The sequence below is a fragment of the uncultured Dysgonomonas sp. genome (assembly GCF_900079725.1).
In the GTDB taxonomy this organism is placed as follows: Bacteria; Bacteroidota; Bacteroidia; order Bacteroidales; family Dysgonomonadaceae; genus Dysgonomonas.
Map to the genome: position 1 here is coordinate 979,503 of NZ_LT599032.1, position 115,343 is coordinate 1,094,845.

General features: G+C 38.7%; 111 protein-coding genes, 2 tRNA genes and 1 pseudogene (2 of these 114 cut by a window edge). 56 read left to right on the top strand and 58 right to left on the bottom strand.

From position 1 onward, the window contains the following. Positions 1-138, top strand: the 3' portion of a protein-coding gene (locus QZL88_RS04220; RefSeq protein WP_296938793.1) for a peroxiredoxin. It extends 498 nt beyond the left edge of the window; only the last 138 of its 636 coding nucleotides appear in the window; its start codon lies off the left edge, out of view; it ends in the stop codon at positions 136-138. A 117-nt stretch (positions 139-255) separates the two neighbouring features. On the opposite strand, the gene QZL88_RS04225 is transcribed toward QZL88_RS04220, so the two are convergent. Beyond that, complete coding sequence (locus QZL88_RS04225) at positions 256-393, bottom strand: hypothetical protein (RefSeq protein WP_296938794.1); 138 nt, start codon at positions 391-393, stop codon at positions 256-258. A gap of 88 nt (positions 394-481) precedes the next feature. On the opposite strand from QZL88_RS04225, the gene QZL88_RS04230 reads away from it, so the two are divergent. Together QZL88_RS04230 and QZL88_RS04235 are read left to right on the top strand one after the other, a co-directional pair. Beyond that, positions 482-1,663 carry a PatB family C-S lyase gene (locus QZL88_RS04230; protein WP_296938795.1) on the top strand — a complete coding sequence of 394 codons (1,182 nt, stop codon included), beginning with the start codon at positions 482-484 and terminating at the stop codon, positions 1,661-1,663. A 104-nt stretch (positions 1,664-1,767) separates the two neighbouring features. Further along, a complete protein-coding gene (locus QZL88_RS04235) occupies positions 1,768-2,385 on the top strand; it encodes an FKBP-type peptidyl-prolyl cis-trans isomerase (protein ID WP_296938797.1) in 618 nt (205 codons plus the stop codon). An 82-nt stretch (positions 2,386-2,467) separates the two neighbouring features. On the opposite strand, the gene QZL88_RS04240 is transcribed toward QZL88_RS04235, so the two are convergent. The 10 genes from QZL88_RS04240 to QZL88_RS04285 all read right to left on the bottom strand — a co-directional run bounded on the left by QZL88_RS04240 (position 2,468) and on the right by QZL88_RS04285 (position 14,799). Beyond that, positions 2,468-3,409, bottom strand: a complete 942-nt coding sequence (locus tag QZL88_RS04240) for an aldo/keto reductase (RefSeq protein WP_296938798.1) — start codon at positions 3,407-3,409, stop codon at positions 2,468-2,470. 128 nt (positions 3,410-3,537) lie between these two features. Next, positions 3,538-3,942: a GNAT family N-acetyltransferase gene (locus tag QZL88_RS04245; RefSeq protein ID WP_296938799.1), complete on the bottom strand. Its 405-nt coding sequence runs from the start codon at positions 3,940-3,942 to the stop codon at positions 3,538-3,540. A gap of 4 nt (positions 3,943-3,946) precedes the next feature. Next, positions 3,947-5,428, bottom strand: a complete 1,482-nt coding sequence (locus QZL88_RS04250) for a DUF3943 domain-containing protein (RefSeq protein WP_296938800.1) — start codon at positions 5,426-5,428, stop codon at positions 3,947-3,949. Positions 5,429-6,093: 665 nt separating this feature from the next. Beyond that, positions 6,094-7,095 (bottom strand): glycoside hydrolase family 43 protein, encoded by a 1,002-nt coding sequence (locus QZL88_RS04255; protein WP_296938801.1) that lies wholly within the window; start codon positions 7,093-7,095, stop codon positions 6,094-6,096. Between the two features lie 137 nt (positions 7,096-7,232). Continuing rightward, positions 7,233-9,872 (bottom strand): hypothetical protein, encoded by a 2,640-nt coding sequence (locus QZL88_RS04260; protein ID WP_296938802.1) that lies wholly within the window; start codon positions 9,870-9,872, stop codon positions 7,233-7,235. A gap of 84 nt (positions 9,873-9,956) precedes the next feature. Then, positions 9,957-10,847, bottom strand: a complete 891-nt coding sequence (locus QZL88_RS04265) for a GLPGLI family protein (RefSeq protein ID WP_296938803.1) — start codon at positions 10,845-10,847, stop codon at positions 9,957-9,959. A 144-nt stretch (positions 10,848-10,991) separates the two neighbouring features. Beyond that, positions 10,992-11,972: a ketoacyl-ACP synthase III gene (locus QZL88_RS04270; protein ID WP_296938804.1), complete on the bottom strand. Its 981-nt coding sequence runs from the start codon at positions 11,970-11,972 to the stop codon at positions 10,992-10,994. Between the two features lie 33 nt (positions 11,973-12,005). Next, positions 12,006-12,560, bottom strand: coding sequence for a TetR/AcrR family transcriptional regulator (locus QZL88_RS04275; RefSeq protein WP_296938805.1), 555 nt, complete (start codon positions 12,558-12,560; stop codon positions 12,006-12,008). Between the two features lie 111 nt (positions 12,561-12,671). Further along, positions 12,672-13,871: a multidrug effflux MFS transporter gene (locus tag QZL88_RS04280; protein WP_296938806.1), complete on the bottom strand. Its 1,200-nt coding sequence runs from the start codon at positions 13,869-13,871 to the stop codon at positions 12,672-12,674. A gap of 91 nt (positions 13,872-13,962) precedes the next feature. Then, a complete protein-coding gene (locus tag QZL88_RS04285; protein WP_296938807.1) occupies positions 13,963-14,799 on the bottom strand; it encodes a helix-turn-helix domain-containing protein in 837 nt (278 codons plus the stop codon). A gap of 782 nt (positions 14,800-15,581) precedes the next feature. On the opposite strand from QZL88_RS04285, the gene QZL88_RS04290 reads away from it, so the two are divergent. The 3 genes from QZL88_RS04290 to QZL88_RS04300 all read left to right on the top strand — a co-directional run bounded on the left by QZL88_RS04290 (position 15,582) and on the right by QZL88_RS04300 (position 19,768). After that, positions 15,582-16,298 carry a phBC6A51 family helix-turn-helix protein gene (locus tag QZL88_RS04290; RefSeq protein ID WP_296938808.1) on the top strand — a complete coding sequence of 239 codons (717 nt, stop codon included), beginning with the start codon at positions 15,582-15,584 and terminating at the stop codon, positions 16,296-16,298. A 207-nt stretch (positions 16,299-16,505) separates the two neighbouring features. Next, positions 16,506-17,942 carry a PDZ domain-containing protein gene (locus QZL88_RS04295; protein WP_296938809.1) on the top strand — a complete coding sequence of 479 codons (1,437 nt, stop codon included), beginning with the start codon at positions 16,506-16,508 and terminating at the stop codon, positions 17,940-17,942. A 212-nt stretch (positions 17,943-18,154) separates the two neighbouring features. Next, a complete protein-coding gene (locus QZL88_RS04300) occupies positions 18,155-19,768 on the top strand; it encodes an ATP-binding cassette domain-containing protein (protein ID WP_296938810.1) in 1,614 nt (537 codons plus the stop codon). A gap of 583 nt (positions 19,769-20,351) precedes the next feature. Here QZL88_RS04300 and serB read toward each other — a convergent pair. The 9 genes from serB to feoB form a co-directional block, all read right to left on the bottom strand. After that, complete coding sequence (serB, locus tag QZL88_RS04305) at positions 20,352-21,572, bottom strand: phosphoserine phosphatase SerB (RefSeq protein ID WP_296938811.1); 1,221 nt, start codon at positions 21,570-21,572, stop codon at positions 20,352-20,354. Positions 21,573-21,604: 32 nt separating this feature from the next. After that, the gene (gene argH, locus QZL88_RS04310) at positions 21,605-22,945 is read right to left on the bottom strand and encodes an argininosuccinate lyase (protein ID WP_296938812.1); all 1,341 of its coding nucleotides are present in this window, start codon (positions 22,943-22,945) and stop codon (positions 21,605-21,607) included. 3 nt (positions 22,946-22,948) lie between these two features. After that, positions 22,949-23,389 carry an SRPBCC family protein gene (locus QZL88_RS04315; RefSeq protein WP_296938813.1) on the bottom strand — a complete coding sequence of 147 codons (441 nt, stop codon included), beginning with the start codon at positions 23,387-23,389 and terminating at the stop codon, positions 22,949-22,951. A 15-nt stretch (positions 23,390-23,404) separates the two neighbouring features. Beyond that, positions 23,405-24,034, bottom strand: a complete 630-nt coding sequence (gene pyrE / locus QZL88_RS04320; protein WP_296938814.1) for an orotate phosphoribosyltransferase — start codon at positions 24,032-24,034, stop codon at positions 23,405-23,407. A gap of 832 nt (positions 24,035-24,866) precedes the next feature. Further along, positions 24,867-25,532, bottom strand: a complete 666-nt coding sequence (locus QZL88_RS04325; RefSeq protein ID WP_296938815.1) for a lipid-binding protein — start codon at positions 25,530-25,532, stop codon at positions 24,867-24,869. A 58-nt stretch (positions 25,533-25,590) separates the two neighbouring features. Next, entirely contained in the window at positions 25,591-26,220 is a 630-nt protein-coding gene (locus QZL88_RS04330; protein ID WP_296938816.1) for an immunoglobulin-like domain-containing protein, read from the bottom strand. A gap of 18 nt (positions 26,221-26,238) precedes the next feature. Next, complete coding sequence (locus QZL88_RS04335; RefSeq protein WP_296938817.1) at positions 26,239-27,762, bottom strand: SusD/RagB family nutrient-binding outer membrane lipoprotein; 1,524 nt, start codon at positions 27,760-27,762, stop codon at positions 26,239-26,241. 22 nt (positions 27,763-27,784) lie between these two features. After that, complete coding sequence (locus tag QZL88_RS04340; protein ID WP_296938818.1) at positions 27,785-30,976, bottom strand: SusC/RagA family TonB-linked outer membrane protein; 3,192 nt, start codon at positions 30,974-30,976, stop codon at positions 27,785-27,787. A 487-nt stretch (positions 30,977-31,463) separates the two neighbouring features. Beyond that, positions 31,464-33,953 (bottom strand): ferrous iron transport protein B, encoded by a 2,490-nt coding sequence (gene feoB, locus QZL88_RS04345; protein ID WP_296938819.1) that lies wholly within the window; start codon positions 33,951-33,953, stop codon positions 31,464-31,466. Positions 33,954-35,007: 1,054 nt separating this feature from the next. Between feoB and QZL88_RS04350 the strand changes: the two genes are divergently transcribed. From QZL88_RS04350 to QZL88_RS04360, 3 genes are read left to right on the top strand one after another with little or no spacing between them, the layout of a single operon-like run. Then, the gene (locus QZL88_RS04350; protein ID WP_296938820.1) at positions 35,008-37,470 is read left to right on the top strand and encodes an endonuclease MutS2; all 2,463 of its coding nucleotides are present in this window, start codon (positions 35,008-35,010) and stop codon (positions 37,468-37,470) included. A 16-nt stretch (positions 37,471-37,486) separates the two neighbouring features. Continuing rightward, positions 37,487-37,732 carry a hypothetical protein gene (locus QZL88_RS04355; RefSeq protein ID WP_296938821.1) on the top strand — a complete coding sequence of 82 codons (246 nt, stop codon included), beginning with the start codon at positions 37,487-37,489 and terminating at the stop codon, positions 37,730-37,732. 30 nt (positions 37,733-37,762) lie between these two features. Beyond that, positions 37,763-38,638 (top strand): transporter, encoded by an 876-nt coding sequence (locus QZL88_RS04360; protein ID WP_296938822.1) that lies wholly within the window; start codon positions 37,763-37,765, stop codon positions 38,636-38,638. 57 nt (positions 38,639-38,695) lie between these two features. Here QZL88_RS04360 and QZL88_RS04365 read toward each other — a convergent pair whose 3' ends face one another. Both QZL88_RS04365 and kbl read right to left on the bottom strand, forming a co-directional pair. Then, a complete protein-coding gene (locus tag QZL88_RS04365; RefSeq protein ID WP_296938823.1) occupies positions 38,696-39,655 on the bottom strand; it encodes an NAD-dependent epimerase/dehydratase family protein in 960 nt (319 codons plus the stop codon). Between the two features lie 3 nt (positions 39,656-39,658). Further along, complete coding sequence (gene kbl, locus QZL88_RS04370) at positions 39,659-40,855, bottom strand: glycine C-acetyltransferase (protein WP_296938824.1); 1,197 nt, start codon at positions 40,853-40,855, stop codon at positions 39,659-39,661. 464 nt (positions 40,856-41,319) lie between these two features. Between kbl and QZL88_RS04375 the strand changes: the two genes are divergently transcribed. Together QZL88_RS04375 and QZL88_RS04380 are read left to right on the top strand one after the other, a co-directional pair. Beyond that, positions 41,320-42,354 carry a glycerophosphodiester phosphodiesterase family protein gene (locus tag QZL88_RS04375; RefSeq protein WP_296938825.1) on the top strand — a complete coding sequence of 345 codons (1,035 nt, stop codon included), beginning with the start codon at positions 41,320-41,322 and terminating at the stop codon, positions 42,352-42,354. A 143-nt stretch (positions 42,355-42,497) separates the two neighbouring features. Beyond that, complete coding sequence (locus tag QZL88_RS04380) at positions 42,498-42,824, top strand: hypothetical protein (RefSeq protein ID WP_296938826.1); 327 nt, start codon at positions 42,498-42,500, stop codon at positions 42,822-42,824. A 155-nt stretch (positions 42,825-42,979) separates the two neighbouring features. On the opposite strand, the gene QZL88_RS04385 is transcribed toward QZL88_RS04380, so the two are convergent. Continuing rightward, entirely contained in the window at positions 42,980-43,933 is a 954-nt protein-coding gene (locus QZL88_RS04385; RefSeq protein WP_296938827.1) for a hypothetical protein, read from the bottom strand. Between the two features lie 267 nt (positions 43,934-44,200). Between QZL88_RS04385 and QZL88_RS04390 the strand changes: the two genes are divergently transcribed. After that, positions 44,201-46,741: a prolyl oligopeptidase family serine peptidase gene (locus QZL88_RS04390; protein WP_296938828.1), complete on the top strand. Its 2,541-nt coding sequence runs from the start codon at positions 44,201-44,203 to the stop codon at positions 46,739-46,741. A 78-nt stretch (positions 46,742-46,819) separates the two neighbouring features. Here the strand turns inward: QZL88_RS04390 and QZL88_RS04395 are convergent, their stop codons facing one another. Both QZL88_RS04395 and QZL88_RS04400 read right to left on the bottom strand, forming a co-directional pair. Next, entirely contained in the window at positions 46,820-47,299 is a 480-nt protein-coding gene (locus tag QZL88_RS04395; protein WP_296938829.1) for a hypothetical protein, read from the bottom strand. A gap of 12 nt (positions 47,300-47,311) precedes the next feature. Continuing rightward, positions 47,312-48,226: an arginine deiminase family protein gene (locus QZL88_RS04400; RefSeq protein WP_296938830.1), complete on the bottom strand. Its 915-nt coding sequence runs from the start codon at positions 48,224-48,226 to the stop codon at positions 47,312-47,314. 632 nt (positions 48,227-48,858) lie between these two features. On the opposite strand from QZL88_RS04400, the gene QZL88_RS04405 reads away from it, so the two are divergent. Together QZL88_RS04405 and QZL88_RS04410 are read left to right on the top strand one after the other, a co-directional pair. Beyond that, positions 48,859-49,284 carry an organic hydroperoxide resistance protein gene (locus tag QZL88_RS04405; RefSeq protein ID WP_296938831.1) on the top strand — a complete coding sequence of 142 codons (426 nt, stop codon included), beginning with the start codon at positions 48,859-48,861 and terminating at the stop codon, positions 49,282-49,284. A 393-nt stretch (positions 49,285-49,677) separates the two neighbouring features. Continuing rightward, the gene (locus QZL88_RS04410) at positions 49,678-50,034 is read left to right on the top strand and encodes a hypothetical protein (RefSeq protein WP_296938832.1); all 357 of its coding nucleotides are present in this window, start codon (positions 49,678-49,680) and stop codon (positions 50,032-50,034) included. A 56-nt stretch (positions 50,035-50,090) separates the two neighbouring features. On the opposite strand, the gene QZL88_RS04415 is transcribed toward QZL88_RS04410, so the two are convergent. Further along, positions 50,091-51,041 carry an NAD(P)-dependent oxidoreductase gene (locus tag QZL88_RS04415; protein WP_296938833.1) on the bottom strand — a complete coding sequence of 317 codons (951 nt, stop codon included), beginning with the start codon at positions 51,039-51,041 and terminating at the stop codon, positions 50,091-50,093. Between the two features lie 168 nt (positions 51,042-51,209). Here QZL88_RS04415 and aldA point away from each other — a divergent pair, with 168 nt between their 5' ends. From aldA to QZL88_RS04435, 4 genes are all read left to right on the top strand, one after another. Continuing rightward, a complete protein-coding gene (gene aldA, locus QZL88_RS04420; protein WP_296938834.1) occupies positions 51,210-52,646 on the top strand; it encodes an aldehyde dehydrogenase in 1,437 nt (478 codons plus the stop codon). 89 nt (positions 52,647-52,735) lie between these two features. Continuing rightward, on the top strand, positions 52,736-53,476 hold the full coding sequence (locus QZL88_RS04425) for a (Fe-S)-binding protein (protein WP_296938835.1): 741 nt from the start codon (positions 52,736-52,738) through the stop codon (positions 53,474-53,476). Then, positions 53,473-54,867, top strand: coding sequence for a lactate utilization protein B (locus QZL88_RS04430; protein WP_296938836.1), 1,395 nt, complete (start codon positions 53,473-53,475; stop codon positions 54,865-54,867). The genes QZL88_RS04425 and QZL88_RS04430 overlap by 4 nt, the downstream gene beginning before the upstream one ends. Next, a complete protein-coding gene (locus tag QZL88_RS04435) occupies positions 54,857-55,435 on the top strand; it encodes an LUD domain-containing protein (protein ID WP_296938837.1) in 579 nt (192 codons plus the stop codon). The genes QZL88_RS04430 and QZL88_RS04435 overlap by 11 nt, the downstream gene beginning before the upstream one ends. 119 nt (positions 55,436-55,554) lie before the next feature. On the opposite strand, the gene QZL88_RS04440 is transcribed toward QZL88_RS04435, so the two are convergent. The 4 genes from QZL88_RS04440 to QZL88_RS04455 all read right to left on the bottom strand — a co-directional run bounded on the left by QZL88_RS04440 (position 55,555) and on the right by QZL88_RS04455 (position 58,087). Next, positions 55,555-56,370, bottom strand: coding sequence for an META domain-containing protein (locus QZL88_RS04440; protein WP_296938839.1), 816 nt, complete (start codon positions 56,368-56,370; stop codon positions 55,555-55,557). A gap of 25 nt (positions 56,371-56,395) precedes the next feature. After that, the gene (locus QZL88_RS04445; RefSeq protein WP_296938840.1) at positions 56,396-57,181 is read right to left on the bottom strand and encodes a nitrilase family protein; all 786 of its coding nucleotides are present in this window, start codon (positions 57,179-57,181) and stop codon (positions 56,396-56,398) included. An 82-nt stretch (positions 57,182-57,263) separates the two neighbouring features. Beyond that, the gene (locus QZL88_RS04450; protein ID WP_296938841.1) at positions 57,264-57,809 is read right to left on the bottom strand and encodes a 1-acyl-sn-glycerol-3-phosphate acyltransferase; all 546 of its coding nucleotides are present in this window, start codon (positions 57,807-57,809) and stop codon (positions 57,264-57,266) included. After that, a complete protein-coding gene (locus tag QZL88_RS04455) occupies positions 57,806-58,087 on the bottom strand; it encodes a hypothetical protein (RefSeq protein ID WP_006800502.1) in 282 nt (93 codons plus the stop codon). The genes QZL88_RS04450 and QZL88_RS04455 overlap by 4 nt, the downstream gene beginning before the upstream one ends. Before the next feature lie 342 nt (positions 58,088-58,429). Between QZL88_RS04455 and QZL88_RS04460 the strand changes: the two genes are divergently transcribed. The 10 genes from QZL88_RS04460 (at position 58,430) to QZL88_RS04505 (ending at position 68,099) form a co-directional block, all read left to right on the top strand. Then, a complete protein-coding gene (locus QZL88_RS04460; protein WP_296938842.1) occupies positions 58,430-60,082 on the top strand; it encodes a glycogen/starch synthase in 1,653 nt (550 codons plus the stop codon). Positions 60,083-60,346: 264 nt separating this feature from the next. After that, positions 60,347-62,932 (top strand): alpha-glucan family phosphorylase, encoded by a 2,586-nt coding sequence (gene glgP, locus QZL88_RS04465; protein ID WP_296938843.1) that lies wholly within the window; start codon positions 60,347-60,349, stop codon positions 62,930-62,932. Between the two features lie 342 nt (positions 62,933-63,274). Continuing rightward, positions 63,275-63,763, top strand: a complete 489-nt coding sequence (locus tag QZL88_RS04470; RefSeq protein WP_296938844.1) for an RNA polymerase sigma factor — start codon at positions 63,275-63,277, stop codon at positions 63,761-63,763. Continuing rightward, on the top strand, positions 63,750-64,355 hold the full coding sequence (locus QZL88_RS04475; RefSeq protein ID WP_296938845.1) for a hypothetical protein: 606 nt from the start codon (positions 63,750-63,752) through the stop codon (positions 64,353-64,355). Before QZL88_RS04470 ends, QZL88_RS04475 begins: the two co-directional genes overlap by 14 nt. A 241-nt stretch (positions 64,356-64,596) precedes the next feature. Then, complete coding sequence (locus QZL88_RS04480) at positions 64,597-65,262, top strand: hypothetical protein (protein WP_296938846.1); 666 nt, start codon at positions 64,597-64,599, stop codon at positions 65,260-65,262. Positions 65,263-65,467: 205 nt separating this feature from the next. Then, positions 65,468-65,938, top strand: a complete 471-nt coding sequence (locus tag QZL88_RS04485; protein WP_296938847.1) for a DUF4252 domain-containing protein — start codon at positions 65,468-65,470, stop codon at positions 65,936-65,938. Between the two features lie 120 nt (positions 65,939-66,058). Then, positions 66,059-66,565 (top strand): DUF4252 domain-containing protein, encoded by a 507-nt coding sequence (locus QZL88_RS04490; RefSeq protein WP_296938848.1) that lies wholly within the window; start codon positions 66,059-66,061, stop codon positions 66,563-66,565. After that, the gene (locus QZL88_RS04495; RefSeq protein WP_296938849.1) at positions 66,566-67,060 is read left to right on the top strand and encodes an RNA polymerase sigma factor; all 495 of its coding nucleotides are present in this window, start codon (positions 66,566-66,568) and stop codon (positions 67,058-67,060) included. It begins immediately after the preceding gene. Continuing rightward, complete coding sequence (locus QZL88_RS04500) at positions 67,060-67,626, top strand: hypothetical protein (RefSeq protein ID WP_296938850.1); 567 nt, start codon at positions 67,060-67,062, stop codon at positions 67,624-67,626. The genes QZL88_RS04495 and QZL88_RS04500 overlap by 1 nt, the downstream gene beginning before the upstream one ends. Beyond that, entirely contained in the window at positions 67,623-68,099 is a 477-nt protein-coding gene (locus QZL88_RS04505; RefSeq protein WP_296938851.1) for a DUF4252 domain-containing protein, read from the top strand. Before QZL88_RS04500 ends, QZL88_RS04505 begins: the two co-directional genes overlap by 4 nt. A 63-nt stretch (positions 68,100-68,162) precedes the next feature. On the opposite strand, the gene recA is transcribed toward QZL88_RS04505, so the two are convergent. The 5 genes from recA to QZL88_RS04530 form a co-directional block, all read right to left on the bottom strand. Beyond that, positions 68,163-69,185, bottom strand: coding sequence for a recombinase RecA (gene recA / locus QZL88_RS04510; protein ID WP_291114498.1), 1,023 nt, complete (start codon positions 69,183-69,185; stop codon positions 68,163-68,165). Between the two features lie 25 nt (positions 69,186-69,210). Beyond that, complete coding sequence (gene bcp, locus QZL88_RS04515; protein ID WP_296938852.1) at positions 69,211-69,672, bottom strand: thioredoxin-dependent thiol peroxidase; 462 nt, start codon at positions 69,670-69,672, stop codon at positions 69,211-69,213. A gap of 15 nt (positions 69,673-69,687) precedes the next feature. Then, on the bottom strand, positions 69,688-70,221 hold the full coding sequence (locus QZL88_RS04520; RefSeq protein ID WP_296938854.1) for a hypothetical protein: 534 nt from the start codon (positions 70,219-70,221) through the stop codon (positions 69,688-69,690). Between the two features lie 48 nt (positions 70,222-70,269). After that, positions 70,270-70,845, bottom strand: coding sequence for a TIGR00730 family Rossman fold protein (locus tag QZL88_RS04525; RefSeq protein ID WP_296938855.1), 576 nt, complete (start codon positions 70,843-70,845; stop codon positions 70,270-70,272). Positions 70,846-71,485: 640 nt separating this feature from the next. Next, on the bottom strand, positions 71,486-72,343 hold the full coding sequence (locus tag QZL88_RS04530) for an AraC family transcriptional regulator (RefSeq protein WP_296938856.1): 858 nt from the start codon (positions 72,341-72,343) through the stop codon (positions 71,486-71,488). Between the two features lie 453 nt (positions 72,344-72,796). Here QZL88_RS04530 and QZL88_RS04535 point away from each other — a divergent pair, with 453 nt between their 5' ends. Both QZL88_RS04535 and QZL88_RS04540 read left to right on the top strand, forming a co-directional pair. Then, positions 72,797-74,062 (top strand): carboxypeptidase-like regulatory domain-containing protein, encoded by a 1,266-nt coding sequence (locus QZL88_RS04535; protein WP_296938857.1) that lies wholly within the window; start codon positions 72,797-72,799, stop codon positions 74,060-74,062. Positions 74,063-74,162: 100 nt separating this feature from the next. Further along, entirely contained in the window at positions 74,163-74,741 is a 579-nt protein-coding gene (locus QZL88_RS04540) for an ACP phosphodiesterase (RefSeq protein ID WP_296938858.1), read from the top strand. A 12-nt stretch (positions 74,742-74,753) separates the two neighbouring features. Here the strand turns inward: QZL88_RS04540 and QZL88_RS04545 are convergent, their stop codons facing one another. Beyond that, a complete protein-coding gene (locus QZL88_RS04545; RefSeq protein ID WP_296938859.1) occupies positions 74,754-75,491 on the bottom strand; it encodes an XRE family transcriptional regulator in 738 nt (245 codons plus the stop codon). 189 nt (positions 75,492-75,680) lie between these two features. Between QZL88_RS04545 and QZL88_RS04550 the strand changes: the two genes are divergently transcribed. The 3 genes from QZL88_RS04550 to QZL88_RS04560 all read left to right on the top strand — a co-directional run bounded on the left by QZL88_RS04550 (position 75,681) and on the right by QZL88_RS04560 (position 76,614). Then, positions 75,681-75,860, top strand: coding sequence for a hypothetical protein (locus QZL88_RS04550; RefSeq protein WP_296938860.1), 180 nt, complete (start codon positions 75,681-75,683; stop codon positions 75,858-75,860). Positions 75,861-75,875: 15 nt separating this feature from the next. After that, entirely contained in the window at positions 75,876-76,151 is a 276-nt protein-coding gene (locus tag QZL88_RS04555; protein WP_296938861.1) for an immunity 17 family protein, read from the top strand. A gap of 160 nt (positions 76,152-76,311) precedes the next feature. Then, positions 76,312-76,614: a hypothetical protein gene (locus QZL88_RS04560; protein WP_006800525.1), complete on the top strand. Its 303-nt coding sequence runs from the start codon at positions 76,312-76,314 to the stop codon at positions 76,612-76,614. Positions 76,615-76,706: 92 nt separating this feature from the next. Here the strand turns inward: QZL88_RS04560 and QZL88_RS04565 are convergent, their stop codons facing one another. The 4 genes from QZL88_RS04565 to QZL88_RS04580 form a co-directional block, all read right to left on the bottom strand. Further along, positions 76,707-77,858: an esterase gene (locus QZL88_RS04565; protein WP_296938862.1), complete on the bottom strand. Its 1,152-nt coding sequence runs from the start codon at positions 77,856-77,858 to the stop codon at positions 76,707-76,709. 40 nt (positions 77,859-77,898) lie between these two features. Further along, complete coding sequence (locus tag QZL88_RS04570) at positions 77,899-78,909, bottom strand: AI-2E family transporter (protein WP_296938863.1); 1,011 nt, start codon at positions 78,907-78,909, stop codon at positions 77,899-77,901. A gap of 306 nt (positions 78,910-79,215) precedes the next feature. Further along, positions 79,216-79,626, bottom strand: a complete 411-nt coding sequence (locus QZL88_RS04575) for a DoxX family protein (protein ID WP_296938864.1) — start codon at positions 79,624-79,626, stop codon at positions 79,216-79,218. Positions 79,627-79,700: 74 nt separating this feature from the next. Further along, positions 79,701-80,561 (bottom strand): energy transducer TonB, encoded by an 861-nt coding sequence (locus tag QZL88_RS04580; RefSeq protein WP_296938865.1) that lies wholly within the window; start codon positions 80,559-80,561, stop codon positions 79,701-79,703. A gap of 570 nt (positions 80,562-81,131) precedes the next feature. Between QZL88_RS04580 and glmS the strand changes: the two genes are divergently transcribed. The 4 genes from glmS (at position 81,132) to QZL88_RS04600 (ending at position 84,670) form a co-directional block, all read left to right on the top strand. Continuing rightward, on the top strand, positions 81,132-82,976 hold the full coding sequence (gene glmS, locus QZL88_RS04585; RefSeq protein WP_296938866.1) for a glutamine--fructose-6-phosphate transaminase (isomerizing): 1,845 nt from the start codon (positions 81,132-81,134) through the stop codon (positions 82,974-82,976). Positions 82,977-83,085: 109 nt separating this feature from the next. Then, the gene (locus QZL88_RS04590) at positions 83,086-83,613 is read left to right on the top strand and encodes a Hint domain-containing protein (RefSeq protein WP_296938867.1); all 528 of its coding nucleotides are present in this window, start codon (positions 83,086-83,088) and stop codon (positions 83,611-83,613) included. A gap of 7 nt (positions 83,614-83,620) precedes the next feature. Next, entirely contained in the window at positions 83,621-84,058 is a 438-nt protein-coding gene (locus QZL88_RS04595) for a PaaI family thioesterase (protein ID WP_296938868.1), read from the top strand. An 87-nt stretch (positions 84,059-84,145) separates the two neighbouring features. Continuing rightward, complete coding sequence (locus QZL88_RS04600) at positions 84,146-84,670, top strand: hypothetical protein (protein WP_296938869.1); 525 nt, start codon at positions 84,146-84,148, stop codon at positions 84,668-84,670. Positions 84,671-84,931: 261 nt separating this feature from the next. Here the strand turns inward: QZL88_RS04600 and QZL88_RS04605 are convergent, their stop codons facing one another. The 3 genes from QZL88_RS04605 to QZL88_RS04615 are packed head-to-tail and all read right to left on the bottom strand — an operon-like array spanning position 84,932 to position 86,916. Beyond that, on the bottom strand, positions 84,932-85,291 hold the full coding sequence (locus QZL88_RS04605) for a GntR family transcriptional regulator (protein ID WP_296938870.1): 360 nt from the start codon (positions 85,289-85,291) through the stop codon (positions 84,932-84,934). Positions 85,292-85,295: 4 nt separating this feature from the next. After that, positions 85,296-86,078 (bottom strand): hypothetical protein, encoded by a 783-nt coding sequence (locus QZL88_RS04610; RefSeq protein WP_296938871.1) that lies wholly within the window; start codon positions 86,076-86,078, stop codon positions 85,296-85,298. A 4-nt stretch (positions 86,079-86,082) separates the two neighbouring features. Further along, entirely contained in the window at positions 86,083-86,916 is an 834-nt protein-coding gene (locus QZL88_RS04615) for an ABC transporter ATP-binding protein (protein ID WP_296938872.1), read from the bottom strand. 605 nt (positions 86,917-87,521) lie between these two features. Between QZL88_RS04615 and QZL88_RS04620 the strand changes: the two genes are divergently transcribed. Beyond that, on the top strand, positions 87,522-88,004 hold the full coding sequence (locus QZL88_RS04620) for a surface-adhesin E family protein (protein ID WP_296938874.1): 483 nt from the start codon (positions 87,522-87,524) through the stop codon (positions 88,002-88,004). A gap of 49 nt (positions 88,005-88,053) precedes the next feature. Continuing rightward, positions 88,054-89,811, top strand: coding sequence for a hypothetical protein (locus QZL88_RS04625; RefSeq protein ID WP_296938875.1), 1,758 nt, complete (start codon positions 88,054-88,056; stop codon positions 89,809-89,811). A gap of 119 nt (positions 89,812-89,930) precedes the next feature. Here QZL88_RS04625 and QZL88_RS04630 read toward each other — a convergent pair whose 3' ends face one another. Then, positions 89,931-90,299 (bottom strand): YccF domain-containing protein, encoded by a 369-nt coding sequence (locus tag QZL88_RS04630; RefSeq protein ID WP_296938876.1) that lies wholly within the window; start codon positions 90,297-90,299, stop codon positions 89,931-89,933. 414 nt (positions 90,300-90,713) lie between these two features. Between QZL88_RS04630 and QZL88_RS04635 the strand changes: the two genes are divergently transcribed. Continuing rightward, positions 90,714-91,100 (top strand): hypothetical protein, encoded by a 387-nt coding sequence (locus tag QZL88_RS04635; RefSeq protein WP_296938878.1) that lies wholly within the window; start codon positions 90,714-90,716, stop codon positions 91,098-91,100. A gap of 40 nt (positions 91,101-91,140) precedes the next feature. Here the strand turns inward: QZL88_RS04635 and QZL88_RS04640 are convergent, their stop codons facing one another. From QZL88_RS04640 to QZL88_RS04650, 3 genes are all read right to left on the bottom strand, one after another. Continuing rightward, a complete protein-coding gene (locus QZL88_RS04640) occupies positions 91,141-92,133 on the bottom strand; it encodes a hypothetical protein (protein ID WP_296938879.1) in 993 nt (330 codons plus the stop codon). A 163-nt stretch (positions 92,134-92,296) separates the two neighbouring features. Next, positions 92,297-92,731 (bottom strand): hypothetical protein, encoded by a 435-nt coding sequence (locus QZL88_RS04645; protein ID WP_296938880.1) that lies wholly within the window; start codon positions 92,729-92,731, stop codon positions 92,297-92,299. Positions 92,732-92,873: 142 nt separating this feature from the next. Next, on the bottom strand, positions 92,874-93,668 hold the full coding sequence (locus QZL88_RS04650) for a hypothetical protein (RefSeq protein WP_296938881.1): 795 nt from the start codon (positions 93,666-93,668) through the stop codon (positions 92,874-92,876). Between the two features lie 200 nt (positions 93,669-93,868). Here QZL88_RS04650 and QZL88_RS04655 point away from each other — a divergent pair. The 4 genes and pseudogenes from QZL88_RS04655 to QZL88_RS04670 all read left to right on the top strand — a co-directional run. Next, positions 93,869-94,153, top strand: a pseudogene (locus QZL88_RS04655) (zinc ribbon domain-containing protein); the annotation flags it as partial. Positions 94,154-94,156: 3 nt separating this feature from the next. Further along, on the top strand, positions 94,157-95,029 hold the full coding sequence (locus QZL88_RS04660; protein WP_296938883.1) for an AraC family transcriptional regulator: 873 nt from the start codon (positions 94,157-94,159) through the stop codon (positions 95,027-95,029). Positions 95,030-95,040: 11 nt separating this feature from the next. Continuing rightward, on the top strand, positions 95,041-95,916 hold the full coding sequence (locus QZL88_RS04665) for a radical SAM protein (protein ID WP_296938885.1): 876 nt from the start codon (positions 95,041-95,043) through the stop codon (positions 95,914-95,916). An 11-nt stretch (positions 95,917-95,927) separates the two neighbouring features. After that, entirely contained in the window at positions 95,928-96,686 is a 759-nt protein-coding gene (locus tag QZL88_RS04670; RefSeq protein ID WP_296938886.1) for a GNAT family N-acetyltransferase, read from the top strand. 4 nt (positions 96,687-96,690) lie between these two features. Here the strand turns inward: QZL88_RS04670 and QZL88_RS04675 are convergent, their stop codons facing one another. The 5 genes from QZL88_RS04675 to QZL88_RS04695 all read right to left on the bottom strand — a co-directional run bounded on the left by QZL88_RS04675 (position 96,691) and on the right by QZL88_RS04695 (position 101,175). Then, complete coding sequence (locus QZL88_RS04675; RefSeq protein ID WP_296938887.1) at positions 96,691-97,224, bottom strand: N-acetyltransferase; 534 nt, start codon at positions 97,222-97,224, stop codon at positions 96,691-96,693. 147 nt (positions 97,225-97,371) lie between these two features. Next, positions 97,372-98,043, bottom strand: a complete 672-nt coding sequence (locus tag QZL88_RS04680) for an oxidoreductase (protein WP_296938888.1) — start codon at positions 98,041-98,043, stop codon at positions 97,372-97,374. A gap of 200 nt (positions 98,044-98,243) precedes the next feature. Continuing rightward, the gene (locus tag QZL88_RS04685; protein ID WP_296938890.1) at positions 98,244-98,897 is read right to left on the bottom strand and encodes a hypothetical protein; all 654 of its coding nucleotides are present in this window, start codon (positions 98,895-98,897) and stop codon (positions 98,244-98,246) included. Between the two features lie 14 nt (positions 98,898-98,911). Continuing rightward, on the bottom strand, positions 98,912-100,111 hold the full coding sequence (locus QZL88_RS04690) for a retropepsin-like aspartic protease (protein WP_296938891.1): 1,200 nt from the start codon (positions 100,109-100,111) through the stop codon (positions 98,912-98,914). Continuing rightward, entirely contained in the window at positions 100,108-101,175 is a 1,068-nt protein-coding gene (locus QZL88_RS04695) for a retropepsin-like aspartic protease (RefSeq protein ID WP_296938892.1), read from the bottom strand. Before QZL88_RS04695 ends, QZL88_RS04690 begins: the two co-directional genes overlap by 4 nt. A gap of 96 nt (positions 101,176-101,271) precedes the next feature. Here QZL88_RS04695 and QZL88_RS04700 point away from each other — a divergent pair, with 96 nt between their 5' ends. The 4 genes from QZL88_RS04700 (at position 101,272) to QZL88_RS04715 (ending at position 105,012) form a co-directional block, all read left to right on the top strand. After that, positions 101,272-101,649 carry a hypothetical protein gene (locus QZL88_RS04700; RefSeq protein WP_296938893.1) on the top strand — a complete coding sequence of 126 codons (378 nt, stop codon included), beginning with the start codon at positions 101,272-101,274 and terminating at the stop codon, positions 101,647-101,649. Positions 101,650-101,858: 209 nt separating this feature from the next. Then, positions 101,859-102,419, top strand: a complete 561-nt coding sequence (locus tag QZL88_RS04705) for a sigma-70 family RNA polymerase sigma factor (RefSeq protein WP_006800536.1) — start codon at positions 101,859-101,861, stop codon at positions 102,417-102,419. Continuing rightward, the gene (locus QZL88_RS04710; protein ID WP_296938894.1) at positions 102,397-103,710 is read left to right on the top strand and encodes an outer membrane beta-barrel protein; all 1,314 of its coding nucleotides are present in this window, start codon (positions 102,397-102,399) and stop codon (positions 103,708-103,710) included. Before QZL88_RS04705 ends, QZL88_RS04710 begins: the two co-directional genes overlap by 23 nt. Before the next feature lie 39 nt (positions 103,711-103,749). After that, positions 103,750-105,012 (top strand): hypothetical protein, encoded by a 1,263-nt coding sequence (locus QZL88_RS04715; RefSeq protein ID WP_296938895.1) that lies wholly within the window; start codon positions 103,750-103,752, stop codon positions 105,010-105,012. Positions 105,013-105,085: 73 nt separating this feature from the next. On the opposite strand, the gene QZL88_RS04720 is transcribed toward QZL88_RS04715, so the two are convergent. Then, entirely contained in the window at positions 105,086-105,445 is a 360-nt protein-coding gene (locus QZL88_RS04720) for a DUF805 domain-containing protein (protein ID WP_296938896.1), read from the bottom strand. Positions 105,446-106,323: 878 nt separating this feature from the next. Here QZL88_RS04720 and QZL88_RS04725 point away from each other — a divergent pair. From QZL88_RS04725 to QZL88_RS04745, 5 genes are all read left to right on the top strand, one after another. Continuing rightward, entirely contained in the window at positions 106,324-107,472 is a 1,149-nt protein-coding gene (locus QZL88_RS04725) for a T9SS type A sorting domain-containing protein (protein WP_296938897.1), read from the top strand. A gap of 156 nt (positions 107,473-107,628) precedes the next feature. After that, positions 107,629-108,354: a hypothetical protein gene (locus QZL88_RS04730; protein ID WP_296938898.1), complete on the top strand. Its 726-nt coding sequence runs from the start codon at positions 107,629-107,631 to the stop codon at positions 108,352-108,354. 192 nt (positions 108,355-108,546) lie between these two features. Beyond that, positions 108,547-109,092: a hypothetical protein gene (locus tag QZL88_RS04735; RefSeq protein ID WP_296938899.1), complete on the top strand. Its 546-nt coding sequence runs from the start codon at positions 108,547-108,549 to the stop codon at positions 109,090-109,092. A gap of 256 nt (positions 109,093-109,348) precedes the next feature. Then, a complete protein-coding gene (locus tag QZL88_RS04740; RefSeq protein ID WP_296938900.1) occupies positions 109,349-109,675 on the top strand; it encodes a hypothetical protein in 327 nt (108 codons plus the stop codon). Positions 109,676-109,699: 24 nt separating this feature from the next. Continuing rightward, entirely contained in the window at positions 109,700-110,083 is a 384-nt protein-coding gene (locus QZL88_RS04745) for a hypothetical protein (RefSeq protein WP_296938901.1), read from the top strand. Between the two features lie 132 nt (positions 110,084-110,215). Here QZL88_RS04745 and QZL88_RS04750 read toward each other — a convergent pair. The 5 genes from QZL88_RS04750 to QZL88_RS04770 form a co-directional block, all read right to left on the bottom strand. Beyond that, positions 110,216-110,298, bottom strand: a tRNA-Leu gene (locus QZL88_RS04750). Between the two features lie 8 nt (positions 110,299-110,306). Then, positions 110,307-110,379 (bottom strand) — tRNA-Gly (locus QZL88_RS04755). A gap of 110 nt (positions 110,380-110,489) precedes the next feature. Further along, the gene (locus QZL88_RS04760; protein WP_296938902.1) at positions 110,490-111,017 is read right to left on the bottom strand and encodes a hypothetical protein; all 528 of its coding nucleotides are present in this window, start codon (positions 111,015-111,017) and stop codon (positions 110,490-110,492) included. Positions 111,018-111,047: 30 nt separating this feature from the next. Then, entirely contained in the window at positions 111,048-111,971 is a 924-nt protein-coding gene (queG, locus tag QZL88_RS04765; protein WP_296938904.1) for a tRNA epoxyqueuosine(34) reductase QueG, read from the bottom strand. A 9-nt stretch (positions 111,972-111,980) separates the two neighbouring features. After that, complete coding sequence (locus tag QZL88_RS04770) at positions 111,981-112,571, bottom strand: hypothetical protein (RefSeq protein WP_296938905.1); 591 nt, start codon at positions 112,569-112,571, stop codon at positions 111,981-111,983. A gap of 272 nt (positions 112,572-112,843) precedes the next feature. On the opposite strand from QZL88_RS04770, the gene QZL88_RS04775 reads away from it, so the two are divergent. From QZL88_RS04775 to QZL88_RS04785, 3 genes are all read left to right on the top strand, one after another. After that, entirely contained in the window at positions 112,844-113,047 is a 204-nt protein-coding gene (locus QZL88_RS04775) for a hypothetical protein (protein WP_296938906.1), read from the top strand. A gap of 592 nt (positions 113,048-113,639) precedes the next feature. Beyond that, on the top strand, positions 113,640-114,317 hold the full coding sequence (locus tag QZL88_RS04780) for a class I SAM-dependent methyltransferase (RefSeq protein WP_296938907.1): 678 nt from the start codon (positions 113,640-113,642) through the stop codon (positions 114,315-114,317). Beyond that, positions 114,318-115,343 carry the 5' portion of a PfkB family carbohydrate kinase gene (locus tag QZL88_RS04785; protein WP_296938908.1) on the top strand. Its footprint extends 51 nt past the window's final position, so 1,026 of the gene's 1,077 nt are visible here — the first part of the coding sequence; it begins with the start codon at positions 114,318-114,320; its stop codon lies beyond the right edge, outside the window. It abuts the gene before it with no gap.

The following is a 115,343-nucleotide window of genomic DNA, read 5'->3' on the forward strand; positions in this document are numbered from 1 at the left end:
GAAATTCTTCGCGTAATCGATGCCCTTCAGTTTACTGAAGAATATGGCGAAGTTTGCCCTGCTAACTGGAAAAAAGGAGATAAAGCACTTAAGGCAACACAAGAAGGTATATCAGATTACTTATCTCACAAGCATTAAGGATCAATCTTATTAAGCTATAGGGCGTATTAATGCAACAATAACTATTGTTGTTGCAGATACAGAACTAATAAATAGGTCTGAGACCTTAGTGGAATATTTTTAGGTTAATTTAGTTCAGAAAGTCGTAATCTCCCGATTACGGCTTTCTGTTTTATTGATAGGTACTGATTTGAAAAGGATGCATATCTCATAACCTATTATTCCGGTTATCACAAAGCCGTTGAAATGAATGGATATTATCTGACGATCCATACAAATAAATAATTTCTATCTTTTATTAAGACTTTATTATGCTAACTATTCTGTACCTTTGCGGTTGCAAATTTAATATAACCGAATTGTGAAATATAATTTCGACCAGATAATCGACCGCAAAGGAACAAGTGCCCTCAAAACTGACGCACTGGAGCCGCGCTATGGAAATCCCGATCTGATACCCCTATGGGTAGCCGATATGGACTTTTTGTCACCTCCGGCAGTAACAGAGGCTATTATAGAGCGGGCAAAACATGGTATATTTGGATATACCTGTCCGTCTCAGGCATATTACGATGCTATAATCAATTGGGTGGATAAGAAACACGACTGGAAAATAGAGCAGGAATGGCTGACATTCATTCCCGGTATTGTCAAAGGAATTGCTTTTGTTATCGATTGCTTTACAACCAAAGACGATAAAGTGATTATACAGCCGCCTGTTTATCATCCTTTCCGTATTATACCTACATTGCACCATCGGCCGGTGGCAGATAACCCATTGATATTGGAATCCGGACAGTATAGGATGGATCTGGAGGGATTGAAAAAGATGGTTGATCCGTCATATAAGGTACTTATTCTTTGCAATCCTCATAATCCCGGCGGACGGGTATGGACACGGCAGGAATTGGTTGATATAGCTGAAATCTGTTATGATAATAATATCCTTGTTATCTCAGATGAGATCCATTCCGATTTGGCTTTTACTCCACATAAACATATTCCTTTTGCCAGTGTGTCAGACAAAGCTGCTCAAAACAGCATAACATTTATGGCGCCAAGTAAGACATTCAATATAGCAGGTATAGTAAGTTCCTACTCTATTATACCAAATAAGGATTTGAGAAATCGATTCAATGCTTATCTTTCTAGCAGTGAACTTGAAGAAGGACATATCTTTGCCTATCTTGCCGCACAGGCTGTTTATGAACATGGCGATGAGTGGCTTGCAGAGGCTAAGGACTATATCTGGAAAAACATCACTTTTGTAGATGAATACCTGAAAGAGAATATTCCTCTGATAAAGGTTATGCTACCGCAGGCTTCTTTCCTTGTTTGGCTCGATTGTAAAGAACTCGGGCTTCAGCAAAAAGAATTGGTTTCGCTATTTGTAAAGGATGCCAAATTGGCACTTAACGATGGAACCATGTTCGGACAGGGAGGAGAAGGGTATATGCGCCTAAATGTGGGCACACCTTTGGCTAACATCCGGAAAGCGTTGGATAATCTTAAAAAGGCGATAGATTCCAAACAAATAGGCTAAGAAAGTTGTTTTAAAGCGAAATTAGGCACGATTGTTGTCATCAAAGAATAAACAAAAGAGTCTCAACAGACTTTGGTTATTAATTAAACAAACAAATACTTAAAATGAAAATTTCAACAAATAAGTTTGTTTCTTTATCTTATGATCTTAATGTAGGTGAAGGTGAAGAACGTGAACTAATGGAAAGAGCTACAGCTGAGACTCCACTTGAATTTATCTACGGAACAAACTCGATGCTTGAGGCTTTTGAAAAGAATCTGGACGGATTGACTGAGGGTGATTCCTTCGATTTCGTACTTACTCCGGACGAAGCATACGGTGAATACGATGATGATGCATTGGTAGACTTACCCCGCCATATATTTGAGCAAGACGGCAAATTAAACGAGGAAGTGATCTTCGAAGGTAATATGGTACCGATGATGGACTCGAATGGTAACCGCTTGAATGGCTCTGTGGTAGAAGTTAAGGAAGATGTTATCAAGATGGACTTCAACCACCCGTTAGCAGGTGAAACATTGAACTTCTCAGGTAAGGTTCTTAATGTCAGAGAATCTACTCCTGAAGAAATAGCTGCATTATTTGCTCCTCAAGGCGGTTGCGGATGTGGTTCAGGTTGTGGATGCGGAGATGGCGAAGAAGACTCTTGCGGATGCGGTAGCCATGATGAGAAAGAAATGGCCGGCGGTTGCGGTTCAGGCTGTGGTTGCGGTGGACACTAAAATAAGATTTTGATATATAGAAGAGGACAGGTCTTAAGGCCTGTCCTTTTTATTTCTATCTATGACCTTTGGTTATTTTTGCTTATTCGCTGGCATTGTTCAGTCTGTCTACAGTCTCTTTGTCTAATTTCAGATCAACAGCTTTCAGTATATCGAGTTGGGTCGCTTTGGAGACGCTGGCTATAGGAGCTGTAATAGACGGGTGCGCTATAAGCCAGGCAAGAGCCACCTGTGCAGGTGTCGCATTTAACTGCTTCGAAACCTGCGTCAATGTATCCAGGATGCGTCTTCCTCTATCGTTCATATATTCATTTACAGCGTCGGTTCTATTGCCTTTAACCTCCTCATCAAATTTGTATTTGCCTGTAAGAAAGCCACTAGCCAAAGAATAATAGCTGACTACACCCAGATTGTATCTTTCTGCTATGCGCTCGTATTCAGTTTCGTACTTGTATCTGTCATAGAGATTATACTCAGGTTGGAGGCAGATATATTCGGCATATCCGTTATCCTTACTTTTATGAATAGACTCTACTAGCCTTTCTGCACTCATATTCGAAGCTCCTATATGCCGGACTTTGCCTTCTTTTATTAGTTGGGAATAAGTTTCCAGTGTTTCCTCCTGTGGAGTAGCAAGATCGTCGTAATGAGAGAAGTATAGATCTATATAGTCTGTTTGCAGGCGTAGTAGTGAATCTTCCACCTGTTTTAATATATAATCTTTTTTCAAGCCTTTATTATCGGGCGAAAAAGCAGCTCCGACTTTAGTCGCAATAATAAGGTCTTTTCTTTTCCCTGATTTCTTTAACCAATTGCCTATAATAGTTTCCGATTCACCTCCTTCATTGCCGGGTACCCATGCTGAGTATACATTTGCTGTATCTATGAAATTAAATCCTGTGTCGGTGTATGCATCAAGAATATCAAAAGATACTTTCTCATCGGCTGTCCAGCCGAAAACATTTCCACCCAGACAGAAAGGATATACTTCCAGTTCTGATTTTCCTATTTTTCTTTTTTCCATTTTAGTGTATAACTAGTTAGTAATGATGTTAAAACAAATGGGATAAAGGAAAAGTTTAGTATTAGAATTGAGTGTTAAGAATAATTTAATCACATATCTGCTAATTCAAAAATAAATTAATTTTCGAATTAGAATTTGCGTTCCATTACAATATATTCATACCCATTCTGAGAGAAAAGCTCATCAGTTTCCTCGTATCCGAATTTCTTATAAAAGTCAGTTGCACCCGCACGCGCATTGCACCATAGCCTGTTCAGCTTCATGTCGTTGGCATAATCGATAAGCCACTGCATAAGGGCCGAAGCAAAGCCTTTACCCTGCATGTCGTTACGGGTTGCAAGTTTACGGAACTGTACATCTCTTCCATGAAGGAAAATAGACATAACAGATACCAGTTCCTCTTTTTCGTATACTCCGATATGTAAGCCCCGGTCATCTTCAGATAGCTTTACGAATTCTGTATCCTTATCAGGATACATCACTTGTTGACGCATAGTGAGCACATCATGGTATGGTACTTCGGTAATAATCATAATTTTAGAATTTATAGCTTAATAATAAGCGGCCTTCAGATGTTTTGGAGAAAACATCTTCAAAATATTTATAATTTGTATCCCGGGTATAATTACTATATATCCCGGTCAGATAGAGGTGATCGGTCATTTTCATATCTGCTCTTAGAGTAAAAGCATGGAGTATTGCCTGCGACCTGTCACCTTGATAATCAAACTCGTGAACATTTATGTTTTCCCAGTCTACATTTTCCGGATAGCCTTTCCATGTAAACATACGATACATTTCGTAAGAGGTAGATACACTTATTTTGTTTTTATAGGTAAGGCTTCCCCCTATCTTGGAACTAAATCCGCTTGCCAGATTATAGTTTCGCTTGTCCACTACATAATGGTCGCTGAGTGTACCACCCAGCAGGACAAGTGTACCGTGCATAAAGGCTGTGAATTTTAAATCCTTCCATCGCTTATTTTCATATATAAATCCCGAACCGGCAGAAGCAGGAGTACAGAATTTATAAGGTATTTTGCCCGATACATCCGATATCGTGTCAGAGTCGTAATAATCGAAATGCTGATAAAATCCAAAGCTAAGGAAGTCTTTTTCATTATCAATTACTTCAGTCACATAAAGCCGGCCCAGAATGTTGAGTTGGCTTAAGAGCGGCTGCGAACTGTGTATATTCAGGTTGGAACGGAAAGTAAAGTAGTCGTAAGGCTTTTCATTTTCCGTAGCGAATCGGTCTCCATATTCAATATTGATATCGACGGCAGCACCAACCCCTTTGTCCAGTATCTCGCCTTTTAGTTCCAATATCCTCACGCCCGAACCTATTTCTACAGATACATCCGGTATTCCGAATTGCTTACCTGTGGTAGCACGTTTACGCCATGCATCACCATTCAGTACACGGGTAAGACCTCGCGTAGGTGCTATAATGAAACCTGCTAATTCGCGTCCGAAACGGTTCATACCATCTCTGCGGTCGTCAAGGACCAGATCGGATGTACGGTAAAATACTTCGCCTAAGGCAAGCCCTCCGATAGGTGTTGCTATAATATCATTAACCGATGGATACTCATTTTCCATGAACAGCTCCCACATAGCGCTTCCCCCAAGGGCAAAGGCTCCCGACTCCCAGAAGTTGTATCCACGCGAACGGGCCGAATTGAAGTAAAGATTGCCATGGTAGGGATGGAGAAACATATTATTGCCCATATCATCATTATCCCATACCCACTTATGTTTGATATTTTTTCTGATGGTATGGATGTCGATATACGCATAGTCTTGTTTGGCTACATATCTGTTGAAAGCCCATAAACCCATATTGAACGAAAATATCTGGGTTGCAGCTCCAAGTCCTTTCTTTTTGGAATAGAAAGCGAGATCTATAGAGTCGGCAGGTTGGGAAGGGACTACTGTTTTGTGTATGGCAAACTGGGAATATACCGATATTGCAGTTATAAAGAATATAACGGAGGTAGTGAGAAGTCTTTTATACATAAATGTATGCCTGATATTTAAATCATTTTAAGAATGTAAAGATAACATAATTAAAGATTCAACAATAATAATGTTAAAAAGTTTAATAAATGGAATATAAAGTAATGGAAATCGATTAATAATTAAAAATGAACAATTAATAAATTGTTTGTCATGATGAGCGGAGCACCTCTTCCATAAAAAAGTTTCTCTCGCAAAGGTGCAAACTCTGACTCATCACTTATAATCCATAACTTATCATCGTATACACGTTTATTAACTATTTTTGGTTAAAACCTGACACATCTGACAGTTTTTTCATTGTTTCCATCTTGTTGTTTTTGCATTCGTTAACTATATATGGTTAAAAGGTAACACTGAAAACAATTAATAATTAAGAATGAAAAATTAATAATTAGCTTGTCATGCTGAGCGGAGCGAGGTATCTTCTTCATTAAAAGGTAACAAAGGCTACAACTTTTACTCATTTTTTATTTATCGATTTTTTCAGGAGGTCGATATACTTGAGGATTATTTCAAAGATCGCAGAACCTATAATATTTATAATTATAAGTTCTGCCATATAGATAATTATTATTTAATCTGTTTATATATTTTCAGATATTAAGTTTATAATATGTACTGATATTTTAATATAGCTTTTCTTTGGAAAAAAATAATCAGATTTAAGGTATATACTGCCTGCCTACAACCAGCTTGTCACCTGTAATATCCACTTCAAACAAATGAGGCACACGGTGGTAGTGTCCATCCTGCATCTCTTTGTGGCTGTGGACAGACATTAGTAGCTTGCCGTCAAGGGTTCGGAATAGCATACCATGCCCGAAATTGGGAGGTGTGATCGGTTCCGGTTCGTGTATCCACGGGCCATCTAGGGTTCCACTTTCTGAGTAAACGACCCCTTGCGTATATACATCATATATCCAGCTTGTCCAGATCATACCCAATCGTCCGGTACCTGTTTCGAACAAATAGGGGCCATCTGTGACCTTATTGGGGCGGTCGTTCCCATCCTTATCTTTCTCTCTGCTCCAAGGTGAGTCGCTGGCACGGAAAAGTAGTTTTCCTTCACCCACAGAGCCGCTCAAATCGGGCTTGAGTTCTATTTTTTCCATTGTCCCATTCTGGTTTTGCAACCATTCGTAACAATATATCATATAAGGCTTACCATCCTTGTCTATCCAGAAAGTACCGTCTAATGTAGGCATGTGAGCCGGCAGGTATGTTTCATCCTGCATCGGGACATAAGGCCCATCGGGCTTGTCGCTGACCAATACATGTGAAGCCCTGCGTTCGATTATATTTCCTGCTACAGTGTCTATTTTTACGGCACGGTTGGTAAAAGTGGCAAAATAATAGAACTTATCTTTATAGGCATGGATCTCCGCCGCCCAAATCATAGGCCGTGGGCCCATCCAAGAATCCGGATCGGTCTGTGCTACCGTGTAAGGCCCATCCCAGAGTTTGAGGTCTTCACTCTTCCATAGCTTTCCTCCGGTTCCGGTCATATAATACATAGCTGTGGCCGGATCAGCTAGAATACACGGGTCACTCAACACAATCGAGTCCAGCGGGATATTCGACCGGATCTTCTCCTGGCTATAAGAAGTCATCGTAAATAAAGAGAAAAATAAGCTCACTAAAAGAATCTGGCTTGTTCTGTTCATAATATATTCTTTTGAAGCTAAATTTAGTGATTAATGAAGGAACAAGAGTCGAATAATCATTCAATTTTAGTCGTTTATTACTCAGCAACGAAAAGTTAAACATTAAAATACGGCAATAAACCTATTCATTGAATAATCTATTTCAGTTTAAACCGCACCTTCAACAATACTTCCGCCGGGCGTAAATCGTAATAATAATAATATCTGCTCACATCGCTGTATGATGTCGATATATATTGTCTGGCATTGAATATATTGGTGTAATCGAGGATTATCTCTGCTTTTTTCCATTTATATTTTGCCCCGATATCACCGAATGACATAGATCTGCTGCCCGAAGTGATTGTATTATTATAGAAATTTTCATATCTCAGATTTATTACCAGCCCTTTCAGCGGGAAAATATTCAATTGCGCATTTTGTGATGTTATGCGTATAGGGTCGAAGCTTCTGCCACTATCCTTTATTTTACTTTGGCTTTGTGTATACCGTATCGAATATTCGAAACTGACACTCGAACCTAACTTTGTAAGGAAGCGGGGCGACACTGAAAAACTTTGACTGGAATAATCGATAAGTTCCCCCTGATTTATTTGTGAAGACTGGCTGTTATTGTAGCTGCCACCTATAAAAACTGTTGTGTTTATGGCTTCAATTTCTTTGCTACCGTGTACACTTGCATTTATTCCGCTTGTTGTATTTGGCATATCTATGGTCGATTGCAGTTTTAGTATACCACTATAATAATAGTCGTAAAGCAGATTGACCCTATTCCGGTAATATGATATATTAGCCATCCCAAACAGGGTTGTTATCGGATTCCTGTAATTTAGCACAAGGCCATAATTCTGGGATTGCTGTCTGAATAATTTCCCCTCGTTGCGCAATAAATTCCGATACGAAGACATAATATATCCTGTGTACATATTATTAAGACTTCCTGTCGAGTTACTATAGCCGGCATTCAGATAGCTATCCCAATAAGACGATAATTTGTAACTGGCAAACAGAAAGGGATTGAAAAACAAATAGCCCTTATTTTCTTTTTTATCCGATACATTATTGTCCGTGTCCAATATTGTATAACTGAGAGGCAACGATAACGATACATTCAGTTTATATCCCTTTGAATATGTATAATTGGGTGAGAATTTCCATACAAACTTATTTTGCTTTATATCATTTCTTAGAGAGTCCGGCAAACTTCCCAATCCACTTTTTGTATCGGCTTGTAATGCCGATTTGAGCTGCTGTAAGTCCGCGTCAAATCCGAATGTATAATTCTGTTTTATGGTACCCTTTCCGAGTCCCCATGTAATTCTGCTGTATGAAGCGAAGTCGTTCTGTTCGGCCTCTTGTACCATGGCTTCGGGTGAAGGCGCAGGATCGAACAATTGTTCATACAATACGGGCTGTACGCGTAATGTCTGAGTAGAAGTATTGTACCCGTTGAAGGAGTAAAAAGTCCATGTATGCTTTTCGTTCGTTTTTACCAGGTTGAATGTGTTACTGATGCCATAGTTCGGCTTTTTTAAATGCTGATAAACGCTATCCGTGGAAATGGCATCGCCCCGCTCCCTGTCCCATATCCCTTCGAATTTCAGCAGGTTGTTGAAATAATATTTTTCTTTGTTGGCGTTCAACTGTATATCAGCTCCCATTCTTTCTTTTCTCAATCTCGAATTTAGTAACTCTTCTATCTTTATTGTTTCGTCGTTTGGCAGGTAGTTTTCTGTATATGCATAGCTGCTCTTTTGCTGGTAATCGTTCAGGTAGTTGATATTTGCAGTCAGTTGGTAATCTGTTTTCAGACTCCACAGATTATTAAATGAAGCCATATTCGCCTGATTGTCCAGATATCGCTTCTCACTGATCGATGGGGAAGACGGGGCCTGTACATTCAGCAGGCTGCTACTTTTCATTCGTGAAGCGTCGCCTGAATAGAACGAATTCAGCTCCCGCCCGGCGTCATCGCCGGAGTTATTTCCTTTATAGGTGGTTATGTTTTGCAATTTTTTTGCAATATACATTCCTGTCAACTCATTATTCCAAAGCAGGGGTGCAACGCCTACACCTGCCTGTGCATTTGCAATAAGGGTGCCTTTGGCCGAATCTTTCAATTTCAGATTTATAGCGGCATCTTCCGAAAATTCACGGTCTTTCAGCGCCTTCACGGGTTGGTGGTTCTCCATTACCTGTACAGTGGATACATCCTTGGCCTCTATATTGTTTGTGGCTATGCCGTAACGGCCCTGTAGCAAATCTGCATTTTCGATATAAAATTTATTTATAGGCCTGTCCTGATAAAGTATTGCTCCGTCGTCTTTAACCTGTATGCCGGGCATTTTTTTCAATACATCACCTATAGTGCGGTCATTGGCATCGCTGAAACTTTCCACCATATAATTCAACGTATCCCCGGCCTGCCTTATTTTCGGCGGTTTTATCTTCACCTCATTCAATACGATGGACTCCTGTATAATGGAAAAGTCCACATCCTGATTCCGGTTACTAACTGTTTTCGATTGTTTGCCGATATTAAAGCCCGAAACAATGATAACAATACTGTCACTCTTACCCTTATACTCTATCTTATATTTTCCGGCCTCATCAGTTAACACATAACCGAGCATCAGGGAGCGTCCCTTTTCCTGTAAAGTGACATTGACATCCGGCACAGGCTTATTATCTTCATTCAGGACAACCCCTTTGATAATGGTTTGTGCCTGCATAAAGCCGGATATAAGGATAAAAAGAGTCAGGAGATATCTTTTCATTGTATATTTCTGATAGGTCTTATTTTGATAAAGTATTGTGGCTTTACCTGCTCATGCGTCAGCCACTGTTTACTGTTTACTGCATTAATTGATTTCCAATGACTGGTACTCATTGTTATTCTTTTTCTGTATCATTATTATATTTCCTCCGTTAATATTTACAGCGGTACCTCCCGATCGTTTTTTCTTTAATTTTTCGAGGTCTTTTATACTGGCTTTCGCATAATCTTCCTGAGCCATTGTAATATCAACCGGATTATTGAGATTTTCCAAGCCTATAATCTCAAATAAAAACAGGTTTTCAGAATCTGATACTTTCATTATCAATCCCGGTAATCCATATAGCTTCCATGGTCCGTCATTTACCGGAATATCAGGTGAGAACCATACTTCATAGCTTCGTCCGCGGAATTCCGTAGTCGCTTTCTGACAGATATAGCCCAGTACGGTCAGTGTATCGGCCGAGATACTCCATTGCTGTGCAGGAATGGTTTCTGTGCATTTGTATTTTTGAGGAGTACTTTCTGATCTGTCAATTGTAATTATTTCTCCTGTCGGACGTTTTTTGAATAATTGAGACGTCTCTCCTTTTGTGGTCGAATCGAAAGTTGTTCCACCTTTGTTGTCTAATACGGACATATCCCCGTCTTTTAGTACAGACATGCTTTGTATTGTGGATGGGTTTATCTTGTTACTCATAAAGTCTCCGAATAATGAATCTCGTTTCATACGCGCAGCATCATAATATCGGGAGGCTTTTTGTCCTATATCCAGAGTCATCGTATCTGTCTGCTGATGAGTCTCCTTATCTGCCGTTACAGGTTGTGTAAATTTGTAATAGCAACGGATTGTTGCAACATCGAGTTTTTCCTGTTCGATGTCTCCTTTATTCATTTTGTGAACAGATACCACATGTTGTGAAAATGCGGATATCGAAAGAAGTGATAATGCTAATAGTAAGATTGTCTTTTTCATATTGCGATATTATTAGTTATATCGCAAATGTAGTCTAAAAAATTAGACATAAAAATATTTTGTCTATTTTTTTAGACGATAGAGACAAAATAAAAGAGGAAATGAAACTGAATTCACTCCCTCTTGTAAATCAGATAGGTATTTTTACTTTTTCTCAATCTTATTTTGCAGGCATATTCCGGCACAGGTCAATCCCCCGCCAAAGCCGATTAACAGTAGATTGTCGTTTAACTTTACCTTGCCCGATTCTATGCCGTTATACCAGGCAATAGGGATGGATGCGGACGAAGTGTTACCAGAGTTTCTGATACTTTCCAGACACTTATCCATCGGGATATTCAAGCCTGAGCATACCGATTCGAGTATCCGGATATTTGCACTGTGCGGTATAAGCCAGTCTATATCCTCCAGTTTCAGGTGGTTCTTGGATGTCAGTTCTTGTATTTTTCCAACTAAAGTACTTACCGCCCATTTGAAAACTACTTTTCCATTTTGGTGCAAGTTGCGGTCAGGAATTACAGGCTCTCCGTTTATCGGTACATTCTGATGCGCCAGATACAGGTCTTTTCCATGCGAACCATCAGTCTCAGTCAGCGCATCGAATATATGTTTTTTGTCACTGGCTTCCACTATAACGGCTCCTGCTCCGTCTCCGAACAATATACAGGAAGTCCGGTCGGTAAAATCGGTGATTTTCGAAAGTGTTTCCGCACCTATTACCAGTACCTTCTTGTGTGTGCCTGCCGCTATCAGCCCTTTGGCGAGAATAATACCATATACGAATCCTGCGCATGCAGCATAAACGTCTATACATCCCGCATTCGGAATGTTCAGCCGGGTTTGCACCTGACTTGCCATACTGGGCATAACCTGTTCGCCACTCGTGGTAGCCACAATGATAAAATCGATGTCGGATAAATCCTTATTGTATTTGGATGCAAGATTTTGCACTGCTTTTACACACAAGTCGCTGGTATATTCGTTCTCCGCGGCATAAAACCGCTGGCTGATACCTGTGCGGGTGGTAATCCACTCGTCACTAGTGTCTATTATACTTTCGAAATAATGGTTGTCTATCCGTTTTTCAGGGACATAAATCCCTATTGAATTAATGATTGCATTCATTTGTTATACACTAATTATAATAATTTACAAAAATTATAGTCTGGTTTTGATATTATCAGTTACTTTCTTCAGAACATCTTTATCATCGTAGAGCCTCATCAGCATGATACCTCCCTGCAATTTAGCAACATCCTCGTTTGCCATATCTTTTGCCAGCTCTTCTTCATAAGTGGTCAGATACAGATGCGTCAGAGTCTCCCTCCATCTGTTGAAATATGTACATAGTACAGGCTTAAAATACGACTCCCTCCCAACAGTTTCGAGGAGTGTATTTCCCATCAGGCACCCGTATTTATTTTTTGTATGAATTTTCAGCACATTATCGAGTATTGTATGCAAACGTGCAGAAGGTTCCATGCCCTCTTTATATGCTGTATCGAATACAAGATTCTGTATTTGATCACTTGCATAAATGAGAACCTGATTCATCAAATCTTTCTTATCCTTAAAGTAATAGTAGAAATGAGGTTTTTCTATATTACAGGCCTTTGCCAGGCTGGACAATGTGGTGTGGAAGTATCCGGTTTTAATGAATACCAGCATCGATTTTCTTATTAGCTCTTCTTTATTTGTTTGAATTTTTGGCATATACAAATGTATGTATTTTTATTTAACGGTAGTTAAATAAAGGCCCCGATTTTTAAATAAAAACCGGGACTTTATATGAGAGGAATTATAAGTGGTTAATTTAAAGAGAGATCAACAGCTATATTCTTCTTTCAGGTTTATTTTGCTGAAAACAATCACAAATGATAATAATGTGCAAAGGAAGAATGCGAAGCCTACTGCAATAACCGATCCGTCATTAACTAAGTTAGCCAGTATCGAGCATATAAATGCCATCAGCAACTGGATGGAACCGAACAGGGCCGATGCAGTACCACTATTATTCGTTTCTGCAAATGGTGTAATAGCTAATTCGGTCGTTGTCGGGAATAATATTCCGATAGGGAAGATATACAGGAATAAGACTACAAGTATTGCATAGATATTCATGTTTAAGTACATGGTAACAAGTAGGACGGAACTCATTGCAAACATAAACAGCAAGGCATGTTTTACCAGTTTGCTTGTCGGAATATATTTTTGGAGGATATTTGTAAGATATGAAGCGATCATCAGACCGAATGCATTGATAGCAAATATCAGGCTGAAGCTGTTACTAGAAAACCCTCCTTTTTCCATTATCAGAAATGGACCGTAGGCTACATATATCATCAGGGCCCCGTTTACAATACCGGCGATAAGTGCATAGACGACAAACTTTCTGATTCTGAGTATTTTCAGATAATCTTTAAATACATTACTATTTGTTTTTACTTCACTCTTCTTATACGTTTCCGGCAAGCAGAATATAGTGAGTAGGAATAAAAGGATACCCAGTACCCCCATTGCTTCGAATAAGCCTTCCCAGTGGAATAGTTTCAATACTTCATTTCCTAGTACCGGAGCAATAATAGGGGCAATACCCATTATCAGGGCAAGTAAGGAATATATTTTTAAGGTATTCGATTTTTCAAAATAGTCGGTAACTACCGCACGTGAAATAACAATACCGCCGCAACCGCCGATTGCCTGAATAAAGCGCATTACCCAAAGTTGTTCGATGGTTTTTACATAAATGCAGGCAAAGGATGCTACAATAAAAATAGCCAGAGATAATAAGATAGGCTTTTTCCGCCCGAATCTGTCTGCCAAAGGTCCCCAAAATAACTGTCCGATGGCAAATCCTCCCAGAAATGTGGATAATGAAATCTGAACGGCAGCGGTAGTAGTTCCGAATGCTTCGGATATATCTATGAATCCGGGTAGATAAAGATCGATGCTAAGAGGTTCTAAAGCTGTTAATAATGCCAGGACAAGAATAACCAGCCACTGTACTAAACTTAAATTTTTCATAAATGCTTTTTTACTTTTATTGGTGGACAAAAGTAGAAAAGATGTTCAGTCTGTCTCTTACAATTATGGGCCGATTACTTGCACATATGGGCTATTTATTATCTCTGAATTCGGTCGGGGTAAGATTCGTATGTTGTTTAAAGAAGCGTGTAAAGTAAGCCGGTTCATTGAAACCCAGGTCGAAAGCTATTTCTTTCAGACTCTTCCTGCGCAGGCGTATCTCTTTTTTTATTTCCAGTATCAATTTTTCCTGAAGGTGCTGTTTGACTGTTTTTCCTGTACCTTTCTTGCACAGTTCGTTTATCTTCCTGTTAGTAACACCTAGTGAATTGGCATAGAAATCGGTTTCTTTTTCACAGATGAAATTATTATCTATAAGTTTCATCAACTCGGCAACAAATATGTCCCCGTTATTTAATGTGTGTGAATCTTCGAAAAGAGCTGATACATGGAACAGAAGGGCCTCCATGTAGCTTTTCATCAGGCCGAGTCTGTTTCCTGAATTATATTCCAGAAATATAAGTTCATTTATCTTTTCCAATCTTACTTTGGTATCGATATCTAATGAAATAAAGGTATTGGAAAAATATCCGTTCAGATAGTCGGAATTAAGCTGTAGGCTTATATTATAAAAGATATCATTATGTATAGTGAACAGATAGCCTTCTTTGCCTTCCACATCCAGTTTATCTATTTGTCCGGGAAAGATAAGCACAATCTGGTCTTTCTCGATTTTATATTCATTGAAGTCCAGAAAGTAAATATCATCACCGCCCACTTTGGTAAACCATAGCAACTGATAGAAGTCGTATCGCTGATAATTTTCAAATATAGTATCATCTCCCATATCCTGCAGGCGGAATATTTCGATGAAAGGTTCCTCTTTTAACTTATTGAGGAATACATGTTTATTTTCTTTTTGTATCATTTAGCATAAAAGATACTTTTATAATACTAGCTGTCCTGTTATAAAAGTTTTATATGTAAAGTTAATAGAATTTGGCTTTCGCTTAAACGATCTTAAGCACTAAATGTTATAAATAGCAGATTCAGTAGTTGAGTTTTAATGTTCGATTTCTCTAACGCGCCAGTCGGCTTGTATTTGGCTAACGCCGATTTGGCTCCGCCGATTTTCAATTCCGCTTCGCTCCAATTCATTTTGCCTTGATGCAAAACGAAACAAAAATCAAGGCTGCATCCCTTCGGCGACCCAAAGCCGCAGCTTCGGTGGGGCAAAATAATACGGAATCATCTTTAGCCGGATTATCAGCAGAGTATAGCAGCTACCGTATTTTGCCCTACACCTACGCTTTACGGATTGGGTACCCCGCCTGCGGGACGAGGCCGGAATCGCGATGCGACGACAGGACAAAGGTTTTCCGGGCTTTAGCCACACGTGCGTCAGCGGCGCCGTTAGCTTTAAGTACGGGGCACCCATAGGACGAAAAAGGCGTTAAAAACAAAAACGTGTTTGAGCTTATCCGCTGATGCGTATTATATACATCCCGGAGCGAGTTTTTTTGTTCAGCCTTTGAGTCCGTTATGGGTCGGACGTTGAAGCGGGGCGCTAAAGCATTTTTGGTTCCTTTTGGGGCTTAGGCCAAAAGGAACGCAAGCAATCTTCGATTGCGCGTAGTAAAAAAATCGAACGATTTTATATTTCAAATCATTATCAAATCCCAAATCATTTATCTATACCATAAAAACCTTATGGCAAAATATAGTGAAGAATCAGTAGAAAAAATCGTATCCCTGATAGAAGATGATTTTTGTTCGGTGGCTGAAATATGCAGGGTAATGGGTATCAGCCGTAAAACATTTTACACGTGGAAAGACACCAAGCCCGAACTGGCACGGGAAATAGCTAAGGCCGAGAATCAGCGGGAGGAAAGAACTCGCCAGATGTTATATTCGTCCCTGAAAAAACGGCTCGACGGATATATCATGGTTGAAGAAAAAGAGATTTACCTGCCTGATCCCGGTAATCCGGAGAGAGTGTCCTTACAATCGAAAACGATAAAACGGAAGAATTGCCTGCCCGATCTGCGTACCATAAAACTGCTGTTGGACAGGCAGGACAGGAAAAGCCTTTCCCGTCCACCGCAAGGCGAGGAGCAATCCGACTCATGGAAAGGTAAGGAAAACAGTAGTATTGAAACATTCGAACTAAATGAGGAGCCGGAGAGAGAACCCGTACTTGTATCAGTAGAGATAGCGGAGGTGGAAGATGATGATATGGAACAGTACATAGCAGAGAATGGCGATGAAGATAGCTCTGAGATTGATGAAGCAGAAATGAATGAATATTTTGAGCGGATGGATAAGGCGTTTGCAGCCCGTCAGGAAATAAAGCGGAAGCTGATTGCTAATAATAATCGAAAGGCTGTGAGTCAACAGAGTAAAAGAAAAAAGAGACGTAGAAAATGAAATATGTAGCAGGTGAAAAAAAGTGGAAAAAGTGTTACCTTTGTTACCTTTTTAGAAAAAGATACTAGATACGAGTTGTTGACTGATGACTGTTTACTGCTAACTGTTAACTCCGTTTAACCTAACCTCATAGAGTTATAAATGAGAATATTCACAAAAAAATCATATATTTGCGTCTTAAAAAAATTTTCAATTCTTGTACCTAAAATGAAAAGATTACTTTTTACACTGTTACTTTTTACAATATTCACTCATTATACAAAATCGCAAGTATACAATAAAAACTGCTATTTCGGGTTTACTTTCGATGTAAGTGAAAACAAAAACTGGGGATACGGCGAGTTGATTATCACAGAGGTAGAACCTAATTCTCCGGCTGAGAGAGCAGGTATAAAAATAGGAGACATCATAATGGAAATAAACGGAAAGGCAACTTACCTCCGCGACAATCAGACGATAGCCAACTGGCTGTTTGAAGATATGTATGCACCCACCGTTACATTCACCATACGGAATATGAATGCATATTTCAAAGAGTACACTCTCTCGCGTAAATGTATCGCTACCAATTCGGTAAGTGAAATGGAGTTGTCTAAAATCTTTTCGTTTTACAGTCTCGAAAACACCAGTGAACGGATATTCACCCTCCCATTGTATGTACAACCCGATAAAGATGTCGACTTCTACGACTATCATACCTACGATTTCTATAAAGACGGCAAGCCCGTACCTGCTATCGATAGCCAGATAACTGCCCTGTTGGCAAAAGATCTGGAAGCAAAAGGCCTTGTCCGGGATACATCCGACCCTGATATCGTGGTACAGGCTTATTATAATTATGAACCTAATACAAAATTCACAGGATTGAATAATCCTAATTATGCACCGGGTACATGGCGGTTCGATGTGGATAAACAACAAATGGTATTATTGCCTATCTTCGATACTAACGAACCTAATGTAGACAAAGTTGCCCAATATATAGTAGAATATGGATTCAGCTTTTACGACCGCAAATACATTAATCCATCGAAACTGACACAAATATGGGACTGTAACATAAAAGACTATCTATCTTCTAAATATACACTGGAGGAATATGTCAGACTGCACACTCCGCTTATGCTAAAGCAATTTCCATATTCGGTACCGAAAACTGAGGCGCGATACAAAGTGGATTTTAACAGGTATAATTATACAGGGATGTACTTCGATGCAGATGATCTGGTTACAGTAAAAGACGTAGACATGGATTCCCCTGCTTATCAGGCAGGTATACGCCCTGGATACGTCATAAAGAAGATCAACAACAGGAAATTTGAGCACACTAAAGAAAGCCTGTCGGAAGCCTATAAACGCTTTATTGCCGAAACAATGGTATTCCGCGATCAGGCTACCCGGTTTACCAATGCTGGAGGATATACGGAATGTATGCTCTGGAATGTAGGATATTATCCCGAAATAGCTAAGGAACTAAACAAGTCGCAATACCTTGCTCAATTTTCTTATCTGTACGATTTCGAGAAGTATGTGAACAGCAAATCGGACAACAAGATTACCGTAGAAGCTTGGGATGGTATGCAAAACAGGGTATTCAGCGTAACTCCCGAGATAAGGAAGTCTGTTGTTGTAAAAGCATTGTAGTACAGAATCTTGTACTCATCTCAATTTATTAATGCTAAATAAAGCAGTAGATCTTTTATAGACTCTGTTTTTTGCATAGAGATATAATTTAACCCACTATTAACAGCTATCTATTATAAAATCAGGCTAAAAAATTGTACCTTTGCGCCCGATTTACGGTTATGATTTCATAACTGGTTTATCTATATATAAAGTATACAAAGAAAGAAAAGATGATAACAGTTTCAAATTTAGGTATTCAGTTTGGTAAACGTGTATTATTTCAAGATGTGAATCTGAAGTTTACAAGTGGTAATTGCTATGGCATAATAGGAGCCAATGGCGCAGGGAAATCCACTTTCCTGAAAATTCTGAGTGGAGAAAAAGATGCAACCAGCGGAACTTTCGCCTTAGGATCAGGTGAACGGCTTTCTGTATTGGCGCAGGATCACTTTGCATTTGACAGCCAGTCGGTGATGGATACCGTATTACAAGGGCACACAGTACTTTGGGATATAATGAAGGAAAAAGATGCATTGTATGCCAAAGAAGATTTTACAGACGCTGATGGTATTAAAGCCTCGGAACTGGAAGAAAAATTTGCAGAACTGGAAGGTTGGAATGCAGAGAGCGATGCTGCGATGCTACTTAGCGGACTTGGAATTCCTGAGGAATTGCATTATCAGATAATGGGAGATATAAGCGGTAAGCAGAAAGTGAGAATTCTACTTGCCCGTGCGCTTTTCGGTAATCCGGACAACCTGTTGCTCGACGAGCCTACCAACGACCTCGATATAGAAACAGTGATGTGGTTGGAAAATTATCTTGCAAATGCAGAAAATACAATTCTGATCGTATCGCACGACCGTCACTTCCTCGACTCGGTATGTACTCATACTGTAGACATCGATTTTGGCAAAGTAACCATGTTTGCCGGTAACTACAGTTTCTGGTACGAATCCAGCCAGTTGGCACTACGCCAACAACAACAGCAAAACAAAAAAGCGGAAGAAAAGAAAAAGGAACTCGAAGAATTTATCCGCCGTTTCAGTGCCAATGTAGCGAAGTCCAAACAGACTACCAGCCGTAAGAAAATGATTGAGAAGCTGAATATTGAAGAAATTAAGCCATCGTCCCGTAAATATCCGGGTATTATCTTTACCCCGGACCGTGAGCCGGGCAATAAAATACTGGAAGTAAACGGACTAAGCAAATCGATCGAAGGGAAAAAACTGTTCGACAATGTAAGTTTCAACATAGAGAAAGAAGACAAGGTAATCTTCCTGTCAAGAGATCCGCGTGCGATGACTGCCTTCTTCGAAATCATAAACGATTATGTACAACCTGATACAGGAACATTCAGCTGGGGACAGACTATAACACCTGCTTACCTGCCACTGGATAACAGCGATTATTTTAAAGATGATCTGAACCTGATAGACTGGCTTGCCCAGTTCTCTGACGATACCAGTGAAATTTACATAAAGGGCTTCTTGGGCAGAATGTTATTCTCCGGCGAAGAGGTGCTGAAGAATACCAAAGTGCTGTCGGGAGGAGAAAAGATGCGTTGTATGATTGCCCGTATGATGATGAAAAGTGCAAATTGCCTTGTGTTGGATTCACCGACTAATCATCTGGATCTGGAGTCGATACAGGCTTTTAATAATACGCTGATACAGCTTAAAGGTAACGTACTAATGTCGTCACATGACCACGAATTTATTCAAACTGTTTGTAACAGGGTAATAGAACTTACTCCGAACGGTACTATCGACAAAATCATGGACTATGATGATTATATCACATCTGATGAAATAAAGGCTTTGAGAGAAAAAATGTATAAATAAGGCACTAGGCTTTTGCATCAAAAGCAGTTATAGGTTGTGAGGTTTTAATAACTTTGTGTTAAACATTTCTCTTACTTAGCTATTGTTATATAAAGAAGAACGGGAGTATCTAAACCCCGTTCTTTCTGATTTTAATACGCTGATTATTTAACAGGATATTGTTAAATATTAAAAGAATCTGCAGATATATTTGCTACAACAGAATAAATTGTGTTATATTTACACAATAAAATATACAATTATTAGGAATATCAGCTCCTTTTTTTACAAGACAAACGAAACTTCATATCACAAATAAAAACATTGAGAAAAATATCAAGGAGGAGCTATTCATAGGGTGTTCTGGGCATTTATAACCGCCAACAACCATGTAAGTCTCCTTACTTTTTACCGACCTTACGACTCAATTATTTGCTTGCGAAAGTTAATATTGAGCTAATGGTTATTGGAAAAATAGCTCCTCTAAGATATCAACTTTAAAATACACAATAATAAGGCTTACCGGCATTATCCCCATATAAATGAATAACCTTCTATTATATAGCATAATAGAAGGTTATAATATAAGATCTTCTTCAATAAATCACTCTTCGCCTACAAGCATAGAATCTCTGTATCCAAGGAAGTAAAGGATACCATCCAATCCAACAGTGGATAATGATTGTTTAGCATTCGCTTTTACTTTAGGCTTAGCATGGAAAGCAATACCAAGTCCGGCAATACCTAGCATAGGCAAATCATTGGCTCCGTCTCCGACTGCTACAGTCTGACGCATATCTACTTTCTCTACCTGGGCCAATAAGCGCAGCAGCTCAGCTTTACGCTTACCATCTACAATATCGCCCACATAGTTTCCGGTAAGTTTACCATCTTCTATCTCAAGCTCATTAGCATATACATAGTCGAACCCGTATTTCTCTTTCAGATAGTTGCCAAAATAGGTAAATCCTCCGGAAAGGATAGCCAGTTTACAGCCACTCTTTTTCAAGATGCGGATAAGGCGGGTCATCCCTTCTGTTATAGGTAGATTCTCTGCAATATCTTTCATCACGGACTCATCCAGCCCTTTGAGAAGGCTCACCCTTTTCTTAAAGCTTTCGGAAAAATCAATCTCGCCACGCATAGCCGATTCGGTGATAGCTTTCACCTCCTCTCCTACTCCTGCACGTTCAGCAAGTTCGTCTATCACTTCTGTCTGAATCAGAGTAGAATCCATATCGAAACAGACCAGACGGCGCATACGGCGATACATACTTTCTACCTGAAATGCGATATCGATACCTTGATCATCAGCCAGTTTCATAAAGTCATGCTTCAACTGCTGAACATCATCTACCGTGCCCCGTATTGCCAATTCTATACATGAACGGCTTGGACGTTCTTCAGTCTCCAACGGAACACGACCAGTTAGTCGTATTATCTTTTCTATATTTAGCTTGTACTTCTGACTTATTTGTGCCACAGCCGATATCTGGCTGGGACTAAGTGTACGCCCTAGCATGGTTACAATATAGCGATTCTTTGTACCTTGCAGACAAACCCAGCGCATATACTCTTCTTTGCTAATAGGAGAAAAGCGGATAATAACACCTACCTCAGTTGCCTTAAACAGGAGATCTTTGATTACCTCTCCTGCATTCTTAGCTTCAAACATAATTGCCAATGACAGCGAATGATGTATATTCGCCTGGCCTATATCAAGAATATTAGCGTTATGCTTTGCCAATACGGCAGTTAGAGCCGCTGTTACACCGGGTTTATCCTCTCCGGACAGACTAGCTAGTATTATTTCTGAATCTTCCATATCAAGAGAACTTCTTTCTTATAATATCGGGGTTAATTAATGGAGTCGAGCAATGCCTGCTCTGCTGACATCACTTTTTTGAAATTGAACTGACCGATGACTTGCTGCTTCAATAAGTCTATATGGTCGTTATATAAATTACCTATACTACCTTCGTGGGTATGATTCACTTTCTTATTATGAACGAAGTTTCCTTTTTCGATATCTAAACCAACCTGCTTATACGCATCGCGAAAAGGAACACCCTCCAGCACTAATCTATTTACTTCTTCTACACTGAATATGAGAAGATATTTAGGGTCATCAAGTATATCTTCATTTATCTTCACTTCATTCATCATACGTGCTACCATATGCAGACAATCATTCATCTCCTCGAATGAAGGAATAAACAATTCCTTTATAATCTGCAAATCACGGAAATACCCTGATGGAAGGTTGTTTATAATCAGTGTTATATCATTAGGCAATGCCTGTAGCTTGTTGCATTTAGCACGTGTCAGCTCAAATACATCGGGGTTCTTCTTATGTGGCATAATGCTCGATCCTGTTGTATATTCATCAGCCAATTTGATAAATCCGAAGTTCTGACTATTATACAAACATGCATCATATGAGAGCTTTGATAATGTACCAGCTATACTTGCTATGGCAAATGAAACTATACGCTCCATTTTGCCCCGCCCCATTTGGGCATAGACCACATTATAGTCCATAGAATCAAAGCCCAACAGGTCTGTAGTCATTTGCCTGTTCAGGGGGAATGATGAACCATATCCAGCAGCCGAACCCAAAGGATTCCGATTACATATTTTATATGCAGCCAAAAGCAATTGCAGGTCATCTACCAAGCTTTCGGCATAGGCTCCGAACCATAGTCCGAATGATGACGGCATTGCAATCTGCAAATGGGTATATCCCGGCATCAGGATATCTTTATACTTTTCGCTTTGGGTAAGGAGAACATCAATCAGGGCAGTAACTGAATCAACAAGTGCACGAATCTGATCCCGGGTGAAAAGTTTCAAATCTACAAGTACCTGATCGTTGCGGGAACGCCCGCTATGTATCTTTTTTCCAATATCCCCTAATTTACGGGTAAGCATCAGTTCTACTTGCGAATGTACGTCCTCAATACCATCCTCTATATGAAAGTTGCCGGCAACCGCGATGTCATAAATTTCTTTCAGTTCTTTAAGAAGAACTGATAATTCATCTTTGGTAAGTAACCCGATAGACTCAAGCATTGTGATATGGGCCATAGAACCAAGTACATCGTATGGAGCAAGATATATATCCAGTTCCCTGTCATGCCCTACTGTATAAGACTCTACATCTTTATTTACCTGAACACTTTTTTCCCAAAGTTTCATTCTTTATTCTATTGTTCCTTTATTCAAAATATCGTTGTAGGGGAGGCCTGCTAAACCTTCAGCTACTTTGTCCAATCCTGCCTGCAATGGTTTACTAACCATTGGTTTCAAAAATGGATTCAAATCTGCTTTTATGGTTAGCTTCATTTTTGTTTCAACGTTATTGGTTGGCACCAATTGTATCCACATAGTCACACCAAAAGGCAATTGCTCGGCCTGAAACTTAATATTCTTATTAGGTTCACGCTCTACCACTACAAATCTGATTTTACCTACAGGATCGACAGATACAGTACACGAATCGGTATCGAAAGTAAAGTCTTTAACTTTATCCTGAGGTATTATATTTTTGGCTAGTTCCAGATTATTCAAATCGGAAAGCACAGAGTAAACATCCACATCAGAGTGTGGAATCGTCTTTATCTCACTAACAAATTCTGTCATGCAATTTTCACCAGTTTATTTCCAATCAGCAGGAGCTTTTCTCCATTCCTGCAAAGTTTCCAGATCGGATTCGGCAATATATTCTATTCTCAAAGCTTCGTCTAAAACAGCATCGTAATTAGTTAATGTCAATAACTGAACTCCTGCTGCATTGAACTTTTCGGTAGCAATAGGGAAACCATAAGTGAAGTTAGCAACCATCCCAATAACATCTGAGCTATCGCGACGGATAGCTTCAACCGCTTTCAAGCTACTGGAACCGGTAGATACTAAATCCTCTACGACGACAACTTTACTTCCGGGCTTCAATTCGCCTTCGATCAGATTTTCCAAACCATGATCTTTTGGTGTTGAACGAATATATACAAAAGGCAAACCTAGAGCATCTGCAACTAATGCTCCGGGAGCAATGGCCCCTGTAGCTACTCCTGCAATTGCATCTACCTCCGGAAAGTTTTCTATAATCAAACGGCTTAGTTCGATTTTTATAAATGTACGTATTCTAGGATACGATATCAATTTTCGATTATCACAATAGATGGGTGATTTCCAGCCTGAAGCCCATGTAAATGGATTGGATGGCTGTAGTTTAATGGCTCTGATACTAAGAAGCTTCTCAGCTGTCAGTTTTTCTAAAGTGTTCATATTTATCTTTTCTAAATAACAACAATCAACATTATCTGGCTACAAATATACAATTAATAGGTAGAATAAAAGAAAATATAGCATAAAGAAAATGCGAATAAAGTTATGGGCTTCCTCACTATTTTGATGGATATAATATCCAATGCCAGGTATAAGATTAAGAATATACCATTAAATATTTTCTGTTATTTAAGAACGTAATTAATAATAAAATCAATGGGAATTACCCTTTTCGGATAACTCCCATTGTATATAAAAGTCGTATTGGTGGATATAGCCGAAACTCCGTAAAACAGGATTTGAGCGCTTCGATCCCTTTGTAATCCACCGTGCTAAGCAACCCGGAGGTGTGGCCCGCCATTAGAATCAAAAGCTTGTCTCGGATATTTTATTAATTGATGAGCTTCCCAATCGACCAACACGACTTAGACTAAGCTTTGTTTTATTTTCTATATCAAATATAGATAGAATAATTCGGATACACAAATAATATATCAATATTTAACTGACTTCTGCTTTGTACTGCATCCACAATTTGAACATCCGCAACTTCCTTTTTGTTCATTTTTCGAAAAGAAAAAGCCGTACACTTTATAGATTATTAATACAGCTACGCAAAGTCCGATTATACCAACTATTATTTCTTGAAACATATCTTATATATCCTCCATTTCTAAACACAAAGATATAGTAGTAATATGAATATTGGCGTTAATAGAGGGTTAAAAGAAATAAAAACATATAAATATAAAACAGTAGCAAGGTGACACCTTACTACTGTTTAAATATTATGGCTTTGTAAGAAATTACAAAAGTCCTCTATAGTAATAAATTAATGGGTAGCATCTTCTGGATATCCAGTGTAACGATAACCTTCGAGGGTCCACGTTTCATCCATACCATCACTATCGGCAGGCGTATTGCTTCCCTCTTTTAATTGCCATACAAACTCAGGCACGCCGGGAACCGTCCAATCCTTTTCAGGTACTAGTACACCGATAAATTGAACATAGTCATTATGTGTTATTACCTTAATATAAACACCATCTGATACATTACCTCCAATAGTTGTAGCGCTTTTTGGAGTAACTTTCCCTTCTACCAGTGTTACACGACTATATACTTGGATACCACCAATTAATTGACCAACTGCAGTAGGTTTTGTATATGTTGCCGGATTATAGAAACCGCCATTTACATAAATATAAGACGATAGAGTACTTACATTACTAGACTCTGCGGTTACACCTTTAAAGCCTGAAGCATCTCCTGTAATTTTAAATTTACTTTTGACTGCTGTACCGGCAACATGTGTATCAATCCAAATTTCATCATTTACATTGGCAGCAGAATTATAGATCATAACTTCTTCTCCGTCTTCGATGGAAGTGTCATCATCAGAATATTCTGCACACGATGTAGCTACAACATAACGTCCATCCAATGCTGCGGTTTCTGAATACCAGTTATCTTTTTCTTGCAAGCATGATGTAAACATCAGAGCAGCGAAAACAGATAATATATAAAATATTTTTTTCATACTCTTCCCGTATTTTTTATTGTAATTTATAAGTTGTACTATAAGTCATATTACCTTGGTTAGGCAAAGTAACAACAAACTGAATTTGTCCGTCAGGCAAAATATTTCCCGTTCCATAATGTGCTCCGTAAGGGGATGAGCCCGGCAAAATTTTTATTGTACCGTCCCCCATATCAACAAAATCAAGTGCTATGGCATAAGTCTGCCACCAACTGTCTGTAGCATGATAATAGCCTAAAAATCCATCGACTCTCGTAATAGTTATTTTATTTTTACGGGTAGCATGCACAAGTTGATACTCGCCAGAAAGATCTGTTGTCGGAATAGCTGGCACAACTGCAACTCTTCTTAATACCGAGGCAGGAAAGCCATCTGAATTTGTTGCAGAATACTGAATAGCATAAACATCTGGAACAGCTGTATTCACTGTACCTTTCGTTTCTACGGGTATTTCTACTCCTGATTCTGTTGCCTTAACACCCGGCTCTGTAAATGTAGAGTTAGCAAGAATATACATAAAATTATCACCTTGCATTTCAAATGAGGCGTACTCTGTTATTCTTGAAACATCTTCTGTGTCTTTATCGCAGGATAAAAGAAAAAATAGAGAAGCGATTATCAGACTATATTTATATAATATTTTCATATTCTTCAATTTTTGCAATTACTTACCTTGTTTTTGATTCCACCATACTTTTTCTCCAACATTGGGCTTCTGTGAAGGTGCATTATTATTTCTGTCCCTATAAGATGAAGGATATAAAGGAGAAGCCGGTAAATTACCGCCCAACAAGGCTCTTCCTCTAACCGATATTGTCAGGTCGCCTACAGGAAAATCAATCCATGCCTTCTTCCTGTCAGCAGCAATATCAATTTCGTTTACTGAAGGATATTTAGTACGGTTACGTTCCAAGAATGCTTCTATATGCTGATAGTTGCAATTAGCGACCCATTTCTGCATAGCAATTTGTTTTATCTGAGTCTCTACATTCCCACCTGTCCATTTTGCATAACCAGTTTCCAAAATGGAATAATCAGGCTTTTTGTCTGCGTTAATAATAACGTGTTGATTCAACGATGCTTTTACTCCGGCTTCATAATAATCCTTGGCTTTAGCATCCCCTGCGCGGGCGTACACTTCGGCAATGTAAAAATTCACCTCCCAATCTGTCATCAACATCAAATCCATATCTTCAGGTAAAACAGCAGTAGCGTATGTTTCTTTATCGTCTGTCGTTCCGTTTCCATCAGAGTCTTCTTTCGAGTTGAAATCGCCGAAAAATGCAGCTTTTTCACCAGAGAACAGCTTAGCCAAACGGGGATCAGCATTTACTTTTAAATAGTCAAAAAAAGTTTTACATGCAATTACATTTGTAGAGATGTAGTTAGCCTCCCCCTGTTGAAATTCGCGCATAGGATGACGTTTACCTTCCATATCATCGTTCCATATTTTGCCGGAGATTTTAGCGCTCAACGTTAACATATCCGCACTCTTAATATAGTTCAATGTTTTAGCATTATCATATAGAGAAGTTTCAGATAGACGTATCATCAACTTCAGCTTCAACGCACTGGCAAATTTATGCCATTCTGCCATATCACCTTTATATATGTAATCGTAAGTTCCGTCAATGGAAGATCCGGTTAAATCAATTGCCAAAAGATCATCTACCCTTTTTAATAAATCAGCATATATATCTTCCTGCTTGTCCTGCTTGGGATGAAAAATTCCTTCTTTTGCCTTTAATGCTTCAGAATAGGGCATATCACCCCAGACATCGGTAATGATTTGCCAAGTAAAAATAGATAAAGCTTCTGCAACGAAGTAATATCCTTTATTTTCGCTATCTTTCGTATTAGCCTTGATATATTCCAAATCAAGCATCGGCTGACTTGTCAGCGACTGATAAGCCGTATTGAATTCCTGCGGCAAGTATTCGCTTAATGATTTAAATTGAGATGCGGTATAAGACTGAGCCCAGTATTCTACCCAATAAGCTCCACCAAATCCGAAATCCCAACCCATCAGGTTGTTGGCAACACCCATTTCCACAGCCGGCAGCAATACCTTTGGATCCGGCACTTCTGCCAATGCGTTTGGATCATGATTAATATCTAACCAATCGCTACATCCGGTTGTGAACAATAAGAAGATAGCGGATAATATAATTAATAATTTTCTTTTCATAATCTTTACTGTTTAATCGCTTTTAAAATGACAGTTGTACTCCAAATACATAGGATTGATACGGAGGTGTGGATGCAAACTCCCCGAATTTGGAAGAAATGTCGTTACCCCAAGTTGTTACTTCCGGATCAATATACATATTATCTTTCGGAGTCCACAGCAATATATTAGATGCTGTAGCTGATACTCTTAAAGAAGAAACCCTAAGTTTTTCGCAGATTTTTTTCGGTAGTTGATAAGCCAGACTTACATTACGAAGTTTCAAGTATGAACGGTCGATAACATTATTATCCGAATATTCAAATCCACCATTGCTATAAAATGTATTTAAAGATGTTGGATCGACGGGAGTCGTATTTTCAACATACACAGGATTACCGTTTGTATCCGTACCATTTTGCACAACCGAATTTGGTATAAGAAATGGATTTCGATCATTATATGCCGTTTCAGGGCCACTACCTACCCAGCCCAGATAATCCTTGGAATAGGAGTAAATATATCCTCCATAGCGAAGATCTAATGTTGCCGACAATGAAATACCTTTATATGTAAAGGTATTGGTCAATCCCATCCGGTATTTTTCGTTAATATCTTTATCCAAGAAAACTTCATTAGGGGTTGGCTGAGGATTCCCGGCTCCATCGACCACGGTATGGTCCACTCCATCAATATTCACAGTCAAAGCCTTTTGGGTTTTAAACTGACCGAGCGGCTTGCCTTCAACAGCGTAAATACCTATTCCTCCGTATCCACCCAAATAAACTTCGGGAACACCTAAAGTTTCCACTTTATTATTGTTTTTAGTAAAATTGTATGTGATATCCCATTGGAAATCCCGGGTTTTTACAGGAACTAAAGAAAGAGATAATTCTATTCCACTATTGCGTACATCCCCTAAATTAGCCCTTTGGGCTGTATAACCAGCTGTTGGGTCTATTGGCATTGTAGCAATCAATCCTTTTGTCAGTTTATTATAGTATGAAAATTCAAGACCTATACGCTGATCGAGAAAAGAACTTTCAAACCCAACTTCAAATTCATCGGTCAACTCAGGTTTCAAATTCTGATTTTCTAACGTATTGGAGATTGTATAACCATTGATACCTCCTAACGGGAATGATAGATCGTCAACATTCGGGAAACCCGGATTAAGTACTGATCCAACAACAAAGCGGTCGTAGACGAAATAAGGAGTTGTGTCTTTACCTGTCCGTCCGTATGATAATCTTACTTTGGCATAATCAAGCGGGCCGGTATTGATATTTTTCAGTTTCATATAATCAGAAACAATGAAGCTCAACATCGCTGCAGGATAAAAGAATGAATTATTCTTTTTAGGTAAGGCTGAAGACCAGTCGTTACGTGCTGTAAGCGTCAGGTAAAGGTAATCCTGATATCCGAAATCTGCATTGACATAAGCACCTAGTATCCGATAACGGTCACTAGTCTGTTCGGCAACGGCCGGAGTAAGCGTATTCGATAAATGATAAAAACCGGGAATATCAATTGAAGAGATTGACCCATACAGACGAGTCATTTTCTGCTCATTGGCATTTCCTCCGACAATCGCATTCACAGAGAAATCTCCGAACCGCTCATTGAATGTAGCAAAATAGTCGTGATTAACCTGCAAGTAATCTCTTTTATCCTGCGAGTAGCTACCCGCATTGGCTGGGCCATTTCGGTTATAAGAACCAGGAGTAAAAGAAACTGCATCGTAATGCATATCGGCAGTAGATGTTTCATAATCGCCACCAAAACGGTAAGTAAGTTTGAGGTTACTCAACAGATCATAGTCTAGTTGAACTTTTCCGAAGAATTTATATTTCCTCTGCAATGCTTCCTTAGCACTTAATACAAAATATGGATTTAAGCCATATGGAGTAAAATAATTATCCAGATTATTAAATTTATCATTATAATCTTTTAAGTCAACAATAGAAATATCAGTAGCAATTTCATTTAATGAACGATATACCGATTGGTCTTGTCCCGTTGTCGATACACGATTCTTTTCTACACTGACATTAAAAGAAGAACTTATTAATAACTTGTTTGCTTTATGGGATGCATTCGAAGCAACTGTAAAGCGATTATAAGAATCGGTATTGGTGGGAATAGGGCCGTCCAGATAGTTATGTGATACCGACAGATGATATAAGGTCTTGTCTGTACCACCACTCAATGAAAGTGCATTGTTATACCCAAAGCCCAGATCATAGAAATCACGTATACGGTTTTTCAGATAATTATAAGGTTTTATTTTCTGGCTATTGTCCACCACATTACCCCAAACTCGGTCTTTACCATCGAAGCGGGCACCCCAGCTTCCGTTTTCATCCAAGGCACGATCTCCGCTCCAACCTTGTCCGAACATCTGTTGTTCGTCCGGTAGACGTCCGATTTGCTGAACGGTTATACCGCCATTATATTCTATTTTCAGTTTTCCGTTGGTATTTTTCCCCGACTTAGTTGTAATCATAATAACCCCTTGGGCTGCACGAGAACCATACAAAGCCGAAGCAGCAGACCCCTTCAACACAGTCATGCTCTCAATATCATTCGGATTCAAGGCATTAATACCTGAACCAAAATCGGCCTGAGCATTCAATGTATTCACACCTCCGGAAATGCTTCCCGACTGGTTTTGTTTATTGGTCAGAGGAATACCATCTACCACATATAGAGGTTGGTTATTACCAAAAGAGTTAAATCCACGGATAGTTACATTTTGCGTTCCTCCCGGAGTTCCGGATGAAGAAACCTCTACACCCGAGACCTTACCTTGAAGGGCAGACATCGGATTAAGTGCTCTCGAATTGGCAATATCATCACCCTTAATTGAAGATACTGAATATCCCAGTGTTTTTTTATCTCTTGCAACTCCTAAAGCTGTAACAACAACGTCCTGCAACAGATGTTCATCATTCTCCATTACAACTCTCATACCCTGAGACATCCTCAGTTCTGCTGTCTTCATTCCCACCAATGTAAATACCAAAGTATTTCTTCCTTCAGGTACATTTATGGAAAACTGACCGTCTACGTCTGTAACGGTACCAACAGTAGTCCCCTTCACTACTACCGAAGCACTAATAACAGGCTCTCCGTTACTGTCGACAACAGTACCGGAAATTTTTGTTGTTTGTGCTACGATAAATCCTATGCTTAGAAATAAGCAGGATAGAATTAACATCACTCTTTTCTTCATACAAACACTACTTTATTAAAAATTAAAACAACATACAAACCCAATTACATACAAACACTTGTTATTCAAAATAAAAGCAACCCTTCTAATCTTATATCAATTTAACAATTTAATACTATATTGGGCTTTTTAGCATCAGTTTGCTTTTTGATATGCAAATTTAGACATTTTTCACGAAAAAAAAAATTTTGGATTAATTTATATAAAATATAACAATATGAAAGCATTCAAAGTCAATCAAATATAAAATCAGAGGTCAATTGTTATATTTTAGTTAAATATATGTTATTTTGAAAGAAATAAAAAGAAGATGTGATAAGTACACTCTGAAAATGTGCTTCTTCGCTATGAATTAAAAGTCCATTTTAACACTTTTCATTCATATTTTCTTATAAATATGAAAGAGAAACCAATATTCATATATCCTTAATACTATATCAATAAAATATAAACATTAAGCATCAAATTAGAATAAAAAAAGTAAAATCTACAACATATTTCCAATCTGATAGACCAAAAATGAGATAACCCAAGCTAGTAAAGTAGTATAAATGATACTGAAAACACCCCACTTCCACGATCCGGATTCTTCCTTTATTGCAGCGATAGTTGCGACACATGGAAAGTAAATCAGCACAAAAAGCAACAAACTGACAATAACCAACGGTGTGAAGGTCGGAGTACCGTCAGCCTGAGTGTCACTTACTAGGCGAGCTTCGAGAGATTCCTGATTTTCAGAGTCCCCTGTATACAAAACACCCAGTGTGCTCACAACAACCTCTTTGGCCGCCATACCGGAAAGTAAACTCACACTAATTTTCCAATCGAAACCTAAAGGACGCATCACAGGTTCTATAGTCTTCCCAATACGGCCAATGTAAGATTCTTCCTGATGCGCTATATTACGTTGATCTTCAACCGCCTCGATTAATTCGACCTTCTGATCATCATTTATTTCATTATTATCGAATTGAGCCTCCACTTTGGATATCTGGCTATCAAACAGCATTTCACGCTCTTTATCACGGGGAAAATACCCCAAGAACCAAATAATAATGGATGCAACCAGAATAACCCCTCCCATTTTCCTCAGATATTGCCGCGATTTATCCCACATATGTATAGATACGGCACGTAATGTAGGCATTCGATACGGAGGCAGCTCCATTACAAATGGAGTATCTTCTTTCGGAAACAGGAATCTCTTAAACAGCCGCGCCGATATTACAGCTATCAATATGCCTATAAAATAAAGTCCGAAAAGGACAAAGCTAGCATAAGGTTTAAAAAAGACGCCGACAAAAAGTAAATAAACCGGTAATCGGGCACTACATGACATAAACGGATTGATTAGCATTGTTATCATGCGGCTATTGCGACTCTCAATGGTACGTGTAGCCAGAATAGCCGGCACATTACACCCGAAGCCCATAACCAGAGGAATAAACGATTTACCATGCAATCCCATCTTATGCATCACTTTATCCATTATAAAAGCAGCCCGCGCCATATAACCCGAGTCTTCCATAAAAGAAATAAAAGCATACAATATCAATATATTAGGCAGAAAGACGATTACACCCCCCACTCCTCCTATAATACCATCTACAACCAAATCTTTGAGCATACCCTCGGGCATAGTCCCCCGGATAAAATCTCCTAATGCCCCAACACCATTCTCAATCCACTCCATCGGATATCCGCCCAAACGAAAAGTACATTCAAACATCACCCACATAAAGAAGAAAAATATAGGGAATCCCAGATATTTATTTGTAACGATAGAGTCAATAATACGTGTACGATCCGACTCATTCGCTTTTTCCTTCAACGTTTCTTTCAAACCTCCGGCAATAAAACCATAACGGGCATTTGTGAGAGTCGATTCTGTATCTTCCTTTAATGTTTCTTCAATATATTTTACTTCGGCATCCCTTGTAGTCAATAAATCCTGACCATTCGATAGAGTAGATACATAAGACTCAATATCTTTATCCTTCTCAAGTAATTTTATTGAAATATAACGACGGGGGAAAACATGCTGAGCTGACTTATCCTTTTCTAGCTTTATATTAAGCCTGCTTATCGAGTTCTCTGCTATATTGCCATAAGATATATGTACCCGGCGCACTGTCGGCTCCTTATCTTCATGCATCCGTATGACCGTATCGAAAAGATCATTTACCCCCACTCCGGTTTTGGCCACCGTCGGAACCATAGGAATACCGATCATCTTAGACAATTTCCCGTAATCAAATTCACCCCCGCTCTCTTTCAGTTCATCATACATATTCAATGCAATGACAACCGGAGCCTCCATATCTATCAACTCAGTTGTCAGATATAAATTCCTCTCCAGATTGGAAGCGGCCACAATATTAATGATAACATCAGGTTTATCTTCCACAATATGGCGTCTCACAAAAAGCTCCTCGGGAGTATAAGCCGACAAAGAATATGTCCCGGGCAAATCCACGATTTTGAATATATAACCACCATGCTTAAATCGTCCCTCCTTCGAATCGACAGTCACTCCTCCGTAATTCCCTACATGCTCATGCGCTCCTGAAGCAACATTAAACAAGGATGTTTTTCCTGCATTCGGATTACCAACTAAGGCTACGGTTATAACCTTCTTATTATCCGAATTATTCTTATTCTTAGGAGAATGCTCTTCTATTGAAGATTCCTCATGGGCTAAGTCTTTATTGAAAGAAGATTCTGTCTTAAGAATCTCTTGTTTCTTATTTATTTCGGGATAAATTACTTCGATAAGTCCCGCTTCGCTACGGCGAAGGGAAACCTCATAATCCATAATTTTATATTTGATCGGATCTTTCAGGGGAGCGTTTAGGATAACTTTAATGGTTTTCCCTTTAATGAAGCCCATCTCCATGATGCGCTTACGAAAGGCCCCGCTACCATTAACACGTACAATAACACCTTTCTCTCCTGTCCTCAGGTCTGATAAAAGCATACCAACAATCTTTCATTTAATAATAGAGCTACAAAGATGGGTATTTTTTGTTAGATATAAAGAACTTTTATGTGCATTATTTAGAATGAATATAAAAAAGAATCGTCTTTTATCCTTGAATATATTTTATTCGATATACTTTTTAGGGGGTATTATAAGCACATAAAAAAAACCAATGCTTTAGAGGTTATACTTCAATGGTCGAATCCCACAAATCCACTTTCACAAGCAAAAGCATGAAACTATATTTTTTATAATAAAAACCATCGTCGGAGTAATAAATGCCCAATATATCCGATTGTGTCTCTGCCGCATTGGTTTTGTATATATGAGTTATATCAAAATCATTCTAAGTGATACAAACAACTTAATTCAAATCTAATCATCATAATAATTGCTACTTACGTGGATAAATACTGTAGTAAATTTCTGTAATTTTGCAAAAAATAATATTTCTTTTATTGGGGCAAATTAATTGCTAAGGTTGTTTGTAAATTCAATAAACAAGTTAAGTAAAAAATATTTCCGTAGGGATGAGGGATGTAACAATTAAACACCTCATTCACCTTTCTTCCAGCGGTAAAATTACAACTTTGTTTTTATTTCGCAAATTTTACTCGATATTATTTAGTCCAAACACTCGGATTTTAATCTTTTTGAAAAAGTTTATCTATATAATGAGCTGGTAGTCTTTAGCTGATAGCTGATAACTCTTTGAAGTATTGATAGACCCCTTGCCCCCGAATAAGGGGAAAAAAGTAGACAAGATACAAGATATAAGTTGCTAACTATTTACTGAAAAAAGTGTTACTGTTACTTTTTATTTAAACACAGAGTAAAAGGAGTAACACAGGGTTTTTATATAAAAAGCAAAGACAGTTAGATGAAAACAATGGAAAAACTGTCAGAAGTGTCAGGTTTTAACTAAATGTAGTTAATGAATGTAGATATCCAATTAGTAATGACAAATGCTGATTTTCGCACCTTTGCCCTATACCTAAACTTATAACTTACAACTAAAATTTCTATCTTTGCAACCTAAAATGAACACAACGTGATATATCCGGAGAATTTCGAATCGAAAATAGGATTTGACAAAATACGACAATTACTCACGGCTAGATGCCTGAGTCCCCTGGGAGAAGAAAAAGTAGATAATATGACTTTTTCTTCCGATTATATATTTATTACTGAAAGTCTTTCCCAAAGTGAGGAATTCATACGGATCACACAGGAAGAGGATGACTTTCCAACGAATTATTTTCTTGATGTACGTCCGTCGCTGCGGAACATCAAAGTAGAAGGTACGTGGATAGACGAAAGTGCATTGTTCGATTTAAGACGCTCCCTGCAAACAATTCGCGACATTGTAAGTTTTCTGAAAAAAGAAGATGAAGAAAATACCCCCTATCCTCATCTATATACATTAGCAGGGGAAGTAGTTGTATTTCCTCAGCTGATAAGTAAAATAGACAATATCCTCGACAAGTTTGGACGCATAAAAGATAATGCCTCACCTGAATTGCACCGTATACGGAAAGATATGGCCCATATATCGGGAGGCATATCTAAAAGTCTGAATGCCATATTACGTCTGGCGCAAAGTGAAGGCCTTGTAGAAAAGGATGTAACACCTACCATGCGCGACGGACGGCTGGTTATCCCTGTTGCTCCGGCATTTAAACGAAAGATTAAAGGGATAGTGCATGACGAATCCGCTTCGGGAAAGACGGTCTTTATAGAACCGGCCGAGGTAGTGGAAGCAAACAACCGTATACGTGAACTGGAAAGCGAAGAAAGGCGCGAGATAATCAAAATACTCATTGCTTTTACTGACGTTTTACGCCCATTAGTTCCCGAAATTCTGCAATCGTATGAATTTCTGGCTATGATCGATTTCATTCGGGCAAAAGCGACATTCTCTATCGAGCTGAGTGCCATCAAACCATCTATAGAAGATAAACAAATAATACGCTGGTACAGGGCAAAACATCCTCTTCTGTTTCTCTCGCACCGCAAACAGAACAAGCAAATAGTACCGCTCGATATAGAACTGGAAGAAGACAACCGCCTGTTGATAATTTCAGGGCCGAATGCCGGAGGAAAATCCGTTTGCCTGAAAACGGTCGGATTGCTTCAGTATATGGTACAATGCGGTTTACCGATTCCCCTGGACGAGAACTCCAAAGTCGGAATATTCGACCATATATTTATAGATATAGGTGATGAGCAATCTATAGAAAACGATTTGAGTACATATAGTTCGCATCTGACTAATATGAAGTTCTTTGTCAGAAACTGCGATAAAAAGACCATACTGCTCATTGATGAGTTTGGCGGAGGTACTGAACCCCAGATAGGCGGGGCGATTGCCGAATCCCTACTGAAACGTTTCAACGAGAAGGGTGCTTTCGGAGTAATCACCACTCACTATCAGAATCTGAAGCACTTTGCCAATGAAAACAAAGGGGTGATAAACGGGGCCATGTTATACGACCGTCATCTAATGCAACCTCTGTTTACCTTATCCATAGGTAATCCGGGCAGTTCGTTTGCCATAGAGATAGCACGGAAGATAGGATTGCCGGAAGATGTAATTGCCGATGCTTCGGAAATAGTAGGCAGCGATTATATCAATATGGATAAATATCTACAGGATATTGTCCGCGACAAACGTTACTGGGAAACCAAACGGCAAAGTATCCGTCAAAAGGAAAAACGGCTCGAAGAAGTTACCGAGACCTACGAAACCGACCTGCTGGCTGTAGAAAAGCAACGAAAAGAAATCATCCGTCAGGCAAAAACTGATGCTGAACGCATTATGTCGGAAGCAAATGCCCGGATAGAGAATACCATACGTACGATCCGTGAATCACAAGCTGATAAGGAGAAAACGAAACTGGCGCGACAAACGTTGAGTGAATTCAAATCGACACTGGATAATGAAGATAATTTCTCCGATGATAAGATTGCCCGTAAAATACAGAAGCTAAAGGACAAGGAGAAAAATAAGAAACAAAAAGAAAAGGCTCCTGAAAAGCAAAAGACGCAAGCAATTACCATCGGTGATAATGTCCGTATAAAAGGGCAAACATCTATAGGGCAGGTACTCGATATACAAAGAGGTAGTGCAACAGTAGCTTTCGGGATGATAAAATCGACCGCCAAACTCGACACACTGGAATATGTAAGTAAGAATCAGGTAAAGCGCGATTCGAAGAGCACACTGGTCAGTGCTGCCGTAAGTGACGATATGCGAGAAAAGAAACTCAACTTCAAACAGGATATAGATGTGCGCGGCATGCGTGGAGACGAAGCCTTACAGGCCGTTATGTACTTCATTGACGACGCCATTCTTGTCGGGGTATCCCGCGTGCGTATCCTGCATGGAACAGGCACGGGCGCACTGCGGCAAATCATACGGGATTACTTGCGTACAGTACCGGGTGTACATAATTATCAGGACGAACATGTCCAATTTGGTGGTACAGGTATTACTGTTGTAGACCTGAATTAAATTAAGTTTTAAAACTATGGATATAAATATTGACCCTTCCGGTGGATTTTCACTAGGTTTTGGTTATGGCGTTATAATCGCCTTACTTGTCATTGCCATACCCGTATGGTTTATCTGTTGGCGCATATTCAAAAGAAGAGCTAAACCGGAGAAGCCAAAGAGTCTTCATATAGCGGCAGCCACAATTATTATTACGCCAATAATATACGCTATGTTAATTATCCTCTGCTATCTTGCAATAAAGCTATTGTACTTAGAATAATTATCTATCAGAAAAACAAGCCATAACATTATGCAGCCACAACAAACTGAACCATCGAAAGTTACCAGTATCCTTGAAATATACGATATCACTATCGGCAGACGAACCATCGTGAAAGAGTTTCCTTATCTGATAGAAGCTCCCGATTGGACGCCTGACGGCAAACATCTGATATATAACAGCGAAGGTCTGATATATAAACTCCCTACAGATTTTTCCGGGGAGCCGGAATTAATCGACACAGGCTTCGCCACCAGATGCAACAACGACCATCTGATATCACCGGATGGAAGATTAATGGCAATCAGCCACCGCTCATTACCCGACGGACGCCCCACAATATTCGTATTACCGGGCGATGGCGGAGAACCGAAACAGGTAACCCCTTCCCTGCCAAGCTATATGCACGGATGGAGCCCGGATGGAAAGATGCTTACCTATTGTGCTAACCGTAACGGGGAAATGGATGTATATACAATTTCCATTGACGGAACCAATGAAACCCGCCTGACAACATCCGAAGGCCTGAATGACGGGCCTGAATATTCTCCCGATGGAGAATACATATGGTTCAACTCCGTGCGTACCGGATTGATGCAGATATGGCGGATGAAAACCAATGGTAGTGAACAAACACAGATGACATTCGATGAAGATCGTAACTCCTGGTTTCCACACCTGTCTCCGGATGGTAAGAATGTCGTATACATCGCATACAGGAAAGGGGATCTCGAACCGCACGAACATCTCCGCTACAAACATGTAGAGATACGAATGATACCTGCAACAGGAGGTGAACCTCAGACTTTAGTCAAATTATTCGGCGGACAGGGTACTTTTAATGTAAACTCATGGGCACCGGATAGCAAGCGATTTGCCTTCGTAAGTTACAGAATAGAAGAATAAGATTTATAGAGAAGAAAGCATGGACTCTACTGCCATGCTTTCCAACTTTTACTATTCTTATATCAAATGTACTTCCCTCTCTTTGAGTACATTTATCATATCAGCGGTCATCTTCTCCAGATCGTATTCCGGTTTCCAGTCCCATTCCTGACGGGCACAGGTATCATCCAGAGAGTTGGGCCATGAATCGGCAATCGCCTGCTTCAATGGGTCTACATCATATTCCATTTCAAAATCGGGATAATGCTGTTTAATAGCCTTATACAGCATCTCAGGATCGAAGCTCATTGCTGCTATATTGAACGAATTGCGATGTATCAATCTATCAGGATTAGCCTCCATAATGTTAATAGCTGCGTTCAGTGCATCGGGCATATACATCATATCCATAAAAGTTCCGGCCTTAAGCGGACAGATAAACTTCTCCTCTTTCACCGCATTATAGTATATCTCTACGGCATAGTCGGTAGTTCCACCGCCCGGGTGGGTAAGGTTGGATATAATACCGGGGAAACGAACCGAACGGGTATCCACTCCCCAGCGGTCATGGTAATAATCGCTAAGTAGTTCGCCCATCACTTTGGTTATCCCATATACGGTTTTCGGACGCTGAACTGTATCCTGCGGTGTTTTATCCTTTGGAGTATTAGGGCCGAATGCGCCGATAGAACTTGGAGTAAATACTGCACAATTGAACTCTCTGGCCACATCGAGACAGTTCATCAGGCTGCCTACACCTACATCCCATCCCAATTTAGGATTTTTCTCGGCTGTCGCAGACAATATAGCCGCCAGATTGTAAATAGTATCTATCTTGTATTTCTTTACAACATCTGCAATTTGGTTTATATCGGTTGCATCTATCTCCACTGTCGGTCCCCAATCGAAGAAACCATCGGGGTAAGGCGGCTTGTAATATCCGCAGATTACATTACTGTCTCCATAAATCGAGCGCAACCTAATACTCAATTCCGAGCCTATCTGACCCGTACTACCTACTATAAGAATGTTCTTCATCGTTTATTTAATTACACCTAGTTCTTTTCCTGTTTTTGTGAAAGCTGTTATACATTTGTCGAGATGTTCTTTCTCATGTCCGGCCGATATTTGTACACGGATACGCGCTAAGTCTTTAGGTACTACCGGATAATAAAATCCTGTAACATAAATACCCTCATCCAATAACCGGGCGGCCATATCCTGCGATAACTTCGCATCGTACAGCATTACTGCACAGATGGAGGATTGCGTAGGTTTGATGTCAAAACCTGCCGCTTTCATCTTTTCCACGAAGTAGTCTGTATTGGCATGCAATTTATCCTGTAATTCATTCGTGCGTTCCATCATCTCGAACATCTTAATCCCTGCCGCAGTGATTGCCGGAGGTAAGGAGTTTGAGAACAGATAAGGGCGTGAACGCTGGCGAAGCATGTCTATTATCTCTTTCTTACCTGTTGTGAATCCGCCGATAGCTCCCCCAAAGGATTTCCCTAATGTACCTGTAATGATCTCAACTTTACCACGCAGATTAAACAATTCGGTAGTTCCACGGCCGGTTTTACCGACTACACCTGCCGAATGTGATTCGTCTATCATTATCATGGCATCGTATTTCTGTGCCAGTTCGTATATCTTATCCATCGGGGCCACATTGCCGTCCATAGAGAATACACCATCTGTCACTATCAGCCGGAAACGTTGCGACTGTGCCAGTTTCAACTGTTTTTCGAGGTCTTCCATATCCGCATTTGCATAACGGTAACGGACTGCTTTGCAGAGGCGCACACCATCTATTATAGAAGCATGGTTCAACGAATCGGAAATAATGGCGTCCTGATCGCTCAACAACGGTTCGAATACACCGCCATTAGCATCAAAACAGGCCGCATACAAGATAGAGTCTTCCATGCCGAAGAACTTGGCAATAGCTGCTTCCAACTGTTTATGTAAATCCTGTGTACCACAGATAAACCTTACGGAAGACATGCCAAACCCGCGTGAATCCATGGCCTCTTTAGCAGCTTCGATTAGCTCCTTATTGTCTGATAATCCAAGATAATTATTGGCACAGAAATTCAAGACTTCTTGTCCGGTGCTTACACGTATAGATGCCCCCTGTGGAGATACTATTATACGTTCGTTTTTGTACAGCCCTGCCGATTGTATATCGGTCAGTTCATTTTGAAGATACTTTTGAAAGCTAGAGTAGGTATTCATAGTCTTAATTTTTAACGTAAAGGTAATAAAATGTCAACTGATAGAATAAATATTAATTGGAAATATTTTTCAAAATAAAAGAAATAAAATCCTTCAAAAATGAAATGACAAAAGTATCCCAACTAAATCTAAAATACAGTATCGTAATAATCAAAAAAGGTAACAAAAGTAACACTTTTACAAATTGTACAGCCCTGTTACATTTCTGCACAAAACCTGCAATCACCTGATAAATAACCAATTTTTAATTTATTAATAAAAAAAGTAACAAAAGTAACAGATTATACACACTTTTTCATTCCTTACTTTTTATCTTTGACTATTCAAGATCATTATCTATTCTTAGATATAGATAAATTTTTATAAAAAGAATGCTAAGTTTGCCCGTTTTCAATCATAATGAATCCGCTACTGCATATATTCATAGTATAGTATATATACGATTAATGTCTAAAAATATAATTATGAAAAAGTTATTGTTCTTATTTTTTATTTTATTCTCAAGCCAAACGGTCATGTATTCACAATCGTCAACAGAACTATTAGTATTAGATAATTACCTGATTAAAAATAATAAAAGAGGTGTAAAGGTTGGAAAATTTAATATTCCGGCCGGAGAAAAAATCTCCTTGGTAAAAGATGAGGCTAACCTGTTTGTATTGAGTGAAGACGGACATTTGTTGATTAAAAAAAATGCCACAATCACAAAATCCACTCCGTGGCGATTCGAAATCACGGTAAAAACCAAAGACGGAGAGAAAACCTTCGAACTGGTCAGAGATGACTTTATCCGAAACAAGGTTATCGCACACCGTGGAGCATGGAAAAACCATGACGCCAGCCAGAACTCATTGAAGTCATTGAAAAAAGCGATAGAAATAGGCTGCGAAGGCTCTGAATTCGATGTATGGCTATCATCTGATAATAAGGTTATCCTCTCACACGATCCCGAAATAGGAGGAAAAAAAGTGGAAGAAACCACAGCGGACGAATTATTCAAAATAGAATTGAAAGACGGAGACAAGCTGCCAAGCCTCGAAGAATATATCAAATGTATTAAAGAACAAAATAAGACTCGCCTGGTACTGGAAGTCAAGGCCTCACAAAAAGGAAAAGAACGTTGCGAAGCCGTTGCCGATTCGGCTGTCCGTATAGTACATCGTATGAATGCGCAGGCATGGACCGATTATATAACATTCAGCTTCGATGCGGCAAAACGCATCAGGGAGCTAGACCCAACTGCTAAGATTCTTTATCTGGAAGCTGATAAAACGCTCGAAGAACTGAAAGCGGAAAGAATGTCGGGTATAGACTATCATTACAGTAATTTTATTAAAGATACGGATTTAGCAAAGAAAGCAAAATCCATAGGTTTGTTAACCAATGCATGGACAGTAAACAAGGTTGAAGATATGCAGACAATGCTCGATCAGAATATCGATTACATTACCACTGACGAACCGGAAATTCTTCTGGAAATACTGGACGCTAAAAAATAAAAGATACAATTAAAAACAGGAAGCGCTGAGAATCAAACATTTCAGCGCTTTTTTATTTTCCATAAAGAAAAAACAGGAGTCTTATTATGGAATATATACTATATATCCCTCTATATAATGTAACCGATAAAACTTAGATTATTATGAGTAAGACTGTAATATATCCTATCTGCCTGATATCGATGATAGCTTCCGCTATATTCTATCAATTTAAAGGTAATCCCAGAGATAAATATAAGAATAACACCGAAGTATCAGCTCGATCCGAAGAACGACGGGAAGACCAATCCTTTACATCGGTAATTTATAATGACGCTGTACCAACCATACTGTCGGTTATGGCGATAGCCAAACCGCTACTAGCCGGACAGGGACCGTTTTCGGTAAGCCTGGATAACGAAATATGGTATATCAGTGGGACAAAAGGCGATATAGTAAAAGTCAGCAAAGCCACAGGAGAAGTATTATGATATATCCGCCAATAGATAATATCTGAAAATATAAGGCTGCCCCCTTAGCCTCCCGGCTTGGTTAGGTAATGAATATCTCTCAATTCTTCGTTCATTATTTGTAGCTAAGTCGGGATTAAACAAGAAAGTCCGGTTTAATGCCGGGCTTTCTTATATTATTTCTTTTCTTTTCCGAAATGGGAGAACTTAGATACAAAATCATCCGGAATACGTTCTCCGTTAACCGTTCCGGAAAGTGTCGCCGTACTTAACATATTATTCTCATCGAGTGTGTACTCATATGCGATATCAGCATAATCCGGCTCACCTCCATTTCTTTCCGTTTTCTTTATAATAGTCCGCGATACATTATTCACGCTAGCCTTTCCTAGATATTTAGCCGACAGGAAAGGCAGACTGGACATAAACCAGCATCCTCCCCTGCTCTTTATACTTATTGTATTCAGAGGCATTTCATACACATAGCTTGCCGACTTAATATATGTAGTCTTGTCATATGTATATATATGATGATAACCCGCCGATGAGGTTACTTCGGTTATATTGCCGTCTGTAATCACATATTCCTCGGCATATGACAGGGAGTTATTATTCCCACTGTAATCATAATGATCCATATTGGTCATATAGCCTTCTGCATTATATTTACAGACCGTGGAATCGTTCCATGTTCTTTCATTCGAAATCAATTCGCCATCCCTAAATTTCTCTGTATTGGTCACATGCAGGGCATAATCTATCTGCTTATTCTCATTCAGGTAAATCAGCAGGCTATCTGATGTCCGGCTTGTCGCGGAAGAACTCCTCACGCGGGCAAATGAGAAAAATTTGTCTTTATAGTCAACCTTAATATAGTCCCCCCCATCATTATCTATTACTATTATAGAGTCTGCATCATTATATGTCAGTACAAAATCGTTACGGGACTGCATCGACTGAATTTTATATTCCGGATAGTCTACACTTTCCAGTAACCAGTAATATTCCGGTTCGGGCTCTGGTTCCGGTTCGGGTTCCCTTTCATGATAAAGCATTATATCTTCGCCACACGAAGAAAATATAACAATGACCGATAAAATATAGATAATGTAGTGTGTAAAGATCTTCATTTTTTAATATCAATGATAGTGTTTAATATAGGCGTTAATAACATTAAGTACTCTTGAGTAATCCGGCAGAATCAAAAGAAATCCTGCTCTACCCCTGCTAGTTAAGACGTGCATTTTAAATGCTCAAAGATAATACATTATCCCCAATTAAAGATACCTCTGCTATAAAACATCACACCAAACAAATGCTTTTCACTGCCATAATTCCGTTTGTCTATCGTATAATTCATATCTTTATTGCCTAAACTATAAAATATTATAAAATATATGAAATTACGATTGTCGGTTATCGCCCTATGCCTAATATCGGCTATAGGCATGTTTTCTCAGATCAAACAAAAACTACCCCAGATATATGCAGCTCCGCCCGTTGCTGTTATCAATCCGTTAATTGTAGATTCTACCAACCTCAAAGGAGATAAGTATTCCGATAAGGAATTATTAAAGATGAGTCTGACCATTCCTGAGCAAACCGCTTTTGTGAGACCTCTTAAATCCGACACTGCCGGATATTTTTATGCGGAAAAGCCTAGGGAAGGCTATACTTTCCAGCTATTTTCATTCTATGTACAGGCCGACCGTTATGCGAAATTATCCCTAAAGATAACCTCTCCGAATATGTTCGAGCTATATGTAGATGGTAAACTCAGCACCTCGAAAACCACCAGGGAAGAAAACTTCAGGAATGAAAAAGAAGTTACTGCTACTTTCAACCCATATCCTTTATCCAGCCGTGTTGTAATAAAGTTATTGGCTTCGGCGGAAGATAAATCCTCCCCAATTTTCAAAATTGTATTAGAAAATGAAAAGGATGATCACAAGACTACTTTTTCAGTTCTAAATACGAGCAAAAGGTTCGTAAACTTTACCGATATGCTCTTAGGTAAAAGAGTAACCAATACCAGTATGTCGCCCAACGGACAATACGCTTTGATTTCGTACAGAAATACATTCGGAGAAAAAAGCGTATCCACTACCGAATTATATAATGTCTCCACAGGCAAACAAGTCCTACTGGATACCGATGGCAGTAAAAAGCAATTAAGCTGGATGCCTGTAAGCGAAAAAATGTTCTACTTACTAAAAACCGAAGATGGCACAAATCTGATTACCATCGATCCGGCAACATTACAGGAAACGATCCTTGCAAAGAACATTCCGGACGAGTCTATGACTTTCTCTCCGGATGAAAAGACTCTTTTCTATACCAAACAGGAGAAAGGCGAAGAAACCAAAGGCGATTTAAAGCTTTTATTATCACCAGAAGACCGCCAACCGGGGTACACCAACCGTTCGTTCATCTATAAATACGATATCAGATCGGGACTAAGCCAGCAACTTACATATGGCTCGCATACCACATGGCTCAACGACATCAGCGCCGACTCAAAACAGCTTCTGGTTTCTTTTACCGATGAAACGGTTACCGAACGTCCGTTCCGTAAATATACGATGCTCAAGCTGGATTTGCCGACTATGACAGTAGATACTTTATGGACAAACGAAGGTTTTGCATATGGCGCGACTTTTTCCCCCGACGGTAAAAAAGTCCTAATCTCGGGTGCCGGTGAAGCCTTCGGCGGTATAGGACAAAATATAAATGCCGGACAAATAGCCAATAGCTATAACGGCCTCGCATTTATCATGGACTTGAGCACAAAACAGATTGACCCGATCACAAAGAATTTCGATCCGAGTATCGACAATAGTTTCTGGAACAAGAAAGACAATCTGATCTATTTCCGCACTACCGACAAGGACTATGTGAACATGTATACATACAATCCTTCCAGCAAGTCTTTTACTAAACTGCCATTAAACGAAGAAGTTGTACGATCATTCTCGACGGCTGACAACGCTCTGTCCGCAATCTATTTCGGCGTAAGCCAGTCGAACTCTACCCGTGCCTATCTGTATGATATAAAAAATCAAAAGTCGACAATGGTAGCCGACCCATACAACGACAGGCTATCTGAAATGACTCTCGGAAAAGCGGAAGACTGGAACTTTACCAATTCCGCAGGAACAGAGATTAAAGGCAGTTGTTACCTGCCTCCAAACTTCGACGCGTCAAAGAAATATCCGATGATCGTATATTACTACGGAGGTACCAGCCCTACTTCCCGTACATTTGAAGGGCCGTATCCTGCTCATGTGTTTGCATCACAAGGCTATGTGGTATATATTATACAGCCGAGCGGCGCAACCGGCTTCGGACAGAAGTTTGCTGCCCTGCATGTCAATGCATGGGGTAAACGTACGGCCGAAGATATCATAGAAGGCGTAAAACAGTTTGTAAAAGAACACCCGTATGTAAATGACAAGAAAATCGGCTGTGTAGGCGCGTCATACGGCGGATTTATGACCATGTACCTGCAAACCCGGACGGATATATTCGCGGCTGCCGTATCCCATGCAGGAATCAGTTCCATCAGCAGCTACTGGGGCGAAGGATACTGGGGATACACTTATAGTTCGGGCGCAAGTGCTCACAGCTACCCGTGGAACAATCCCGACCTGTATGTAAAGCAAAGTCCATTGTTCAGCGCCGACAAAGTGCATACTCCTATTCTGTTTACACACGGTACGGTCGACACCAATGTGCCTATAGGCGAAAGTATCCAGATGTATACAGCTTTGAAGATATTGGGCCGCCCGACAGAATTTATACAGGTGAAAGACGAAAACCACGGAGTAATGAATTACAAACGGCGTGTGGAGTGGAACAATTCCATAATGGCCTGGTTTGCCAAATGGCTGAAAGACGATAATGGCTGGTGGAAAGGTCTTTATCCCGACGCTAAATAATTTTATGGATGATGAGTAGTAAGTATTGAGTAATAAGTGGTTTGAAATTCTTTCAACTTAATACTCAATACTTATTACTTATAATGAAAGAATGAGTCCCAACCGCACAAAAAATTGATTATTACCGCGCGACACATTCATATCATACCCTGTCTTTATATAAAACAAACTATACGCACACATAATATTAGGGGTAAGCACAATCCCACTCGACTTTTTCTCATTAAAGTTCCGTAAATACCCCGCATCGCACGACAGCCACAAAACACTTCTATCGGCATAATCTCCAAAAACCATACTTGCAAAATCCAATGTGGGCGAAATGGCTTTTACATTCAATCCGGAAAGTTTGGTACTGCCTCCTGTATAATCCAAGCCTCCAAACAAGAAGAAATTTACATCTCCATTATATGTGTAATATCTGGAATGTATATTAGCAGCGAACTGAACTTTCTCACTTTTTGCCGCCTGCATGCCTGCGCCGATCATCTGCGCGGATACGGTAATGGATACAAGCACGAAAACTAAGAGGAGAACCTGGGATTTTAGCATATTCATTTTCATAAAAGATTATTCCCTAACTAATGGTAGTGTAGAACAGCGGAGTAATCCTCCCATTTTAGATATTTCGAAATAAGGGATAGCCTCTACTGTCACCCCCCATTCATCGGCCAAATGGCGATTAAGGCGTATAAAACGTTCTTCGCTTACAACAACTGTAGGAGATATGGAAAATACATTTGTATTCATATAATACATTTCCTCCTGTGTAACCTCGAAAATATTCTTTCTACCGAAAAAATCGACCAGAAGATGGTAGTCCTTTTCGTTTTTGAAACCATCTTTATAAATAATAGCCTTACCATTACCTACCGGCATGAAAGTGCAATCGAGATGCAGGATACCTTTACGGGGGTCGGTATCATCCTTTTCCAGTTCGAGCGCCACAAAGTTTTTCTCAGGATATAGTTCCCGAAGGAAGGCTATTGCATATGCATTTGTTCTGGCGGTTTTGTATTCAGGATAATCCCTTTCCATATAAGTACCGACAAAGACGGTATCACCATATAGTACCACATCTCCGCCTTCTACATGTGCTTTCTCGGGCAGGTTATATATTTTATTGAAAGCTATCTGGCTATATATAGGTGCGTATGCTTCCTGCTCATCTGCACGGTCGGGTATAATGTTTGATGTGATAATCTTATCATCAATCACAAATGCTACATCACGGGCATAGACCTGATTACAGTTGGGCAAAATAAGAGGACGAAGAACTTCCACATCATATTTTAAGAAAACTTTCTCAAATGCGGTCATTTCATCGGCGATATTCTCTTCCTTAGGATAAGTGCCGTTTTGAACAGACTCATAAGATTTGGCATCATATGTATCTTCCAGTACTGGTTCTTTTCCTAACGAATAAGGCTGTCCCAGCACAACGGTTTTCAGTGGCGCCGTTTCATTTTGTACATTTAGTATCATAACTTCTTATTTTGTGCAAAGATAGTGCTTTTATAAAAATAAGGGATAACTCTTTAAAGTCTTTAGGTAAACACACAAAAATCGAAAATTTTAACCATTGATTTGATTCACATTAATCAATTACATTTAGTTAAAACCTGACATATCTGACAATTTTCTCACTACTTTCATGCCGTATTTTTAATATTCGTTAACCATATATAATTAAAGAGCAACAAAGGTAACAGAGAAAATAATGAATAATTAAGAATGAATAATTAGTAATTAGCTTATCGTGTTGAGCAGAGCGGAGTATCCTGTTTATAAAAAACTCCGTGTTACTCCTTTTACTCTGTGTTTAAATAAAAAGTAACAGAGGTAACACTTTTTTCAGTAAATAGTTAGCAACTTATATCTCGTATCTTGTCTACTCTTCCCCCTTCGGGGGGCAAGGGGCCTATCAATACTTCAAAGAGCTATCATCTATCAGCTAAAGGCTACCAGCTTATTATATAGATAAACTATCTCAAAAAAAATAAATTCCGCACCATTACCCTATTATACCTTATATTCTTTATTATAGCTATCACTGAACAATACACGACTTACCATTGTTTTACTATATTAACTAGGCAAATTAAAAAAACAGTAGTATGGAAAAAATGTACACAGCAGTAGCGACCTCAGTAGGAGGAAGAAGCGGTAGTGTCAAGTCTTCGGACGGAGTACTGAACCTGGAAGTAAGACCTCCTAAAGAAATGGGCGGTCCGGGTGGTAATTATACAAATCCCGAACAACTCTTTGCAGCAGGTTATTCCGCCTGCTTCGGCAGCGCCCTAAGCCACGTTTCATTAGCAAAAAAGATCCACATAAAACCCGAAGTGACTGCCAGAGTAAGCATCGGTACTAAAGAAGGAGGAGGCTTTCAACTAGCTGTGGAAATGGATATACATATAAAGGGGATCAGCCTGCAAGAAGCCGAAGAACTGGTAAAAGAAGCACATCAGGTATGCCCTTACTCCAATGCTACACGAAACAATATAGAAGTAACTTTGAAAGTGACTACTGAAAATAAATAATTAAGCAGTTCTGCTGCCCTGTATTTATTATTATATATGGATTGATTTTTTGGATAAAGGCGTGAGCGCATGCTCGCGCTTTTTATTTGGAAACAAGTAGATCAGTTTCCCGAGGGGACTGTTTTACTTTTAGTGCATCTTCATAAAACAACCATATATCAAAAAAAGTTCACGACAAGTCAATAGAAAATATATATGATACATAAATACACTTTTTATCACCAAAAAGACATTAAATTAAAAATTATTCTTTACATTTGTATCGTGAATTAGGTTATCAATAATTTACAAGCATAACGAACAAAGAATACCATGAACAAGATGGGATTTCTTTGTTTTTTTTGTGCCTGTAAGTCAATAAAGATTGTTTTTTAAATTAATTTTTTTTTGGTTATGAAAAGGTTATCAATTTTATTTGTAGCGATACTGGCGTTCAGTATCAGTTCATTTGCGAGCAACGATTATGAGGTTTTGTGGGTATTGAATAACAAAAGTACATTCAATACAGTAACCGATTATGTACAGGCTAGTCCTGCACAGAAAGAACAGCTTGGAAATATATTCTACGATTCGGCAGAGAAGCTGAAAGATGCGTTGCAGGATAATGACAAAGAGGGGGCATGGAAAGCCTTAGCCTTCAATTTGGCAAACACAAAATCTGTATTATCTGCACAGCAATACCGTAAATATCTGGCAATATTAAATGCTACATATCAACAGACACAAGGTGTTCTTGTAGCTAATAAATAAGATGTGATGTTTATTAAACAAATTGAAGGGAAGGATTTATTCTTCCCTTTATTTTTTCAAAGCAGTTCAATTCCCTCTTTGTATGTTCTGAAGTTCAATTGGGGAAGTAATTCTTTTCTCATACGCCTCGTATCTCCATAATAAGAAACCATTCCTATCCTTACAAAATCGACAGTCAACGGGCTTTGCGTACCAAAAAGGGCAGAGAACAGCTCAAATCCACGTGCTGCAGTCATTATCATCCATACGGGCATACGCCAGGGCTTGTGATTCCCTTTATAAATTGTTATATCATCAAGAAATTGCTGTAAAGTCTGCACACCTTCATCCCCTATATGATAAATCCCCTTTATATCGGGATTCATGGCAGCAGCAATCGTTGCATCCACAAAATCGGGCTTCGAGATAAGATGTATATACGTCGGTTTCTTCCATACTCCCAGTAACCTATGACGGGCAAACCATTGTGCTGCATCTATCATAAGGATTCCTTCGCCATATACCATTCCTACCCGCAAAGAGACTGCTTCAAAATCATATTTCTCTCCATACCTGAACAAGAGTTTTTCTTCTTCGAGGCGTGTTTTTGCATGCATCGATTCCGGTTTTCCGGTCAACACTCCGGTCGCCGGATTTCGCGGGCTGCATTCACCTTCTACATGTGGGAAACTGATGAGGATAATGCGTTTTACTTTTTGTCGGACAGCAACATCTAACAGGTTATTGAAGTATTGCGTATTTGTTGTAGGCAGAAATTTTTCGGGATTCGCTTTGAATAATATTCCCGCAAAATGAACGATTACATCGACATTTTCGAGTGCATCGCACAATGTCTCCTTGTTTGCTAAATCTACTTTGAAAACGGATATATTTTCTTTTTCTTTCAGGTTCCCGGCAATATCTTTCTTATGTATCAGCAGATTGAGATACACATCCATATCTTTCAACCCCTGCGCTAATAGTCCGCCGAGATTGCCTGCCGCTCCCGTTATTGCTATTCGTTTCATGTTAAGTTTATTTAAGCTGTAAAGATAAGTTTAGTTTATTATTATATAGTCATTTATTGAAACTATAATATCAAATTTTGCAATGCGATATACTCTTTTTTTTATAATTTTAGTTTCCGAATTTAGGCTTGGAATACCTGTATATTAATAATATAAACATTAAACACCATGAAAGAACTAAAAATGTTTATCGACGGTAAGTTTGTAGAAAACACATCCGGTAAATGGATAGATGTACTAAATCCGTCGACAGAAGAAGTAATATCACGACAACCCGAAGGTACAATCGAAGATGCGAAGAAGGCAATCGATGCAGCAGAAAAAGCACAGGACAAATGGGCGGCTACTCCCGCCGTAGAAAGAGCAAGCTATCTGATAAAGATTGCAGCAGGCATCCGTAAAAGAGAAAAAGAACTGACTGATATAATCGTTTGTGAAGGAGGAAAAACACAAGGCCTGGCAAATGTAGAAGTCCTTTTCACCGCCGATTATCTCGAATATATGGCAGGATGGGCACGCAGATATGAAGGTGAAATAATCCAGAGCGACCGTCCGCACGAAAATATTTTCCTGTTTAAGAAACCGATCGGGGTTACAACCGGTATTCTCCCGTGGAATTTTCCCTTCTTCCTCATAGCACGTAAGGCTGCTCCGGCATTGGTAACGGGAAATACGATAGTGGTAAAACCAAGTCAGATAACACCGGAAAATGCATATGTATTCGCTCAGATAGTTGAAGAAGTGGGTATTCCTGCCGGAGTATTCAATCTGATAATGGGACGTGGTTCGGTTATCGGGCACGAACTGGCAGCCAATCCGAAAGTAGGAATGGTAAGCCTCACTGGTAGTGTGGGAGCGGGAATACAAACAATGGCTGCTGCATCGGTAAATGTTACCAAAGTTTCACTCGAACTGGGAGGTAAAGCTCCGGCTATCGTGATGGACGATGCAGACCTCGATCTGGCGGTGAAATCGATAATCGCATCCCGTGTTATCAATACAGGGCAGGTTTGTAACTGTGCCGAACGGGTATATGTACACAAGAAAGTGAAAGACATATTCCTTGAAAAACTGGTTGCGGGTATGAAAGCCGTAAAAGCAGGGAATCCTTCCGAAATAGCAGACTTGGACATGGGGCCGCTCGTAGAAGCAAATGCGTTAAAATCAGTAGAAGAGAAAGTTGCGAAAGCCGTCAATCAGGGCTGTAAGCTTCTTTGTGGCGGTAAGCGTATCGGAACGAAAGGTTATTTCTTTGAAGCAACAGTTCTGTCAGAAGCTACTCAGAAAATGGACATCATACAAGAAGAAACATTTGGCCCGGTATTACCTGTCGTTGAATTTTCCGATATAAACGATGCTATAGAGTGGGCTAACGATTGTGAGTATGGCCTGACATCTTCCGTTTATACTCAGAATCTGGATACTGCATTCAAATTGGTAAGAGCGCTCAAATTCGGAGAAACATACATCAACCGTGAAAACTTTGAAGCTATGCAGGGATTCCATGCCGGATGGCGCAAATCGGGAATCGGCGGTGCCGATGGTAAACACGGACTTGAAGAATATCTTCAGACACATGTAGTGTATCTGGAAACAAAAGGCTGATAAGTCCAATAATAAAAAACTCAAAGTCTGCTGGCTTTGAGTTTTTTATATTATTACCTTTATAGCGATCAACTAATTTTAAGATAAAGATGAAAGTAGGATTATTTATCCCCTGCTATGTAAATGCCATATATCCCGAAGTGGGGGTAGCCTCATACAAGCTACTCGATTATCTGGGTGTGGATGTGGATTATCCCATCGATCAGACATGTTGCGGGCAGCCGATGGCAAATGCAGGTTTTGAAGACAAAGCCATTCCTTTGGCAAAACAGTTCGAAGAACTTTTCGGCAAATACGACTATATTGTCGCTCCGTCGGCCAGTTGCGCCGCTTTTGTAAAAGAAAATTATCCCCGCCTGCTGCAGAAAGAACAGCATCTGTGCCGGACAAGCGGAAAAATATATGACCTGTGCGAGTTCCTTCACGATATATTGAAAGTAGATAAACTTCCGGGCAATTTTCCTCATAAAGTGAGTGTACATAACAGTTGTCATGGTGTGCGGGAATTACATTTATCTTCGGCAAGTGAACTGAATATTCCCCGTTACTCAAAGGTGAGAGATTTACTATCTTTAGTAAATGGAATCGAAGTGCTGGAACCTCAGAAAGTCGATGAGTGCTGCGGATTTGGAGGAATGTTTTCTATCGAAGAGCCTTCCGTTTCGGTATGTATGGGACAGGATAAAGTAAGGAACCATATGGCTACCGGGGCAGAATATATAACCGGAGCCGATAGCTCATGCCTGATGCATATGCAGGGAGTGGTTAGCAGAGAGAAACTTCCAGTTAAGTTTATTCATGTTATTCAAATTTTAGCTGCGGGACTATGAGTACGAAACATACCAAGGCGGCAGACCGCTTTATTGCCAATAAAGAGCAGGAAACATGGCATAATGAAACCCTTTGGATGGTGCGGGAGAAACGTGACCGTATGGCAATGGCTATCCCCGAATGGGAACACTTACGTGAACTGGCAGCAAAGGTGAAGATGCATACCATTACCCATCTCGACCAGTATCTCGAAAAATTTGTCAGTAATGCCGAATCCAACGGTGTTATAATCCATTGGGCAAAAGATGCAACGGAACATAATGAGATCGTATACAGTATTCTCTCGGAACATAATGCGAAGAAGTTGGTAAAAAGTAAATCGATGCTTACCGAAGAATGTCACCTGAACCCATACCTGATAGACCGAGGTATCGATGTGGTAGAGAGTGATTTGGGTGAGCGCATTCTCCAACTGATGAACGAGCCACCGAGCCACATTGTAATGCCTGCTATTCACCTGAAGCGACAGGAAGTAGGCAAGCTATTCGAAGATAAGCTGCATACCGAAAAAGATAATAGTGATCCGACATACCTTACCCGTGCTGCCCGCCAGCATTTGCGCAACGAATTTCTGACAGCCGATGCAAGTATGACAGGGGCTAACTTCGGCGTGGCGGAGACCGGTGACGTAGTAGTCTGCACCAACGAAGGGAATGCGGATATGGGTACGTCGCTACCCAAAGTACACATCGTATCGATGGGAATAGAGAAGATTATACCCGACCACCGTGCCTTGAGTGTATACACCCGTCTGCTCGCGCGTTCGGCCACGGGGCAGCCCGTAACTACTTATACTTCCCACTTCCGCAAGCCGCGTAAAGGCTGTGAAATGCATATCATACTGGTCGATAACGGACGAAGTGAAATACTCGGAAATAAAGAACACATACAAACATTGAAATGTATCCGTTGCGGAGCATGTATGAACACATGTCCTGTATACAGGAGAAGCGGAGGATATTCATATACTTACTTCATACCGGGGCCTATCGGTATTAATCTGGGAATGCTGAAATCGCCGGAAGAATACGCTGATAATGTTTCGGCCTGTTCGCTGTGCTATTCGTGCAACAATGTTTGTCCGGTAAAAATAGATCTGGCAGATCAGATATACCGTTGGCGACAGAATCTAGATTCGTTTCACAAGGCGGATAAAATGAAGAAAATGATGTCGTGGGGCATGAAATTCCTGTTCACGCATCCGGCTTTATACAAAACAGGGCTGAAATTTGCACCGGTTGTAAATCACCTGCCACGATTTATGCTATATAATGGATTAAACGATTGGGGTAAAGGACGAGAACTGCCACAATTCGCCAGTGAATCGTTTACCGAGATGTGGAAAAAGGGAAAAGTACAAACGAATAAAGCAGGAAGCGATGAACAGTAAAAATGATATATTAGGCAATATAAGGCAACATATAACCGACAGATATGAGATGCCCGATATAGATATAGAAGGAATACAATATCCTGATAAAATAGCCCAATTTATAGAAATAAGTAAGGCTGTCGGAGGAGATGCCATTATCCTGAATGATGATGAAGATATAAATAAAGTTATCCGCTCTCTGTATGCGGACGCTAAAGTGATAGCCTCCAACTTACCGGATATAACCATTGCAACCGTTAATCCTGATAATGCGGCGAACCCGCACGAACTGAATGGAATAGACCTGGCTATAATAGAGGGTGAAGTAGGCGTTGCCGAAAACGGATGTATCTGGATTCCGCAAAATGTAAAGGAGAAAGTAGTATATTTTATTTCAGAATATCTGGTTATCGTACTCGACAGGAGGTCTGTGGTAAATAATATGCATGAAGCCTATGATAAACTAACCTTTAATGACTATGGCTTCGGTGTATTTATTTCCGGCCCATCTAAAACGGCTGACATAGAACAGTCGCTGGTAGTAGGGGCACATGGTGCAAAAGGAGTGACCGTGATATTGAAGTAGAAAAAAAATATAGGGGCGAAAAAATTTTCACCCCTACTCTATTCGATATAAATCCTTAAAATGCCTAAAGCGTCAAACTTTGCTTACAGGCGCTTTTATATTAGATAAGACAGAAAAAATTATTCTGTTGCTCCTTTTACAAATTCAAGTACAACATTTCCTTCTTTGAAGAATGTCAGTTTATCGCCATTCAATCCGGCTTGCAGTGGACTGGCAAGAAGTCCTGTAAATAAACCTTCTCCTTTCAGACTCGGACAAGCCATCTTTGTAGACATCACAGGGCCAAAAGTCACTGTATTTTCCTGTAATGTATATGATGTGCGATATGTATTACAGCCTCCATTACCGAATGCTTTTCCATCTGTGGTGAATTCCAGCGTAGGAGTTTTTCCTGTAAACAATGTAGCCATATCGCCACCGGCTATAGACGTAAGGGTCCACGCTCCGGTTAAGTTTTCTGCATTTACAATATCCGTAGCAGCTGCTATTTTAGGAGCTTCGCCTTTTTCGAACTGTAGTATCACTGTCTTATCTTCAGACAAAGTCAGTAACCCTTCTTTGTCTAACGACAAGATGAGGTTAGGAGTAGAAAGGGCTGTGAAGAACTGGGGCTCTTTATTTGCTTGTACACACATCATCATTGTTGCTGCCAGATTAGGTGCAGAAAATTCGTTCTTATCTGTCAGTGTAAAAGCTCCCGTAAATCCATTACATCCGCCATTACCGGAGACCAGATTCTTAGCGAAATCGAATTGCAGATAAGGCAATGTTCCTGCAAATGCCGTTTTAGCATCTTCACCTTTCAGAGTTTTAAGTGTCCAATAACCTTCCAGTTGGGTTTTATCAACCGGTTTTGCCGAATTGCAACTTTGTAAGCCGAATGTAAGTGTTATAATTGCGATTATAAGAACCGCCGGATTTAAAATACGTTTCATAATTAATATTTTAATGATAATTCTATTACTTTAATTCAAATCTGTCGCCATCTTTCCATACTGGAAATTTAGCCCTGAATTGCTCCAACTCCAATTTTGATAAACAAACTGTTTCGAGCTGACCGAGATTCAGACCGAGAGAGAGTATTTCATCCCCTTTGGCGTCAATAACCTTTGAGCCGCCTTCGTGTATCAGTCCGTTACCATCCTTTCCTATCCGGTTTACCCCACATACATAAGCCATATTTTCAAGAGCACGGGCCGTTAACAAAGCGTTCCATACTTTTGCCCGTGAAGCCGGCCAGTTGGCAGTATAAATAAGCAGGTCATACTCATTATCAACATTCCTGGCCCATACGGGAAACCGTAAGTCGTAACAAATAAGTAAACAGATATTGAAGCCTTTATGTTCAAAAATCAAACGTTTGCCTCCTGCCGAAAAAGACTGAGGCTCAGCTCCCATGCGGAAGAGATGGCGTTTATCGTAATAGAATTCTTTATAAGGAGTAATGAAAAATCCCCGATTATAAAAATCAGTATTTTCTTTGGCTATATAACTACCACATACAGCAATGTCATATTTTGCAGCCCATTGTTTCAATAAGGTTATAGTATTACCGCTAACCGGCTCGGCCAGATTATGACTGTTCATGGAAAAGCCCGTAGTGCACATTTCGGGTAGAATTACAACATCGGTTTTACCTTCGAGACCTGATACAACAGTATGTATATAATCGAGGTTCTTTTGTCTATTTTCCCATGCAATATCGTATTGCACAAGACTAATCCTGAGCTTACAGTCTTGTAGCATAATATGTTATCAAATTAAAAGTGAAGAACGAAAAGTGAAAAATATATTAAATCTTAATTTTTCACTTTTAATTTTTCGTTTTTCATTTTAAAGAAAAATATTGAGGGTGTTTTGCAACCACTCCTTTATAGCAGGCTTTAATTATTTCCAGATCGGCGTCCACATCTCCTGTAGGCATCAGGATCTTCTTAAAATCAGCCTCTTTCTTTCCATAATCGAGTGCTGCAACAACAATCGGTACATTAGCAGCCAAAGCAATGAAATAGAATCCTTTTTTCCATTCTGCATTCAGTTTCCGGGTAGCTTCGGGAGTTATAGCCAGTTGGAAATTTTCTCTCTTTGCATATATTTCCGACATCTGTTCAGTCAGTGAAGTTTTTCGCGAACGGTCTACAGGAATACCGCCAAGTCCTTTGAAAATAATATTCATAGGGAAAAAAAACCACTCTTTCTTGATCAGAAATGATGCTTTTCTGCCTAATGCGCTATAGACAGTCAATCCTAACGGTAAATCCCAATTACTTGTATGCGGTGCAACACAGATAACACATTTTTCAGGCAGATCGGTCTGCCCGGTTATTTTCCACCCTATAAGGCGGAGGATAAAATTACTGAAACTTTTCATCAACCCAGAGCTGCTATTTCTTTGGCAATCGTATTTGTTTGTTCCTGGATATCAACTCTTAATTTTTTATAATAAGACTTAACTCTGCCTTTCACATCCTTGCCTTCATTTACATTCACACGCTTCAGCAATTCGTTTTGGACTTCTACTATATGGGTAATGACTTTGTCGGCTGCTTCTTTGTCCGCATCGACTACGAATATCTTATAAAACAGACAGTCTACATACAGTAATTCCATCGTTGCAATTATACTTTTTTTTAGTTTTCGTCTGCTACTCATAAGAAAATATTTTTTATACGTTTATATCTTTATTATCTTTGTGCTCCTTTGAATCAAAGAGGTATTTATGCCTTGTCTCCAAATCATAAACAACAAGCGTTGTTGTGTTTAGATAAGCAATAAATAGGCCTGAAACCTTAAAGTGCGGGGCAAAGGTACTAAAAAAGATACTCATAAACTTACGCATTAGGAATTAATAAGTATTAAATAAAATAAACCGTAAAGCAATACTGTATAACTAAGAGAAAGAGTGTATCTGATAATATATATTTCAATTTAGCTACATATTGTCTTTACTAAGTTTAACAAAGTAATAAACGGGTCTGAGACCTTTAATATAATATGGCAAAACAAAATAATAATCCGGATTATATCTTCGAAGCAAGTTGGGAGGTTTGTAACAAAGTAGGAGGAATATATACGGTATTATCTACCAGAGCCAAGTCGATGCAGGATGTATGCAAAGACAGGGTTGTATTTATAGGTCCGGATGTGTGGACAGAGAAAGAAAGTCCATGGTTTAAAGAAGATAAAACTCTTCTGGCAGACTGGAAAAAAACAGCAATAAAACAAGACAGATTAAATATCCGGATAGGCCGCTGGGATGTTCCGGGGCAACCTATTGTGGTGCTGGTCAATTTCAATCAGTTTTTCCCTGCAAAAGATGCGATATACGGCGATATGTGGCATAAGTTCGGTGTAGATTCGCTGAATGCTTACGGCGACTATGACGAATCATGTATGTTTGCATATGCTTCGGGTGCGGTTATCGAAAGTTTTTACAAATATCATAAACTTCAGGATAAAAATGTAGTTGCTCATTTCAACGAATGGATGTTAGGAATGGGCGCATTATACATAAAAGACCGCCTGCCGAAAGTGGGGACGCTTTTTACCACACATGCCACATCTATCGGGCGTTCTATAGCCGGAAACGGTAAGCCTCTTTATAACTACCTGTCGGCTTACGATAGCGACCAGATGGCACGCGAACTGAACATGGAAGCAAAGCACTCAATAGAAAAGGCAGCTGCGCAGCATGTAGATTGTTTTACCACTGTGAGCGATATCACCGCCCGGGAATGCCGCCAGTTACTTCACCGCGATCCTATAGTAACACCTAACGGATTCGAAAAAGACTTTATCCCCGTAGGACAGGAACACGAAGAAAAACGCCTGACAGCCCGCAAAAAGCTTATCAATGTAGCTGAGAAATTATTAGGATACGATATACAGGAAGATGCTCTGCTGGTTGCTACCAGCGGGCGTTATGAGTATCGCAACAAAGGTATAGATGTATTTATCGACGCCATGCACCGGCTGGAGCAGATAAAACAGCTCGAAAAAGATGTGATCGCATTCATCATGGTGCCGGCGTGGATTAGCGGGCCCCGTGCCGATCTGCAAGACAGGTTAAAATTGAGAAAGACTCCGAGTACATCTCTCAGTCATCCGCACATCACCCATTGGCTTCGTAATATGAATCACGATTCGGTACTGAACCAGATCAACTATCTGAAAATGGGAAACAAGACCGAAGACCGGGTGAAAATTATTTTTGTACCATCCTATCTTAACGGGAATGACGGTATTTTCAATATGCCGTATTACGATCTGCTTATAGGACTGGATGTCACCGTATTCCCTTCCTACTACGAGCCTTGGGGCTATACACCACACGAGAGTATTGCGTTCTCCGTACCTACCATTACGACATCTTTAGCCGGATTCGGACTCTGGATGCGTAAAATGGGTGATGAAAAAGGAATGGACGACGGAGCCGAGGTTATAACCCGCGACGATTATAATTTTATAGAAGTATCGGAAGATATCTGCAACCGGGTATTCGAAATGACGACAAAAAGTAATGAGCAGGAGAGAATCTTGCGTCAGGCGGCATTAGATAGGGCAGATATGGCCGATTGGGCACATTTCTACCAATACTACGAGGACGCCTATCGCATTGCTCTAGCCGAAGCGGCCAGCCGTACCTGATTTTCTTATCTCATTGCAAACGTTTGCAATAAGCAGGGAAGACTTAAACAAAATATATAACAATAGAACGTTCCAAATTCATTATATTTGTAACTTCGAATAATAAACAAACCGCAAAATATATCCGTTATAAAAGGAACGAGGAAGGAATCTAGGTCACAGACCTGTTTATTATTCACGGAAGCAGGAAACAAGAGTACGTTATAATTTGAAAACATATCATCAAATTCTATCAGTCACTTACATAGTTTAAATAATATATTTATGAGAATTAAAGCAAGTTATTCTAACACTCCCTCTTGGAGGAGTGCGTATACACAAGTGAATCTGCCGAAAGAATTATTGCCATTAGAGAAAGTGGCACGTAATCTATGGTGGGTATGGAACAACGACGCAACAGACCTTTTCGCTGAATTTGATCCTGAACTTTGGAAAAAAAGCGAACACAATCCGGTTATCTTACTACAGAAAATTTCTTACGAAAGAATTGACGAAATTCTTAAAGACTCTATCCTGATGGATAAAGTGAAAAAAGTGATTAAGAATTTCGAATCATATATAGCCGAAAAATTTGATAAAGCAAAACCATCCGTTGCATATTTCAGTATGGAGTATGGTTTTTCGCATGTATTGAAAATTTACTCAGGAGGTCTTGGTGTATTGGCGGGCGACTATCTGAAAGAAGCCAGTGATAGCCATGTAGACCTTACGGGCGTTGGATTCCTGTATCGTTATGGATATTTCACACAGTCTATTTCTCCTGACGGCCAGCAGGTAGCTAATTATGAGCCGCAGAACTTCGGCGAATTACCGCTCGATCCGGTATTGAACGAAGACGGAAACCAGATGATACTGGCTGTGCCGTACCCGGATAGGGATATTTACGCAAATGTATGGAAAGTAAATGTAGGCCGCATCAGCCTGTATTTGCTTGACACAGATATCGACCTGAACAGTGAATATGACCGTCCTATTACCCACCAGTTATATGGTGGCGACTGGGAGAACCGTCTGAAACAGGAATACCTGTTGGGTATCGGTGGTATTTTACTACTCAACAAACTGGGAATTAAAAAAGAAATTTATCATTGTAATGAAGGCCATGCCGCATTGATTAATGTTCAGCGTCTGCTTGACCTTATAGAAGGTGAAGGGCTTACATTCAATCAGGCATTGGAAGTTGTACGTGCTTCAGGTCTGTACACAGTGCATACTCCGGTTCCGGCAGGACACGACTATTTCGATGAAGGGCTCCTTGGAAAATATCTTGGTAGCTATCCGGCTCGTCTGGGTATCTCATGGCAGGATTTCGTAGACATGGGACGTGAGCATCCGGGAAGCGGGGAAAAATTCAGCATGAGTGTGTTTGCTCTAAACACCTGCCTTGAAGCCAATGGCGTAAGTTACCTGCATGGAATAGTTTCGCGTCATATGTTCCAGCCTGTATGGCCGGGGTATTTCCCCGAAGAACTGCATGTAGGACATGTAACTAATGGTGTACATATGCCGACATGGACAGCGAAGGAAATGAAAGAACTATATGAGAGGACTTTCGATAAGAATTTCTATAACGACCAGTCTAATCATGAAATATGGGATAATATATACAGTGTTCCCGATGCTGAAATATGGAAACTGCGCCTGGCAATGAAGAAGCGTTTGGTTTCTTATGTTCAGGAGCAAATGAAGGAAGGATGGATAAAGAACCAGAAAGCGCCGTCTGCAATATTTAATATTGTGGATAAGATCAATCCGGATGCGTTACTTGTTGGTTTCGGCCGTCGTTTTGCGACATACAAGCGTGCCCATCTGTTATTTACTGATCTCGACCGTTTGTCGAAACTTGTAAATAACGAGAAATATCCGATACAGTTCCTGTATACAGGAAAGGCTCACCCTGCCGATGGAGCGGGACAAGGTTTGATCAAACAGATTGTTGAGATTTCGCGCCGTCCTGAATTTTTCGGAAAGATCATTTTCCTTGAAAACTATGACATGCGTCTTGCCAAACGCCTTATATCAGGTGTTGATATCTGGTTGAATACACCGACACGCCCATTGGAGGCTTCCGGTACATCCGGTGAAAAAGCTGAAATGAACGGGGTGCTTAACTTCTCTGTCCTTGACGGATGGTGGTATGAAGGCTATCGTAAAGATGCAGGCTGGAGCCTGACAGAAAAGCGCACTTATACCAATCAGGCATATCAGGACGAGTTGGACGCTTCGGAAATATACTCTATGTTCGAGAACGAGATACTTCCATTGTATTATGCCCGCAATTCGAAAGGATATTCCCCTGAATGGATTCAGTATATCAAGAACTCTATCGCCAATATCGCTCCGGAATATACAACCAAGCGTATGATCGATGATTATATCAAGAACTTCTATAAACCGGAAGAAAGCCGATCTAAACTAGTTACGGCAAACAACTATGCCAAGGCTAAGGAATTGGCGGCATGGAAAGAAGACACTGCCGCTAACTGGGATAAATTCACCGTAGAACAATTGACATTCAACGGACAGGATTTAAAAGACGGAGCCGGACTTTCTTCTCCAAACCTTACCGAAGGTGAAAAGATGAAAGTAGAGGTAGTCCTTGACAAGAAAGATATGAAAGGTGATCTAGGAGTAGAATGTGTACTGACTGAATACGATACTGAGAAAAAGGTTGACAAATTCTTATCGGTACAGGAATTCAAATTGGTTAAGCAAGAAGGATCAAAACTGTATTTCGAGATGAATGCAGAAGCTAAAATACCGGGATTATGCAATTTCGCATACCGCGTGTTCCCTAAACATCCGGATATGGCTCACCGTATGGACTTTGCTTATGTACGTTGGATTTAATAGTCTTTAAAGCAAAATAAGAGAATAGCAATTCTCTATAAAATGAACCCTGAAAGTTATCAAACTTTCAGGGTTTGTTTTTTTGATAAAAAGTTCGGGACACGTTTTTACTATCTCACAAGGAGTTCCAATAGAAACGGTCAGTAAGGGATGGGTATACTAATGTCAAAAACAACCTAAATCTACATCAAGATAACAAAAGAGAAAATCTGTTAAGATATGGAAGTACTTTCCCATAAATTGGAATCATCCGAAAAGCAAATGATAAAACAAATCTAAGATAATGTAATATTTTTTGTGAATCATACGACTAACCTATAAAACGATTCAATATATTTAATTGTGGAAAAAGAATTCTTTAAACAAGTTAATGCATCTCAAGGTATATTACAAAAAATCTGTAATATTTACTTTTATGGAAACCCTTACAAAGAAGATTATTATCAAGAAATAATTATCAGACTCTGGAAAGCGTATCCAAATTTTAAAAATCAATCATCCTTTTCGACTTGGCTATATAAAATTGCTCTTAATACTGCAATTGACATACTCCGTAAACAAAGTATTCGTCCTATTCACGTTGAACTTACCGAATATGAATATAGGCAGCCGGATGATAGTTATCACCTCGAATCTGAAAATAAGGATAAATTGTACCGGGCAATTCTCCATCTTACAGAGGTTGAAAAGGCGATAATTCTACTCTATTTGGAATCATATGAGTATAAAGAAATTTCTGTGATTATAGGCATTTCGGAAAGTAATATTGGCGTTAAAATTAATCGGATAAAAAACAAATTAAATAAAATACTTACAAATGGAAAAGAATGATATAAAACTGATGTGGCAGAAAATAAACCTTGCTGATGCATCACCGAGTGAGGTAGATGTCGAAGAAATTATTAAGAAAAGTCACAGCAACATAATTTTAAAAACTCTAAATCTGCAAAAAAAGAAAATGCTGGTATACTTTTCTTTTTTAATTGTTTATGCATCTCTTATGATATATGCTTTTGTTATTTTAAGATTGAATTTATCAATACAATCAGTCATATCACTTTCGCTGACAGGATTATTTCTTTTTGTAAAAACAATTTTCGAAATAAATGGTTTTCGACTATTACAAAGCATAAAAAGTGATATTGCTATTAAAGAATCTATTTTCTCTTTTAAACAAAAACTTAATCATGTAAAAATGGTTGAGTTTATATCTACCCTTATATACTGTTATGGTTGGGCAATTGGAATTGTCTGGGTTGTGATTAATGATTTTAACGGATTAATAAAGAGTTTACTGCCTCTTTTAATATTTCTTATCCTGATACTTCTTATTATTCCTTGGTACATAAAATATTTTCGTCCCCAATATAAAAATCTATACACTAGTTTAGATAAAGATATTGAGTTCCTTAAATCAAAATAGTTCGTATCATACTTGGATTTATATAAAAGTCATACAACATAATAGATAATTAGCTCCAACATAAATATTCTCCCCTGCTCGCGCAAACGTTTCGTCTGTGAGTTGCGGTGCAAAACAACAATTGCTCTTTGAGCAAGACACTGACAGAATGTGCCTACCAGGGGAACTTGTACTAGTAACCTCTATTATGTTAAAATTATGTATAAATAAAAATCCCATTTATCTATACTAATAAACGGTTATGGCGAAGTATAATACAGAATTGACTGAAAAGATTGTAAACCTGATTGAAGACGAGTTTTTCACTGTATCGCAGGTATGTAAGGCAACGGGCATCAGCAGGGAGACATTTTATTGCTGGATGAACACCAAAGGCGATTTTCGTAGAGAAGTGGAACAGGCGGTAGCTCACCGTGAAGCCGAACTGGTGACAATGGTACAGGCTTCGCTGAAAAAGAAACTTGAAGGATATTACACAACAGTAGAAAAAGACATTTATGTCCCCGATGAACATACAGGTAAAGTTGTTTTCAAGCAGAGGACAGTTACGAAGAAAGAATGCCCTCCCGACCTTCGTACAATAAAAATGCTGCTGGACAGGCAGGATAAAAAACCCTCACCGTCTCCCCGAAGGGAGGAGAAAGCCGCTAAAGAGTGCATAATGAAGAGTGAACCCGAAACTTTAGAGAAAAGAGAAGAACCGGAAGAAGAAATTATCCTGAATCCGGTGGAAGAAATATTGGAAACCTGTGCGGAGGCCATCGCAGAGTACCCTCCGAAAAACGAACATATAGAAAAGGACATGAAAGTCCTGACTTCTTCACAAAAAAGAAAAGCAGAGCACAAAAAGAAGAAAAATATGACAACCGAAAAAATTAAAAAAAGTGTCAGATGTGTCAGGTTTTAACAAAAACAGATACAAGTGGACGAGTAAACGAGTAGACAAGTTTTAATCTCGTATCTTGTATCTTGTTTACTTGTTAACTGATGACTTATTACATTTTTCTTACTTTTTACTGTAACAAATTTTCAACCTGTTCCGTCTTAATATTTGAAAACAGATGAAAGCGCACATCTATTATTAATTTACTAACTTTTATATAGGAACTGTTATGAAAAAATATTTATTTTGTTTAGTATTACTTTTCGGCTTTATTTTGGCTGCTCCGGCGCAAAATATAGATGAGTTATTGAAAAAAGTATCTAAAACCGAAAATATAGAGAAAGTCAAAATCGGAAAATTTATGATGTCTCTGGGCAAAGCCTTTGGTGGTGTAGGCGACATACCGGTAGCAAGGGGGATACATTCTATGGAAATATATGATTTATCGTCTTGTGATAATGGCCTGAAAAAAGATTTGGCGAAACAATTCAATAAACTGAAAGACGGCGGAGGCTATGAAACCCTTATTTATGCGAAGGATAAAAGTGATGGAGTACGCATTATGGTGAAGAAAAATAAAGACACCATCAAAGAAATGATAATATTGTGTATGGACGAACAAGATCCGACCATAATCCGGTTTTCGGGAAAAATAAAAGATAATGATATTGCCGAGCTGGTAAGTAAATACGACAAATAAATATAAGGAAAAATAAAGTATTTAATCCAATATTTTTTAATCATAACTAATTATTAACGTTGCAGATACAATAATAACAGATAGGTCTGCGACCTTAACAAAGTAAAACACAATCGATTTATGAAAAAGTTTATAGTATTTTTTATCCTAATATTAGCAGGTACCCATATTGTAACAGCTCAGGAGCTGGACGGACTGATGAAAGAAGTGGCAAAAAATGAAAAGGCGCAACGTCAGGTAGTAGACAAAGCCATGCTAGGCACTTCCATGGCACAGGCTCAGGCTCAGGACCCGACAGGGAATTTGAAATCGAAGATGCCCTCATTTATGCAGAAGATAGATTCCATACAGGTAGTTACATTGGAGGAGGACGCTCCCGACACAAGAAATATGGTACTGAACACTTTAAACTCATTTAAAGATGATGATACATATTCTACACTGGTAAGAGTCAAGGACGGTGAAGATAATGTACGCATCATTGCTAAAAGAAACGGGGAAACAGTATCCGATGTATATATCTTTGTCATGGATGAAGAAGATATCGTTTTGGTAAAGATGAGTGGCAAACTAGAGCAATCCGATTTGGAAGATATAGTTAAAGAACAGACAAAGAATAAGAAATAGATGGATGCGGAAACTTTTAAAAAAGTATTTCTTCCATATCATCAAAAATTGTATCGAATAGCTTATCGTATTGTACAGGATGCCGCAAATGCCGAAGACATAGTTCAGGAAACGTTCATAAAACTCTGGAACAAACGCGGAGATATGCAGGATATAGAAAATACCGAAGCTTTCTCTATTATCATACTCCGCAACACATGCCTGGATCATCTACGGAAAACAAAAAACGATTATCATACCAATTATGACGCCGATATCCCCGAAACAGCTTCTTTGGTCAAACAGATAGAAATACAGGATGAAGCCGAACGGGTAAAAAAACTGATAAACAAGTTGCCTGAACAGCAACGCCAAGTTATGATAATGAAACATTGGGACGGGTATTCGGATGAAGAAATAGAACAGATAACGGGAATCAGCCCGGGAAACATTAGAGTGATACTCTCAAGGGCCAGGAAAACGATACGCGAACAATTCATAAAAATACAACAGTGATGAAAACGGACGAAATAAAAATAATGCTGGATGCCTTCTACAACGGTGAAACAACTGCCACAGAAGAGCTGATATTGCTAAAATATTTTAGCGGTGAAGACGTAGCCGAAGAATTACTGGATGAGAAAGAAGTTTTCCTCAGTATGTATCAGGCAGAGCCGATAGATGTGCCTCCGGCTTTAGAATCGAAACTGGGGAACCTCATCGACGAACTTGCTTCGAAAGAAGAAAAGAATACTGAGATAAAACCCATAGCTAAGAGAAAACATCTGCTAAAATGGGCAGGGAGTGCCGCTGCTTGTATAGCCTTGCTGATTTCTGTCACATTCTACTTGAACAATAAGCCGGATGTGGGACAGCCGCCTGTAGTTCCAGAACAACAAACTGCCCAAAACCTGAGTGAAGCTGACAAGAAAGCCCTGAAAGAAGCGGAAGACGCGCTTATACTGTTGTCTTCTAACTTTAACAAAGGAGTAGATCAACTAGCCATAGTATCTTCGAGCCTTGACAAATCAAATGAAATATTAAACAAAACGCTTAATCGCAAAAAAGATAAAGAATCATGAAAATAAAAGTACTCATTACAGCAATATTACTCCTGGCCGGCTTTGCTACTATGCATTCGCAGAACAATATGTTCGACAGGCTTTCGGATAATAAGGACATATCCACTGTCTATATCTCCAAGGCATTGCTCAACATGATGCCGAAGATGGATGTGGGCGCCGGAGGTGCAGATATAAAATCACTAGCCGGCAAACTCGAACAACTGGAAATATACAGCAGCCAGAGTAAAGACGCGGCAAAACTCATCAGAATGGAATTTGAAGGGCTTACAAAGAGTAAAACATACGAGACCCTGATGGCAATCAAGGATAAAGGCGATAATATAACTTTTTATGCCCGCAAGGAAAAGGATAACTTCAAAGACCTGATAATGTTCATCAACGAGCCCGAAGAATGTACGGTCATCCGTATCATGGGTACTTTCACGGCAGAAGACGTACAAAAAGTGATGAACAGCAGCAACAAAAAATAAGCAACAAAAAAGCCCCGGAGAGTAATTCTCCGGGACTTCTTTATCTAATACTTATTAGTATTGTTATTTTTTTGCCTGCAAGGCTGCAAATATCAAGCCTTCGAGTTCTTCGGCAAGTTCCGGATTGTCTTTTACCATATCCTTTGCCGCTTCACGTCCTTGTCCCAGCTTAGTATCATTGTAGCTATACCATGATCCGCTCTTCTTAATGATCCCTAGTTCGGCACCGAGATCGATAATCTCACCGGAACGGGAGATTCCCTCTCCGTACATGATGTCGAATTCAGCTTTACGGAATGGTGGGGCAACCTTATTCTTCGCTACTTTTACACGGGTCTGGCTGCCTTTTACTTCATCTCCGTCTTTTAGCTGCCCGATACGACGGATATCGAGACGCACAGATGAATAATATTTCAGCGCATTACCTCCGGTTGTTGTTTCCGGCGAACCGAACATAACCCCGATTTTGTCACGCAACTGGTTAATAAATATACATGTAGTGCTGGTTTTATTGATAGCTGCCGTCAGCTTACGCAACGCCTGAGACATCAGACGAGCCTGGAGCCCCATTTTAGAGTCACCCATTTCACCTTCGAGTTCAGCTTTTGGCGTCAGTGCAGCCACAGAGTCTATCACTACGATATCTATAGCCGACGAGCGGATTAACTGTTCTGCAATCTCCAAGGCCTGCTCTCCACTGTCGGGTTGAGATATATAGAGGTTCTCAATATCAACACCCAATTTCTCTGCATAGAAGCGGTCGAAAGCATGCTCTGCATCAATAAATGCTGCTATACCTCCGGCCTTTTGAGCTTCGGCGATAGCATGTATAGCCAATGTTGTTTTACCGGAAGATTCAGGTCCGTATATCTCGATTACCCTGCCACGAGGATATCCTCCTACTCCAAGAGCGGCATTCAACGCGATAGACCCTGTAGGAATGACAGAAATTTCGTCGACCTTATCATCTCCCATTTTCATTATCGAGCCTTTACCATAGCTTTTCTCTATTTTATCCATTGCAGCTTGCAGAGCTTTAAGCTTCTCTGTATTCGGCGCCGCTTTCTTTTCTTTCTCTTCTGCCATTATCAGTTTCTTTCTTTTGGTTTGTTTATAATTGTTTTAATATTTGCTCCGCATGCTCTTTTGTCTTTATCTCTTTAGGGCCTATTATTTGCTCGATAACCCCTGATTCATCGATAAGGAATGTTGTACGGAAAGTTCCCATAAATTTTCGTCCCATAAACGTTTTCTCACCCCATACACCGAATGCCTCTACCAGCTTTTTATCTGTATCGGCAATAAGCGGGAAGGGCAACTGTTGCTTCTCGATAAACTTTTTATGCGCCTTTTCATCATCTACACTTACTCCAAGTATCTGATATCCGGCCTTACGCAACTTCGAGAAATTATCCCTAAAACTACACGCCTCTGCTGTACATCCGGGGGTACTGTCTTTAGGATAAAAATAGAGTACCAGTTTTTGTCCCGCATAGTCGCTGGATTTAACGGTTTCCTCGTCTTGATTTATTCCTAATATATCCGGGATCTTATCCCCTATGTTTAGTGCCATTATTCTTATTATTAATTATTCAACATAGGCAGTGCGCTCATAAATCGTCTTCTGCCTCCTCACCTTATTTCGTTTATCTATAGTAACATTATCCGCTTCCTGAAATTTACGGCTTGTCTCGTAATATAATTGTATATCGGAATTGGCATCAGCCCCGAGGCTCCCAAATTTTTCCAACACCACTATCTTTTGTTTTACTGCCTCCAGATAATCTAGGACAGAGTTACGGTATTCCAGCCCACCCTGATATATCGGCATATTTACTATTTCGGTACGGATATTATTTATTTCTTTAAGCGGAGTAACCGAGGTCTTTTGCAAGTCCAGATTGACTTCATTATCCCATATCCTCTGCACTAGTTCCTCATACTCCGTATAAACTACATCTATATCTTTTACTACATCGAGCATAAAGTAGTTATAGCCGCTTTTGGTTTCTATATTCTTATTTCTTTCGATGCGCAGCCGGCCTATCTTACCTTCCTGCTTTTGTGCATACCCCATTGCTGTAATGAGCAATAAGAGTACAATATAAAAAATTGTTCTCATACTATTTGCCTTGTTAGTTGTGTTAATTAAATTGCGGTCGCTACCGTCCTACTTTACCTCGAACCATTTATCATTTTTAAGGGGCACGAATAATTCCATCTTATCCAACAGGGTATCTACATTATCTTCCACTATCATAATACCCCTGTATTCATCTTTCAGAAACCCTTTCTCTATCATCTTCTCGGACATAGCCACCAAAGGGTCGTAATATCCTAATGTATTAAGCAATCCCACCGGTTTCTTATGCAGAGCTAATTGTGCCCAAGTAAGCATCTCAAACAATTCCTCCATAGTACCATAACCTCCGGGCAATGCTATTACGGCATCACTGAGTTCGCTCATTAAAGCCTTACGCTCATGCATCGTCTCTACGATATGCATCTTGGTTATTCTTTTATGCTCCAATTCTTTCTGTTTGAGGAATTCTGGTATTACACCTATCACTTCTCCATTTTCTTCCAATGCACCATTGGCCACAGCACCCATCAGGCCTACATGTGCGCCTCCATAGATAACGCCGTATCCTCTACGGGCTATTCTTTTACCTAACAACATTGCCTGTTCTGCAAAAATGCTCTCATTCCCTGATGACGAACCGCAAAAAACCGATATATATTTCATTTGTATAAAATCTACTTTCAAGGAATAGCCAGAGTTTGTAAGTCTTTAATCCCTATATGTTAAGATGCACACTAAATATTATGTAATTTATAACTCATTATCCAAACAAAGATAATAATAATCTTACAGAATATGATGGAATAAAAAACTCTGTTGAAAACTTTTGTTCCTTTATTTTTTCACAGACAGAAGAAGTTCTTTTTGCTATTCAGATTCATCGAAAAATGTAATCTCCGTACCACATTGATTTCCCCCATTACTCTTTAGTTGTGGATACGATAATAAATAGATGCAGTTCAAAATATCCATTCTTCTCGTATTATAGATAAAGATATATTGCAGAAAAACACTTTAAGCAAAAGTTCTGAGATAATTTTAGTTTCTAAAATTAATCAAGAGTAATAATTTTATTTAATATATAAAAATGTAAAAAGTCCGCAAATTCCCTTCGCAGACTTTCCAACCTTAACACAAACTTTACAAAACTACACAATAATAGAGTTAAACTACAACCTATTCAGGTTTTCATTTAAATAAATATATTTTCCTCATATATTTACATTACAAATGTAAGGAATTATAGGCCTTTATTATTACATAAAAACACCCGCTTTTTCAGAATTCGTGCCTTTCTGTTAAATCAGGCTTTTGTTGCGGCTTTTTTTCGACGGATTCTGCCTGGAGTGGTACCAAAATGTACTTTACAGAAGTCGTTAAAATGGGAAGGTGAGGAAAACCCATACTCATCACTTATTTCTTTAAATGATTTCTCTGTACTGTTTATCTGATGATATATAGATTTTGAGCGTACATCTTTCATCCAATGATATGCAGAAACGCCAAATACTTTCTTGAATCGTTTTTGAAAACCGGAAAGACTATAGTGAGTCATATCTGCTAACTCCTGAACAGTCCTGGCTTTATAGTGGTTCTTTATAACCAGATCAGAAAATGAAATATCCTTACTGAGCAGGGGATAGAAAAAAGCTAAAAGAGCAGGCTTCTCGTAATAGGCCCGCAAAAGGAAATAGAATTCTTTTGCTTTCAATTCGAAATAATATGTACACTTCAAGCCATCGGTCATACAAATATCCAGAAACGAAAGAAATGACTCTACCCTTTCATTTATATCTAAATAATATAAATCCGGCTCAAAATCATCAGTCTTTTCCCGAAGCAAAACATCTAAAGAAAAACAATCGCACAGTTGTTTTGTATTATGTAAACGAATAATAATAAAAGTACAATCACCTTCTGCAAAGCAATCCATCTGGCTACCGGAAGGAATCAGCATTATTTTGCCTTCAACAATGGTTTTTTCTGTAAATTCTCCAAAAGAAAAACGTAAGATGCCGGACTGTACAAAAAAGGCTTTATTATCTATGGAAAATATTTTCCATTTTTGCCCCTTTTTTACATTAATTTTTTCGATTGTAGGTCTTTCCCCTTTTTCGTAATTATAGCAGGTGAGATGTTCCTGTGGATATAATAATTCCATTTGGATATTCCTCTAAAATTGTTTTGTTATAGCCTTGCTCCGCGATGTACCGAAAGATTTGTTCTTATTCTATTTTTGTTCAATATTGCGATATTATCAAAACATAATGCCTCTGATTGCAAATATAGGTAAAAAAAGTAACATTATCGTCTCCCAAAAGGATAATATATCAATTATTTACCATTCTTAGACAGACCTTAGCCATAATACTAAGCCCCTATAGATAAAAGGATTTTAATTAATCCTGTTCCTTAACAAATGAAAATTTAAAAGGGCACTATCCCATGCTCAGATAATTTTCGATAAAAAACTACATTTAATTAATACTTTTTCACTATCTTATAAACAAAATAAACACGATACAACTCACGGTAATATTTAAACATTAAGACAATCTTGTATGTTTATATTATATAAGCAGAAACCTGATAGTTAACCAAATAGCTGGATAATATGAAAACAAGACATAAACCTATTGCAAATTCAGCCACATTGCTCCTGTTTCTCTTTTTTGCAATTCCATTATGGACGCAGGTCGGTGTGGACTATACCTCTATAAGCGGGGTAGTGAAAGACAAACGTACTAAAAAGATAATGGAATATGTAAGCGTATCTGTTCCGGGCACAAATATCGGGACCATCACTAATGCCGATGGGGAATTTACAATCAAAATAAAAGATGATGCCCATGCAAAATCGATAGAAATATCCCATATCGGATATATAAATTATACACTGCCTATCGACGACAGGAATATGAACAATGTGACAATATTGCTTACGGCAAATGAGAACAAGCTGTCGGAAGTAGTTGTACACCCGACAAATCCGCGCGAACTGGTAAAAGTAGCTATTCAAAAAATCGAAGAAAACTATAGCCTCAATCCAAACTTGCTGACAGGGTTTTACCGGGAAACGGTAAAAAAAGGAAGGAATTACATTAATATTTCCGAAGCGGTTATCGATATTTATAAATCCTCTTACAAAGAAGACATACGAAAAGATAAAATACAAATATTCAAGGGTAGAAAGCTGATTAGCCCGAAGCCCAGCGATACACTTGTGGTAAAACTTCTCGGAGGTCCTACCCTGGCTGTTTATCTGGATATTGTAAAAAATACGGATGACATTTTACTGGACACCGAGACCCTGGACTATTACAGTTACACAATGGAAGAGAGTGTGATGATAAATGAGCGGCTTCATTATATTATCAGTTTTAAACCCATCCTAATCCTCCCATATGCTTTATATAATGGAAAATACTACATAGACAAACAGACTCTTACTTTTTCGAGGGCAGACTTCAGCCTGAATATGGATGACCGCGACAAAGCCACACAGGCAATACTTATAAAAAAACCGCCAAAACTACACTTCAAGCCGGAAGAAATATCATTCACTGTGACATATAGAGAGCGGGAAGGACGTAGTTACCTCAATTATATCCGTAATGACATTCGCTTTAAATGTGACTGGAAAAAGCGTTTCTTTTTCTTTTCAACCAACTACGAAGTGGTTTCCGAAATGGTAGTAACCGACCGCAAAGAGGAGAATGTAGCCAATATACCGAATAAAGTGGCATTTAAACAAAATCAGTCCTTATCGGATAAAGTCAGTGATTTCTCTGATAAAAACTTCTGGGAGGATTTCAACATTATAGAGCCTACCGAATCATTGGAATCAGCCGTAAACAAACTGAAAAAGAAGCATGAATAAAAATAGCCTCTCCAAACCCCTCTTAACCGGAGGGGTTCTTTTATGAGCTATTGTCCCGATAAAACACTATCTTTGCGTCTCATTCGTAAAGTACAAAGACATGAATTTTCTGGCACATGCATACCTGTCGTTCGGAGACCCTGACATACTGATTGGAAATATGATTGCCGATATGGTAAAGGGCAAACAAATAGAACAATATCCCGAACGGATACGGCATGGAATACATATACACAGGCACATTGACGCATACACCGACAGCCATCCTGTTACCTTGCGGGCAATGGAGGTATTCCGATCATCGGCACATAAATATGCAGGTCCGTTTCTGGATGTCTCTTACGACCATTTTCTGGCTTTAGATGAATTGAGTGAACCGGAAGAAGGCTGGAAAGAATTCGCAGCGAAATGCTATTCGCAAATTGAGCAATATGCTGAAATTCTGCCATCAAAATTCTGCAGTATGTTCATGTATATGAAAAGCGAGGACTGGTTTTTCAACTACCGCTACAACTGGATGATAGAGCGCAGCTTCGACCGGCTGCAACAGCGTGCTGCTTATCTGCCCGATAATGCGCATATATTCACCGATTTTGAAAAACATTATAAGGAAATAGCCGACAGCTACAATGAGTTCTTTCCTGACTTAAAGGCGTACACGCAAGAAATATCCTTATAGATATTCCTCTTTTTAAAAAGCACTGGACATCCGCTGCACAATATTACATAGCTGACAGACATCATCGAGCTTCAGTTCAAAATCGGTATATTCCGGTGATGGATTCAGGGAATGGCAAACGATAGTACCCTTTTCCAAATCCTGGCTTATTATTTGCTTGCAGAGTATCGTGTTGTTTAGTACAATTACCCAGTTCGGAAAATCTTCGGTATGCAGTTTGTTGCGCCAATGCTCTTTGCCCAACTCACGGGCAAGGACAATATCGCCATTACTGAGGCTGCGTTTAGAATCATTGTCCATACTATCACCTTTTATCTCAAAAGCAAAGTAGCGGCCATGCCCTATCTTGTCTACAATAAAGTCAAATTCTTCGAATTCATCGCTTACATACTCCACGTCGCGGCAGTCGTCGATATATTTGGCATAGGCTTTTACAGGAATAAAAGGTACACGCATACGGTACTTCCCGTTCGACATTTCGTAATACTTCAATCCCGACTTAGTGGTAAGGTATGGCTCTTCGCCCCGCACTTTTTCAGGGCGGTTCATATAACCTGTCCCACTGGCAAGCCACTCTTCATTTACTTTAAAATATGCAGCCAAGATGGCAATATTTGACTTATTGGGATTCGTCTTACCTTCTATATAATTGGCGATTGTGCCCTTAGTTATCGCTGTATCTTTCCAGATACGGTAAGCGGTGACGCCCTCTTTCTCCAATAAATGCTTCAACCTGTCTTTAAATTCCATACTATCCGCTTTTAAATTTTAACTTAGCAACTGTGCCATTCGGTATAAAAATAAATCACAACAGCAAATATAGTAAAATATTGGATTATAAATATATTTTTAGATTAAAAATACGCATTCCATCGAGAAAAATATATTTGCAAGAGAATATTTGCTAGTTTTGTACAAAAAGCTATAGTAAGAATAAAAATGAACGATAAAAAGGGAGAGAATAGAAATTGGGGGTTGATGCAGTGGGCACTTCTTATTACTATTATATTGATGATAGGATTTGCCATAGCTCATTTCTTTTTCGATTTTCCTGTAAAATTCGTTCCCATCATACTTATTTTTCCCTTATTTAGCAGTATTTTTAGCAAAAAGAAATAATAGATATTTCCCCTAATGGACAACCTTAAAGACACAGTACAAGACTATTACAATCAATATCCGGTTATACTTCCTCTTTTTTGTATAGCAATAGGAATATTCTTTCTTCTGGCATGTATTTTCGACTGGAACTGGATGTTTGGAGACGTAAATACAACTACATACAATCTGAAAAAAATCGATGGATTGGTTAATATGTTCGGACGGAAGACTGCCCGCGTCCTGACAGCGACAGGAGCCATTTTCATCATAATACTTGGTATAGGTCTGGCTATTATAATTCTATATTGATCATATAATATAGCCTTATTGATAAAGACTTATACCCTAAATGTTTTTTTAACAATTTAGTTATTTAAGGATAAACAATAGCCTTTATTTGATTGTTATTTTAATAAATATCCTATATTTGTTAATAAGAAAATTACTAATTCATAAAATAGATATCATTATGAAAGGTTTTATATTGGGACTTGCTGTCGGTGCACTGGGAGTGTATGCAGCGCTTAAATTATCGGATGAAGAAACCCGCGAAGAATTGCGCACCAGAGTAAATAATGCTACAGGTAAAGCTAAAGCAGAATTGGACCATACCCTTGTCGTAGGCAAGAGCAAAGCCTTACGCGCCGGAGTACGCGCAAGACAAGAAGTAAGAAAAGGTACCAAAAAGATCAATGAAGTGACTGCCGATGTAGCAGGAAAATTAGCGAACGAACTATCTGACATTGAAGCCAAAGCTAAGGCAAAAGCTTAATATAGTATTAAGTTTAGATATATAAAATAAGGCTTGAGAATCTCAAGCCTTATTTTTTAGGTCACAGACCTATTGATCTCTACTCACAGTACCTATTTAAATAGTTGCGGAATAAATTCTATCATATAATCACGCCAATTGCTCCATGTATGCCCGCCTTCACTCTCATGGTAAGTATATTTGAATTTGAGGCTGTCCAGTTTAGCACGGTAATCGGTTACATCCTTATATAGGAAATCCGTTTTTCCTATAGCAATCCAATATAGCTTTACCCCATTCTTCTTCTGAGTTTCCAGCGTAGTATCGATATCTTTATATACAGGAGAGTCTACATCCGGCCGCGGCTTAATCGCAGGAGAGAAAAGACCGATATAATCGAACGTATCGGGATAATATCGGGAAATATGCAAGGAATGAAAACCACCCATCGAAAGGCCCGCTATTGCCCTACCCGATTTATCGCTTACAACCCGGTAACTGTCTTCCACAAAACGTATCACATCTTTGAAGGTCTCCTCCATCTTTCCATCCATTGTGTGCGGAAGCATGAAAGACGGCTTGTAAAAGCCAAGGCTCGATTCTCCGGGTGCTGCTTCCTGAGCAACATTCCCGTTTGTCATTACCACTATCATCGGTTTTGCTTTACCTTGTGCGATCAGATTATCGAGTATCTGGGAAGTCCGACCGAGAGCCATCCATGCCTCTTCATCACCCCCCATGCCATGAAGCAGATACAGCACCGGATATTTTTCGTTACCGGTTTCGTATCCGGCAGGCGTATAGATTGTAATCCTGCGCTCCATATCATTTCCCGGAGAAGAATACCACCGGCGTGTCACGGAACCGTGAGGAACTTTATTTACCTTATATAGATCACCGTTTCCTCCTCCAATTATAAATATATTGGAAAGGGTGGAGACATCCCTGTTGATATAAACATTGCTTGGATCATCCGTCTTCAAACTATCTACCCAGAAAGAATAACTGTAAAGATCGGAACGAAGCGGCCCGGTCGTATATGACCAAAGGCCTTTTTCATCTTTATCCATAGTCACAGGCTGTTGCAGCCAATCTCCTGATATTTTAACGTCCTTTGCATTAGGTGCATGCAACCTGAAAGTTACGGTATTGTTTCCATGTACCTCCGGAGAAACAACTTCAGAGCCTCCCCATAAAGCCTGCTGGGAAAATACGCTTGTGCAGAATATGATGCTTACAATAAGCAGAAACAGTGTTTTTTTCATGACTGGTTATATTAAAATGTATATGTCTCAAGAAAAATCCCTACTTACCACTGTCGAGATAGCCACGTTTGAAGATATCGACCAACAGTATAAACATTGACAGGAACAACGGGCCAAAGATAACACCCCAGAACCCAAAGACGGGCAATCCTATCACAACACCAAATACGGTAATCAGCGGATGCGTATTTGCAATCTTCTTCTGAAGGATAAAGCGTAGCAGATTATCGACATTAGAAATAACAACCAATGAGTAAGCCGTCAGGCCGATCGCATTCAACCAATCCCCGGTAATAGCCATATAAATAACAAGTGGCAACCAGATAAACATAGTTCCCACGATAGGAATAATAGTGGCAAAGCATGTAAGAAACCCGAAAAGAATAGGATCGGGAACTCCAAAGATGATATAACCGAGCGTCGCAAAAATACCTTGTATGGATGCCAGCAAAGGAATACCTATGGCATTCGATTTTACCATTACATCTATTTCGCGCAACACATCCTTCTTATTTTCATTATTGAATGGTAATAAGTCATTCAGGTAAGCCTCCATTTGCGGACCTCCGATCAACATAAAATAGAGAACAAATAACATTACTACCGAATTGACGGCAAAACTGCTCACACTACCGATAAGTATCTGTCCGATCTTAGGCAGATAGGCGGCAGCGCTCACCAGGTTATCTGTACTCAATATATTGTAACCCGTGCGTTCCTTCACCATGGCTATTACTTCCTGGACAGATTCTATCGAAGAGGTAAGATTTAAGTTTATCCCCTGCAATTCTTCAATAAGTAACCACACAGCGATGGCCAGAGGTATAAGAAAACACATAACCACCTCAACTAATATAAGCGAAGCTGCTAAATTCTTTCCGAATTTCTTCCTATCGGTCAGATAAAACATTTGCTTCCTTACCAGAATATATACAGTCGATGCGCCCAATATTCCACTAAAAAGCGGTGAAAAATAGTGAAAGAGAATCACTCCCATAAAAAGGATAATAATAATCAGAGAATATTGCCAGTATTTTTCTTTTATAGTCATAACAATACAGAGATTTGATCGGTTATAAGAATTAATTATGCGATTCTATTTTCAATATATTTAACACGGAAGATGGAATTATGTTTAACATTTTATTTTTTCATTATCAGAGAAGGCATTTATTACATCTTTTACCAGGATACGTGTTTTAATATTCTTGCAATAATAGATTGTTTCTCCCATAGTGATTATCGCGAATAATCCGAATCCAAATTTAAGTAAATAATGTTTATTTTAAGCTATTATAAGATACAAAAACGGCCGACACATCATGTGTCAGCCGCAATATATCAATAACTACAAATTTTAATCCCAAAGTTTCTTATTACTAAGAGCATATTTACCACCACCGGTAAATACCAAAGCCACTGCACCAAAGAAATACAAAGCCGGCAACTCGATAGCCCAGCCCCCTGCTTCGCTAAGAGCAAACAGATCAGCACCATGCGCCATCCCTACCGCTACTATCATATTGAAGGCGAATATAGCAGCTGCTACACGTGTACCTAAACCCAATATAATAAATAACGGAGCTATTACTTCCCCTACATATACACCATAAACAATAAAAGCCGGCAGCCCACTGGCTTCGAGCATCTGCTCTATACCACCTGCGCCATGCATCAATTTGGCTATTCCATGCATCAGCATCAATACCCCTATACTCAACCTAAGGATAAGCAACCCTAAATCTGTATTTCTTTCTAATATCTTCATATACTGTTATTATAATAGTTACAGTACATAAAACAAAGAAACATCTGAAAAGTTCGTTCTTCCCGAGAAAAAAATTATTTCGGTAATACAAAAGGAATAGGTAGCATTACTTCCATCGGTGTAGGCTTACCATCTTTAAGACCGGGAATCCACTTAGGCATCTTCTTTATCAGGTAAAATGCTTCTTCGTTACAATCACGGAATATACCTTTGAATAGGCCTATCCGGGATATCTCCCCTTGTTCCGAGATTAATATATTATATATAACCCGCCCTTCTATACCCATCTGAATAGCCCGCTTAGGATATTTCAGATTAGACTTCAGATATGCCTCTAAAGCATCCTTTCCACCGGGGAACTGAGGCGACCGATTTAACAAGGTGTCTGATTGGCTAATTACATCAGGGGCAACCTCTCCGGTATTAATTTCGGATGCACCCGTCTCATTTATTATGAGAGAACCAATATAAAAATTATCATTCGTTTCTTTTTTCCGTTGTTCTTTTGCTCTCTTCTTCAAATCTTCATCGGCCTTGAAACTGACAGTCAATTTCTGCTCCATTTTTACAGGCTGGCCCGAAACGGAGGCCGGAATCCATCTGGGCATAGCTTTCACCACACGTATTACTTCATCGTCGGCAACGGGATCAAATCCCCTCATTATTTCAACATCGTGCACTACTCCGTTCTTATCTATATTGAACTTTATGTCGAGGTCACCTTCCATATCTATCTTTACCAAGAGATAAGGATACCTGATATTACTCTCCAGAAACTTATACAATTCAGCCTCTCCTCCCGGAAATTGAGGTGCTATAACATTAGACAATTCGACTTCTACCGGAATTAGCTTTACCGACACTCCGTTTTGCGCCGAAAGCGTAGAAAAGTTGAGAATTAAAACAATTATAAGGATCAAGTTTTTGTGTATCATTATATATTTATTTTGCATATTAACTAACGTGTTAATTGCCGTAAGAATTATTTAATACAAAATAAAGTTATAAAAGAACTTTATTTTCCGTTACGTGTTGATTTATAAATATTCTTCACTAGATATATTCTTTGTTCCGTTCAAAAATAGCAGGATAACCCGGTTAAGCAAATATATGAATATATTTTTTAAGAAAGTTTATCTATATAATTAGAACTGATAGTCCTTAATTCTTTGATGTATTGATAGGTCCACTGACATCCAAAGGGGGAAAAGTATACAAGATACAAATCGTTAACTGATGGCTGCTAACTGTTTACTGTTAACTGAAATATCTGTTACCTTTGTTACCTTTTAACTATAAATTGCCAACACAGGCTAAAATAAAAAAGAGTAAGACGATGTGTCAAGATTAAATATATCAGGTTATAAATCTAGTCTGTAGAAGCCACATCAAATAACACAAAGATAAAAAAACATGAAATAAAATAGAATAAAGTTGTTAAACACACAACTTAACGTTAAAAAAAAGTCTTTTTGTTTATCTTTGCATAAAAAAAATATAAATATATGTGCGGAATAGTAGGTTATATTGGTTTTCGGGAAGCCTATCCAATTTTAATTAAAGGATTACACAGGCTTGAATACAGAGGTTACGATAGCGCCGGAGTTGCTATCATCAACGAAGAAAATAAACTCTCGGTATATAAAGCTAAAGGGCGAGTACAAGACCTTGAAGAATATGCCCGCGACAAAGACACAACAGGCACAATCGGGATTGCGCACACACGTTGGGCAACGCATGGCGAACCAAGTAATGCCAATGCACACCCCCACTATTCCCAATCAGAATCACTGGCCCTTATCCATAACGGTATTATCGAAAATTATGCTGTTCTAAAAGCCGAACTGATAAAAAACGGATATTCATTCCATAGCAGCACCGATACAGAAGTATTGGTTCAATTGATCGAATATATAAAACAGATAAATCACTGCGACCTCTTCTCTGCCGTGCAGATTGCGCTAAATCAGATAGTCGGAGCTTATGCTATCGCTGTAATAGAAAAAGGAAATCCCGACCAGATCATCGCCGCCCGCAAAAGCAGTCCCCTGGTAATCGGAATAGGTGAGGGAGAATTCTTTATAGGTTCCGACGCATCACCAATTATCGAATTTACAAAGAAAGTTGTATATCTCGACGATGAAGAAATAGCCATTATCAAAAGGGACGAAGAACCCAAAATAGTCACCATATCGAATATCGAACATACTCCGAAAGTTAAAGAATTGGAAATGAACCTCAGCCAGCTGGAAAGAGGGGGTTATCCACACTTTATGCTGAAAGAAATATTCGAACAACCCGAAACATTAAAAAGCTGTATGAGTGGACGGATCAATATCGAAGGTACACATATGACCCTCTCGGGCATTATTGATCATAAAGACAAATTTATTAATGCGCGGCGTATCATAATTATAGCATGTGGTACATCCTGGCATGCAGGATTGATAGGGGAATATCTGTTCGAAGAATTTTGCCGTATCCCGGTAGAAGTGGAATATGCGTCTGAATTCAGATACCGTAACCCGGTAATCTGCCCTGATGATATTGTTATTGCTATTTCCCAGTCGGGAGAAACCGCCGATTCGCTTGCGGCTATCGATTTGGCGCGTAAGGCTGGGGCATTTGTTTATGGAGTTTGCAATGTGGTAGGTTCATCCATTCCCCGCAACACCGACTCCGGGTCATATACACATTGCGGACACGAAATCGGGGTCGCTTCCACAAAGGCATTTACAGCACAAGTTACTGTATTGACAATGATGGCGCTTGCTATTGCTAAGGAGAAAGGAACTATACCGGACAATAAATACCTGAAGGTAATAAAAGAACTTCAAAGTATACCGGCAAAGATAGAACGTGTTCTTACATTGAACGACAAAATAAAAGAACTCTCGTTAATCTTCACTTATGCGCAGAACTTTATCTATTTAGGCCGCGGTTACAATTACCCGATTGCACTGGAAGGGGCTTTAAAGCTGAAGGAAATATCATATATCCATGCCGAAGGTTACCCTGCGGCTGAAATGAAGCACGGCCCGATTGCTTTAATCGATAACGAAATGCCGATAGTAACAATTGCAACTCATAGTGCCATCTACGAGAAAGTAGTCAGTAATATACAAGAAATAAAAGCCCGTAAAGGCCGAGTCATAGCCATTATCAATGAAGGGGACGAGACTATGAAATCTTTGGCCGACCATTATATCGAGATCCCGGCTACAGAAGAGTGTCTTGATCCGCTATTAACTTCGATCCCGCTACAATTACTTGCATATCATATAGCTGTGAATAAAAACAGAGATGTAGATATGCCGCGTAATCTTGCAAAATCTGTCACTGTAGAGTAATGTTTTGGTATATTATAATTATATTTGTCGATATATATTATTAGCCAAAGGCATTTTGCAAAATATTTCTATCTTTGCATAAAACTTTACATAGAAAAACGAAATTAATATGAAAATCAGATTCTTCCTTTTCACACTGGCCTGTTTTCTCATCCTCAGCGTGAGTATGGTTGCGCAAAGCAGTAGTCTGGCTGCGGGCACAAAAATAACGATGTTCGACGATAAGAAAAAGAATATTGAAAACTTAGAAGTTGGTGATGTTGTTTTATCTTTCAATACCCAAGATAAAGTATATGAAGAAAAGAAGGTAAAAAACATAAGCAAAATAATGTATAGCCGACTTGTCCGTGTGACCCTTAATAGCGGAGTACAACTTACCATGACTAGCGATTGTCCGTTCCTTGCCGAAAAAGGCTGGGTATCCGTCGATCCTGAACTCACTATGTCGAATAAAAAATATACTGATGTAAAACGTTGCCAGATAGGTGAATTTGCACTTTTCTACAATGTAACAAGTACAGACTATGTAGAAATCACCGTTATACAAGGCATAATGGATCCAACCCAGACTTATATAGTAGAACTGGAAGGAGACGGAGCTATTGTCGCGAACGGTTTTCTTGTAGGACAGAATTAAAAAAAGAATGAAGCTCGATACTAACAATATACAAGAGCGAATAAAGAATACCTTTCTGGAGACATTGAACATCACATTCATAGAATCTGATGATCCAATGTCTCTTGAAGCGATTATGCCCGTCACCCAACAGATGACCCAAACTATGGGTGTATTGCATGGCGGGGCAACTATTTCCCTTGCCGAGTCGTTGGCGGGAGCAGGTTCAAATAACATATGTGCAACTGACGAACGATGCTTTGGTATGCAGATAAGTGCGAGTCATATATCGAGTGCTAATGTAGGAGATACTGTTCGTGCAAAAGGGGTAATCCAACACAAAGGTCGCTCTACACATGTGTGGAATGTGGATGTATTCTCTGAAAATACAGGCCGGTTAATATCATCTATACGTATAACAAATGCAGTTGTGAAACAGGTTGTATATTTCGGAAAAGGAAAATAGGAAATCCCATAATTTATACAGCCCAGATTAAACCTTTCATTACTTTCTATGTTCTAATAGGAAAGCAAACTACTAAAAAGAACTGTTATGAAAAAGTTGATATTCATCGCTATATTTACAATTCTACTATTCTCAGCCTGTGGCACTATGCGGCTCGCGGATGTCTCAAACCTATCTATAGGAATGACCCAAAATGAGGTAAACCAGATAATGGGACAACCAATACGAGTACTATCTTCTACTTATACTCAAGACGGACGGCAAGATGTATATGAGTATTATACTTACAGAAATGAGGCCTACGCGATAGAATTCTGGAATGGACAATTATCCCGGTATGACTTTATGTATGAAGACGTTCCTCCTGCCGGAATTGCACCACGTCCACCATACACTACTTATCCGAACAGACCGTCTCAGCCTGCTCGTCCATCACAACCGAACAGACCTGAAAGCAACAGGCCATCAAATACAAACCGACCAGGAAATAGCACCTCCAATTCTGGTCGCCCTACGACTAAACCTTCGGAGGATAATAAACCAGGTAATAGCGGCAGGCCTTCATCGGGAGGAACAGAGCGGCCATCTTATGGCACCAGCAATAGAACATAGTCAAGAAGCAGTACTCAGACCAAAGAACAAAGCAAACAAACCGAAGAAAGCAAAGACAAGAAATAAAAACCAATACCCATTCTTATCTGTTAAGAATGGGTATTTTTATAGTATTGAGGACTCGTCACTTCCCTTATTATATCCTATCACAGAGACGCTGTCAGTACATCAATAAGTTTGTATACTATAACAACTATACATACTACAACGATTGCTATCATACCGGCTAAAATTTTATTTGCATATTTTTTCATAATATCTCTATCCTTTTGACTTATTATACCTATCAACCACCTCATCTATACTGATATCCAGCAATTCCATAGTTTTGAAAGTTTCAGGAAGCATTTCCTCGAAGAAATCTTTCTTCTGAAGATTCAGTATCTGTTTACGGGCATTTTCTGCTACATAATATCCCATACCACGTTTTGAATAGATAATATTTTCTGTCTGCATATATTCAAAAGCCCGCATGGCTGTATTGGGATTGACCTGCAATATTGTACCCAACTCTCTGACAGAGGGAACACGCTCCTCTTCTGCCCATTCGTTGGTCAGCATCTTCTGAAAACAGAAGTCCACGATTTGCAGATATATCGGCTTATTTGATTTAAAATCCATAATGTTAAATTTCTGTTTCTCTCAGTTTAAAAAAGGATACAGTCCACATACCTACAGATACCACAATATCTATAATAATACTACAAGCCCTGACTATAGCATCGGTGGTAAAAGCCATAAGACCTATCGAACGCCCTGTGTCATAACCTATACTAAAAGCTTGCTCTTGATTACTATTCAGGTTAAATGTCATATTGCCATGCTCCATAGACAAGTGCATCATTACTATTGCCGCAAATATGAGCACTATAAACAATATCAATAGAATTACCGAGGTTTTAGCGAAAGAATACCTTTTGAAGTAATAATATCCACACATGAATATAGATTGAAAAAACAACATCATAAACAGAACTTTTGGCTTATAAAGATGTTCGGTCAATACCATTTCTTTTGCATGCGCCTGTACTCCTTCCACCGGAATAAAACCTGTTATAATATCCAGCAATGACAATAATATGAATATCATTAACGGTAGTACAATTACATATTTAATCCAAACACTTATAAACTTCTCGAAAGTTGATGACGGCAATGTGAAATCGAAAATGCTAGAATGTTTTCCCCGCGACTTTTCGAAGAAACAAGGTCCGCCAATTATAATTGTACCAGCTATCAGATATATCAATGCAATTAAATTGCTATCAGTTGTTAACACATTCAAGAGCATAGACAAAAAGTAAAGACCTGCGAGCCCACCTGCGATATACAGATATTGCATCCTCGACAAGAAGAAGTTACGTTTTTCCAGTTCCCAAAAACGATTTATATTAAATACTGCATTCATCCTATCACTTTTTAGAGTTAAACAATTCCTTAATCTTCGCCTTATTACTTACAACCGTATTGAATAGAGTCTCTATATTCAAGGTACTCTCTTCTTTATATTCATTTACCTGTACAGACGCATAGCCTTGCATTGTCTGTTCGCAATAAAGCGCCTCTTCCGGCTTGGTTGATGTGTACGAAAACAAAAGTTTTTGGGTGATCTCTTCTACCGAGTTATTCAATAAGACCTGATTACGATCCAATATAATAATAGGATCTATCAGGCTTTCCAAATCCCGCACCTGATGGGTAGAAATCAGGATGCATCTACTTTCTTCAAAAGCCGAAGCAACGATCTTTCTGAACTGCGCCTTTGATGGAATATCCAGACCATTGGTAGGTTCGTCGAGCAAAGTAATTGGTGTATTAAGAGCAAGAGCGAATGCTATCATTACTTTCTTTTTTTGCCCGAAAGATAATTCAGCCATCTTCCTGTCCTTCTCCACATGAAAATCGTTAAGATAAACATCGAACTGCGTCTCACTGAAATTAGGATAGAATGAAGAATTATACTTTATAAAATCTTTTATGAGCATATTCTGAGCCTGAAACTCCTCCGGCAAGAAAAAAAGTTGCTTCAGCATCTCCGGATTCCTGTATGCAGATTCATACTCAAAAACTTTACAGCTACCATGCTTCGGAAAACACAACCCGCTGATTAAATGCAGTAAAGTAGTTTTACCCACCCCATTTTCACCTAACAGACCATATATACCCCCTTGCATATCAAAAGAAACATGCTCGAATACAGGCCGTTTCTTATTATAATAGAAGCTTAAGTCATTTATCTTTATCATACATTTTAGTGTATTAGTTTATTAGTACACTGCAAATATATTACATATTTTGAAATATACAATAGAAAATGAAAACTTTTTTCAAAAAATTTATACACAACGTCAATCAACACATATAAGTAATTAATAAACAGAAATATAACAGATAAAAATTCATCAGACACACCTAAAAAGGTAACAAAAGTAACAGATATATCAGTTAACAGTAAACAGTCATCAGTGAACAACTCGTCTACTTGTACCTTTCTTCAAAAAGTAACAAAGGTTACACTTGTTTCAGTTAACAGTAAATAGTTAGCAGCCATCAGTTAACGATTTGTATCTTGTATACTTTTGCCCCTTTGGATGTCAGTGGACCTATCAATACATCAAAGAATTAAGGACTATCAGCTCTAATCATATAGATAAACTTCCTGAAAAATATCATGCTTTTTACCTATATATAATCTTCTGATAGCTTATCTTTGTTATTAACTATAAACAATAATAGAATATATGAAAATGAGCATGAATTGCAAAATCGGCATAGCCATGAACAATTTACCTTGTAGATAAAAATTTTGCCATGCGAGTTTCCATACATCCATCAAAAACAAAATTATCGTATGAAACACATCGTCTTCCTCTCAAGTCTTATCCTCCTTTTATCGGGCTGTAGATCAACTACAAGTAGTGTGCAAGCAAAGCCTGAAGGATGGTTCAACATCGCAGTAGCCGAAGATGTGGAAATATATACAGATACGGCTAGCATAAGACACGAGGGAGCTGTAGCTTATGCCTGTGAGAAAAGGGTTTATATAACACCGGAAAGCAAAAAGCTGTATGTAGACAAAATCAGAGCAGAATATACTAAAATGGGAAAAGCTGAAAAAGCCGATAAATGGAACGATTTCAGTTACTGTATCTACAACTGCCTGTATGAGTGTACAAACAAAAGATTCAGAATACTATCGGTCGAGGACTATGACTCTGCAGGAAAGCGAATAGCCAGAACCACTCCAGCCAAAAATAATATCAGATGGCTGAATGTAGACAGTGAAACTGTAGGAGACTATACCTTCTTCTTTGTCTGTGATTATCAGCAATAAAGAATATGTAAGAGAAAATTCGTATCTTTGTAGTCAAATTTAGTCGAAGATGCTCGCTATAACTATATCATGGATTGCTATTTCGGTGGTTTTCCTTTCTATGGGAGACATTTTTGTTTCCTTACACAACAGACTTTGCAAACAAAATGAACAATATGGACTTACAGATACATTCCTACTCGGGATGTGCTTTACCCTGATCCCTCTATCCATTACTTCATTCTGGTTGCCTTCCAATCATTATATATTACTGGCACTTCTTATAGCATGTTTAATATACTGGACTGTAAGGAAGAATCATCTTCTGGCAGTTATCCGGAAAGTCAGATCAAGCTTTGCACGTCTATCCATCTTCCATTCGGCAATTTTTATTATACCTATAATCAGTCTGATGATTGCTATCATCTGGCAGGTAGGTGTATTCGACTCCCTGCTTTACCATCAGCAAAATATACGGTGGAATGAGGAATTTGCAATTGTTCCCGGACTCGGAAATATAGAACATCGATTTAGCTTCAATTCCAATTACCTCTTGCTATCAGCAATTTTCAGCCTTCGGACCATATTCGGCGAAGGAGTGTATAGTTTGCAGGTGCTGGTATTGATAGCTGTAATATGCTGGACAATAAAAAGAATTATACAATCGGGCTATGAAATAAAGCATATATTACTGTTATTGATAATAACAGGATATATCTTTACATTCGGATATTCATTAGCTGCAACGTCTACAGATGCCATACCCAACATAATATCCTTATACCTGATAGCTAAACTGCTATTATATCCGAATTCCCTGTCAAACAAAAAATTGTTTTTTGTTATTATTCCCATAACCTTATTTACATTCAAACTTACCATAATTCCGCTTGGCCTCATCTCTTTATATATACTTGTCCGATTGGCTCGGAACAAAGAATACAGGACAGCCTTATTCCTTACTTTTGTACCTATGGTAATACTGGGACTTTGGTTTATCCGAAATGTTATTACTTCGGGCTATCTGATTTTCCCGCTTCACGAAATAGACATTTTTACTGTCGACTGGAAACTTCCTGCCTTTGTAGCCACAGAAGAAAAAGATTTTATTTTTTCGTGCGGAATACGTGCTCTGAACGATGTGATCTGGCAAATTACCCATCCTGAATTAAACAGCTTTGATGGAATATACCGATGGGGAATGAATCTTATTTTTATAGCACCTATCCTGCTTTCTCCTGTTGTAGTCATTTATTCCTTCCTAAAAAAGAAGTATTTGCATAAGAACGTATATTTCGTGTATCTCATATTGTTAGCAGTAATAGGAGTATGGTATTGGGGAGGCCCCGACCCACGCTTTATAGGAGGAATCTTGTTTGCAGTTATATATTATATATGCTATCTTTTGTTCTCTACTAGAAAAGAAAAACTATATCCTAAAACGGGCACGATACTTACTGCTGCATTTTCCCTTCTTATGGCATACTGGGCTGTAAGCCGTTCTATTAAGTTTTACAATATGTTTGACTTAAAAACACCAAAAGCGAATAGCAGACCTGTATCCGACATTCTCATAAGACAATACCCTTACAGGGAATTACTTAAATCACTCACTCTATATACTGATGAATTTCTCCCTTACAAATTGGACAATGGGGCAACCATTTATATTAGCAAGTCTCCGGAAATACCTGACGGACGTTTTGTATGCTTCGAAAGTCCATTTCCGTGTACAGTATTACAAGCTGATGCTCCCGGAAAGTATCAGGATATAAGCTCTGTTACCACACGGGGGAGAAGTTTACAAGACGGATTCAGACCGAGATAACAGTATCAGTTAGCAGTCAACAGTTAGCAGCTAAATATCTAAAAATAAATGAAGAATGTAGTTCTTGATAACAGAGTCTTCTCCATTTACTGTTGACTGCTAACTGTTTACTGATTGATTCATTCTATCTTTTTTCCGAAAGGAAACAACGCCAGATGTATCAGCTTGAAGTGTTGTTTTCCAAAAGGAATCCCAATTATCGTAATACAGAATATAATTCCCCAAAACAAATGGGTAAGCGCAATCCAAAACCCTCCGATTATAATCCAGATAATATTCATGACCAAGCTAAGGCAGCCTACCGAACTTTCATCCTCTACAACCTTGCTGCCAAAAGGCCATAATGCAAGAATACCCAGCTTGAAAGACTGAATGCCGAATGGAATACCTATGATTGTAATCATCATCAGAAAGCCCGCAATAAAGTATTCCAAAGCGATCATAAAACCGCCGAATAGTACCCAGATAATATTTCCTATAGTTTTCATATCATATTATACATTATGTTTTAAGCAAATATAGCAGGAAAAATGACATGTTATTCATTATCCGTTTTTTTTCTATCATGTATATGTATAATATCAATTAAGAATTGAAACCTTTATTGTTATATAAAAATATTGGATTAATTTCGACTTCACTACGTTTCGTCTGAACGTTCATTGTGGCATTGTCCAAAACGAGCCAAAAGGCTAGTGCTTCGTTCCTCTGCGACCCACAATCGGTTTGCGGTCTGCGGCCAAACAACGTTCGACGGAGCAAAGCGTAGTCAAAAGGAACACAAGCAATCTTTGATTGCGCGTAGGAAAAATGTATAATATAATCCAACATTTTAATTCAAATACAAATTAGCATATATAATAAGAATTTATTCGTTAATTTGTGTCTGATACTTATTATTTATGATCAGATACGTTTACATTATCACTTTATTCCTCACAGTATACCTGTTTTGCGGTTGCACGCCCTACAATGCAGATAAGGTTAATACTTCTCTGATACAGGGAAAATGGATATTAACAGATGTGGACAGAGTTATCTATGACAGTATAAATGTTGATTATAATAAAGAGCGTACATACCTGATTTTCGAAGGAGATAAATGTGCTCAGCACATGTCAGACTGGAAAGACACCCTAACATTCAGATTTACAATACATAATTATGAATTGAATCTATATAAAGATGATGCCCCGTTCCGAAGCCTGGATATCGATGCCCTTTCACAGGATTCTCTTGTCCTTTCTGCCGGTGAAAATAAATGGGTATATAAAAAAGCAGAGCAATAATATATCTATTATTGCCCTACCCTATATCTCTTAATATATTTTACTCTTTCCTCTGAACAAGATATTGGTCTGTTGTTATTATCACAGATATATCATTCCCCAGCCTTTCGTTTTTCTTATCTATAAAAGTAAGTGAGCCATTTTTCGTTTTCCAATCTGTCACCCATATATAAATATTCTCCGTTTTGCCGGTTTCTGCTTCTGTATAAAAGCGGTAAATAACGTCATCTACTATTATTATGGGATAGGGTTCACTATCTTCTATTTCATTCGTCTTCGGATTGAGAGAACTTACAATACAATATTTCCTTCCCTGCTCATTTTTGTAAAATCGATACGAAGTCTTCGTCTTTAGCAGGGCATCTTCCATTATCTTCGTCTCATCGGGTTGATACAAACTATTGTAATAATAGGCACATCCTGTGATATCCCATGGTGCTTTGGACAATTCATCGAAATGAGACTCAACCATTACTTTCGACACGTCTGTATATGTTGGGGCAACATCAACATTCCGATTAGCTTTCATGTCGAATACTTTAAATTTCATACCCGTATTCCCAATAGTTCCCGGATAAATATCTTCAGTTTTTAATATTCCCTTCGACGGGTCCAATCGGCGGATAATCTGTTTGGTTGTAGTATCTTTTGGTTCCCCGGCCAGATAGGTAAAATTAAAATGGACAGTATCGCTACTTGCCGAGTATGTTCCCTCATCGATTACTTTATCGATCACATTATAACTCGTAAACCTATATTCATTATCCTTCGAATCGAGATAAAATTCTGTTCTGAAACCATCATATTCAATAAGCCTTAAACCGGGAAATATCTGCTGTTCGCCTGACGGGTAAATATAAATTATATCTTTCTGGTAATAATATGTTTCCCAAAAGCCTATCAGATCATCTGCTGTTGCACTTACAGGGGGATCCGGGTCTGGTATTACCGGGCCGTCAGGCTGATCACTGTTACTGACGCAACTGGATAATCCCAACATAGAGAAAAACAAAATATAAAAGATTTTTTTCATCGTTTTGTAGTAATGGACCATTGTGTAATATTAGAGTGCAAAGATATATAATTCTGTTACAAGATCAGTCTGTCTATAGTTTTTTTATATTATTACAATACTTAAACCTCTATTTTTAACAGCCTTACATGGATATCAACGATAGAACAGTGAATATATTGCATCATTGAGACTGCTTGTTCAATAGCATCTTATATTCATAATCATAATCTTTCACCACAATATGCATCTCATCATCAGAAACAGAGAGCACTTTAAACAGAATTTTCTTCGGCTTCATCCTGTTTGCCCTATTCAGCAGATAATTATTATAGTAGATGGTTATAAAATCACCTTCCATCTCATACTTCCCGGTTATATTGAATACAATGACACCTTCTGCAGCTTCACCTTTATGGAATACCATATTATCACGGAATATATACGTATCGGGAAATTCTCCGGCAGCTTTTGTCTTCTCTCCTTCTGTACGCTCAACCTCAATCCATCTGCCTACAACATTTTCTTTCCCGAAAGATTGTACAGATAGACTATCCTGTGATTTCATCAGCTGCGTAAAGCCTAGAAAAAGAACTATAATCAGTAGATATTTTCTCATTATTGGGGTTTGTGTTATTAGTATTTATACATGTAAAGATACAATAAGCTTTTCAATTTTATAAAGATTAAGGTGCATATCCTGATAGATATGCACCTGTCACTTTCATTCACAAAAACCATTCACCTAAACCTATATTTAATTACCTATTGTTACTTCTTTGCGAACCTGTATTCGATGCCATTCTAAAGTCACTTCTACCCGAAGATGACTGTGTAGCCTTACTGCTTCGGTTATCGTCTCGGCTTTTAGACGGACGGCTCTTTACATTATCATTCCTGTTAGAACGGTTATCCCGGGTGCCATATTCGGAACGCTTGTTATCATTCTTCCTTTGGCTATTGTTGTAATTCTTATCCTTATTGCGGTTGTTATCGTAATTATCCTTGCGGTTATTATCTTTTCGGTTATAGTTATTGTCCGGACGATAATTATTGTCCTTACGGTTATTATTATAATTATTATTAGGACGACCGCTATTGTATTTATGCTCCTTTCTATTGTCGGAATACCAGGTTACCCTGTTGTTGCGGCTATCACGGTAACGGTAGTCACGGCTGTCGCGAATCACGATCTGGTTACGGTGTCCTCTGTAGCGGGCATAATCCCTGTAGTGAATATGATGATATCTCCATGGCTCACGTACATTCAGCACCACTTTATATAGTCCGTATAAGTCATAATTACGGTATCCGTATGGTAAGTAACGTGCCGAGATCCACCTTCCTCTGTCGAAATAATAGAATAATCCTACATTCACGTCGTAGTAACAATCTATATCTGGGAAATAGTAATACCCTACATAATCATATCCCACGGGACCCCATGCCGGTTGACGGCCTATATTGATACTTATATTTATATTTTGGGCTTCAACTGTGTTATAAAATGATGTAACACCTATGAATAATGCAAATGCCAATAAAAACTTTTTCATAACTTTAAGTATTAAAAGGTGAATACTGAATTTCATCTCTTTGTATCTTTGATATGATAACGGCAAAAAGGATTAATCGCAACAATAACGCTTAACTTTAATTAACCTTCAGAAGAAAAATATACTAATTTAGCAAGAATGGATAACCTGACATACCATACAAATCCTTTTATTTGCATTACGATTATTAACTATTAAAACAGAACATTATGAACCAAAAATTTTGCCAAAGCTGTGGAATGCCGCTGAATGTCAGTGAAGATTTCGGGACGAATGCAGATCAAAGCAAGAATGACGAATATTGCACTTATTGCTTCAAAGACGGTAAGTTCACCGAAGATATCACAATGGACGAAATGATAGAACATTGTGTGCAATATCTCGACGATTTTAACAAAGACACAGAGCAGAAGCTAACTAAAGAGCAGGCTATTGCTCAGATGAAAGAATATTTTCCAACATTAAAGCGCTGGGCATCTGCATAAGGCATGAAGGAGACAACTCAAAACGGGTACGATAAAGCTGTAAACCGGGTGATAGATTATATCAACCGTCATTTATTCGAAACCCCTGATATAAAACAACTATCGGAGATAGCCAACATATCCGGATATCATTTTCACCGGATATTCAAAGCTACCATCGGAGAAAATATCAGGGGCTACATAAAACGTATCCGTCTCGAGTATATTGCCGAATGCTTACAAATGACCCATTACAGCCTCGACGAAATAGCCGCCAAAACAGGCTATGGAACAAAACATGCATTATCTAAGGCCTTCAAAAAGCATTTCGGCATATCACCTTCAGCTTTCCGGGCACAAGACAGAGACCCTTTCAATTTCTTTGGAAGAGGTGAACGAAAAGTTATACAATTATCGGTAGATATCAGGCAAATCGAACTCAAGAAGCTGGTTTACATTCGTATTATCGATTGGTACGGCTCCCCCGAATCGTACCGCACCGCATGGAAAAAACTGGGGCAATTCGGCAAGAAGAACAATCTGCTAAATCACTCAACTGAATTTATCGGACTCAGTTTCGACAACCCCACAATAACCCCTCCAGAAAGTTGCCGTTTCTACGCCTGCTTCACAGTAGAAGAAGAGGTGAAACCCACAGGCGCTTTTGGAGTACAGCATTTAAGCGGGGGCTTATATGCTGTTTTTACACTTAAAGGCTCTTACAATAAATTGTTAGATATGTACTATAATATCTATATGATATGGCTACCTCAAAGCGGTTACAAATTGAGAGGCGGTAGCTCATTCGAAAAATACCTGAACAATCCCGACCATGTGGCGGAAGAAGACATTCTTACAGAGATATATGTCCCTGTATCGGAAGGTTATAAACAATAAAATCCCATACCGTGACTGCGATACAATATACCGAGGCCAAAAGCATCTTGTCGAAGTTACAGGATAGCGACCCGATGTTTGGACTCACCTATAACATGAATCTGTATAGAGGGTGTCAGCACGGTTGTATTTATTGTGACACCCGCAGTGAATGCTATGGTGTAGGGAATATAGCACAGATTTCTGTAAAAAAGAATGCCCTCGAATTACTCTCCGGGGAACTGAAAAGTAAACGTACAAAGGGAACTATCGGTACAGGTTCTATGAACGATCCGTATATGCCCATAGAAGCTAAACTGAATATAACACGGAATGCAATGGACATAATTTTCAATTATAGGTTCCCTGTCCATGTTATCACCAAAAGCGATCTGGTAACACGCGATTATGATATTTTGCAGGATATAAGTAAAATATACGCTGCTGTAAGCATTACAATAACGACATCCGATGACGCTCTGGCAAAAAAGTTGGAACCCAATGCCCCATCATCATCCGACAGATTCAAAGCTATCGAATTTCTGGCAGAGAAAGGAATATATACAGGCATCACCCTTATGCCTTTACTACCCTTCATCAATGATACAAAGGAAAATGTAAAAACAATTATACAAAAAGCCAAAGACGCCGGAGCATCTTATATTATACCTATGCTTGGGGTAACATTGCGAAAAGGCTCACGTGACTACCTGTATCACAGTCTAGACAAGGACTTCCCGGGGATGCGAAGCCTGTATGAAAAGACTTTCGGGGAGCAATATATATGTTGCAACAGTAATTATTATGCACTACTTGATGAATTTACAAACGAAAGCGACCGGCTGGGAGTCCCATCTCAGATGCAGTTTTACAAACCGAAAAAGGAACAACAATTAACCTTATTCTAAAACAGAAAAGTATGAATATAATTACTCTGTCTCCCGAAAATATTGCAATCGAACATATCTGCTGCTCCATAAGCAGTAAATCGACCGAAACAGGTGTTGCCGCTAAAAAAGAATGGCTCAGTTGCCGTATGCAGGAAGGTCTGAGGTTTAAGAAACTGGATGCCCGGGGTAAAGTATTTATAGAATATCTGCCCGCAGAGAATGCGTGGGTACCGATAATAGCAGACGGATACCTATACATTAACTGTTTCTGGGTATCAGGCTCATTTAAAGGAAAGGGTTATGGAAAACAATTACTCGCCGAATGCGAAGCCGATGCGCTCAAAGACGGATATAAAGGTGTAGTATTGATTGTCGGACAAAAGAAAAAGCCATTCCTTTCCGACAAGGCATTCATGTTGCGCCATGGATATGAAATAAGCGATAGTTGCCCTCCTTTTTTCGAACTGGCAGTAAAACGTTTAGACAAGTCAACTCCCCTACCCCGTTTCAAAGATTGGGCACGGCAAGGGATGGGACATGGCATACAAGGTATCGATATCTTTTATACGGCTCAATGCCCGTTTACCGTACCATACACAAAATTATTAGAATCTGTGATTTTAGCCTCTGACTATCCGGTGCGGTTACACCAAATCACAACAAAAGAAATGGCACAAAACCACTTGGCCCCGGTAACAAGCTACTGTGTTTTTATCAACGGGAAATTCTTTACAAATGAAATATTGACTCCTGATAAGCTAAGAAAAATAATAGAGACAGAATTATAGGCCTTTACAGTTCTTCGAACTCTCGGGCATACTTTACCGTACCTTTAATATCCGACAAACCACCGTCAACTAATTCTTTTGCCATAAATACATTGGCCGGGACATTGAACGGAGGCTTTATTCCCCATTTGCTGGTAGGTACAAAACCAAAACGCGGATAATATTCCGTGTGTCCCAAAACAACTACAGATTTATACCCAAGTTCGCGCGCCTTATCCAGTCCATAACGGATCAGCTGTTGGCCAACACCTCTACGTTGCATGCCGGGGCTGACTGCCATAGGGGCAAGCGCGAGACTATCCTGAGATCTGCCCTCGTCTATAATACTGATTTTTGTAAACAGAATATGCCCCACAACCTTATTTGCGACTATCGCAACAAGCGAAAGTTCGGGTATAAATCCCTCACTCAGGCGTAAACGGTCTGCCAGTCGTGCCTCTTCTTTTCTGTTGAATGCTTTTAGATTGATATCGTAAACCGCCGGAAAGTCACATGCTTCTTCCTGTCTTATTTCGACTTTCATGTCTTTATCCTCCATGGTAACAAGAAATTAAGTATCCCATAAAGATAATGAATTAATAATGAAAAGGAAAGTAGTTATATAAAAATAACTATCAGAGCATGTTTAAATTTTGTTCGTTCATATTTTCAAGGCTATTTCTATAGTATGAGAATAACATTCCTTTTATCTATGGCTCTCTACATATATTTCGGCAATCTCTTCAGATTCGTAAATATGATAGCCTACTGTATTTTTTTGGGCAATGTCAAACATGGCATATGCCACTTTTTTCACATCTATGGGTTTATATCTTTTCAGCTTACCCACAAAGAAAATTCCAAACATCTTCATGGCATATTCACCCAGTTTCTCCCCAAGTCTGAATTCTTTTCTGTTGCCTAATAACAATGACGGACGGAATATTGAAATGGACTGGAACGGGAGTTTCCTTAATTCTTCTTCACACCTGCCTTTTGTCCGCAAATAGAAATTGCCGGATTTTGCATTCGCCCCGATCGAAGAAATAATCGAATATTGTTTTATACCTCTATTCACTGCGACTTTAGCAAATTGAACGGGATAATGCATATCTACTTTCTCAAAAGCCTCTTCCGTTCCGGCCTTCTTTATTGTTGTGCCCATGCAGCAAAACATATCGTTTCCCTCTATCAAATCCTGATACGATTCAGGATTATCAAAATCTACAACATGCTGTATTAGTTTAGGATGTGATATTTTCGACCCTTTACGCACAAAACTGATAACTTTCTCATATACATTACTGGTTAGCAATGCTTTTAGTAGTTGTGAGCCTGTGAGTCCTGAACTTCCTATTATAATTGCTGTCTTGGTCATCTACAATATTTTGGGTTTAAAATGCGGCAAAGATAACATTATTATAATAAATCCGAGTTTTCTTATTCTATTTATGCTTACTTATCTGCTTTGACTATGTATAGGTAATCAAAAAAACGGAATATCCATGTCTCTCGACTCCTAATTAAACTTAATTGCTCCAATTACATAATAATGTGAAGTATCTGATCTGCCAACCTCTATTGTTTAATAATGTAATTAAAACCTATCCCTATCTGTATAGGTGTTGCGTTTTTATATTCAATAACCTCCGGTTTCACTTTCGAAAAATCAAATGTGTTATATCCCACCCAGCAACTTATAGCCCATCTGTCATCTATCGGAAACTGATATCCCAGCCTTATTTCATATGTCAGGCGATATTTATGGGCAGCGGCATCCATCCCTTTTGCTTTATTCAGATTGATACGGGTATATGAAAACCTATTTTCGATAAAAATATATTTAGCCCTGTCTTTTTTATCGTCATATGCTATCGGCAGGTAAAGTTTGGGAGCTATATACGGAGCCCAGTACGTTCCTTTATAGGATGTTTCGGTATAACTGTAAGGATTATCAAAACTATCAACGCCTATATTCGGATCATAATAACGTATACCCTGATTAAAACCTCCGGCTCTGAACCCGGCTTCTATGCCGAAGAACATATTCACATCATATTCGTAGCCGAAACTCGCTCCAAGAGCGGCGGGATCTTTAATCCCGTCTTTGCTATCAAATACATAGTTGAGATTAAAAGATGCATCTATATCTATATTTAACTTATGTCCCTCTTGCCCAAAAACAGAGCTAAACATAGTTATTGACAATATAAAAAACAATAGCTTTTTCATATCCGGTGATTTAATTATTCCACTATTAAAAACATCTTATCAAAATTGATGACAACTTTGTCAAACAGCATAATAAAGGCCATTCCTAAAGATCCATCTTCATTCCCTTGCCCCACGAAGACAGGATCGAGATTCACTTCAAGATTTTTCAGTTCAAAATCTCTTGCTCCGACTTTTAGAGTAAAAACAGGTAAGCGGTATATGTCTTTCATTATTACGCCACCAAAACCACCAGATAATTTCGACTCCTTTTTTCCTTCTTTATCTATCATTTCCTTATGCTTTTCATAATATTTATAGTGCAAACCTCCACCGGCATTTCCCGTATCGAAATGCATAATAAGACGCTCTGTATTTGAATAGGCTTCTATATAGGGATGGTCTGACAGAAATATCATATTATTACCTGTCGGAGGCAAAGGAGTTTGGCTAATAGGGAAAACCAGCTTTTTCTCCTGAGGTAAAATTCTTACTTCTCCCGAAGCTTTCATTATACCCGATCCAAGCACAAGATCTACTTTGAAAACAGAGTCTACAGCTAGATTCGGAGGGACAACAACTGCTGTTGAATTCTTGTACACCATATTACCTACACGTAAACTGTCTATCAAGGCTATTTTACCGATTCCGCGACCGACCCCGTTTACCATTACTGAATCTGCAACAGTTCTAAGGTTCAGCTTTGATGCATATTCTTCAGATATAAATGCACCGCCGGGGCATCCTGTATCGAATATAAACCTTTCCGGGAAACCGTTTATTGTAACTGGTACATAAATCAATTGTCCACCCACAGACAGGGAATCTATTTCTATCGGTATTTCACAGTCAGCTAACGGTCGCTCTAAAGCCGGTGGTGGTACACTCCGCATTTTATCATACACTGCATAAGTTTCTTTATAACTTTTCAGCATCGTACTATCCATATGCTCCGATACCTCATTCATAAAATATTGCAAATCATTGGCAGCCTGACTGTAATTGCCCATTTCAGCCTGTACCATACACTTTTTCAAAAACATCGCTTGCACATTCATAAAACCGATCTCTTGCTGATGATATTCCAACAAACGATTTATATCATCGAGTGCGCGTTCCGGACGATTGAGAGAAGAGCTCAATACTGCTTCCGACAAACTTTTCAGCATAGGATGAATACTGTCTTTAAGTGATGGATATTGACGGTTCAACTCTATATAATCTGCTCGATTCAATAAGGTGCTAGCTCTTTCATCTGGGGCTTGAGCACACACATANCATAATATTTATAGTGCAAACCTCCACCGGCATTTCCCGTATCGAAATGCATAATAAGACGCTCTGTATTTGAATAGGCTTCTATATAGGGATGGTCTGACAGAAATATCATATTATTACCTGTCGGAGGCAAAGGAGTTTGGCTAATAGGGAAAACCAGCTTTTTCTCCTGAGGTAAAATTCTTACTTCTCCCGAAGCTTTCATTATACCCGATCCAAGCACAAGATCTACTTTGAAAACAGAGTCTACAGCTAGATTCGGAGGGACAACAACTGCTGTTGAATTCTTGTACACCATATTACCTACACGTAAACTGTCTATCAAGGCTATTTTACCGATTCCGCGACCGACCCCGTTTACCATTACTGAATCTGCAACAGTTCTAAGGTTCAGCTTTGATGCATATTCTTCAGATATAAATGCACCGCCGGGGCATCCTGTATCGAATATAAACCTTTCCGGGAAACCGTTTATTGTAACTGGTACATAAATCAATTGTCCACCCACAGACAGGGAATCTATTTCTATCGGTATTTCACAGTCAGCTAACGGTCGCTCTAAAGCCGGTGGTGGTACACTCCGCATTTTATCATACACTGCATAAGTTTCTTTATAACTTTTCAGCATCGTACTATCCATATGCTCCGATACCTCATTCATAAAATATTGCAAATCATTGGCAGCCTGACTGTAATTGCCCATTTCAGCCTGTACCATACACTTTTTCAAAAACATCGCTTGCACATTCATAAAACCGATCTCTTGCTGATGATATTCCAACAAACGATTTATATCATCGAGTGCGCGTTCCGGACGATTGAGAGAAGAGCTCAATACTGCTTCCGACAAACTTTTCAGCATAGGATGAATACTGTCTTTAAGTGATGGATATTGACGGTTCAACTCTATATAATCTGCTCGATTCAATAAGGTGCTAGCTCTTTCATCTGGGGCTTGAGCACACACATACATGCTTGATAATACGAACACAAGCAATAAAATGGTATTTTTCACTCTCATGATATATAGATTAGATACTATACAAATCTAAGAAAAAATATCATAAGATAGCAGATATTTTTATATATTGCACTGCTTTTCTCTGAATGAAAAATAATGAAAAAACTAGTATTTTGTTGCCTATGTATTTTTGCCTTGATGGCTTGTGGTGAACGAAATGTAATCATAGGAAGATGGGCTATGGAGATAGACGGTACAGATGAGACATCTATCAAAATGCCTGATGATACGATTGTATCACCGGAACTCCGCTTCGAATACGATACAGTATACATGGATGTGCGGACAAGTGAAGGCTCCGTCAGAAGCCAGTGCATAGGTATCTACACCATTAAAGGAGATAGCGTAATAATAACAGATAGCTACGGCAAACAGCGGAAATGTCAATTTGCACTGAAAGACGACATCCTTACCGTTATGGATAAAGACGATCCGGAGAAAATAGTAATGAGGCTGCGAAGGATAAAAGAATAGAGAATATAAAGAATTGAAAAGTTTTTTTCCTATTTACAGAAAGCTCCCTCAGGGAGTTTTTTTGTTATGCATTATAAAAATTATCGTACTTTTATAGTCTGTTAAACTACAAGTTATAAAATGTCCGACAAAAAAATCCTTTATTTTCATATAAATGCAACTTTTGGAAATAATATTGCATCAATGTAAGTAGAGAGTATAGTTAGCCGATGAACGAACAGTTATTAATAGCGGGATGTAAACGTGGCGAATCATGGGCTCGTAAGCAATTATACGAGTTACATGCACCGGTCATGATGGGTGTTTGCATGCGCTATACTAACGACAGGGAGACGGCTAAAGATATACTTCAGGATGGGTTTATCAAGGTATTTACCAAGATAGACACCTATTCCGAAACAGGTTCGCTAGGCGGTTGGATGCGTCGGGTTTTTGTAACTACAGCACTCGAATATCTCCGGCGAAACGACGCTCTTAAATTAAGTGTAAGCATTGACGATTACAACGAAGCGATGGAGAATGTCGATGTTTCGGCTTTGGATCAGATTTCGGCAGATGAACTGATGGCGTGTGTAGCTGCATTACCGGAAGGTTACCGGACAGTTTTCAACCTTTTTGCGATAGAAGGATACACACATAGCGAAATAGCAAATATGCTGAATATCAAAGAAAGTACCTCGCGTTCTCAATTTATCAGGGCGCGGAAAGTTTTACAAAATAAAGTGGAATCTCTATTAATGCATGAAAATGCCAGACAAGAAAAACCATAACGAACAACCTGACGAGTTCAGCAGACTGATAGGGCAAAAACTGGAAGATTACCGGATGCCTGTAGAAGCAGACTACTGGAACGAGATTGAGCTTCGGATGAAGCCCAAACAGAGGAAGTCTGTCTGGTGGATTGGGGGCTCTGTTGCAGCAATAGCTGTCATCGTGATTTTACTACTCTCTATACCCAAAAATGACGAGCCCCCTTTCAATCCGGTTGCAGGAATAAATAATTTCAATGCTACTGATTTCATAATATCAAAACCCGAGAAACAAACAAACACAGTTGTTAGCACCACTAACAACAATATATTACAACTACAAGCCAAAAGTTATCCGGTCTCTATATCCAGCAAAACAGAAAAAGATACATTGTTAGCTGAAGAAAACAATACTTCGAACGAGTCATTGCCTGTAACGATTGCCGATACCATTAGTCTGGCACATGTTGAAGAAATTGTACAGGACGTAATCGCTGAGGGTAAAGATCTGGCTGAGAATAACGTTAATACTACTGATACGATTTCTAGTGCTCCAACCATACAAGAGAAGAAACCGATAGAGAAGAAATCCAAAGAACCGGGCAGGCTATTAATCGCAAAGGCAGAGAATAATGACAACAAATGGCTGATGTCTGCATCTGTTTCATCAGGAGGAGGTTCCTCTTCCAACGGAAATATGCATAAGGGTCTTATGTATGACTATGCTACGTCGGCAAATGTTTCAGAATCATTCACTGATGCTGCTCCGTCCTTGTTAAACAGGGAATTGAATGTAAATGATTTTTCAGAAATAGATCACTCTTTGCCGCTGTCATTCGGTGTGAATGTTCGCAAGGATATTAACAAGTACATCGGTATTGAAACCGGATTGACATATACCTACTTGTCATCAAAGTTTCAAAAGAAAGCGATTAAATCATTAGAAGCCCGTCAGGAACTGCATTACCTGGGTATCCCTGTCAATGTAGTCCTGTATTTGTGGAATAGTTCAAACTGGAATATCTACCTGTCAGCCGGAGGTATGGTGGAAAAGGGACTGACATATAAATATACGGAAGATATATATGACAAGAATAACAATACTGCGGTTGTTCATGACAAGGGTAGTATAAGCGGCCTGCAATGGTCTTTGAATGCATCATTGGGTGCATCGTATATGTTCTATAATGACTGGAGTATATATTTTGAACCTCGATTCTCTTACTATTTTAATAATAAACAACCAATTAGTATTAGAACGGAAAAACCTTCAGTATTTGGTCTTGGCGCCGGACTCAGATACAAGTTTTAAAAGCAACTCGGAATTTTTAATAACTTAAATCTTTAAACGATGAAAAAACTACTGTATTTATTATACATTAGCACATTCTGTGTATTGTATAGCTGTAGCGACAATGACAATACTGAAACCATCACCTACAAAATCCACGAACCGGTATTTATGAATGCCACTACTTTTCGTAATTCCATAAAGGTATCAATCACACCTGAAGAGATTACACAAAAAGGCAAAATATGCTTCTATGAGGGCTATCTTTATATATCTGAGCCGGACAAAGGTATCCACATCATTGACAACCGCACCCCTTCTACTCCAAAAAATGTCGGTTACATAGAACTTATGGGGAATGCAGACCTGAGCATACGTAACAATATGCTTTATGCAGACTCCTATATAGATCTCGTATGGTTTGATATAAGCAATCCTGCACAACCGGAACTCAAAGGTCGGTTAGAAAATGTCTTTGAAAAAGCTTTACCTCCAATGGAAGATTTCCAGTTTGGATATGACTATGCAATGTGCTATCCTAACAATGAAAACAATGATATCATAGTAGGCTGGACGCTGGTAGAAAGAACCGAAACTGTAAAACGGAATCCGGGTTGGTGCTATGATTATGCATATATGGAGAATAGTAGTAGCGGTAACAGTGCTAGCGGTTTGAATGGTTCCATGTCGCGCTTCGGATTATACCAGGGCTACCTATATACTGTAATTAATAATAGCATGAGTATATTTAACCTGTCCGGGGACAAACCTGTAAAAGCTGCAGATAATATCTATATTGGAGGGAATGTAGAAACAATTTTCAGCTACAAGGATAACCTGTTTATGGGTACACCTACCGGAATGTTGATATATTCGGTAAAAGATCCGCTGAAACCCGATTATCAATCATCTTTACAGCATGTCTATGGTTGTGACCCTGTGGTTGTGGAAAATGATTTGGCCTATGTCACCATTCATTCGGGAAATATGTGCGGACAAAATGCAAATGAATTGTTTATAGTAGATGTAAGTGATGTAAAAAAGCCAAAACAGATAGTATCTTATACAATGGCCAGCCCTAAGGGTTTGGGAATAGATAATGGAACATTATTCCTTTGTGATGATGGCCTGAAAGTTTATAAATCGGACGACCCTCAGAAACTGATATCCAATCAACTGGCTCACCATAAAGGCATGAGCGGATATGATGTGATACCGTATGGCAATACATTGATGATGATTGCTGAAGACGGTTTGTATCAATATGATTATAGCGATCTACAGAACATCAGACAAATTAGTGTACTTAATATCGGTAAATAGTTATAATAAGATAAATGATAAAAAAATGAGCCGGATTTTATCTCGGCTCATTTTTTTGTACTTATATATTCAATTAACGCTCACTAGCTTTAGGATCGGGACCATATTGGTTATCTCCTTTTTCCCCTTCGGTGATAGCTAATATTAAGCTGTAAATAGGAATAAGCAGATACCAACCGCTTTTGCCTACATCATGCATGCGTCTGATGCCAACAGCTAAACCCGGAATTGCTATTGCTAAGGCAAACAACCCTATAACAATAAAAATAATGGCACTTAAGATGCCGGAAATAAATGCAAAGATTATACCAAGAATATAAAGGACTATAATTGGTATTGTTGCTACCAAAGCAAACATCCAATACTCTTTACGTCTCGCTCGTCCGTTAAAATCCGCATAATGTTCTTTTACTACTTTTAAAAACCACTCCATATAATTCTGTGTGTTACGTTAAGTTCCTACTCATATGGCTTTTCGGGTCCGCCTCGTTTGTGTATGGTCTCTGAACTCCATATAATTTTGTGTGTTTTGCGAATATATATAAAAAAACTAACAGTTTATGTATTTTAATTAAATTTTGGCACGGTTAACTTTTGTCGTATCTGATATTATACTTTTTTTAACAATGTATAAACAGGTCAAAGAACTATATCAATTTGAACTTTAGATATAGATAAATATATCAAGATAAGATAACAGAAAGTATTTGCTATTTAATCTATTTTAAATGCGGCATAAAAGCAAACCGATGTAATCTTTTGATTATATATTAGTTAACAGAAAATTCAATAAACTTAAACTCTATACCTGGAACTAAACGGTAATGAATATGTAGATTATAGTGCAACCTGCATCAAGAAGTAAAGTTAAGAGAAGAGTAATTAATTTAGCAAAAGAACTCTTCGTAAGTTTATTCTATATCATAATATAGAATAAAGATCTTTGCAAATCTTTCTATCCAAATTAAAAGAATATGGAAAACATGAATGTTTCTTATCCTGAACAAATCCCGAAATTGAGTATGACATCACATTTCTTTCTAAATAATATTGTTAATATGATTAATAATAACCCTTTGACCTCATAACAAAATTAAAGCAACTTGAAGACAAGGAATACTTTAGATTTTACATACATTATTTCTAAAAAAAGCATAGGATAAATTAAACATTAATTAAATTATGTTATTTTTATGTTTTGTTCATGAAATCTGAAGGAGACATTTATCTATATGATAAAAAGAGAAACATTCTTCTTTATATAAATGGCCTGAAATCGTAATTCAAAGACTAATAATAAATATCTTAACTATGAAGCCTGCCCAAATTCTCTTCCTGCTATCCCTGTGGGTAGCATTACCCGGTTTTAGCCAATTGAACAATTCTCACAATCATCTTCGCCCCGGCGATGTGTTAATCAAACAACAGGTAGAATATAGAGATCCAGGAAATGCGGGAAAAGACCGGCTTTGGGATTTCAGTAATCTCAAGACACTGAATAACGCCTATACCCTGACATATTCATTACCACCTCTGGAAGGGGATAGTGTTTATATACTGGGTGATACCCGCTATCCCAAAAAGGATATTTCGGACAATGAGCTGATTGTGGGTACAGAGCATAATACGATGTATTATTACCGGATGATACATGATTCCCTGTTACAGACCGGACATGAAAACCCCGTTGTAGAACTGAAATATACCACACCTATGGTACTGATGCAATACCCGCTGAATTACGGTCAGTCCATTAGCTCGGATTATACCTCTAAAGGTTTGTATTCGGGCACAGTGGACATACATACCCATGGTACAATGGTTACCGCAGCAGATGCTTATGGTAAGATGATACTGCCATCCGGAGATACCTTAAGTCCGGTACTCCGGGTAAAGACAATACAGAGTATCCTTGATAGCCCTGTAGAAGGTTCATTTAGCATAGAGACGGGCGATCAGGGCAAACAGCTCGAGACCTGCCGTTGGTACAGCAAAGGCTATCGCTATCCGGTATTTGAGACAGTGAGAAATATTAACCTGAATGACAGTACGGAAATCTTTTCTACAGCATTTTTCTATCCGCCACAAGACCACCTTTATCTGGATACTGATCCTGAAAATCTTGCTTTGCTAGAAGAGGTATGGGATATGGATAAGAAGCAGGAGGAACTGCAAGAACAGGTAAAGACAGTATCCCTGGAAGATATTATGAGTTGCAGGATATATCCGAATCCGGTAACCTCCATCCTGAACCTGGAGTATGAGTTAAAGCAGGAAGCGAAAGTCGCTTTTGAATTGTATTCGATCGATGGTATGCCTGTAAAGAAGATCGCAGCTAAAAGCAAAACAGCGGGTATTTATTACGAAACGATAGACTGTTCTTCCTTGCATCCGAAAAATTATGTGCTGAGGATTACTGCTAACAGCGTGTTAATAAATGAAATTATTATAAAGAAATAAAAAGGGTCTGTTATGAAAAAATATTTATTATCAGTAACCTGTAATTTTATAGCCTTAATGCTAACGGGACAATCGGGTAATTATACGGCAGAATTACAGAAAATCATACCCCAGACTCCCTAGGCAGCAGCGTTTAACCGCTATGGGGAGTATCCGGTGAGTCCGGCAACGGGCGTGCCACAAATCGACATCCCACTTTATGAAATAAAAGCAAATGATATAAGCATTCCTGTATCCATTTCTTATCATGCCTCGGGGATTAAGGTCGAAGATGTGGCCACACCTGTCGGTTTGGGGTGGACTTTAAATTTCGGAGGGGTGATAACCCACTCCGTATATGGCCTTGCAGATAAACCCGGTTATACGAATAATATAATCAAGTCCTCCAACCATGTAGCGGATCTTATGACTAAAATCCAATATTCCTGTGATTTACATTGGAAGCCATGGGCCAGTTATACAACATTAGACGATACCCAGTCAGACAGGTATGTATATAATTTCAATGGTAAAACCGGGGTGTTCAGGTATAACTCGGTGAATAATGAAATAGTGACAGTTCCATATGCCCCCCTTATAATAGAAACAACATCCGATGGCTTTAAGATAAAGGATACCGACGGCCTTATATATTATTTCGAAGCGAAAGAAAGTTCAGGGCCGTCACACAGCATCTATATTTCTGCCTGGTATATCACAAAGGTAGAGTCACAAATTACAGGATCTGCCGTAAATTTCAAATATAAAAGTATGAATAGTTATAGCGAATATGTAACCTCTCAAAAAGTATCAAGGGGAATAGGCTATGACTATGATTTACCTCCGTCACAAGTGATTTGCAATCACTTGCCTGATATTGAAAGGATTTACAATCCGCGATAAGAATCCTGGTGGGTTGTGGATAAGATCAAACATGATGGCAGTGAATTTAAAGTATTCAAAGAAACACCTAAAGGTCTAGAATGGATTCATGACGCTGATAAATATGGTGATTTCATTCAAAAATAAACATAAAAGTTCAACTGGTACTTTTATTTCATGGGGCGAATTAAAAACTATATATTGAAAGGTAATATGAGAATTATAAGAGAAACTGGTCAAAAAAAGTTTCCACTGAAGTGGGCTAATTTAAAAAATTATCCAAAGAGTAAAGCTTATCGAAAAGAAATTTACTTAAAAAATGACAATGATCTTGTTGTTGAGTTAAAAGGATTGTTTTATAATCTTTTTGATAAATATAAAACTGACATATTAATATATGATAGTTCTTGGTGGAATTTTACTCTTGATACATGGAATATTCAAAATAATACTTATGATTACAGTGTTGAAAATAAGTCAAAAGAAACAAAAGGTTATTTATCAATGCTTGGAAATTCAGAGATTGAAAAAGGATATTCCGGAGTTTGTGAATGCCTTGATTGGGAAAAATACTTACAAATAGTGATTCCTTGTATTGTATTCCACGAAGCACCTTATAGCCATATCTTTTATAATGAAATAGAAAATTTCTTTTTTTATTTTCACCATACAGGAAGTATAGGTTTGTATTATGAAGAAGAAAGTGAAACAATGTTAAATATTTTAAACTTAGCAGAGATGGAATATTTAGTAGAATAAGTAAATACAATACCCCGCTCGCGCAGACGTCCCGCCTGAGTGTTGCGTAGCAATAATAACAGTCCTGCTGATTTATCATCGACAGGATAATTTATCTATAACATATACATTTTGCTCAGCGGAGCAGGAAGTAACAAGAAGAAAATAGTGTAATATCTGTTACCTTTGTACCTTTTCCAATACTTAATATAATTCACTAAATTTACCACAGTCTATAGAGATAGATAACCCAAATGTCAAGGGCCGGACAAAATATATGTATACAGCCACAGGAGTGAAGCTACAGCTTATCCATGAGACGGATATGAACCTTCAGGCGGCTACCGTTATGGCTACAGCCCCTTTCAGTACGCAGGTAGTAGAGGTAAGGACCACGGATTATATAGGAAACAAGGTTTATGAAAACAATGTCCTCAAGCGGATACTGATAGATGGGGGATATATAGAAGGTATGACTTACCATTTCTACTTGACCGATCATCTGGGTAATAACCGTGTAGTGGCCGAAGCTGACGGCATAGTGGTGTTGGAATCAGTGCGACAGGTGTTAGTACTGATGGAGGTTTTACTATTACAAAAGTGATTTATGCAAAAGACTTATAGATTTATGAAAAAAAATATAATAGTGTTATTGGTTGCTCTTATTAGTGTACCGATTATTAAACAAATAGCAGATATTAGGAGCAATCAACATCCTGATTTTTTTGAGTATAAAAATACTTTCTCCGGAATCGTAATAAAGAATGGAATCGGGATGGCAGGAACAAGGGTAATTTCATTTAAAGACAAATCAATATTTTATGTAGGCTCACTTTATAAGAGTGATACAGTAAAAGGAGAACAATTAAAATTAAAAAGATGGGATCAGAAAATATTAAATATGTTTTTACAATATGGAGATTCTATTTTTAAACATGAAAATTCAGATACTATTTTTGTTTATAGGAATGGGATTGAATATACTTTTATTGACAGAGCCTACCGAGAATAAAGAACCCTTGGAAGCTTTGATAAGATATAGAGACGGCATACAATAATCCATTTTTATTATCTTTGCTATGCAAATGATTAAATAACAAAAACGCTAACCAATTGATAAATCAACGATTAGCGTTTTACTCTGTACTCGGAGCGGGACTTGAACCCGCACAACCTAATGGTCACAAGATTTTAAGTCTTGCGTGTCTACCATTCCACCATCCGAGCAGCCTAAGAGCGAAAGACGGGATTCGAACCCGCGACCCCGACCTTGGCAAGGTCGTGCTCTACCAACTGAGCTACTTTCGCATTTTTACTGCTTGGGAAATCCTCTTAAACCAACTTTATGGCATCCATTCCCATTTAGCGAGTGCAAATGTAAAAAATGTTTCGGGTTCTACAAAGGAATCAGTGAAAAATTACGGATAAAATATACGGAATCTAGTTCCATCATCATTTACTATACGATACGATTGTAAATTTTCCTTAGTCACACCACTTTTTCGAACGCCTGTGAAGATATCATAAATTGAGCCACATTCAGGACATTTTACGGTTCCTTCATTTGTCGGAACTACCCTGATACTAACCATATCTTCATGAGGACAACATAAGTCAAATACTGCATATGGAGCATCACTTAAAGTCGTATTTACAACCATGAGTCCAGAATAACCGAGATAGGAAGGTAAGCCTGCTCTTATACCTATATATGTTTTAACTTCTTTTATATTTGCAACTAGCTTATCATAGTTTTCCTTATCTTGTTGATTCTTTAAATATATACCTATATTTCCTCCACCCATCAAATGATTATCGAATGAATTTGGATAAATGAAAAACTGTACGGGTGCAGCAGGGATTGTATATTTCTCCTCCTCTTTCCCGCAAGAAGAAACCACAAACATCAACAAACCTATTATCAATATATCTTTAATCTTTTTCATCTATATATAACGTAAATCATACAATCAATATTACTTCTTACTGCGTTTTAACGCTTCCAAATTTCGTTTCAGTCCGCTATACTTTGCCCGTTTCACTGCCGAACCTTTAAAAATAACCTGATATTCTTCCACTGTCAGATTATCTAGCTTCTCAAAAGACAAATCAAGAAAAGCCTGCGACGGATCAAACTCCTCAGTCTTATGCGGCTTCGAATACCTGTTCCAAGGACAAACCTGCTGACAAATATCACATCCGTAAAAACGGTTGTTAAGATGAGGTACAATGGCTTCATCTATCTCTCCCTTATTTTCTATAGTCTGATACGAAATACATTTATTGGCATCTACTATCCTGGGTGCTACAATTGCTTTTGTAGGACAAGCATCAAGACACCGCGTACAGTTACCGCACGAGAGGGACAAAGGTTTGTCATACTCCAGATCCAGATTAAGGATTAATTCTCCCAAAAAGAAATAAGACCCTCTTTTTGGAATAATAAGCAATGAATTCTTACCGATAAATCCTAATCCGGCCTTTGCTGCCCAATAGCGCTCCAGAACCGGAGCTGTATCAACAAAGGGGCGTCCTTCGGCCGATGGGTTTAATGACTTAATGAAATCAAAGAGCTGTTGCAATTTAGCTTTTACCACATCGTGATAATCTTTCCCGTAAGCATAATACGCAAACTGTGGATTCTCTTCCGGCGCCTTTGCCTCCGGATAGTAATTTAATGCCACACATACTACCGAGCGGGCACCTTCGACTAACAAAGCAGGATTGCATCGTTTATCCTCATTACGTGCCATATAGTCCATTCCTGCATAAAATGAATTATCAATCCAGTTTTTATAACCTTCCTGATTCTCCAAGTCTACTTCCTCGGCACTGCAGATGCCGCAGGCATCAAAGCCAAGCGTCAGGGCGTATTCTTTTATTTGAGCCGAAGTTATCAAACCGTCCTATTACTTCTGCCGTTTATCAACCCGTCTTGTCCCAAAATAATCAAAGGCAGTAGGATCTACATATACTTCTTCCTTAGTATTCTTATTCCTGAAGACGACAAAGTCATGATCTTTAAACCAACCGTCCTTGGCATCCTTATGCATATTGTTTCCAAAGAGGTATAATTTTCCTTTTTTAGGTTTGGCTTCCCATTCCTTATCCATCCCGAAACGCTTTATCAGATAATTACCCACAGCAGCAGTAAATGAAGCATAACCTGCATAATTAGCACCGCCATTCTCAAAAGCTTTATGAGGCTCGCTGTCATTATACATTGCCGAAAAATCAAGAGCATCTCCCGTTATATCCAACGATAAATCGATGATAGTTTCTATATCTATATTCGCATCCAGCGATTCATCGTTTGGCAGGCTCTGGTTGATATAAGAAGCCAGTTTTTCGTCCTTTATATCATATGATTTGCGCCCTCCTGCGTCTTCATATTTTACCACCATCCGGTAAACACTGCCCTTCAGGAAAAAAAGCAGTATAATGACAATTACCACAGAGATAATTACCGTGTAAACCGTATTCTTCTTATTTTTTTTCATATATAATTGTATATTATAACCTTACTCTCAAAAAAGTAACAAAAGTAACACTATTTATCAATATGGATTCTATTATTTTCTGTACCATACAAGACAAAAATAAACATTTAACTTGCAACCTATTACACCTGTTACATTCTGCCTGTCATTTTAACTTAATACAGTCGGGAAATCATTTATATTTAACTTTCATTTACAATATACAGTTAAAAGGTAACAAAGGTAACACCTTTTTCAGTTAACAGTAATCAGTTAATAATGCGAATCAGCAGTTGGATTTTAATGTCGGATTAACTTCGACTACACTTCGTTTCGTCAGAATGTTCATTTTGGCATTGCCCAAAACGAACCAAAAGGCTAGCGCTTCGTTCCTCGGCGACCTGTCAACGGCTTGCCGGCTGAAAGGGACAAACGGGCTATCGCCCCATCCCTTTCTACGCCGACTGTACCGGACAGGTGCCCGCCTGCGTCACTAATGCGCGTCCGCTGACGCCTTAGTGGGCAAAGCCCTTTGGTGAATAAAATATGCGTCAGCCCGCGCCGTTAGCTTCATGGACGGGGTACCCGTAGGATGAAAAGGCGAAAAAAACGGAAACGTGTTTGAGCTTAATCGCTGATTCGGATTATACAATCTTTTCAGCGAGTTTTTCCGTTTCGTCTTTTTGTCCGTTACGGGTCGGCCTTTGAAGCGGGGCGCTAAAGCGTTTTTGGTTCCTTTTGGGGCTTTGACCAAAAGGGACACAAGCAATTTTAATTGCGCGTAGAAAAAATTGCTTAAATTAATCCGACATTAAAATCCAACCGCTGATTCACACTAATAATAAAACGCTATTTATGCATGTAACTATGACTACAGAGTCTGATCAGATCAATATGTATAGATAAAATTTTATCCGATCCCTACAAAACAATAGGATTTATAACAATTACATTTACCCCTCCCTCCATGTAATTATTCTTATACACATATAAAATCGTTGACAGATTATTATATTTTCATGTTAATCAAAGCGATTTGATTTTTTTTTCATAAATTGCATAAAGTTAAAATCAAACCTTAAACCTAATATGGAAACATTAAATGAGTACGGCGATCTGTATAAAAAAACAACAGGAATACATGGAGCCGATATCTCTTCCCAACGCATGGACGATCTGGACAAAAAATGTCTTATATTCGCATTAAACTTACAAAATGATGATACAAAAATTAGTGTTGACCTTGGTGCCGGGTTTGGATCTCAGTCATTAAAGCTGGCTCTCATTGGCATCGAAGCGCACATGTATGACATTCTGGATGTAAGCAAAGAGATCGACCAGTTAAAACAATTATTACAAATACATAATTTATATTTCCATAAAAAAGACATCGGACAGGAAGATTTCTCCACACTCAAACCGATCGATTTAGTATATTCTCAAAGATTTATTCATTACTTGCCATATGCGACAGCGCGGTTGCTGGCACAAAATATTTATAAAAGACTAAAGATCGGGGGTAGAGTATTCATATCAGCTTCAGGCATAAATACAGAACTCAGTACAGATTATAGAGGGAAAGAGGTACCTGTGCAGATGAGATATTTCCCGTTATCCCAATCGATGAGAGAAAAGCATGGAATTTCTACTGATGTATGTTTATACTCAAAAGAGGAACTATCTGATTTATTCTGCTCAAATGGCTTTAAAGAAATACAGGTATGGGAGTCCGGTTTTAAAAACATCAAAGCTATTTTTGAAAAATAAATGAAAATCTTACGAAGGCGCAAAACCCAGATAGCTGTAATCGGAGGCATTCATATTGATGTATTGGCCGATTACAAGATTTCCGAACAAGGGAAAATCGACAAAATAGGAGAACTAAATTATTCTATTGGAGGTACAGCTTATAACATAGCCCATTTTCTCCACAATGATAATGTCCCTGTAGATTTTTTTTCTGTTCTGAATCAGAATAGCTTCTCAACATCATGGATAAAAAGAGAAATACGACACACCAGAATTAATTATTTTTTCCAGTATGAAAGTAAGGAATATTTCGAAAACGGATTCATAGCAATACGCAAAGAGGGAGAATTAGAAAATGCAGTTACAAGTTCTTTCTTATCGAAAGTCCAATTAGATATTAGCCTGATAAAAAAAATAATTAAGGGAAAGAAGATAGTAGCTCTGGACTGTAACTTCGCAAGTCGTCAGCTAATAGACATTTTCGAAATATGCAAAAGAGAAAATGTACTTACGGTAATATCCAGTACATCTGATAGCAAAGTAAACAGAATTAAAGTAATAGCAAAATCATACAATATTGATTTTGTTATTATGAATGAAAAAGAAGCCCGGGTTTTCTTCCAAAAGGATATTAAGTTCATTAAGGCAAGCGAAATTCCTCCATCAATAAAAAACCTTGTTATTACCTGTGGCGAAAAGGGCTACTTCGTTTATTCCCAAAATGAAAAAGCCCGTTATCCCGCTCCTCATATAACTGAAATAGAATCTACCAGTGCTGCCGGAGATGCTTTGGTCGCAGCTATTGTGAGAACACTAAAAAGCAATACGGCATTTTCATGGAATATTTGTTCTAAATATATAAACAAATATGTGTCTGAGGCTTTATCTCAACGATGTACGTATATAAAACCAACAAGGAAGAAAAAATCGTACAAAGCCTTATTTATATGGTTATTTGTTTTCTTGATTATCTTACTCACATTAGCGACTTTTGTAAGTTCAGAAAATTCGGATATAACTATTTTGTTTGCAATAATAAGTATT

Bases quoted from the DNA above. Each gene is read 5' to 3' on its own strand.
- QZL88_RS04225 (WP_296938794.1), bottom strand. From the start codon at position 393: ATGGATCGTCAGATAATATCCATTCATTTCAACGGCTTTGTGATAACC.
- QZL88_RS04235 (WP_296938797.1), top strand. From the start codon at position 1,768: ATGAAAATTTCAACAAATAAGTTTGTTTCTTTATCTTATGATCTTAAT.
- QZL88_RS04240 (WP_296938798.1), bottom strand. From the start codon at position 3,409: ATGGAAAAAAGAAAAATAGGAAAATCAGAACTGGAAGTATATCCTTTC.
- QZL88_RS04245 (WP_296938799.1), bottom strand. From the start codon at position 3,942: ATGATTATTACCGAAGTACCATACCATGATGTGCTCACTATGCGTCAA.
- QZL88_RS04250 (WP_296938800.1), bottom strand. From the start codon at position 5,428: ATGTATAAAAGACTTCTCACTACCTCCGTTATATTCTTTATAACTGCA.
- QZL88_RS04255 (WP_296938801.1), bottom strand. From the start codon at position 7,095: ATGAACAGAACAAGCCAGATTCTTTTAGTGAGCTTATTTTTCTCTTTA.
- QZL88_RS04260 (WP_296938802.1), bottom strand. From the start codon at position 9,872: ATGAAAAGATATCTCCTGACTCTTTTTATCCTTATATCCGGCTTTATG.
- QZL88_RS04265 (WP_296938803.1), bottom strand. From the start codon at position 10,847: ATGAAAAAGACAATCTTACTATTAGCATTATCACTTCTTTCGATATCC.
- QZL88_RS04270 (WP_296938804.1), bottom strand. From the start codon at position 11,972: ATGAATGCAATCATTAATTCAATAGGGATTTATGTCCCTGAAAAACGG.
- QZL88_RS04275 (WP_296938805.1), bottom strand. From the start codon at position 12,560: ATGCCAAAAATTCAAACAAATAAAGAAGAGCTAATAAGAAAATCGATG.
- QZL88_RS04280 (WP_296938806.1), bottom strand. From the start codon at position 13,871: ATGAAAAATTTAAGTTTAGTACAGTGGCTGGTTATTCTTGTCCTGGCA.
- QZL88_RS04285 (WP_296938807.1), bottom strand. From the start codon at position 14,799: ATGATACAAAAAGAAAATAAACATGTATTCCTCAATAAGTTAAAAGAG.
- QZL88_RS04290 (WP_296938808.1), top strand. From the start codon at position 15,582: ATGGCAAAATATAGTGAAGAATCAGTAGAAAAAATCGTATCCCTGATA.
- QZL88_RS04295 (WP_296938809.1), top strand. From the start codon at position 16,506: ATGAAAAGATTACTTTTTACACTGTTACTTTTTACAATATTCACTCAT.
- QZL88_RS04300 (WP_296938810.1), top strand. From the start codon at position 18,155: ATGATAACAGTTTCAAATTTAGGTATTCAGTTTGGTAAACGTGTATTA.
- serB (WP_296938811.1), bottom strand. From the start codon at position 21,572: ATGGAAGATTCAGAAATAATACTAGCTAGTCTGTCCGGAGAGGATAAA.
- argH (WP_296938812.1), bottom strand. From the start codon at position 22,945: ATGAAACTTTGGGAAAAAAGTGTTCAGGTAAATAAAGATGTAGAGTCT.
- QZL88_RS04315 (WP_296938813.1), bottom strand. From the start codon at position 23,389: ATGACAGAATTTGTTAGTGAGATAAAGACGATTCCACACTCTGATGTG.
- pyrE (WP_296938814.1), bottom strand. From the start codon at position 24,034: ATGAACACTTTAGAAAAACTGACAGCTGAGAAGCTTCTTAGTATCAGA.
- QZL88_RS04325 (WP_296938815.1), bottom strand. From the start codon at position 25,532: ATGTTTACATCATGCTTGCAAGAAAAAGATAACTGGTATTCAGAAACC.
- QZL88_RS04330 (WP_296938816.1), bottom strand. From the start codon at position 26,220: ATGAAAATATTATATAAATATAGTCTGATAATCGCTTCTCTATTTTTT.
- QZL88_RS04335 (WP_296938817.1), bottom strand. From the start codon at position 27,762: ATGAAAAGAAAATTATTAATTATATTATCCGCTATCTTCTTATTGTTC.
- QZL88_RS04340 (WP_296938818.1), bottom strand. From the start codon at position 30,976: ATGAAGAAAAGAGTGATGTTAATTCTATCCTGCTTATTTCTAAGCATA.
- feoB (WP_296938819.1), bottom strand. From the start codon at position 33,953: ATGCTTTTATCAGACCTGAGGACAGGAGAGAAAGGTGTTATTGTACGT.
- QZL88_RS04355 (WP_296938821.1), top strand. From the start codon at position 37,487: ATGGATATAAATATTGACCCTTCCGGTGGATTTTCACTAGGTTTTGGT.
- QZL88_RS04360 (WP_296938822.1), top strand. From the start codon at position 37,763: ATGCAGCCACAACAAACTGAACCATCGAAAGTTACCAGTATCCTTGAA.
- QZL88_RS04365 (WP_296938823.1), bottom strand. From the start codon at position 39,655: ATGAAGAACATTCTTATAGTAGGTAGTACGGGTCAGATAGGCTCGGAA.
- kbl (WP_296938824.1), bottom strand. From the start codon at position 40,855: ATGAATACCTACTCTAGCTTTCAAAAGTATCTTCAAAATGAACTGACC.
- QZL88_RS04375 (WP_296938825.1), top strand. From the start codon at position 41,320: ATGAAAAAGTTATTGTTCTTATTTTTTATTTTATTCTCAAGCCAAACG.
- QZL88_RS04380 (WP_296938826.1), top strand. From the start codon at position 42,498: ATGAGTAAGACTGTAATATATCCTATCTGCCTGATATCGATGATAGCT.
- QZL88_RS04385 (WP_296938827.1), bottom strand. From the start codon at position 43,933: ATGAAGATCTTTACACACTACATTATCTATATTTTATCGGTCATTGTT.
- QZL88_RS04390 (WP_296938828.1), top strand. From the start codon at position 44,201: ATGAAATTACGATTGTCGGTTATCGCCCTATGCCTAATATCGGCTATA.
- QZL88_RS04395 (WP_296938829.1), bottom strand. From the start codon at position 47,299: ATGAATATGCTAAAATCCCAGGTTCTCCTCTTAGTTTTCGTGCTTGTA.
- QZL88_RS04400 (WP_296938830.1), bottom strand. From the start codon at position 48,226: ATGATACTAAATGTACAAAATGAAACGGCGCCACTGAAAACCGTTGTG.
- QZL88_RS04405 (WP_296938831.1), top strand. From the start codon at position 48,859: ATGGAAAAAATGTACACAGCAGTAGCGACCTCAGTAGGAGGAAGAAGC.
- QZL88_RS04410 (WP_296938832.1), top strand. From the start codon at position 49,678: ATGAAAAGGTTATCAATTTTATTTGTAGCGATACTGGCGTTCAGTATC.
- QZL88_RS04415 (WP_296938833.1), bottom strand. From the start codon at position 51,041: ATGAAACGAATAGCAATAACGGGAGCGGCAGGCAATCTCGGCGGACTA.
- aldA (WP_296938834.1), top strand. From the start codon at position 51,210: ATGAAAGAACTAAAAATGTTTATCGACGGTAAGTTTGTAGAAAACACA.
- QZL88_RS04425 (WP_296938835.1), top strand. From the start codon at position 52,736: ATGAAAGTAGGATTATTTATCCCCTGCTATGTAAATGCCATATATCCC.
- QZL88_RS04430 (WP_296938836.1), top strand. From the start codon at position 53,473: ATGAGTACGAAACATACCAAGGCGGCAGACCGCTTTATTGCCAATAAA.
- QZL88_RS04435 (WP_296938837.1), top strand. From the start codon at position 54,857: ATGAACAGTAAAAATGATATATTAGGCAATATAAGGCAACATATAACC.
- QZL88_RS04440 (WP_296938839.1), bottom strand. From the start codon at position 56,370: ATGAAACGTATTTTAAATCCGGCGGTTCTTATAATCGCAATTATAACA.
- QZL88_RS04445 (WP_296938840.1), bottom strand. From the start codon at position 57,181: ATGCTACAAGACTGTAAGCTCAGGATTAGTCTTGTGCAATACGATATT.
- QZL88_RS04455 (WP_006800502.1), bottom strand. From the start codon at position 58,087: ATGAGTAGCAGACGAAAACTAAAAAAAAGTATAATTGCAACGATGGAA.
- QZL88_RS04460 (WP_296938842.1), top strand. From the start codon at position 58,430: ATGGCAAAACAAAATAATAATCCGGATTATATCTTCGAAGCAAGTTGG.
- glgP (WP_296938843.1), top strand. From the start codon at position 60,347: ATGAGAATTAAAGCAAGTTATTCTAACACTCCCTCTTGGAGGAGTGCG.
- QZL88_RS04475 (WP_296938845.1), top strand. From the start codon at position 63,750: ATGGAAAAGAATGATATAAAACTGATGTGGCAGAAAATAAACCTTGCT.
- QZL88_RS04480 (WP_296938846.1), top strand. From the start codon at position 64,597: ATGGCGAAGTATAATACAGAATTGACTGAAAAGATTGTAAACCTGATT.
- QZL88_RS04485 (WP_296938847.1), top strand. From the start codon at position 65,468: ATGAAAAAATATTTATTTTGTTTAGTATTACTTTTCGGCTTTATTTTG.
- QZL88_RS04490 (WP_296938848.1), top strand. From the start codon at position 66,059: ATGAAAAAGTTTATAGTATTTTTTATCCTAATATTAGCAGGTACCCAT.
- QZL88_RS04495 (WP_296938849.1), top strand. From the start codon at position 66,566: ATGGATGCGGAAACTTTTAAAAAAGTATTTCTTCCATATCATCAAAAA.
- QZL88_RS04500 (WP_296938850.1), top strand. From the start codon at position 67,060: ATGAAAACGGACGAAATAAAAATAATGCTGGATGCCTTCTACAACGGT.
- QZL88_RS04505 (WP_296938851.1), top strand. From the start codon at position 67,623: ATGAAAATAAAAGTACTCATTACAGCAATATTACTCCTGGCCGGCTTT.
- recA (WP_291114498.1), bottom strand. From the start codon at position 69,185: ATGGCAGAAGAGAAAGAAAAGAAAGCGGCGCCGAATACAGAGAAGCTT.
- bcp (WP_296938852.1), bottom strand. From the start codon at position 69,672: ATGGCACTAAACATAGGGGATAAGATCCCGGATATATTAGGAATAAAT.
- QZL88_RS04520 (WP_296938854.1), bottom strand. From the start codon at position 70,221: ATGAGAACAATTTTTTATATTGTACTCTTATTGCTCATTACAGCAATG.
- QZL88_RS04525 (WP_296938855.1), bottom strand. From the start codon at position 70,845: ATGAAATATATATCGGTTTTTTGCGGTTCGTCATCAGGGAATGAGAGC.
- QZL88_RS04530 (WP_296938856.1), bottom strand. From the start codon at position 72,343: ATGGAATTATTATATCCACAGGAACATCTCACCTGCTATAATTACGAA.
- QZL88_RS04535 (WP_296938857.1), top strand. From the start codon at position 72,797: ATGAAAACAAGACATAAACCTATTGCAAATTCAGCCACATTGCTCCTG.
- QZL88_RS04540 (WP_296938858.1), top strand. From the start codon at position 74,163: ATGAATTTTCTGGCACATGCATACCTGTCGTTCGGAGACCCTGACATA.
- QZL88_RS04545 (WP_296938859.1), bottom strand. From the start codon at position 75,491: ATGGAATTTAAAGACAGGTTGAAGCATTTATTGGAGAAAGAGGGCGTC.
- QZL88_RS04550 (WP_296938860.1), top strand. From the start codon at position 75,681: ATGAACGATAAAAAGGGAGAGAATAGAAATTGGGGGTTGATGCAGTGG.
- QZL88_RS04555 (WP_296938861.1), top strand. From the start codon at position 75,876: ATGGACAACCTTAAAGACACAGTACAAGACTATTACAATCAATATCCG.
- QZL88_RS04560 (WP_006800525.1), top strand. From the start codon at position 76,312: ATGAAAGGTTTTATATTGGGACTTGCTGTCGGTGCACTGGGAGTGTAT.
- QZL88_RS04565 (WP_296938862.1), bottom strand. From the start codon at position 77,858: ATGAAAAAAACACTGTTTCTGCTTATTGTAAGCATCATATTCTGCACA.
- QZL88_RS04570 (WP_296938863.1), bottom strand. From the start codon at position 78,909: ATGACTATAAAAGAAAAATACTGGCAATATTCTCTGATTATTATTATC.
- QZL88_RS04575 (WP_296938864.1), bottom strand. From the start codon at position 79,626: ATGAAGATATTAGAAAGAAATACAGATTTAGGGTTGCTTATCCTTAGG.
- QZL88_RS04580 (WP_296938865.1), bottom strand. From the start codon at position 80,561: ATGATACACAAAAACTTGATCCTTATAATTGTTTTAATTCTCAACTTT.
- glmS (WP_296938866.1), top strand. From the start codon at position 81,132: ATGTGCGGAATAGTAGGTTATATTGGTTTTCGGGAAGCCTATCCAATT.
- QZL88_RS04590 (WP_296938867.1), top strand. From the start codon at position 83,086: ATGAAAATCAGATTCTTCCTTTTCACACTGGCCTGTTTTCTCATCCTC.
- QZL88_RS04595 (WP_296938868.1), top strand. From the start codon at position 83,621: ATGAAGCTCGATACTAACAATATACAAGAGCGAATAAAGAATACCTTT.
- QZL88_RS04600 (WP_296938869.1), top strand. From the start codon at position 84,146: ATGAAAAAGTTGATATTCATCGCTATATTTACAATTCTACTATTCTCA.
- QZL88_RS04605 (WP_296938870.1), bottom strand. From the start codon at position 85,291: ATGGATTTTAAATCAAATAAGCCGATATATCTGCAAATCGTGGACTTC.
- QZL88_RS04610 (WP_296938871.1), bottom strand. From the start codon at position 86,078: ATGAATGCAGTATTTAATATAAATCGTTTTTGGGAACTGGAAAAACGT.
- QZL88_RS04615 (WP_296938872.1), bottom strand. From the start codon at position 86,916: ATGATAAAGATAAATGACTTAAGCTTCTATTATAATAAGAAACGGCCT.
- QZL88_RS04620 (WP_296938874.1), top strand. From the start codon at position 87,522: ATGAAACACATCGTCTTCCTCTCAAGTCTTATCCTCCTTTTATCGGGC.
- QZL88_RS04625 (WP_296938875.1), top strand. From the start codon at position 88,054: ATGCTCGCTATAACTATATCATGGATTGCTATTTCGGTGGTTTTCCTT.
- QZL88_RS04630 (WP_296938876.1), bottom strand. From the start codon at position 90,299: ATGAAAACTATAGGAAATATTATCTGGGTACTATTCGGCGGTTTTATG.
- QZL88_RS04635 (WP_296938878.1), top strand. From the start codon at position 90,714: ATGATCAGATACGTTTACATTATCACTTTATTCCTCACAGTATACCTG.
- QZL88_RS04640 (WP_296938879.1), bottom strand. From the start codon at position 92,133: ATGAAAAAAATCTTTTATATTTTGTTTTTCTCTATGTTGGGATTATCC.
- QZL88_RS04645 (WP_296938880.1), bottom strand. From the start codon at position 92,731: ATGAGAAAATATCTACTGATTATAGTTCTTTTTCTAGGCTTTACGCAG.
- QZL88_RS04650 (WP_296938881.1), bottom strand. From the start codon at position 93,668: ATGAAAAAGTTTTTATTGGCATTTGCATTATTCATAGGTGTTACATCA.
- QZL88_RS04660 (WP_296938883.1), top strand. From the start codon at position 94,157: ATGAAGGAGACAACTCAAAACGGGTACGATAAAGCTGTAAACCGGGTG.
- QZL88_RS04670 (WP_296938886.1), top strand. From the start codon at position 95,928: ATGAATATAATTACTCTGTCTCCCGAAAATATTGCAATCGAACATATC.
- QZL88_RS04675 (WP_296938887.1), bottom strand. From the start codon at position 97,224: ATGGAGGATAAAGACATGAAAGTCGAAATAAGACAGGAAGAAGCATGT.
- QZL88_RS04680 (WP_296938888.1), bottom strand. From the start codon at position 98,043: ATGACCAAGACAGCAATTATAATAGGAAGTTCAGGACTCACAGGCTCA.
- QZL88_RS04685 (WP_296938890.1), bottom strand. From the start codon at position 98,897: ATGAAAAAGCTATTGTTTTTTATATTGTCAATAACTATGTTTAGCTCT.
- QZL88_RS04700 (WP_296938893.1), top strand. From the start codon at position 101,272: ATGAAAAAACTAGTATTTTGTTGCCTATGTATTTTTGCCTTGATGGCT.
- QZL88_RS04705 (WP_006800536.1), top strand. From the start codon at position 101,859: ATGAACGAACAGTTATTAATAGCGGGATGTAAACGTGGCGAATCATGG.
- QZL88_RS04710 (WP_296938894.1), top strand. From the start codon at position 102,397: ATGCCAGACAAGAAAAACCATAACGAACAACCTGACGAGTTCAGCAGA.
- QZL88_RS04715 (WP_296938895.1), top strand. From the start codon at position 103,750: ATGAAAAAACTACTGTATTTATTATACATTAGCACATTCTGTGTATTG.
- QZL88_RS04720 (WP_296938896.1), bottom strand. From the start codon at position 105,445: ATGGAGTGGTTTTTAAAAGTAGTAAAAGAACATTATGCGGATTTTAAC.
- QZL88_RS04725 (WP_296938897.1), top strand. From the start codon at position 106,324: ATGAAGCCTGCCCAAATTCTCTTCCTGCTATCCCTGTGGGTAGCATTA.
- QZL88_RS04735 (WP_296938899.1), top strand. From the start codon at position 108,547: ATGAGAATTATAAGAGAAACTGGTCAAAAAAAGTTTCCACTGAAGTGG.
- QZL88_RS04740 (WP_296938900.1), top strand. From the start codon at position 109,349: ATGTATACAGCCACAGGAGTGAAGCTACAGCTTATCCATGAGACGGAT.
- QZL88_RS04745 (WP_296938901.1), top strand. From the start codon at position 109,700: ATGAAAAAAAATATAATAGTGTTATTGGTTGCTCTTATTAGTGTACCG.
- QZL88_RS04760 (WP_296938902.1), bottom strand. From the start codon at position 111,017: ATGAAAAAGATTAAAGATATATTGATAATAGGTTTGTTGATGTTTGTG.
- QZL88_RS04770 (WP_296938905.1), bottom strand. From the start codon at position 112,571: ATGAAAAAAAATAAGAAGAATACGGTTTACACGGTAATTATCTCTGTG.
- QZL88_RS04780 (WP_296938907.1), top strand. From the start codon at position 113,640: ATGGAAACATTAAATGAGTACGGCGATCTGTATAAAAAAACAACAGGA.